The following is a 111,270-nucleotide window of genomic DNA, read 5'->3' on the forward strand; positions in this document are numbered from 1 at the left end:
CTTGACTCAAGCATTAATGCAGTACGATCTTCAAAGTTAAGATGATGGTATGACAATTTTATATACTCCATAAACCCTTTAAATTAATTAGGTGGTTTATGTCGCACTTCAAGTTTTACTCTGCCAACTTTTGAGCTTCTTCAGATTCATGCTGATTATTTTGAATAAACCGTAAATAATCATTAACCCATATCGCTTCTTTAACAATTATTGGAATCGAATAAGTCCCCATAATTTGCTCAAGAATATCCGAACTAGCTACACCTTTTGTTTGCAAGTTTGGTTGTTCAACTAAATTATTTTTAAGAATTCTAATCTCTGTTTTATCGACCGTTGATAAAACATGAGGACTATGCGTTGTCATAATAAATTGAATATTTGGAAATGATTCACGTAAGATAAGAATAATTTTTTGTTGCCAACTTGGATGTAGATGTAATTCTATTTCATCAATAAGAACAATACCTTGACCATTAAATGGTAGATCCAAATTATCATTTAGCAACAATAATCGTCGAGCTATATCACCAACCAATCCAAATAAAACTCTTTGTCCATCAGAAAATTGATGTAAAAAGATAATTTCTCGTTCTAAATTTAAAGCTACTTTATCTTCACCATCATCTGCATTAACAAGTTCAATATGATTTAAATCAGGATATATTTTCCTAAATAATTCTTCCAAGAACTTAATTGCTTTTTTTGATTGATTGTTTGTTCGATCGTTAGGATACAACTTCAGAACTGATACCAAATCTTCATATAGTTCATATAAAGGATGATCTTTATTATTAGCACCTGCTTGCAATAAACTATCAACTTGGTTTCTAATTTTTAAACTATCAACATTATCAACAACAGTATTTGCTGTCTTCAATAACCGAATCAACCATTCACTAAAGACATTAAATGACGCTTTTGAACTTAAAGAACCATCATATCCACTAAGTTTATCAAAATCTGATGCTTTTGCTTTTCTAGCATCTTTTGATAGTCTATCAATTCCGTATAAGGCAAAAAGTGGTAAATCAATACTTTTATAATTATTTAAAAGGCGAAATTTCTTACCAATTTCACGATATGAGACTAGATCACTTTTTAAATCGCTAAGGATGCCTTCGGGTAGGCGTGCTACCCTACCTTTGAATTTATAAGCATTTCCTATTTGAAACTCACAATCTATATATGCCCCTTTATCTTTATTAAGATTATTTACATCATCTACATCAATAGTCCCACCATTGGTATTTTCTTTACGAGCCGTAGCAGCAATCCACATCAAATTTTTACGAATTGACTCTAATAAACTCGTTTTACCAACTCCATTTTCACCTATTAACACTGTTAGATTTTTATGGAGATTTAGTTCTAGTTCTAAAATTTTTCTGAAGTTCGAAATAGTTAGTGTAGATAAAAAAAAGTTCGTATTTAGAATTTTTATTATATTTTCAAAAGCTATCTGTGCCTGCTCTTCATTTTTCTCAAAGCCTAATATACCATCTCTATAATTTATAAATACTTGAACTGCAGCCTCAAAATTTCCATTCTGTGCATTATTTAATAAATGACGTGTACTCATATCAATTCCCTACTCGAATTCTTTGAATTACATTCTGAGTATATTTTTTCTCAAGGTTTATTAAAAAAATTGGTTCAACATATTTTATAAAACCAAGATAACCTCTTAAATAGTTTAAATCTTCAAGAGAAATTTTTTCTTCAATAAACTTGTGAACTAAATGCTTTATATAACGCTTTTTAGCTCTCCCTATTGAAAGCTCATCATCGTTAGTAATAGTAATACCTGTAACATGACGATTATGCTTTTTAGATGAAAAAACTGTTTTCAGATGATTAATTTTTATAGTGTTACCATAAAATTTAATCAATACATTTCTTACTGTGTCAGGCATACAAAATAATGAATTAGGTGTATTTGTTGAGAACGTCATATCGTCTGCATAACGTGTATAAGTAATACCTTGTTCCTCGCAATATTGAGCAATTTCACAATCAAACGAAAACATGATAAAATTAGAAATAAAAGGTGAACTTGGTGCTCCTATACTTAGAATAAGCTTATTTGAATATTTATTAGGTTTCCAAAAAACTGCTTTTTCTATTATCTCTTTTTCTAGCCAATCAAATTCTATTCCTGCTCTATCACAAGCATTCCAAAAAATCTTAGGAGTAATAGAATTAAAAAATTCTGTAAAATCCATTTTTAAAAAATAAATATTTTTAGCATGTATTTCAGCATTTTTTTTTATATCTTTTCCTTTCACATATGCTACACATGAGTTATGTATAGGAAAGTATTGTTGAAAAAGTTTAATTAAGGCTCTTTGATAATCTTTTAATTCACGGATAGGCTGAGCAATAGTACGCGTACCTGACGTTCGTTTAGGAATTTCATATCTTTTATATTTCTTAGGTGCTTCGCCAAAAAACAGGAAAAATTCCTTTTTAGATTCAAAATTATGAATTTTTTTAGATATTAAGTATTCAATAACATCAACTTTTGACATACTTTTTCCTAATTAAAAAGCTCAGGAAGTGTCCTTCACTGAGCTTAACACTCTTTACTTTAGAGCAAAAGTTTCAATTGTTTGCGAACAGAGTGAGCGAACAATTTAAACTTTTGTTCTCCAATGTGATTCATCAATAAGTTAGAGTCTGGCTAAACACCCGACTAGACTGTTAAGTCCTAAAGCTAAAGAGCCCCTCTATATTAATCTAGAGCTTCATTTACTACAATTTTTTATCCATTTTTTTCTAATAATGATCAACTATAGCCAATCCAAATCCAATTCCCTATACTCAACCTAACAACTCGCAACAAGAACGAACCTTATGAAATTAAAAACTGTACTTTTCGCTACTTTTGCTGCCCTTTCTATTACAGCATGTACATCTCAACCAACAATTCCACAGTTGACAGCTGGTGTATTACAAGAAGTCCAAGACATTGAAGTCTATCCAGACACAACCAATAACAAAGCAAAACTGACCAAATTTGAAGACAAATGCGTCATCGAATTTACTGGTAACCTCAAAGCAGGCAAAGTCGTAGAACAGTGGGCGTTCCGTGACTACATCCTCATCACAGGCGGCTCAGCAACCTTTGCACTCGATGGCACAAGCACAGCAACCAAATTTGAATTACACGATGCAGAAGTTCAGAAAAACTTCCTCGCTCTACGTAATCACTTTGCAAAAGAAGCCTTAGCGCAATGTAACTAAGCAAATCGTCATCACTGGTGCAACATCAGTGATGACTTTCTATCAAATGCCTTTCGCTTCATATCTTTTATTTCAACACCAATCTTCATACTCGTTACATTTAAAACAACGACTACGCATAAACTTACATAATTTTAATGAATTAACTGAATGACACAATTTTCAGCCCATTGTTCATGCGCTGTTGCCGCATTGTGCGACTTTCATATCAAACGCTATTTTTGAGCTCATTTCTGTCTATGATGACTGCTGTTCTGAACTCCTCATCGGGTTCTGTCATAAGAGGTAGAAAATCAAAGATGAAAGTTTTAACAAAGACACTCACCGCTTCGGCTTTAACCACTGCACTTTTAGCTTCCACTTCCCTATTCGCAAATACCACAGCCAATACATCGGCCAATGTTCAAGTTCAAACCTCGCAGCCAAGCGTATTGCAAAACTTAAAACATGATGTCAAACATGCCGCGCATGCGACAGGTGAAACGGTTGAGCATGGTGTCGACAAAACCAAAGCATTCAGCAAAGAAAAATGGCAAGACACCAAAGAATTTTCAGCTGAAAAATCTGCTGTCGTAAAAGATAAGGCTGGTGACGTTAAACACTCTGTTGAGCATAACACCAAAAAAAGTGGTCACTATATAGCGGATAAAGCGAAACAAGGCCAACAAGCGACCAAACAAAAATGGCAGGAAACTAAGCAGGCTGTCAGTGGTCAACCTAAACGTGCTGACGTAAATGGGCAAGCCCAAGTGGAACTAGATACACCTGTTGCTAAAGCCAAAGTCGGTTCATCGACCGATGCTGCTGTTGGCGCGAAGTAGAAAGTTAAACTCCTCCAGAGTTGAGAGAGCCCACATGCTGGGCTCTTTTTTTTAGCTATATACGTTTGCAAACTAAGCTTGTTTACAACCAAGCACATGAAATTCACACAAAGAGGCTTTATGCTAAAACGCTGATTTATGCACGATAGCCCAAGAGGTACACTGCTCTATGAACATGATGAAAACAACACTCTTCTGCGCTCTTTTAATGACAACAGCAGGTGTATGGGCACAAACAGAAACCACCACTCAGCAAGCACAAAAGCCAATTACACCTTATGGTAAAAACCCCAATATCTTTCATGTCTGGGCTTATAAAACTCAAGAAGGTGTGATTAACACGGCGGAAAAAGTCGGGACAGCAACAGAAAAAGGCATCCAAAAAATTCGCCCTTCTGCACACCAAGCCTTAGACAGTGCAAAAACCATCACCAACAACACCGCAGAACAAGCCAAAGAAACAGGACAGCAAGTTACCCAAAATGTGAATAAAAAGCTGCATGAAACCAAGCAAGTGATTACTGGTCAAACAGATCAACCCGCCCCCATTTACCAAGGTAGTTTAAGTCAACCGTCATCAGCACCCGTAGATGCTCCTGCGGTTCAAACACCGTCAGCCTCATCTCCACAGCCTGTCACCCCCCAAACAGTGAATGAACCCACGATTACCCAAGCACCATCTTCCTTTACACCAGCCCAAGCAGAAGAAGAAATTAAAGTGACTAAGCTTTAATATCAAAAAAGCCCATCATCTGACGGGCTTTTTCGTTGTCATTATTTGCTTTAATTCACCCGACGGATTGGCTGCCCTGCTTGAAAAGCTTGAGCATTTTCCACTAACTGCTGCACCATGCGTTGACGTGCATCGACACTGCCCCACGCACTGTGTGGTGTAATGATTAAATTCGGCAGACCAACCTCCAATAAAACATTACCCTCTTTGGGTGGTTCAACGGTTAGTACATCAGTTGCTGCGCCTGCAATTTCACCCTGTTTTAATGCGTCTGCCAAGGCAGCTTCATTCACAATTCCACCCCGTGCACAATTAATTAAAAAGGCACTTTTTTTCATTTTTGCGAAAGCTTGAGCATCGATCAGGTCACGTGTGTCATCGGTTAATGGACAATGCAGACTGACAAAATCCGATTGCGCCAGCAAGTCATCAAAGCCCACTCGTGTTGAGTCAGCATGTGGACGGTTTGGCAAATTGCCCACTAAAACCCGCATGCCAAATGCTTCAGCGAGTTTAGCCACCGCCTGCCCTAACTCCCCATAGCCTAAAATGCCCAAGGTCTTACCTGAAAGTTCAATAATTGGGTAGTCCAATAGACAAAACTGCGAAGCTTTATTCCATTCGCCCTGCTGCACCGCGCGGTCGTATTGCAAGCATGAGGTTGCAAGGTTAAGCATCAACATTAAAGTGTGCTGTGCCACCGCTGCCGTGCCATAACCCTGACAATTACACACCACAACACCTTGTACTTTGGCTTGCTGCAAATCGATATTATTGGTGCCTGTGGCAGAGATTAAAATCAACTTTAACTGAGGGCATTGTTTTAGGGTATCGGCATCCAGCATTACTTTGTTGCTAATAATCACATCTGCGTCTTGTACACGAGCGACAAGCGTCTCAGTGTCGGTACTTGGGTAAAGGATCAGCTCATCAAAAACAGCATGCAGTGCTTGAAAGTCCAAATCATTTTGATCTAAGGATGCACAATCTAAAAATACGGCTTTCATTGCTCACGTCCAGTTGTTCTGCATAATGATAGAGCGCTTATTTAAACTAACTCAGCCCCATTTTTCAACGTAAACACTGTCTTGACCACTTAAAAATAGCTGCTACACACAGAAAAAAGCCCGCTATTTAACGGGCTTATTACGATGAATACGAATAGAAATACTGATCTGTTTAATCACATAAAACGTCAGGATCAGTAAGAGAATGAGACCACCACCGAATGTCAGATAGGCTGGGTCTAAACTTTGTGCCTGTACGCTTTGTGATGTTGAAATAAACAGTAATGTTATAAATACAGCCGACCAATGTCTTTGCATTGCTTCCACCCTATTTGATCTTTATCCGTATTGTTTAAAAGATAAACAATACTTTCATATTAAAGCAAATAGGACGGAAAACAAGCGCTTGGCCTTAGACCAAAGCCCTATATGAATAAATCACATGAACACATCTGATTCAGCATCGCTTGACACCAAAAACTGCGCTGTTTCTGGAATATCCTCGACCAAATCAAAGCCACCATATTCATCACAGCTAAAGTTAAACTGCTTATAACTAATCAGATAATAATCACTATATTTTTTCATTAACAATGGATGCATTCCAGCGCTCAACTCGGCTTGTTCATGCACCAACTTCATGATCTGTCTGTCATTCATGACGATGGTATAGCGCATGTCATTATAGTAAATATGTACCAGTCCATTACCCTTGGCAAAGATCGGCAACAGAAACTTATGATTCAGCGCAATGGCATCTGGTGCATAGCTTTCAATCTTTTGACTAATCATATTGAACACCAAACCATGTCCAAAACTATCCATCAACTGACAGCTATTTTCTTGCGGCAAGTTGACCTGAATGCCCAGTTTCAGTAGATCCGTCTGGCTCACTTGTCGATTGCTGAGTAACTCGCGAATAATGCTTTGTTTTAGCTTGGCATCAAAAAATTGACCATCTAACTCAAGCTCATTATTTTTCAGAATTCGTCCCAAAGAAAAGCGATGACGCGGCAACAAGTTTTCGATCACTTTACGGTAGTAAAACTTGCTATTCTTTTTCACTTCACGAATTTTTTTATAAAAATACGGCGCATCAAACTCATGACGTAAAAAATCGTGCAACAAATCTGAACTGGCCAAAACCGCAATCGCATCATGCCCTGTAAAAGGTAAGTTCAGGGTATTCAGATTCGGCACGACCGTTTGTAATTTTTCATAATGCGCACGGTCTTCAGGGCAGTAAGGGTCATAAATAACAATGTATTCACACTCTGCCGAGACATCCTTCGGCTGTACCTGCATGTCATGGTTCAGCTCAGGCTGATAGAACATGTTATAGCGGTTATCCGTCACCTGTTCAGGGTCAATCGAATACTGCGGCACCAAGGCCACTACGCGCTTAAACTGGAGCAGCTTAGAGTATTTAATCGCGGCATAACCACCCATTGACCCTGCATAGGCAATACGGGTTTGAAAGGGGGCAATCCAAGCGCGTATCGCCTCTAACATCGCCAACATTGAAGACTCTGGAAACCATGACTTTTGTTTTGGCATAATGCCAACCACATTGAAGCCAAACTTCGCTAGCGACTTTTCTGCATTGATCGACGTTCCCTTGGCACGGGTAATCAGGTCGCCAAAAGAGAAAATAAGTTCGTCCGATGAACCCTGTAAAAAAATGACACGAATCTGTTCGTCTTCAAAAATAATTTGTTTCGCCATGTCCATGCTGAGAGATTTCATTCCTATAAAGTGAGGTCATGTTCGTTCCATACAGCATAAGCGATTTCATCGAACCAAATGTGTTATTTTATAGATGCAGAGCAGATAAAAAAGCGCAAAATATGACACAATTACTCCATCCTGCAGCACAACACGGGTTTAGCGCAGCTGCTGAACTTTATCAACAAGTGCGTCCAAGTTATCCACAAGAGATCCATGCGTGGCTCACCGAGCAACTGCATTTAAACGCAGATTCACGTGTGATTGATCTTGCCTCGGGTACAGGAAAGTTTCTGCCTTATCTGATTCCACATAGTGGACAGCTCACTGCCATCGAACCTGTTACCGAAATGTTAGCTCAACTCAAACTAGCCTATCCACAGGTCGAAACATTACAAGCCTTTAGTGACCATCTTCCCCTACCATCGCAAAGTATCGATGCAGTTTTATCTGCGCAGGCCTTCCACTGGTTTGCCAATCTGGACAGTTTAAAGGAAATTCACCGTGTCCTAAAACCGCAAGGGCATTTGGGCTTGGTCTGGAACCAACGCGATACTCAAGTCGACTGGGTCAATGCACTCGCAGAACGACTCGCTCCTTTAGAAGGAGGGACTCCACGTTATCATAGTGGATTGTGGCAAAAAGTCTTTGAACATCAACCCTTATTTCAACTCAAAAGCCTGCACCAGTTTGCACAGCAGCAAACCGGTACAGTAGAACAAGTCGTCTCAAACCGTCTCCTTTCGACCAGCTTTATTGCCGCAATGCCACTCGAACAACAGCAGGATTTAAAACATCAGTTTGAAAAAATTGTGAAGCAGTACACGGGTAAACAACCACAAGACGAAATCAGTTTTCCTTACATCACCTATGCCTATCACTTTCAAAAAATAGCAGAATAATAGGACACCGATATGAACCCACATACTCTTTCATTGAAACAGGTTCTACTGCCGCTTCTTTTAGGTGGCAGCTTAATCCTGACAGGCTGTAACAAAGCCAATCAATCTGCTGAGCAAGACACGCTTTCAAGCGATGATAAAATTCTGCAAGAACTCAGCTCCGAACCTGTCAAAAATTTTGCTAAAACAGCCAATGATCCACACGATATTGCGCTCTTGGTCGACTATGACCAGCGCTTTAGTAGCATGAGTGATGAAATGGAAGATGAACTCATGAAAATGCGTGAGGCAGGAACACTGACAGATGAATTTGCAAAAACACGCAAACAAGACAACATTCAGTCTGCACTGAATATGCTGAAAGAGCTGGATTTAAAAACAGAACAAGGGCGCTACATTCAAACTTTGATGTACCAATATTGGGATAACCAAGCCAAAATCATCCAAGATAAAGCCGCAGCACCACATGATAACGTGAAAGGCCTCGGTGAGCTCATTCATGCTCAAGAGCAGCTTGAACACTGGCAGTCGCAGTATCCTAAAGCTCAAGATACGATGTCGACAGGCTACTAACTCAATCGCAGACAAAGAAAAGGGATCCGATGATCCCTTTTACTTATATCTATTCTAATTATGGGCGTTCAGCATATTGTGGTAATGCATCACAAATGTTGTCCCACTCGGCTTGAGATGCCACAAAAATATGCTGCGTCGGCTTTTGCTGTAACGGGGTATCTAAAGTGCCGATCCGCAAACGGTAAAACTCAGGGGTGTCAGCTTTAATACTGACAAGAGGTGAACCACAGTTGCCACAGAAACAACGCTCTGTGCCTGCACTCGATGCATATTTTTTTACAACGTCCTGACCAGAGGTCAGTTTAAAATCCGCCTTAGCAATCGGTGCATTGGTTGCATATGCCGTTCCATTGGCCTTGCGACATTTTTGACAATGGCATTGAATAATATCGCCAATCGGCCCATCAATTTGATAAGTCACTGCACCGCATAGGCAGCTGCCCACATACTGCTGAAGATCCGACATCATGATGCTCCTTGAATTTTTTATTCAAATTAGCACAGCTGATTTTCAGTTGCATCGCTTACGGCGTTTTTTTTGCCACATTCAAATACTGCATCACGCCCTCACCTGCGGCACGTCCGGTTGCAAAACATGCAGTGAGTAAGTAGCCCCCTGTGGGTGCATCCCAGTCCAACATTTCCCCACATAAAAAAACGGCAGGATTGGATTTTAATTGTAGCTGCGAGCTTAGGCCTTCACGGCGCACACCGCCAGCACAACTAATGGCTTCTTCAATCGGACGAAAACCAGTTAAAGGAATCTGTAATTGCTTGATCTGCTGAGCCAGTTGCTCAGGGTGATTCCAGTGTTCTTTTGCAACCAACTCTCGCACTAAACTGGCCTTAGCTGCATCTAAACCCGCTTTACGCCAAACATTACTTAAAGACTGCTTTTTTGTGGGTTTCAGACGCACAGCCAATTCTTGAACCGTGACATCTGGCAGTAAATCAAGCGTTAACACTAAAGGTTGGAGCTGTTTTTGCTGCGCACGCAGCGCTCGACCTTGCTTATAGACCAAACCACTTTCTAGTCCATAATGGGTGATGACGATATCGCCCATACTTTTTTCCGCATCGCCCACCCATGCCGTGATACGTTTCAGTGGCTGCCCAAAAACGGGTTGCATGTAGGTAGACCATTCATGTTCTACTCCAGCATTGCTGGCTTGAAAAGGCTCAATTTCATCGGCCTCCAACCAGTTTTGCCATGCTCCATCACTACCGAGCTGAGACCATGACACTGCTCCGCAAGCCAAAACGATGGCATCATAGCTCTGGTTGTGCACTTGATCACTAAGCAAAGACTTAATTTCAAGTGTATGTTCTTTGAGGCTGAGGCATTGATGACGATAGTAAAACTTGACGCCTGACTCAACCAAGCGTTTCAACCATGCACGTAATAAAGGCGCGGCTTTCATTTCAATCGGGAAAATACGCCCAGACGTTCCGACATAGGACTCAATGCCTAAACCTTTCATCCATGCCTGAATCCAGTTGGCATCCCACTTACGAATCCAAGGTGCTAACCATTCGGCTTGATCATAGCGACCGATAAACTGCTCTACAGGTTCGGCATGAGAGATATTTAGTCCTGTTTTACCCGCCATCAGAAACTTACGTGCAGCAGATGGTTTTTGCTCAAACACATCGACCTGAACATCATATTGGCTCAACACTTCTACCGCCATCAAACCTGCTGGGCCCGCCCCAATAATTGCAATACGCTTTGGCATGATTTATTCAGCTTGATCCAAAGATTGCGCCTGCGGGTTCTGACCTTGCAAGGCCTGAAACGCGTCAAAACGCGTGCGATAACCTTCAGGTTTGGTGATGATCAACTGTTGGCAGAGCTCGCCTCGTTCTAAATATTTAATTTCAAAATGCGTCCTCGCAGAACTATCCGCGATGCGCTCTTTTACAAACGGTAACTTCCACACCTCAATCAACTGTTGCTGTGCTTCTTCGATATATTCAGGAATATTGCTGGCTAAAGTAATTTGTCCGCCCACTTGTAAACGTGAAATCAGAAACTCAAAAAACGGCATATTCAACCAGCGCTGCGCAGGATTATGCGGTTCAGGGTTGGGATAAAGAATAAAGAACTGTTCAACCTGCTGCGGTTGCAAGGCATGTACCACCCACGGTAAAGCATCGGCATGTACCAGCTGTAAATTCTGCTGACCTTCTAAGCTATGTTGTTTCTGCATCGCCACAAACTTTTCACGGGTTCGCTCAACCGCAATCAGCTTTTTCTCAGGATGATTGGCCGTAAACAATAAAGCATGTTTACCCTTGCCCGCCCCAATTTCCACACATAGTGGATCAGGACTGATCATTTGAAAATCACGAGGCGCATGCATACGCGGGGCTTGAAATTGACGAATCGGCATAATCAGATCAAACTAAGAAAAAACCGCATCAGTCTAACAACTGCCAACGTTTTTGCCTATTTCAATCCGAAAATTTTATCTGGAGTCGATCATGCCACACACTTTCCCTTGTCCCCGTTGTGGAGAAATGAGTCAATGGGAAGACAACGCCTTTCGTCCTTTTTGTTCTGAACGCTGCAAACTGATCGACTTAGGTGCATGGGCCAATGATGAATATCGCCTCCCAACGCAAGATGCACCGCAGGCAGAAAATTCAGAAGAATAATATGTTTAATTTCATGATATTTTTCATATTTTAAGAGAAATTGTTCATTATTTAATATCTTAATATTCGCTTAAAAGGATAATTCGTCGACTATACTCCCCCAAAAATTGGTACATGCTCACAGCATGATCAAGTCACAAAAATAACATCCTAAAGGGGGATAAGATGAACATCCTGAGTAAGACTATTGTTTTAATTGGCATTTTACTTGCGATCTGTCTATTCAGTTTTGGCATCTATATGCAAGATCTGTTGATCCTCTCGGTTGGATTATTAGTAGCCTTATTCTCCATCGTGTTGGCTCTAGAAACCCAACACATTTTGCATAATCCATTTCGCAAATAAAAAAGTCAGCAGCTGCTGACTTTTTTATTTTTCAATGAGACCACAAAGCGCTTAGCCTGCTTTCCCTGCCACAAAGGGATTATGTTGTTTTTCAAAACCAATGGTACTGATTGGCCCATGTCCTGAAATGAACTGCGTCTCATCGGGTAAGCTAAAGCATTCACGCTGAATAGAGTCAATCAGCTGCTGATGATTGCCACGCGGAAAGTCAGTACGACCAATTGAGCCTTTAAACAACACGTCGCCAGTCCAAAGCAAACCATAGTTTTTGTTATAAAACATCACATGACCCGGAGTATGTCCAGGGGCAAAACGTACTTCAAACGCTTCATTGCCCAGTTTAAGTACTTCACCACCTTCTAGCCATGTCGTGACATCTACCTTTTCAGGAATGGGAAAACCATAACGCTGCGAGACTTCTTGGATCATATCCAACCAAAAGGCATCTTCTTTATGCGGGCCAATCACAGGGACATCCCACAGTTTTTTTAATGCCCCGACTGCTCCAGCATGATCTAAATGCCCGTGCGTCAACCACAGCGCTTTTACCGTCAAACCCAACGCTTCGATTTCTGCTTTAAGCTTCTCAGGCTCTCCACCTGCATCAATTAAAATTGCTTCTTTACTGTCACTGTCCCAAACAATGGAACAGTTCTGCTGAAATGCCGTTACAGGCACAATTTTAACTTGCAACATAGAGTGTCAACCTCAATTCGTTTTGCTGGCTAATGTCTGTTTTAAGGCATCAAGATTAGCCTGAACCAGCGTATTGAGCAATTGCAAATGATCTCCGCGGCTGTTCAAGGCTGGAATATATTGATACCGCTCTCCACCTTGAGACAAAAACAATTCAGCATTCTGAATCGCCAGTTCCTCTAAAGTTTCTAAGCAATCCGCTGAAAACGCTGGACTCATAATTTGCACCGATTTTACCCCCTGCGCCGCCCATTCGGTCAGTAAGGCATCGGTATAGGGTTTCACCCACTCTTGTTTCCCAAAGCGGGACTGGAAACTGATTGCCCATTCATTCTCCGCTAGGCCTAATTCGGCTGCCACCAACTGTCCTGTGATACGGCAACGGTCTGCGTAGGGATCACCTTTATCGGCATAAGGCTGTGGAATACCATGAAAAGACATTAACAGCTTCTCAGTCACCCCATGTTCAGCACGGAAATCACGCACACTTTGCGCCAAAGCCTGAATGTATAAAGGGTGCTGATAATAATCACGAATAATGCTCAGCCCCGGCAAATTACGCTGCTTTGGAATCCACTTCGCAAAAGCATCATATAAAGGCGCGCTGGATGTTGCCGAGTATTGCGGAAACAAAGGAAAAAGTACAATATGATCTTGCGGGTTTTGACTCAACTCAGCAAGCAAGGGCTGAATGCCTGGATTGCCATAGGTCATCGCAGGGACGATATTCAGCTCAAACTCAGGGTATTGCAAAATCAACTGCTGTTGTAACGCGGCCACTTGAGTCAGCAAAATTTCTCGCATTGGAGAATCGCTGCCCCACACCATCTCATACGCATGGGCAACGCGTTTTGGGCGAAACGGCAAAATAAATAAACGGAGAATAATCTGCCAAAGCGGTTTGGGAATTTCAATCACTCGCTGGTCTGACAAAAACTGATCCAAAAAGCGACGCACTGCTGAAGCTGTCGGTGCATCAGGCGTTCCCAAATTTGCCAAAATAACAGTAACTTTTGCTTTTGTTGCAGTAGACATTCAGCCCTCGTGGCTCGTTTTCGAATGTCTCTACTGTAACAGTTTTCAGTTCATTATCTAAATGGATAACTACGAAGATTGAAATTGAAAAGGCCGATCCTTTTCCAATAAATTACTATCCAAAAGTTTAGTCGCCTTCGGGGTCAACTGCCAAAGCATGCGCTGACGATCATCTCGACCCGACTGAACAATCCAATCATTTTGACGCATTTGCATTTTAATACTGTGCAAAGCACGAATATTAATTTGCGAGCGTGCAACAGCATGGGCACGAGGCATTTCTAGACGCGCATCATTCAAACCAGTTTCGTTTAAATACTCATTTATGCGTTTGGAGAAATACTCTTCAGGAGTGGGGTGAATAAAGGTTGTCCCCAAAACCGACAGTAATTGCGCCCAAGTCATCTGCTTTTGAATTTTTAACTCTTTGAAGTTGCCATCTTGATAGGCATGCATCCGATAATCAAAGGCAAAAAATTCATGCATAGCCACTTTGGGTAAAGACAAAAATGGATCGACTTCACGTTTACCCGCTTCAGTTTCCAGTTGCACCAATTTGGCTTTGAGTTTATCAATTTCGTCATGCAACACTTGGGTATTCTGCGGACGTACCCAACCGGACACAGGATAGCGCTCCAGCATCTGCGTCATATTCAAGCGAACGGCCATTTCCAAGTCACGCATGGTGCGATAAGTGAAAACCTGATCGACTTCGTTTTGGAGTAGTTTTCTAAACTCTTTGAATTTTTCACGCAGCTCAGCTTTGTCGTCATGTAAACATAACTCACGTGCATCAGGATCATCATGCATAAATACAATAATCGGCTTTTGTTTGGTGACCGCATAAATGTATTCAAGGTGCATATATCCCACCCCTGACACGGACTGTTCGCCATATTTGCTGCCCAGCAACAATATGACGTAGTCACAGTCATCAATCTGACGACGTGCAAAAGCCGTTGAAAGTGGTGTCCGTTGTTCTAATCCCCAAGAAAAAAATCCCATGCCCACTAAAGTTTGGGCCAAAATGATCCGCTCTGGTTGCATCTCGCTTCCAGACGTGGTTATAAACACTTGATAACGCTTATCGAGCATCGGTTATCCTCATTATTCTTCGCAGCATCCCATCCCCCAAATTCCATTAGATAGACACTGCGACTAACTCAAGCATATTAGGTTGCAATTTTTGACTATATATCAAAATACTCGATTTATTTGTTTAAAAATTAATCAGATATGTTTGAAATAGTCCAATTTAGTTCTGGTTCAAGCAAAAGTTGTAAGATAGGTCTCAAACTTTCTGCATTATTTCCACTGACATAACATTTAATTCGAACATCACCATCATGATTTTGTTCAAATAATAACTCATTTTTGATTAAAATACGGGCTGTTTGTCGTGCAACTGCCAGTCCAGAGTCAATTAATGTCAGTTTCTGACCAAAAATAGATTGTATCGCTATTTTCAAAAAAGGGTAATGGGTACAGCCTAAAACTAAGTAATCTGCACCCTGATCAACAACGGGTTGTAAAATATCTTTTAACGTGGCTAAACATGCCGCACTCATCTGCGCGCCGCTCTCAACAAAAGGCACTAAATCTAAGCAGGTCACTGGAATCACCGTGACTCCCGAAGGCTGTGCGAATTTATCAACGACGTCTTTAATCAACTGCCCGCGAAAGGTCGCAGGAGTGGCTAGAACAGCCACGGTTTTGGATTTGCTTTGCAATACCGCAGGTTTTAGGGCAGGAACAAGGCCGATAATCGGGAAGTTGTCGCCATAGTGCTCGCGTAAATAATCCAAACTAAAGGCTGAAGCGGTATTACAGGCCACAACTGCAACTTTACAGCCTTTGCGGTAAAGCCACTCAATCGCTTGCGCAGTCAATTCTCGAATATTTTGATCATCGCGCGGCCCATAAGGCACATGTGCGGTATCGGCAAAATAAATGAATCGTTCATGTGGTAAATGCTTGGCAATTTCTTGAGCGATGGATAAACCGCCTATTCCCGAATCAAATATCCCGATTGGCGCATCGGCTGTCGCTTTTGGCATGGGGTTGATCAGAGGAAATAAGGGCTGAATGGCACTCATGAGGACTCGTTGCAGTATAAAGTTAAAAGATCAATCAAGCTTAAACCTCAGGTGCCTAATTGCAATAGCAAATCACCACTTTGTAAGCTCAGTTTGGCTTGACCTTCCGCATCGTCCCTTAGCTCACCCATTTCCACCAAATGAAAAAAAGCAGCACGCTGAATCAGTGCATTGATGCCAAAACGAACATGCACATAAGGACGTAGCTCCCCTTGGAAGGCACGCATAAAAATGGGATGGTCTTCATCAACAATCACCACATCATGCGTGGTCGTGGTCAGTTGTAGGTAGATTTTTCCTGCAATTTCGACTTGATCGACCTGATTGACAAATAAAGGCTCATCTTCAACCTCGATTTCAATCTGCTCGACCGGAGTTTTGAGATAAAACTTATCTTCTTCTTTCCAAAGTACCGTTGCAAACAGCTCAATCATGGCTTGGCGTTTGATCAATTGACCTTCGTGCCACCATTCTCCATTGGCTAAAACCTTCAAATCCATTGTGCCACAATGCTTTGGGTGCCATTGATCTAAAGGGGGGATTGACCTTTTGTGACCGGACTGTCCACCTTTTATGTATTGTGCAATATCCGTTAAGTTTTTATTATCAGCAATAGCTACTTTTTTCGTCGGATTTGCTGAGTTGTGCTGCTTATCCATAAAATTCATGCCTGTCTGACGGAAAAATAATATGATTCAGCCAATTGGCTAGAACTCGGTTTAAACCTATACTAGCTCACAATATAAAAGACACGATGATAAATTTTGTGTCTGGGAACTAAGAACACTCATGGCAGCACCGTTCTTTGAGTCAAAACGGTTGCCACCTTTAACCATATGAGGAGTCCTACATGGAACACATCGAACGTGAATCGATGGAGTTTGACGTAGTCATCGTTGGCGCAGGCCCTGCTGGCCTTTCTGCTGCGATTAAAATTCGTCAACTTGCAATTGAAAACAACCTTAATGATCTGTCCGTTTGTGTCGTAGAAAAAGGCTCTGAAGTTGGTGCGCATATCCTTTCAGGTGCTGTGCTCGAACCGCGTGCGATCAATGAGTTGTTCCCTAACTGGAAAGAAGAAGGCGCGCCTTTAAATGTTCCAGTAACTGAAGATAAAACATATTTCTTAATGTCTGCTGAAAAGTCACAAGAAGCGCCACACTGGATGGTTCCTAAAACCATGCATAATGATGGCAACTATGTGATTTCACTCGGTAACGTGGTGCGTTGGTTAGGCCAAAAAGCTGAAGAATTAGAAGTTTCTATTTTCCCAGGTTTTGCTGCATCTGAAATTCTTTATCATGCCGATGGTACCGTTAAAGGCATCCAAACCGGTGATATGGGGATTGGTAAAGATGGTGAACCAACACATAACTTTACCCCGGGCTATGAACTACATGCCAAATACACGATTTTTGCGGAAGGCTGTCGTGGTCATTTAGGTAAGCGCCTGATTGCCAAGTTTGATCTCGATAAAGATGCAGACCCTCAACACTATGGTATCGGCATCAAAGAACTATGGGAAATTGACCCTGCAAAACACAAACCAGGTTTGGTGATGCACGGTGCAGGTTGGCCTCTAGCTGAAACCGGTTCTTCTGGTGGTTGGTGGTTATATCACGCTGAAAACAACCAAGTTACTTTGGGTATGATCGTAGATTTATCTTACGAAAACCCACACATGTATCCATTTGCAGAAATGCAACGCTGGAAAACGCATCCACTGATTAAGCAATATCTTGAAGGCGGTAAGCGTATTTCTTATGGCGCACGTGCTGTTGTCAAAGGCGGTTTCAACTCTCTGCCGAAGTTCACCTTCCCAGGTGGTTCTTTAATTGGTGATGATGCAGGCTTCCTAAACTTCGCTAAAATTAAAGGCTCTCACACTGCCATGAAATCTGGCATGTTGTGTGGCGAAGCGGTATTCGAAGCGATTCAAGCTGGCGTTGAAAAAGGTGGTGACCTTGCCATTGCACGTGTGCTTGAAGGTGAAGACTTCTTTGCAAAAGAGTTAACCGCTTACACAGACAAGTTCAACAACAGCTGGTTAAAAGAAGAGTTATATCGTTCTCGTAACTTTGGTCCAGCAATGCACAAATTTGGCACGTTCGGTGGTGGTGCATTTAACTTCATCGACCAAAATGTGTTTAAAGTCCCGTTTACACTGCATGACTTAGTGCCTGACTTCAGCACACTGAAAACTGTAGATGCAGCAACAGTGAAACCGAACTATCCAAAACCAGATGGTAAGTTGACCTTTGACCGTTTATCTTCAGTATTTGTATCGAATACCGTGCATGAAGAAAATCAGCCAGCACACTTGAAACTGACTGATGCTTCTATTCCTGTAAATGTAAACTTACCAAAATGGGACGAGCCAGCTCAGCGCTACTGCCCTGCTGGTGTTTATGAAATTATGGAAGAGAATGATGGTTCTAAGCGTTTCCAAATTAACGCGGCTAACTGTGTGCACTGTAAAACGTGTGATATTAAAGATCCATCTCAGAACATTACTTGGGTAACTCCTGAAGGTGGTGGTGGTCCGAATTACCCGAATATGTAATTCCTTACGACACGGCAAAGCGGTTGCTTTGCTAACCGTGTCTCATACCCGAATATGTAATGTTAAAACGGGCTTGCGCTGAGGCGCATTTTCGAGTAAGTGATCTCTTTTAGATTAAAAAAATCCCTTCAGCACTGAAGGGATTTTTTTAATTAATAGGCATCTGACTTTCTGCTAAAAACCATCACCGTTGGCCCTATCGCAGTATGCCCAACCCCATGATCTTGATAAATTTCAATCCGATAATCGTCACACTGATAGACATATTTATTTTCAGCTTGTTTCCAGCCGTTTTGCGCCACCTGAAAGCGTTTTAATACTCGACTTTTAAAAACATCTAAATCCGTTTCATACGTCGCAAGCGGCCCATCTAGAAAACTTAAACTGTATGAAATAATCATTTTAGAATGCGGATCGTAACGAATATGCTGAACCCAGCTCACACCTGCTTTTTTAATTTGTGTATCCACACCTTGTGCAAATTCAAACTGATAATTATCGCCCCCTAAAATAACCGTTTTTGCGGTGGGATGATGCTGTTGAAATTCACGAATATGCTGTCCAATTTTTAAACCTGCAACATTCATCGTGCCTACAGGAACTTCACAAGATTTTGCCCAAGAAATTGAACAAAATAATGCAAAAATATGAGCCCATAAGAACATATTTATTCTTTTCATTCTGATTTCCTTGGATGAACTTGATTTCTTTTTCTTTACTCAAGTACATTTTAAAAGGCTAAGACAAATGTCCTAACCCTTTTTAACTAAATAATGAAATTCTTTATTGCCATTTTCGTCTAAGCGCTCTTCTTGCAGCAAAAGTTCATGCCCAAGATGCATACAAAATTTAGGAATATCCCATGAAGTTGAATTGTCCGTTGCAAACACCTCCACTACATCTCCCGATTTAGACTTGCGAATGGCTTGATGCAACATCATCACAGGCTCTGGACAGCGTAAACCACGGGTGTTTAATTGGATGCTTGGGCTCACTTCCAAATCAGACATATATAAACTCAAAAATTTAAAAACTTGCCAATTTTAACACAACTGCCCATTTCGCATATCTGTTTGCATAGCTTGATGGCAGATGAACCTCGTATTTAAAAGTATTGATCTAATCATTCATGCAATCACTGCTTAATTACAATAGACAACTGTGTTTTCTACGGTATGATAAAATTAAGTTTTTTAGATATTAAGAGTCTTTAGGAAAGATCATGCACGAGGAATCAGGCCCGTCGTGGGGAATGCGTGGCTTACGCAAATGGTTAGGTACCGCGCCAGAAACTCGCGATGAACTGTTAAAGTTAGTTCAAGATTCACGTCGTTTTTTAGAACCCGACACTGTTGCGATGTTAGAAGGCGTATTAGACCTTCCAGCAACCAAAGTCCGCGAGGTCATGACACCGCGTACATCGATGATCAGCCTACAAGAAGATGATGAGTTACTCGACATTTTGCATACCTTGGTTGAGTCGGCACATTCACGTTTCCCTGTCTTTTCATCAGATCAACCAGACAATGTCGTTGGCATTTTATTGGCCAAAGACTTATTGCCTTTCTTGACTGAACCAAACAATAAAGTGGATATACGTGCGCTGATGCGCCAACCTTTATATGTACCTGAAAGCGCACGCTCAGACCAAGTGCTTCGCATGTTGAAAAACACCCAAACGCACATTGCGGTGGTGATTGATGAATATGGCACGACCTCAGGTTTAGTGACGTTAGAAGATATTTTGGAAGAGATCGTCGGTGAAATTGAAGATGAACACGACAAGATCGATGAAGAAGCGGAATATATTATTCCCGACAATGACCCTACGACAGCAAATACGTGGCTGGTTCAAGCACTTACACCAATCGAACACTTTAACAATCTTTTAGATGCAGACTTTTCTGATGATGAGGTTGAAACTGTGGGCGGTTTATTGCTTCAAGAAATTGGTTTAGTGAGTGATTTACAAGGTCAGGTGATTGATCTTGAAAATTGGGAATTTACCATTGTAGAAGCAGATGCACGTTCTATTCATCTGATTCGAGCCGTTCGTAAATGAGAGCTTACTTTGACAAACTGTTAACCCCCAATCCACAACAAAAACAGTTACCTTTAATTTATCCGCTTCTAATTGCCTTATTTTCAGGGGCTGTCTTTAGTTTTGCACTCGCCCCTTATCATTATTGGTGGTTGGCAATCTTATCCCCTGCACTGCTCTATGCGACTTTACGCAGGCGCAGTGCAAAGCAGGCCTTTGGTATTGGTTGGGCCTATGGTTTTGGCCTATGGTTCGTGGGGGCTTTTTGGCTCTACACTTCCATCCATGTCTATGGCGATACCAACAGTGCCTTAAGTGTCGGTATGATCGGCATTATGGCCTTGGTCATGGGCTTATTCACGGCTGTCCAAAGCTTTATTTACCGCCGTTTTTTCCCTGAAACGCCACTAACATTCGCTCCGCTTTGGGTGCTTTTTGAATGGGCAAAAACCTGGGTCTTCACAGGCTTCCCATGGCTGTTTGCAGGCTATGCCTTTACCGAACGTTTACTGGATAGTTATGCACCATTATTTGGTATCTTCGGGGTATCGTTTGTAGTCTTGGTGTTGGCCTGCGCACTGGTCGAAGTTTTAAACCGCCGCGTCTTCTGGATCATCCCCTCTGCTTTATTGGTCCTTGGCGCATGGGGCGCATCAAAAATTGAATTCGTCTCCGCAAAAAATACCCCACCATTATCGGTTTCTTTAATTCAGGGCAATATCCCACAAGACTTAAAATGGCTCACTGAGTATCAACTAAAAACACTTGGAATCTATGCTGATTTAACCAAAACAGAATGGGGACGAGACCTCATTGTTTGGCCTGAATCCTCTATTCCGATGTTCCAGAGTGATATCGAACCCTTTTTAGCTGCAATGACGGCACAAGCCAAGAAAACCAACACAGCATGGGTCACCGGTATTCCATACTGGGATATTTCAGGCTCTGAAGCGGCAGGTCGACCACTGTACTACAACAGTATTATGGCCAATGGTGCTGAATCCGAAGGACTCTATAAAAAGCAACGTTTAGTGCCTTTTGGTGAATATATTCCACTATCCGGTTTACTGAAATGGGTGTTGCCTGCCATGCAGAATGATCCGTCGATGAGTAGTTTTTCACGTGGTGAACAACAGCAACAACCGCTTTCTATTCATCAGCAGCATTTAGGCGCGGCCATTTGCTATGAAGTAGCTTATCCAAACTTAACACGTCGTAATGCCAGCCAAAGTGATTTCTTGGTGACAGTTTCCAACGATGCATGGTTTACGGGAACTGCAGGCCCTTTACAACATTTACAGATGGTTCAAATGCGTGCCAAAGAAAATGGACGCTGGTTTATCCGTGCCACCAATACAGGCGTGACGGCGTTTATTGACCATCAAGGGCATATCGTAAAACGTGCCCCACAAGATGTGGCAACCGTGCTTCGCGGCGAACTGCCTGCTATGCAAGGTCAAACGCTATATACCCGTTTAAGTGACTGGCCAATTTTAGGTTTCTCAGTTTTTTTACTGATCTTGGGCTGGATCTATCGTCCACGTAAAGTCGATGTATCGTTTAAGTCTCGTCGATAGTTGCTATTGTTGGATCAGACTGTTCCAAAGAAAAACCCAAGCTGAGCTTGGGTTTTTCTTTTTCAATTATAGTAGCTTGGTACCTACTGGAACATCTGTATCAGGCACACAAAGTACCACGCCTGCGTCTGAATCATGAAAGCCAGTCACTAAGCACTCAGACTGGATGGGACCAATTTGTTTGTTTGGAAAGTTAACCACTGCCACCACCAATTTACCCAATAACAGTTCAGGTTGATAACGCTCAGTAATCTGCGCACTCGATTTCTTAATGCCAATTTCATGACCAAAGTCGACATGTAAAATATAAGCGGGCTTACGTGCTTGCCCAAACACTTCGGCCTGAATAATACGCCCGACTCGGAGCTCGACTTTTAAAAAATCCGCCCAATCAATCTGTTCCATATTTCACTCTATATTTATATTTTCTACAGTATAGGGAGCGAACACGAGGATCACATACAACGAAACAGACAAGCGATCCTATCTTTCCGCCATTCTTCATGACGCAATAAAAAACCGAGCGTATGTGCTCGGTTTTTTATCACAACAGCTTTGTTGCATAAAGATTTAAAAGTTAAATTTACCCTGTTCTACTCAAATTCAAGTGACAACTTGGGTGAGAGGTCGACCTAACTCCCTAAATTTATTTAATACTGCCACACGTGCATGCATTTCATTGACTTGGCTTTGAAAGTTTCTCGCACTGAGTTTATCCCCCAATAATTTGATGCAATGCATCTTGGTTTCGACCAAACTCCGCCGATGATAGCCTGACCATTTTTTCCATAGTGTCCTGCCGAAACGTTTAACTGTTCGAAGTAATTCATTTCGCTCTCGCGAATGAACTTTGTTATCTTTCCAAGGCTTTGCATTTTTTCTGGGTGGAATCACTGCATACGCTTGCCGATCTGCAATGACCTGACGGCATTGTTTTGTGTCATAAGCCCCGTCTGTATAGACTGAATCAATCTGCTCATCCAATGGGATTTGATCAAGTAAATCTCCAAGGACTTGCGAATCACTGACATTATTTGTTGTCAGCTGTACAGCTCGTATTTGCAAGGTTCTAGCATCTATACCAATATGCAATTTACGCCATTGCCGACGATATTCAGGCTGATGTTTCTTACGTTTCCATTCACCTTCGCCTAAAAACTTAAGGCCAGTTGAGTCTATCAATAGATGTAATCCTTCATGACTTTTTTGATAGCTGATCGCAATATCAATCTGCTTTTGTCGTCTGCAAAGTGTGGAATAATCTGGTGCTGTCCAACTTAACCCACTGAGCTGAATTAGGCTTTGCACAAAGCCTGTGACCATACGCAAAGAAAGTCGAAAGATAGATTTGATCATCAAACAGCACTGAATTGCTATATCAGAATAAGTTTGATTTCTTCCATGCTTAGCCTGTGGCTGAGCATACCATTTAGTCTGAGGATCGAACCAAGTTGAAATATTTCCTCGCTTGATTAGAGCTTGGTTATAAGAGGACCAATTCGTTGTGCGATAAATTTTAGATGCAGGCTTCTTCATTTGGAAATTATATTGCTGAAGAAGCCTTTAAGAATAGCTTTGTGCAACAAAGCCTATCACAACTATAAATGTCAGTATTAAATTTGACCGACCAAATAGGACACCATACCGGCTAAAAAGAGCATCGGGGTATAACGGTAGAACATGACCACTTTTTGTTCTAATGCTGTAATCTGTACTTGATCGAGTGTGAGTACGGTTGCTTTTAACGCAGACCAAAAGCTCAAAACCGCCCATGTGCTGAACAGACTGATTGCAAAGAAACCCACCATAATTTGGCTGCTGCCTTCAGTCGACTGCCACACACTTAAAACACCTTGAGCAACAGGAAGCATACTCAAAATCAAAAGAACAGATTTGAGCATCGACCAATGGAATTGGCTCATTTCATCCAACAAGGTTAATGCTTTCATTCTATTCTCCTCAGGCAAATCAGTTGCCATTGAGAACATTATGCAAGGATTTAAATAAATAAAAAGCCTATTTTTATCCATAATTTACATTATTTGTAATCAACAAATATGGGAATAATTCTTATTATAATCTCAGCTGATACTTATTATATTTAATATTTTAAAATCATAATCTTAGATATTAATTTTAAATTAAGATGTATTATCATTACAGTCCACATTGACATAACCTATGCACTGTAATGATATATTCAATTAAACCCAATATATAATAATTCTCAATTAAGGTTGATACTGAATATCAGCATCGGTTTCTTCACCACCTTGTTGACCATCCGCACCAAAAGAATATAAATCAAATGGTCGTCCATCGCTCCCAGGTGTAACATATTGAATGTCATTGTCCCAACTATCTTTCGGATATCCACCTTTCACATAACCGCCTGGCAACCAATTTTTTGCAGACTCAGGCTTATTCACCAAAGCGTCGAGTCCACCCTCTTGCATCGAAGGATATTTACCATTGTCCAATTTATATTGATCCAATGCCGCAGCAACACCCTTGAGGGTAATGACAGTGGTATCCACTTTAGCTTTTTCACCACGTCCCATCACATTGGGTACAATTAAGGCTGCCAACACACCTAAAATAACAATCACCACCATGACTTCAATTAAGGTAAAGCCTGAAGCTTGGCGTCTATAGATTTTTGATTGCATGTGAATTTTCTCTTCCATCTTATATTTTTAAAATTAAATCATGTTGTTCATGTTGACGATCGGCAGCATCACTGCGATCACAATCACCAAGACAATGCTTGCCATCAGAACCAACATCAGTGGCTCAAGTAAAGCCAGCAAGGTCGATATGAGCGTTGTCACCTCTCGGTCTTGCATGGTCGATGCGCGCTCCAACATCCGATCCAATTCACCCGACGTTTCACCACTTTTAATCATTTGTACCATCATCGGTGGGAAATAACCACTGCGCTCCAGCTGGGTCGCAAGGTTTCCACCTTCAGTCACTTTTTCTGCGGCATGATTGACCGCATCGCGAATCACCCAGTTATTACTCACCGCCGCGCCAATTTTTAACGCATCCACCAAGGGCACACCTGACTGGGTCAAAATCGATAAGGTACTGGCAAAGCGTGCGGCATTTATACCACGTGAAAGTTTACCGAATAATGGCAGTTTGAGCGTTAAACGATCAAAGGCATAATGCCCTGCTGTAGTTCTTAAAAATCGCAGTAATAAGCCGATGCCCAAGACACTGCCCACCAATAAAAATGGCCATGCCACTCGAATAAAACCACTGGCTTTCATCAAGGCAACGGTAATCCATGGCAAGGCATCTTTGCTTTGGTCAAAGGTTTTGACAATGTCAGGCACTACATAAGTCATGAGCCCCATCACGATGGCAAAAGACATCAGCATTAAAATAATCGGGTAAATCATCGCACCTTGAATTTTCTTTTGCATTGCAAAACGATTTTCGGTGTAATCTGCCAGCTGATCTAAAATTAAGTCCAAATGTCCTGAACGCTCACCAGCGGCAATCGTAGCAATGTACAACTCTGGAAAACGTCCAGATTGCTGTAAACCCTGCGCCAATGAATGACCTTCCAGTACTTTAGAACGCACTGACATCAATAGATTTTGTACATGTGCTTTTTCTGACTGCTTTCCAACCGCACGAATGGCTTCTTCCAACGGAATGGCCGCCGCCACAAGTACAGAAAGTTGACGTGTCAATAAAGCCAAATCATAGGCGGTAATTTGTTTTTGAAACCATGTTTTACTGCTGTGCTTATCTTTTTGTTCAACAGGATCAACCGAGACTGGAATCAGCGCTTTATCACGAAGTTGTTGCCGAATTTGACGTGCTGAATCCCCTTCGAGCACGCCTTTTTGCTGCTTTCCTGCGGCATCGAGTGCGGTAAATTGATATGCTGGCATGTTTACGCTTTCTAATTGTCCATTTAGTCATTTGGCGCTGTTGCATGTCGGCACCAAAATCATTCATATTCTAAGTTATAAATTATGTCATCACTCTAACACAACTCATTCATCGCACAACGACAATTTCATCAGGACATTTTGAGCTTTTTATGCCAGAAAATACACTTTCCACAACACCAAGCTACCGTATTCGTGTGGCTGTTCCCGTTTACCTATATGACTGTTTTGACTATAGTTTAACGGCTGAACAATACCACCAAGCTGAAGTGGGTGCACGTGTGGCTGTCTCATTTGGTCGCCAAAATGTGGTCGGTGTCATTGTTGAGAAGCTCACTGATGAGAAACCACTCGATTTAGGCTTTAAACTTAAAGCCATAACTGAGTTGCTCGATGACAGCGCTATTCTAGATGCTAAAGTTTTAAGTTTATTGACATGGTCAGCGCAATATTACCAATTTCCCATTGGTGAAGTGATGCATGCTGCTTTGCCCAGCTTTTTACGCCAAGGTAAACCCTATAATTTACTGGCGCGGATGTGGAAGCTGATTGATGATCATGCCGAAGACAAATTAAAGCGTTCTGAAAAACAACAAGATGCCTATAAAATTTTAAAGCTGCATCCCACAGGAACGTCTGAAAACATTTTAAATTTGGCTGGCATTGAAACTGCGACCTTAAAAGCCTTAGAAAAAAAGCAAATCACCCAGTGCATACTTGAAGCCCAAGACTTTAAACCGCAAACCATGACACTGGCGCAAATGCCTCTCACGCCCAATGATGAACAAAAGCGAGCCATTCAAAACATTCTCAAAGCTCGTCATAGCTATCACGCTTTCTTACTGGATGGTTTAACCGGTAGTGGCAAAACTGAAGTCTATTTGCAAGTCATGCAAGAGGTTTTAAAACAAGGCAAACAAGTCTTGGTATTAGTGCCTGAAATTGGTCTCACCCCACAAACAGTGAGCCGTTTTCAGTCACGTTTTCACTGTCATATTGCGCTACTACATTCAGGTTTAAATGATTCTAAGCGCCTGCAAGCCTGGCAAAGTGCACAAGCGGGAAAAGCTTCGATTGTGATTGGTACACGTTCTGCCATCTATACGCCCCTTCCGCATTTGGGTTTGATTGTCTTAGATGAAGAACATGACTTATCTTTCAAGCAACAAGAAGGCTTCCGCTACCACGCTCGTGATGTGGCTTTATACCGTGCGCACTTAGAAAACTGTCCGATTATCCTCGGTTCTGCAACGCCAAGTATCGACAGTTATGCATTGGTCGAACAAGGTAAAATGACTCGTTTGGAGTTGGACCAACGTGCAGGTGTGGCCGTGATGCCGAAAATGCATGTGATCGATCTGAAAGTAGCACAAAAACAAAATGGCATTAGCCAACAGCTGATTCATGAAGTACAAAAGCGCTTAGACAAAAAAGAACAAGTGCTGATTTTCTTAAACCGTCGCGGCTATGCGCCTGTGTTGATTTGTGAAAGTTGTGGATGGCAGGCCAAGTGCCCCCACTGCGATGCCAATTTTACCGTACATCGACAGCCCTATCAGCATTTGCACTGTCACCACTGCGGCACCATCCATCGCATGCCTGAACACTGCCCACAATGTCAGCATAGCGAACTAAAACCAATTGGTTTAGGCACCGCAAAAGTTGAAGAAAACCTACAAGAACTGTTCCCCAACTTTGACGTAATTCGGGTTGATCGTGACTCGACCAGTCGGGTCGGCAGCTGGCAAAAAATCTATAACAAGATTCAGAAAAGTGAACCCATCATTTTGCTCGGCACCCAAATGCTGGCCAAAGGACATCACTTTCCTTATGTGACTTTGGTGGCGATTTTAGACATTGACTCAGGCTTACTCAGTGTTGACTTTCGTGCCACAGAACGTACTGCACAGCTCATCATCCAAGTCGCTGGACGTGCTGGGCGTGGCGAGAAAAAAGGCGAAGTCTATTTACAAACTCTACGTCCAGATCATCCTTTGCTGAATACCCTGCTGGAATCGGGCTATCGCAGCTTTGCCAAGCAAACGTTGAAAGAGCGTAAAGCTGCATGGATGCCACCTTATCGCTATGCGGCTTTATTGCGCTGTGAATCCAAAGACCAAGAACTGAACCAAAGCTTTTTACAAGAGCATGCACAAGCACTGCGCCAAGCCTCAGAAAACAGTATTGATATTTGGGGGCCCATTCCTGCGCCGATGGAACGTAAAGCAGGACGCTATCAAGCACATATGGTGCTACTGTCCAAAGACCGTGCGCGTATGCATTTTTATATTCATCAGTGGTGGCAAAATGTCTGGCATAACAAACCACATGGTATGAAATTGAGCCTTGATATTGATCCACAAGAGTTAAGTTAAGACTTGACGTGAATAAGGTTTAGACCTGAGTCGCGTTCTCCCTTAAACTTCCAACATAAAGAAAAAAATTTAGGACAGGGCAATGTCTCTACTGCTTCAAATCACCCTCTTTTTGGCTGCGGCACTGATGATCGTTCCATTGGCCAAACGGCTGGGGATTGCCACGGTACTCGGCTATTTATTTACAGGCATCTTACTCGGCCCCAGTGTATTCAATGTCGTCCATGACCCTGAAGACATTCATAAACTCGCTGAATACGGCGTGATTTTCTTGATGTTCATTATTGGACTCGAACTTCGCCCACAACGCTTATGGGAAATGCGTAAATCCATTTTTGTGATGGGCAGTTTACAAGTGATGCTCTGCGGTGTGCTACTGGCGTGCATTGTCTTTTTTGCCCTGCAACAACAGATTGCAGCCAGTGTCGTGATTGGTTTTGCCCTTGCCCTTTCTTCTACCGCTTTTGTGCTACAGCTTTTAAGCGAAAAACAGCAGCTCAATACCACTTTTGGTCAGCAGTCCTTTTCCATTTTACTCTTTCAAGATATTGCCGCGATTCCGCTGATTGCGATCATTCCCCTTCTTGCAGGGACAAGCTCAACCCATCATGGCGTTGCCTACTTTGCAGCGATTGTTGCCACCTTTACAGGCTTGTTTTTATTTAGCCGCTATCTCATGCGCCCTTTTTTCCGCTTTGTGGCCAAAAGTGGCGCACATGAACTGATTACCGCAGTCGGTTTGTTTATTGTCTTAGGCGTGGTCGCTCTGATGGATGTCTTAGGCATCAGCACCACCTTGGGCGCATTTTTAACTGGGGTACTTCTAGCTGACTCTGAATTCCGTCATGAACTGGAAGCCAGTATTGCCCCATTTAAAGGTCTACTTCTCGGTCTATTTTTCATGACCGTCGGGATGAGTACGCAATTTTCGCTCCTGTGGGAAAGCCCAAGTCTGATTATTGGCGGTGCATTATTGCTGATGTTGGTCAAACTGCTGGCCTTAACGGCCATCGCTCGCTACTTCGAGTTTTCATGGCGCAATAGTTTGATGCTGGCCACCTGTTTGGCACAAGGCGGTGAGTTTGCTTTTGTGGTGCTCAATGTTGCCATGAGTGAACACGTGATTACGCAGGCCATTTTAGAGCCGATCAATTTAATCGTGACGTTGTCGATGATTCTGACGCCTATTCTATACTGGCTGATGAGTTCGTGGGTGGTACCACTATTCGAAAAAGAAACTACACCTGTCTATGATGAGATTCCTGAACAGCATAACCCGATGATCATTGCTGGCTTTGGCCGTGTCGGACAAATTGTGGCACGACTGGTTCACTTACAGCACCAAACCTTCACGGCGATTGACAGCAATATCGACAAGGTCGATTTCGTTCGCAACTATGGCGGCAAACTCTACTATGGTGATGCCACTCAACCCGATATCCTGCGTGCAGCCGGTATCGAACATGCCAAAGTGTTTGTACTAGCCATCGATGATATTGAAGACTCCATGAATGTGGCACGCCATATTCGACTCAATTATCCAGACTTAAACTTGCTGGTCCGTGCCCGTGATCGACATCATGTGCATTTGTTACGTGACTTGGGGGTGGAACATATTTGGCGTGAAACCTATTTATCGTCTTTAGGGATGGCCTATTTTGCCCTACGTAATTTAGGCATTGCAGAACAAGATGCTTATAAGAGCATTGAGTTATTTCGCGATTATGATGAAAAACTGCTCGCGCAGCAGCAAAGTATTTATAACGATGAACAGAAAGTGTATGAAACACATCGTAATGCTCTGGCCGAATTAGAGCACTTATTTGAAAGTGATACGCAGCTCCGTCAAAGTCCTGTCGGCGTTGACCTACAACGTGAGTTACAACATGACCGAATAGATGTCACACGGGATGAAGTAAAATGACTTGTGTTTTACAATATCGTCACCATTAAGACAGGATATTGGAGAAATTTATGTCTGATTTGCGTCAACGCTTTTATATTGAAGATAGTCCTGTTCGTGGTGAAGTGGTTCATCTAGAAGAAACCCTACAAACCATCTTGGCGCAGCGTGATTATGCACCTGCAGTCCAAGTGCTGTTAGGTGAAATGCTTAGTGCCACGGCATTACTTGCCAGTACTTTAAAAATTAAAGGCCGTATTAGTTTACAAATTCAGGCTTCAGGTAGTTTCAAATGGGCTATGGCTGAATGTAATCACCTTGGTGAAGTACGTGCCTTGGCGGATTATGAAGCAGATCCACGCTTTAATGCTGCCGACAGCAGCAGTACGGTATTGAGCACCCTCATTAGCCCTGTACTCTTTATTAATATTGAGCCCGAATTTGGTGAGCGTTATCAAGGGATTGTGGCTTTAGACAAGCCAAATCTTGCGGGTTGTTTAATGCAGTACTATGACCTGTCTGCCCAAATTCCAACGCGTATTGTTTTGGCCAGTTCATCCCAGCGTGCTGGCGGTTTACTCATTCAGCTGTTACCACGTAACAGTGAAGAAGAACAAGAACGTGTCGACCAAGACTTATGGCCACGTCTGACCATGTTGACTGAAACGCTCAAAATCGAAGAGTTAACCGATTTAGAGTCCAGTGAAATTCTTTACCGTTTGTACAACGAAGAAGAAGTACGCTTACCTGAAGTTGAAATGCTAAAATTTGGCTGTACCTGTTCGAAAGAACGTTGTGCTCAAGCACTTGAACAAATTGGCGCAGAAGCCGTTCGTGAAACGCTAGAACATCAAAACCCGATTACCATGGACTGCCAGTTCTGTAACACGCAATACAGCTTTAGTGCAGAAGAAGCCTTGGGTTTATTTGGTGAACACTTAAGCTAAGCGCATCATGTGCAATAAAAAAAGAGCAACTGAATTGCTCTTTTTTTATGCCTTTGTTCTCAAAAAAACAAGATAATTCAAATGATTCATCACTTTTATTCATAGATATTTCACTGGTCACACCGCTTAAATTTCGTTATAAATAAACCCATAATTTTTATATGTCTTTATTTTTCTCTTCCATTGGGGTTTTGCCATCATGAAATTTTCTTGCAGTCTTTTCGTACTCAGCAGTTTATGCGCCTTCTCCTGTTTTGCAGCTACCGATCCTTTGGTCGGAAAATGGAAAACTATCGATGATAAAACAGGATACTCTCTCAGTGACGTCTTGATTGAAAAAGACAAAAACAATAGCTATAAAGCAGTCATCGTAAGTACGCGCGAAATTCCAGGTGCGGTAAAAATAGAAAACTGTAGCAAGTGTGATGGTGTCAATAAAAATCAACCCATTGTCGGCATGACAACGCTCAGCCATTTGCAGTTAGACAATGCCAAAGATTCGACCTATAGCCATGGACAGCTCCTCGACCCTTTCACAGGGCTACGTTATGACGCACATGCACGACTCAGCAACAATGGTAAGCACTTACGAATTCGAGGAACTTCGACTGAAAATGGCGGTGGGCGCAACATCACATGGGTCAAATATTAAGTATCCCTCATCCATCAAAGCTCCTTTCATCGGGGGCTTTTTTCTTGTCATGTTTTGAAACAATAAGGAACATATCTTTACTGTTGAAATCTGCTGAAAGACTGAATAATGATTAAAACTTAATCATTTTATTTAATCTTATTTATGCCGAAGAACCATTATGAAATACTCGGTTTAACGCGAGATGCGACCGCCGAACAAATTAAAAAAGCCTATCGAAAATTGGCACGTAAGTATCATCCCGATGTCAGTAAGGAGCCTGATGCTGAAACGCGGATGCAAGAATTGAATGTCGCCTATGACACCTTAAGTGATGAAACAAAAAAAGCTGAATATGACTTTGAACTCGATCATCCACAAGGCTCACAGCAATTCAACCCCAATACAGGCTTTGGCGGTTTTGAAGAGGCATTTCGGAATGCCCAAGGCGGACAACAGGCACATGATTTTTCAGGGTTTGAAGACTTATTTGGGCGTTTTGGTTCAGGTTTTGGAGGATCAAACTATCAATATCAACGCCAAAATAGTACTCGCCATAAAGGCGAAGACCAACATGCGCGTTTAGAGGTCGATCTTGAGGTTGGATTCCACGGTACCACCCAAACCATTACCTTACAGATTCCCACTTTAAATGCCTATGGTGAAGCGGAAATTCAGCGCAAAACGCTGGAAGTTAAAATTCCCAAAGGCATGAAAGAAGGGCAACAAATTCGCTTAAGTGGTCAAGGACAGTCAGGTATTCAGGGCGGTGAAAATGGCGACCTGTATATCGAAATTTATTACAAAGATACGGAGACCACACGCGTTGAAGGAGTTGATGTCTATCACCAACTCAACATTAGTCCCTGGGAAGCCGCTTTGGGGCAAAGCATTACCGCCGCGCTACCCAATGGTCGGACATTACAAATTCAAATTCCGAAAAATGCCAAAACGGGACAGCAACTCCGTTTAAAAGATCAGGGGATTCCAGCCAAAACGGCAGGACATTTATATTTAATTTTAAACATTGTTCAACCTCCTGCGCAGAGTGAGCAAGAACAGCAAGCCTACCAAGCCTTTGCTGAAGCCTTCCCTCACTTTAAGCCGCGTCAGTCTTAAGGAGAAAATTATGACGACTATTCAATATCGTGAAATTATTTTAGACGGATGTCGACACGCTGAAATTGTTGATGAACAACATAGCTTTGATTTAAAGCATTTTGCTGAAGCCTGCGGACAAAGTCCTGAATGGATTTTACAGCTGTTGGAATATGACATTCTGCCTAACCGACCCGATAACCGCATTCACCAATTTTTTGGTGATGATGTCTCACGTGCACGGCGAGCCTATCGCTTACAACGTGACTTTGATGCCAGCTTTACTGCAGTCGCAATGATGCTGGATCTGATTGAGGAAGTTCAAAAACTTCGTCGTGAAGTAAAACATTTACATCTCACTGACCCAGTTCATACGACTCAACACTAGTTCTATAAAGAAAGATTGGCGCATGCCTTTCTTTCTTTTTTTATTTTTGAATAAGAGGATTAGACGGCAACCATGAAACTCAAAGTTTGTAATAAAAAGACTAAGCTCATGTTTCCTGAATACCGAGACATGATTCAACAGCTTAGAGAAGACAATCCGCATTTTTCTAAAATGTTTGACGACCATGAAGCTCTCGATCAGGAAATTTGTTTACTCGAACAAGACCCTGTCAGGATTCATCGTGGAGAGATTGAGCCCCTCAAACGCAAAAAGTTGTTCATTAAAGATCAGCTTTACCGGATTTTAAAAGGAGCCCAGTTAAAAACCTCTTAAATTAAATCTCCCTGCGACGCCCACATATCCGAATAATAAATTGAACAAGGATAGCGTCAGCATGTAAAGAAACACCTTAAAGCCCATTTGCTTTAATGGTCTATGTGGAAAATCACCGAATTATTTTAATTTGGTGATTTTCTCTAAATCTTTGATGGTGCCCTTCACAGTTTGCTTGATCGGCTCATAATCGATGAACCAAAATAAATTCATATGTTGATCCGCATGCTGCTGTGCCAACATATCAATGACACTTTTTTCGCCACGCCCGACCAAATGACGTCGATAAAAATAATACAGTAAGATCAATGTCGTCATTAACATGATGCCCAACATGATCCAAAACCCTGTTGGAGACTTCAGCCCCGGAATAAACTCGAAGTTCATACCATACACCCCTGTCAACAAGGTTAGCGGCGCAAAAATCGCGGTAATAATGGCTAAAATCCGCATGTTTTCATTAGTTTGATTGGCAATGGCTGAAAAATGTAGATCAATAGCTGCTTGCACTGCATTTCTCAAGCGAATGGTATGCTTTTGAATACGTTCAATATGACTGGTTAAATCATCGACACGTACCAGCATGATATCTTGTTTTTCGCTACGCTTTTTCCCTTTCAAGTGCGAATAATTATCGACAATTTCATCACGCAATTCCTGCAAAGTTTCGATTTGTTCTTCGCACAAATTTTCCACTTGTTGGAAAGCCATATTCTCTTGCAAAAGTTGATGCCACTTGGTAAAACGACGATGGCCTTGTAAAAGCTCTTGCTGCCAAAACTCCACTCGACGCGTAAGAGGAACACGTAAATCAAGATAACCATCCACCATGTTATTGAGCAGTCTCAAGGTCAAATCTAAAGGCGTTGCGGGTAGTTTTCGGGGTTTATTATGCTCTTCAATCGGACGGCTCAACACCGTTTCCATACGCTGAATATAGCTTTCAACTTCTTTATTGCCCTGCTCTCTAACCGTAATCAAGACTTGCGGCGTGAGCATAAAACTAATCGGAGTCGTCGCCAGACCAAAAACCCGTTCATGTTTTTCAGCCGCTTGAGTATCAAGCTTGATTTGATCATCAGGTGTGATCAGCTTACGAAAGATCAGCAAGTCGTAATCTTCCAAAGTGTCAAAGGCACAAGGATGTTCTAAATTTAGAATGTCACGCAGATGATATTCATTCATCCACAGTCCCGTTGCCGCATAAATGTCCTGCTGCCAATGTTCTGCCCGATTGACCACATCGTCACGGCTACACTCCACCCAAATAAACTCAGCTTCCTGCTCTGCAATTGGCTGTTTCCGCACATAAGTATGCTGCGCGGTGGGATGTTGATAGAAATAATAGCTTTGCATATCTCATTTATTATTGTCTGTCTTAGCCAGCATGATGCCATAAAAAAAGCCCTGAGCAAGCCAAAGTTTAAATTGGCCAAGCTCAAGGCTTTTCTAAGACAACTCAATTCACATGGCAAACACCATGTGAATTGACAAGAGATTAAACTTGTTCGATGTCTTTCATCGTCAATTTGATACGACCACGGTTGTCTACATCCGCAACTTGTACCTTAATTTCTTGACCTTCTTTCAACACGTCTGCCACGTTTGCAATACGCTCGTTCGAGATTTGTGAAATGTGAAGTAAGCCATCAGTACCTGGAAGGATGTTTACAAACGCACCGAATTCAACGATACGAATGACTTTACCGACGTAAATTGTACCCGGCTCAATTTCAGCAGTAAGTGCTTGGATTTTTGCAACCGCAGCAGCAGCAGCAGCTTTGGTTTCACCAAATACACGAACAGTACCGTTGTCTTCAATATCAATTGCAGCTTTGGTTTCTTCAGTGATTGCACGAATCGTCGCACCACCTTTACCGATTACATCACGGATCTTGTCTGGGTTGATGTTGATCACTTGGAATGTCGGTGCATGCATTGAAATTTCAGGGCGAGCACGTGAAATCACTTGGTTCATTTCGTTCAAGATATGCATACGACCCGCATACGCTTGGTTCAATGCCGCTTCCATGATTTCTTCAGTGATACCTTCAATCTTGATATCCATTTGAAGTGCAGTAATACCGTTCGCAGAACCGGCTACTTTAAAGTCCATGTCACCTAAGTGATCTTCGTCACCCAAGATGTCAGAAAGAACTGCGAAACGCTCGCCTTCTTTCACTAGACCCATTGCAATACCTGCAACTGGCGCTTTCAATGGAACACCTGCATCCATAAGTGATAATGAAGCACCACATACAGAAGCCATTGAAGATGAACCGTTTGATTCAGTAATATCCGATACGATACGAATCACGTACGGGAAGCGGTCAGCTGCAGGAAGAACCGCTTGAACACCACGACGCGCCAAACGACCGTGACCGATTTCACGACGCTTAGGACCAGATTCACGACCTGTTTCACCGACAGAGTATGCAGGGAAGTTGTAGTGCAACATGAAGTTGTCAGTTTTAGTACCAGCTAGGGTATCAACCATCAACGCATCACGGGTATTACCTAAAGTGGTAGTTACCAATGCTTGAGTTTCACCACGTGTGAATAATGCAGAACCGTGTGCACGGCCTAATACGCCCACTTGAACATCAATGGCACGAACAGTTTTCGTGTCACGACCATCAATACGTGGTTTACCAGACAAGATGTTGTCACGTACCGTACGGTATTTCAAATCTTCGAATAATTCGTCAACTTCAGCAGCAATGCCAGTTTCATCATTTTCAGGAACGAACTGAGCAACAGCTTCTACGTGAAGTGCATCTAATGCTGCGTAACGGTCTTGCTTAACAGCAATGGTATACGCTTCAGAGATTTTCGCTTCAAATGCATCTTTCAATTTGCCAAGAAGCTCTTCATTTTTAACTGGCGCAACCCAAGTTGATTCAACCGCACCCGCAGCAGCAGCAAATTCTTTAATCGCTTGAATTGCGATTTGCATTTCGTCATGACCGAAAAGTACAGCGCCTAACATTTGGTCTTCAGAAAGTTCTTTCGCTTCAGATTCAACCATCAATACAGCAGCTTCAGTACCTGCAACCACAAGGTCAAGATCAGATTCTTTAAGCTGTTCTAAAGTTGGGTTAAGGATGTATTCACCGTTGATTAAACCAACACGTGCGCCTGCGATTGGGCCTGCAAATGGAACACCAGCAATAGACATCGCAGCTGAAGCACCCAACATTGCAGCGATATCACCTTCCATGGTTTTGTCAGAAGAAATAACAGTCGCTGTTACTTGGATTTCGTTGTAGAAACCTTCTGGGAACAATGGACGGATTGGACGGTCAATAAGACGTGAAATTAAAGTTTCAGCTTCAGACTGACGACCTTCACGCTTACCGTAACCACCTGGGATACGACCTGCAGCATATTGTTTTTCTTGGTAGTTAACAGTCAACGGGAAGAAGTCTTGGCCTGCTTTTGCTTTTGGTTGAGCAACGATTGCAACAAGAACCTGTACACCACCCATGGTGATCACAACAGTGTTTGCTTGACGAGCAACACGACCAGTTTCTAAAACAACCGTGTGTTGACCATATTGGAATTCTTTACGAATAATATTAAACATAGACATGTATTTTTCTTTCCTGATTTTTATTCTAGTGGAGACCCCTAAGGTTTGGCATTCACATCGCCATTTCAGGCAACTGTATAAATGACAAAGCTTAGAAGCCGACCTCACCAGAGACTAAAAACATGATTTTAAGACACAAAGAAGGAGCGAAACATTCGCCCCTTCCCCATTACCTCACAGAAGCAAGGTAGACTTTCTTTTCCAGTAATAAAGCATTCAAAATGCGATAGTCCGAAAATAAAAGTTTAATCGAATTAACGACGTAAACCTAAAGCAGCAATCAAGTCGCTGTAACGAGTAGCGTCTTTACCTTTAAGGTAATCAAGAAGCTTACGACGTTGGTTAACCATACGGATAAGACCGCGACGGCTATGGTGGTCGTGTTTGTGCTCTTTGAAGTGACCTTGTAAATCATTGATTTGAGCAGTTAAAAGAGCTACTTGAACTTCTGGTGAACCAGTGTCGTTTTCAGCGCGAGCAAATTTAGCAATGATCTCTGCGCGATCTGCGTTTGTTAAAGCCATTCGATTTCTCCGAGATGCTTATAAGTTACATTTGATACAAATCAAATTGATTCTTCAAAACCAAGTTGACTGCCGTGCATCACTACAGCAAGGCATTATTTTAAGGGATCTAGCGCTATATTGCAAAAATGTTTTATGTTCGCAGTCAATTCGGCAACTGACGGCTTTGCACAAATCATGCACAATCATGACAATTCTGATTTTCAGTATCAGACTCAAATCCAATAAAAACGAAAAATAGAGAGAAATTTGTGAAAATTTTATCTGCCAATACCTGTTATGTCCCCCATGACCTCAACCACGTGATTCGTTCTAAGGATGAGGTCTCCGCTACCTTGGGTGGTATGAAGGACGCGCAAATTCAAAGCATTTGGGCCAGTGTAGAGTCCCTATATAAAACAGGAAACTACCCGTTCATCAGCCTCTGCTTACGTCGTCAGGGACAAATATTGTTAAACCGCAGCATTGGTTATGCGCAAGGTAACTCGCCCGATGGTTTAGCGGCAGATGCGAAAATTGGCACACCCGATACCCCAGTTTGTTTATTTTCCGCCTCTAAAATCGTTACAGCCATGCTGATTCATATGTTGGATGAACGCGGTGATCTGAATTTACTCGATCCGATTAGCCACTATATTCCCGAATATGGCGTAAACGGTAAACGTCGTGCCACCATTTTTCATTTACTCGCTCATCGTGGTGGCATTCCTCGCATTGACAGCAAAGTCACGCCTGAACTGTTGTTTAATCAAGATCAAATTTTAGAACATCTTTATGCGGCACAACCCGTTTCAGCTTCGGGCACGCATCTGGCGTATCATGCCGTGACGTCAGGTTATATTTTAGGGGAAATTATCAAACGGGTAACAGGTCAAACAGCCCGTGAATTTCTTGCCGAAAATATCGAAAAACCCATGGGCTTAGATTACTTTAACTATGGCCTAAAACCTGAGTATCGAGCGGATGTCGCTTTAAACTATGCCACAGGTCTACATCCACGTTTAGGCACAGACCATTATCTCAATCGGGTACTGGGTGGTGGTTTACAGTTGGCGGTCGATGTGACCAATGATGCGCGCTTTATGGACACGATTTGCCCAGCGGGCAACATTTATACCAGCGCCGAACAAGCTGGACGTTTCTTTGAAATGCTCTTGAGTGGTGGCGAATACCAAGGCAAACAAATCATGAGTGCCCAAACGGTATTTCGCTCGACATTGGCCACGTCAGGAGTCAGTTTAGATCGGACATTATTAGTCCCGATGCGTTATGCCTTAGGCCCAATGTTAGGGAGTAATCCTATTGGGTTATTTGGACCCATGACTGGGCAAGCCTTTGGACATCTCGGGTTTTCCAATATTCTCTGCTGGGCCGATCCAGAACGTGATATTAGCGTATCGCTATTAACCACAGGAAAATCTGTCGTCGGGACCCACTTACCTGCTTTAGCGAAAACGCTTTATCAAATCTCAAAGCATTGTCCCAAAATCTTAAAGCACCAACGTCGCTCATTATTTGCAACCGATCGAAGCGAAACAGACTTAGTCTGAGCATAAAAAAAAAGCCCAAGTAAACTTGGGCTTTTTTGCGCTGTAGTGTTCTTTTATTTTTGTTCTTGTTGTTTTGGTTATCATTATAATAATGCGCTTTTCCGCGTCTTGTATTAAACATTCCATGTTTAATCATTTACATCCTTATGTGACATATTTTGCCACATCACACAGAAGAAAAAAGTCGCATTTCACTCATCTTCATGTAAGCGATTGCTTACATAAACTCCTCATTTTCTCCATTATTCAACTTAAATTTCTCTAAAAAATGCAATAGTAAAAATTTAATTTATTAAAAACAAATACTTAAATACATAAGAGCTAAATTTAAAAAAGCATAAGCAGTGCAATACTGAGACAGTATCTCTTCAATATTTAATCTATAACTGTATTTATGCTTCGAGGAATGAATGGCTATTTTTTGTCACATTTTGCCAATTTATCAGATATAAAAAAGCCTTGTAGTCTCTCCCAAAACTACAAGGCTTAGCGGCTGTAAGTTTCCTCTTTCACCTACTTCACTGTAAGTTCGCTGTCTACTGACGTTATTATTATCTTTTTGCGATTATACTCAACATTCCGTGTTGAGCTCTTTATGTGAAGCCATCTTCTCAAAATCCTCAGCAAAGCTCTATGCGCAAATCTCCTGAATCCATGTAAGCCATTTCGTACAAAACTCCTATTTGTTTATTAAATCTTCACAATTGAATTTGTTGATTAATTTTTCTTGATAGACCACTTTCTCGGGTGGTTCGAGTCACCATAGCATGTACGAATGCATCAGCATCGACCAGTAAACTGACCACTTTTTTCGCCCGCGTAATTGCGGTATAAATCAACTCTTTACTGAGTAATTTTTCAGCCTGCCGATCTAAAACCACCGCGGTATGGGTGAACTCAGAGCCTTGAGATTTGTGAATGGTCAGTGCAAAAGCCGTTTCAATATTTTTGGGTAACCGTGTCGCGGCCACCCATTTATCCAAACTAGGGAAATACACCTCAAACTGCAACTTACCTTGTTGTATACGCTGTAAACACAGGCCAATATCGCCATTCGACACCCCCAACTGATAGTCGTTATAGGTCATCATCACAGGGCGTCCTAAATACCACTCACCCTGCTTGATTTGTTTTGATTGCTCTAATAGACGTTGCTCGATTTGCAGATTGAGCTGTTTTAAGCCGAAATGGCCGTGACGTATGGCGGCTAAAATACGGTAATCATCAAAATATTGAATCACTTTGGGTACGAGAGACTCATTAGGATTTTGCTGATATTGCTTTAAAGCCTCAACATAGCCCTGAAAGCCAAGCATCAGCAGATCATAATAATGCTGTAACTGCTCTACAGATAAAGCCTGCTCGGGCAACAATTCGAGCTGTAAATAATCGACCTTGACCTGATCCAACTCAACCGCCTTCAACGTCGTAGCATTTACCACTTGTTGTTGAAAAGTGTTCAATACGCTCTGTTTTTCGGCAGGATGCGTCATTGAGTCAAAACAAGTTTGCTGTTGAATAAATTGTGCCAACTTTCCAATCCGTGCATCTGAGTTGAAACGACGGCTATTGACCAAATTGACTCTATTTTCAGCCAAAGCTGGAACCTGTTGTAAATCGGCGAGCACAGAGCCAACATCGACAGAAGCCAACTGATCGGCATCTCCCAATAAAATCAAACGGGCTTGATTCGGCATGGCAGCAAAGAGCATCTGCGCCAAATTTAAATCCAGCATTGACGCTTCATCAACAACAATCACATCATAAGGTAAAGGTTGTCTGCTATGAAAACGCGGTTGCTGCGTATTCCCAAGACCCAAAAGTCGATGTAACGTCACAGGGTTTAAGTTTTTCAAATCTGGGGTAATGAAGTCTTGTAACTTTTCATCTTGAAAAGAGTTTTGCAGGGCTTCTTTCATGCGCTGCGCCGCCTTACCTGTCGGTGCAGCCATCGCAATACGAATATCAGGCAGACTTTGCTTGAGAACCGCAATAATACGCGCCAAGGTATAGGTTTTCCCTGTGCCCGGACCACCTGTAATGATCGAGAGCGCCTGCTCAGCCACCATAGCCAAAGCCTGTTTTTGGTGTGGATCTTCAAGTAAATGGGCATAAGCTGAAATATCAACTTGCGTTAAGTTTTGTAGTTTTAACCGCGCCACTTGCTGGGCCAAGGACTGCTCTAAAGCCCAATAACGATACAGATATAATTGCTGCTGATCGTAAACAAACGGCGCTTTTTGTTGCTGTGCCTGCTGTTCATCCATCACCAAATCATCTAAGACTGTGACGGCTTCAGCTGCAACCGAGATACAACTCTCACCGCGTAGCATTGCTTCAAGGACCTGTTGAATCATTTCACTTCGGGTTTCGGTGAACCCTGTTTTACTTAGCGGTGACTGTTGAATAAACTGACTCCAACGTGTTAACCATGTGTCTACCACGGTAGCCTGATCAATACTGGCTTGATGAACATTTTCCACACGGTTATCCTCAAAGTTATCCACAGCTTAATTGTTTGTTTATGAGTGACTAATTTCACTTAATTCAGAAGTTTTGCCTACATGATTTTCACTATAAGTATCCTCAGCAAAATAACCCAAAATCGCATCTAATCTTAAAATAAACTCTGGGCTAGCACGCCAACTTAAAACCCCTTGATCAGGCTGCCCATTCATCCCTCTCAAATAGAGATAACTCGCCTGTCCCAGATGTTTTTCAATGTCATAGTCCAGCAAATTCACTTTTAAATAGCGATGCAAAGCCACCAAATACAAACCCGCCTGCAACCAATAACTGGCATGTGACATATTCAATTGGATTGCGTCATAATTGTAGCTCTGCTGATCCGCCCCTAAGAAGTTACTTTTATAATCGGCAATGTGATAACGCTGACCATCAAAATAAACCAAGTCTATCGAACCTGTCAGATAACGAGCAGAATTGGCTTCATTTAAGTCGAGTAGATCAATGCCGTATTCTTGAAACAATGTCTGTATGCGTTTAATCGCCAGTACATGATCGGACAATGACAAATAAAAAGGAAATTCGGCCAAGTGTTCATCGGCTTTCAGTTGCTTCAACTGAAAACCTGCATGCAAAGGCGTTTCTAGTACATCTGCTAACCACGCTTGCATCCACAGCACCAATTGAGTTTCATCATCCTGTCCAAACTCATTTTGATATTTGCCCAATAACTCTTGCCACAGTAAGGGACTATCATTTTTAAAACGACGATGAATTTCCAGTCCCCAGTCACCCGAGTCCTGAAAGTCAATATGCTCGAAAATTTCGTGCAGGAAGGTTCCCGCAGTCGTCCCCATTGGAAACTGCCGTTTAATCCACGCCAAAGGCTGACTCAGCTCCACATCAAGCACAGGATGATTAATCTCGTCATCCGCACTACCCACTTTCTCGCTCAAAACCGCTAAGGCATCCATTGCCTCTTTGCGACTCAAATGCTGTGCCAACGCACTAAAACTGGTTTTGGAACGTGGATAAAAACGCTGTTCAGGAAAAGCCAAAGCTTGCAGTTGAATGATCTCTTGCTGCTTGGCTGGTTGTAAACGGATCGGCTTTTCAGTCAGCAGCTCCTCATTACCACTGGCAGGATGTTCAAACAGATTACCTGCTTGGCCACGCCAAAATGCCAATGCCGTATTTGATTTATATTCCTGATCTTGCAGTAAGGCATACACGCGGTGGCTGGCGCGGGTCAGTGCGACGTACCATAAGCGATGCTGTTCTGCTTCGGCTCGCTCATTGTGTTGATCAATCGCGGCTGGGTCTAACAGGTTGGCATCATTTACCGCTACGATGCGCTGTAACTCGCTCTGCCCTGTCGTCGGATTGATCTGTTCCAGCGTTGAAAAGTTTAAGGTTTTATTCATTTCCTTAAAGTCTTTGTCGGCACCCAGCAAGAACACAATTTTAAACTCTAAACCCTTGGATTGATGAATAGTCATCAGTTGTACACCTGTGGCGCTGGAAAGTTTACGCTCTAACTCCCATTCACGTTCTGCAGGCAAATGTAACTGTTTGAGATACCAATGATACAGTTTCTGCGCGCCTTGAAACTGTTCACTATGTTGGCTCAATAACTCAGTCAAATGCCGTAGATTGACCACAGTCCGTTCGTTGTCTCGGCTTTGGTAAGCCACCAAGTTTTTCCACACTTTAAACAGGTTTAAAGCGTATTGCCATGCACTTAAAAAGCCTTTATTGATCCACATGTCGCGGATGTCATCAAAATCCGCCATAAACTGGCTCAGACCGTTGGCTTGCTTTTCCAGTTCCAGTAATTGTTTTAAATCAATCGCCAACAGCCGGCTCAAAAGCGCGCGGCGAACTTTGGCTTCATCAAAAGGATGCATCATTGCAGTCAATAGCGCACCAACATCTTTCGCGACCTGACTTTCAAACACACTACGTTTAGACGGACGGTTGACCAAAATTCCCAAATGCTCTAGTTCAAACTGAACTTTGTCCAAGCCATCATGGTTTTTCGACAACACCGCGATATCATTTGCCCCCATAAACTGTGGCGGATCATCTGCCACATACAGCTGCTGTTGAATGCCTTGGTTGATTAAATCACGAATTTTCCATGCCACTTGTTGAGCTTCATTTTTCTTGTCTTCAAGTAACAGCCAACGCAGCGATACATGGTTTTCACCCTGTGCATCGACCAAAGCGGGATGTGGTCGAGTCCCTGCTTCTACAGGCTGGTAATAGACCTGCTCACCAAAGTCCTGTTGGCGTTGAAATAAAGCATCCACCACCTGTACCAGTTTTTGTACAGAACGATGATTATATTTCAAACTATACTGCCGACCTTGCTTTGCCAAAACATCTAAACGTGCCTTGTTATAGGTCAGCATGTCACCACCACGAAAGCCATAAATAGCTTGTTTTGGGTCACCGACCATAATCATACAGCCTTGGTGATAACGTTGTGCATCACGCCAAATTCGCGCCAACATATCATCTTGGTCTTGGTTGGTGTCTTGAAACTCATCCACTAAAATGAGTGGATAGCGTGCCTGCACAAACTGGGCAAAGCGCCGGCCTTGTTCGCCCTGTAAGGCTTCTGACAAGGTACGGATTTGCTGGGCAAAAGTCGTTTCACTCTTTTGCTGCAAGACTTGTGGTAATCGCTTTTTCACCTCAGAACTTAAGTGATATTTTAAATACGCATCCAGCACATCCAAATTGAGCTCTAGCTCTGCCAATGCGTCTAAGAAAATGCGGACCTGTCGCCACACAGGATGCTGCTCAAACTGTTCCAACACATCTACAGCACATTTGTTTAAGACTTTTTTCGTTGCAAGGTCAGTCAGGTGCTTTAAGGTTTTTTCAAAATGTGGCGCAAATAAGGCATAAGCCCGCTGCTCTTTCAGTGCAGTCAAAAAAGCAGGTAAGTCCTGACATAGAATGCGTTGCATCAAAGCATCGGTACGCCATTTTTTCCCCAGCACTGCATGGTATTGCCCTTCAGGGGCATAATAGTCTTTCAAGCGTTCAATCTGCGCCACATCCAGCGCGGTAAATTGATCAATGGCCTGCTCAAATTGCGTCAAATCAAGTGCAGGTTTTTCCACCTGTTGAAACTGTGCCGATGCAAAGTTCAAACTATTTTCAACAATCGGCACATAAGCCTGTTCAGTTTTTAATTTTTGTTTTAATAGTAAATAATTCACTACAGGCTGCGGCTGTGCCTGAATCCACTCGCGTAATACGTCATGAATAAGCTGTTGAGTATAACTCTGCGCATCATCGGTGATATCTGCACGCTCAATCTTGCCACTTTCAAAAGAAAACTCACGCAATAACTTTTGACTAAAACTGTCCAATGTCCCGACGAACAGCTCATCTAACTGATCAATCACCAACTTCAAACGCTCTTGGGCAAAACCGACCCGCTGTGCATAGTCTATGAGTACCTTGGTAAACAGCGGATCTTGTTCAACAGCTATTTTGGCCTGTATTTCTCGCTCGGTCAGACTCTGACAACCTTCAAAATAACGTAAAGTTTCAATCAAACGTGCCCGAACGCGACTTTTCAGCTCCGCAGCGGCAGCACGGGTGAAGGTGGTTGCAATGACCTGATTCGGCAAATAGGCCCCGAGAAAAATGCGTACCATCAAACTGGATAAAGTAAAAGTCTTGCCTGTGCCTGCTGAAGCTTCAATCCAATGTAAGCCCTGAAAACTCATATCGGCAATGGGTTGATAAGACATGTTCGATGTAGTGACCTGAGACTGTGCTTTCATGACTTAGTCCTCAAGGCTTTGCTGATGCAAAAATATCGGATGATATAGTTCATAAGAAAACTGCTCGCAGGCATGGGCAAGTAATGCTTTGGCATCCTGCTCTTGTAGAATAAACTGCCAGTCGCGGTGTGCTTTATTGGCTTCATTTTCAGTCATTGAAAAACCACTAAAGCGACCATCTTCTTCCCACACTTTATAAATGGCGTCCATGTCCGCAATCACCATCTGTTCCTGATCATTCAGTTGCCATTCATGCGTTTTATCTTTCTCTGCAATTTTCAGTAACAAGGCCGCAGGTAAAACCAAAGGCTGAGTTTGTGCATACTCCCATGCTTTCAACCAAGGTTTAAGCCATTCACGCGCCTGATTTGAACTCACACCAGTGCATAAAATGGTTCGGTCACTAAACACCACGATGCGTTGATACTGCTGTCCGCCCTCACCCAAATTGACATAAGCCAGCCACAGTAAATACTCTAACCAAACTTTGGCACGGCGCTTTGCTCTGGCACTGGATGCTTCTACACTGACCCATTTTTCAGCACTGTATTTAGCTAGGGTGATATTGATCTGTAAATGTTCATTCACTTTCCAGACTTGTTGGGTCGTGGCTGTAGCCTCGGGTGCATAGCGTTGTAAACGTGCCAGCAAGCGCTGCTGCTCAAGCACGCTCATTTGCCAGACCCCATCTTGCACTTTACCAATCGGCAGTTGATCCATCAGAAGATTGGCATCTGCCGCTGCCTCATGTTGTTGTAAAAAATGACGAATGGCATAACGTCCTAAACCATCGAGCAGTAACGGTTCTTGCGTTGCAGGAACCTCTTCTGGTTTTAAGTTTTCCACGCCTAAAGTCTTGAGATACAGCCTTGCAGGGAAAGTGATGTCCTGAATCCACTGCTGACTATCAAGAACTTGAATATCTTGCTCTAATTTTGGATAAGGCGTATTGACCCAACTGCTCCGTTGTCCCGATGCATGTTGCAATTGTTTCGCGACTTGAAACCATTGGTCTTGAAAACGAATACTGTGCTCAGACTCAAAACCACGCGGATCAAAAGGCAATAAAGGATGGACATGATACAGCGATGCCAACTGTGCAGGGACAGTCACACCATGCTGATCAACCGTTGCATTGGCACTCTTGGTCTGTGTGTCAGGCTGCACAATAAAGGCCATATGCTGAATCAGTTCTTGCAATACCGTAGACGGATCACGGACTTCACCATCGTTGATATCAAAGCCATTATAAAATAACCATAAGTTCTCTTGTGCCAACAACAACGCATCTAGAAAAGCCCCTTGATCATCTTCCAAACGGGAACGATCCCCCAGTTGTGGTTTCAGTAAATCCATTAGGTCAAAAGGCAAATGCGCACTACGGTTGGGAAACTTGCCACTGTCCAAGCCCAACATCACGATCAACTTATACGGCACAGGTCGAATCTGACCAATTTGACTAAACGTGATCTGCCCCGTGGGTTCTGCATAGTCCAGTTGCGCTTCTAAGGTCTTTTGGATTTCTTCTAATACATAAGGCAAAGGTAAACTTAAACTGCGCAGTGCATGATGGTCGTGTTCGTCATAGAAACTCGCCAAGGTCAGCATACGTTCTTGTTTTTTGACCATCTTATACACTGCGGCCAAAGACTCGACACCCGCAGCTTCAAACTCGCGAATATCTTCCATCAAACGATTCAGCCAAGTTTCCGCAGTTGTCCGTTGTCCAGTTTCATGCGCGATCATCCACTCGGAACGGTGTTTGAAATCCTGATAAATTTTAATTAAAACACCAATCAGCTCAAAATCACTCGACTGTACTTGGGCATAGCTCAAGGTCTCATGAAACAGCACATGCTCTGGTACAGCGACGCCTAAAGCCAAACGATCTAAGGCAAACTTCAGACTATAACGATAGTCTTCATCCCCTTCGGCCAAACTGCGTTTTAAATGTTCAGCATCCAATCCACGCTTAAAGCCCGCGTTGATCAACAGCTCCGTCATCCGCTCAATCATATTCATGTCTAAGCTGTAACGTTGCTGCGTTGCATTTAAACTGAGCCAATCGGCAAAGTCCTCAATACTGAAACGCCCCCGTACCAAGACCATCCGTCCCAGCACAGCACGCCATGCATTTAAGGCATCGAGCTGAGTCACGCCAGCTAGCTTAATCGGCAAATAAATACTGTCTTTACTCAGTTGATGGCCCTTTTGCAAAGCCTCACGCTCATGGGGAGGAGGTGCAAAAACACTGCGAATAAAAGGCTCTAACTCAGTCAAACTAGGTGTCAACACTAAAATATCACTTGGACGTCGCGGTGCATCAGCCGTGCCCTGAGCCAACCAATGCGTCAGTTGATCTTTGAGGACTTCAAGCTGTCTGAGGCTGGAGTGACAGACATGAATCTGTATCGAATCATCTTGTTCAGCCAAGGCATAATGATGCTGTTCAGGTTCTACCAAATAAAGGACATCAGACTGAATTTTACCAAGTAAAGTTTCTGGATATTCATCGACAAAGATATCGGCCCACACCCCATCCTCACCTGAAGAAAGACTGGAAAGTAAAGAGAAATGATCCCGTGCCTGTTTACCAAATCGGGTCAGTAAAGGATGGCGAGACTCTCGGGTTTCTGCATTAAAATTGAGGGTAAACTCATCAAAAAACTGCTGAATCTCTGCATCATTGGCATTTGGATTTTTTTCAATAAAACGCTGCTTTACCCGTGCGTCATAACGCGCTTTCCAATTGGGATCGACACTGTCCGCCCAATATTCTTGCGATGGGTTATAGTGAAAAATAAAGATCTCGAGGTATTGCCCCAATCGATGTAAAAACTCCAATTGCTTTGGCGGTAAATCTAAGACAGTAAACACCACCAACTGTGCAGGCAATTTTTTCAGTGCAGCATCTCGGGTCTCTGCTTGATCGAGTAAGTCCCAAAATGCAGTATCAATACGCTGAATTTGTTCAAAGTCAGCATGGAACACCACTTGCCAGAGCCAACGCTGCCACGCTTCCAGCTCATGCGCTTGATTGAGCTGAAAAGCACTGAGTTCTTGCTGAGTTTTAAAAAACATCTGCTCCAAATCGAGCGGCTGGTTTTTACCCCACGCTTGTAACCAATTGGTCTGGCAACGACAATTTTGCGGTGGACAACCTTTGGTGCAATGTCCACGATAATCCATATAAAAACTAAATAACCGTGAAACCTGCTCCGCGACCCAATACAACATGCTTTGCTTTTTCAGCTGTTTATCGATGCCTTGTTGCAAACGGTCAGCGCTGGCATAGATCCGCTGAATAATCGGATACAACGGATGGGCAACCTCTAAAGGATTCAGCTCGGCTTGTATAAATTCTTTTAAGGCTTGGAAGACGCGCCATTTAATAATCAATCGCGGAATATTCGCTTTACGGACTTCATCTTTTTGGTCGACCAAAACCCACTGATAAGCCGACCATTGAAAACCACGAATACGATGATGAAACTGCGTGTTAGCACTGATGCCCTGCTGCTCAGCCAACTTTTGCGTTAGCCACGCCTCAACCGCAGGTGAAGGTACAATAAAGTGCTGTGCTTGCAGCACTTGAAAGGGATTTTTGGCCGGTTTAAAGACGGTTTTTTGCATGGCTTGCAACAGAACATCAATACGCTGACTTTGTATTACGTGTATCGCCATGTTTCCCCTCAAATGACCGTCTTATGAAAAATCTACAAAAGCACACAGATTATTGACTATACTTCTGGTTCTGTCTATGTCACTTTGATGACATATTTCTATTTAAAATTTGCTTTAAAATACGCACTTTAAGCAAAACTAGAATCAATGTGAATCAGGATATTTTAGGGTTTAGAAGATGAAATTAGAGCATATTCCAGAAAAAATTGATCCCTCTTTAAATTTAGAACAAATCCGCGAAGAGTGTTTGGATTTAGTCAAAAAGCGCGCCTATTTTTCCGCAGGTGCTGCGGTTATTCCAGTCCCCTTCCTCGATGTGGTGATTGATGTGGGCATATTGTCGCAGTTGATTCCCGAAATTAACGCCCGCTTTGGCCTAACCCCTGAGCAAGTCAGTGTCTACGACCCAGAAACCAAGCAAATACATTGGTCAGAACTGCGTAAACGTGGCGTGGAGTTCTCTGGACTGGTGGTGGCACGTACAGCCGTGAAGAAATCCCTCAATAACATGGCAGCCAAATACATCACCAAACAAGTCACTAAATTCATTCCTCTTGGTGGGCAGATGATTGCGGCTAGCTTGGGTTATGTCGTGATGAAAAAAATTGCGGAAACTCATGTGGAAGAATCGTATAAGCTCGCCAAAGGCATTCAACTGAAACAAGCCGCTGAACAAGGTGTTCCTGTTGCAGCGCCAGTGACCCAAATTCCCTTAAGTTAAAGAACTAAATCCGCCTCTATAAAAAACGGTCAAATGACCGTTTTTTATGCTTTTTAATCTGTATCGCGATCCGCTTTGAGCTGTTTTAAAATTGCCCTTAAGACTTCAATTCTGGCCTGTTGTTTATCATTGGTAGAAATAATATACCAAGGCGCATAACCCGTATCGGTATGTGCAAACATATCCGCGGCTGCCTTTAAATAGTCATCCCATTTGTCGCGATTGCGCCAATCTTCTTCGGTAATTTTAAAGCGTTTATGCGGAGTACTTTCGCGGGCTTTAAAACGCGCTGCTTGTTCATCTTTATCAATCGCCAGCCAAAACTTAATCAGCACGGTTTGGCTGTTACTGAGGTTTTTTTCAAAACGATTGATTTCCGCATAAGCGCGTTGCCACTCCACCTCGGTTGCGAAGCCTTCTATCCTCTCTACCAAAACGCGTCCATACCATGTCCGATCAAAAATAGTGATGTCATCCGACTGCAATTTGCTCCAAAAACGCCACAGATAAGGACGGCGTAACTCATATTTTTCAGGTGCGGCAATGGTATGAATTTCATATTCTCGTGGGTCAAGCTTTTTCACAATACGCTTAATCGCCCCCCCTTTACCCGCAGCATCCATACCTTCAAAAGCGATCACCACTTTACGGTCATCACAGCGGATGGCATCGGCCACTTGTTTGGTGAGTTTTTTTAACTCTGCTTTATAGTTTGCATCCTCAGCTTGAGGGGCTTCAAACTGAGTCAGAATATCCGGTATCGGTGCTTGCTGCCATTTTAATGCGGCCTTTTTTTCATGCTCTGGACAGTGACGCAGCGCTGTTAAAATCGCTTGTGCAAAATTGTGATTACGCAAATCTTCATCTTCACCATCAATGATTTGCCAGTCGTCAGTGAAACGCGTACGCAGCTTTTGCAAGGTGTCATATTGTTTTTTATTGCGCCAGTCTAGCCCATGCAACTTATGCCAATGTACTTCGCTCGGGTCCATGTCATCCAAACGCTTTTGCAAAGACTTCCACGACAAATCGAACCAAACTTTTAAGACATCTACGTTGTTGTTTTTTAAGTCCTGTTCAAAAGCCCGCATATTGCTGACGTATTCATCAAACAAAGTGTCGTCCAAAGGCTTTGAAGCATGCATGGCCGTAGCCAACAAGTCCCCATACCAGTTACCAAACCACACCATAATTTGCCCTTCGGCAGGTACAAATCGAGTATAGGGCTGCCAAAAAGGCTGTTTTAGATTAAACAGGTGCGGTGGATCGGCTTTGACATATAAAAAACGTGGATCGACCCATTCGCGCAGCTGTTTCACCGCTTCACCTTTACCCGCAAGTTCAATTCCACTGACCAAAATCACTAAACTTTTTGCATTGCTCTGATCACGGGTATTCATCAATGCATATTGCGCTTCAATTAAGTCCAGTGAAAGCTGTTCTTCGTTCAGCACTGCACTGGCGATCGTTTCTGTATCCATTGCCCCTCCTTTTTTCTATTTAATCAAATCACTAGATCCTAAAAAATGATGATCTAGATGATTTTCACACGCGTCTTTTGACTACTTCTACATCAAACTGACCACAAATAAATAGTTTTTTTGTCACTTTGTCATAGCGAGTTCCGTCATCACGCACTAAGATTTAGCTATCTTTAAATAGAACTGAGACAGCAAATGTCCAAACTCGCCGCCCTCGATGAGCTTTTAGAACAGTATTACCAATTGCATTATCATCAAGATTCGGTGCTCTTCCAACGTTTACAAGATGTGCAATTCTGGCAAAAGCAACGGATGCAACGCACGCATAACCGTGCTTTCTCAGAAAAACAGAACCTCTTGATGGCCGAGTATTTTATCAACCGTTTATATGGTGGCCCAGATTTTGACGCTTTGGCAGGACAAATTGCACGCTTGAGCAAATATGCGCACAAAGCGGAGAAATTAATTCCTGAAAATGCCATTAAAACAGGTACCTCTGGGGTTGAGTTGGCGATTTTGGCGGTGCGACTTGATGAACAAGTGGCGATGCAATTACTGAAAGATCACCATCCCTCCGAAGCCTTAAGCGATGATTTGATGCGCCAAGCCTACTTAAAACTAGAACAAGGCGAAGAACGCTTGAAACAGTTGTATTTACTCGATCAATTGGGTAAGAATCTCGATAAATACATGCGCTCTTTTATGGTCTATACCGCTTTTAAGATGTGTAAAGGGACTGCCAACAAATATAACTTCAATGTCATGTATGAATTTATGCAGGATGGCTTTTTAGCCATGAAACCGCTAAAGTCGGCAGAGAAATTTGTGAAAGACTTTACTGCGGTGGAACGTCAAATTATTGATAAAGTCCATGCAGGGCATTTGTATCCTTTTCAGTAAATTTCAACGAATGACTTGATAAAAATAAGCCAGCAGCAGCTTTGCTCTGCTGTTTTTCTGTATATTATTCAGCACAATTGCATGATGGTTACTGTACAACGTCCTAGAATCTGTCATCATGCATGCACTGCAACATTTACCCTATTGCTATGTTAGGAGTGACTCCCATGTCGAATGAAAATCAAACGCCTACCGCTACTCAAGAGTCGGCACAAAACACAGACAAAGTGAGTCCATTTTTAACTGAACCATTACCCCAAGGCACAGCGCAAGGTCAGCAAAAATCATTACAACAACAGTTGACTGATAGCCCTATAACGGGTTCTGTACCCAAATACAATCTTCCTCGCGGTGCCAACACAGGTAACGTCGGCAGTACCACACACTTTGGTTACCAGACGGTAAGCAGTGATGACAAAGCCCAAAAAGTGGCGGAAGTTTTCCACTCGGTTGCCAGCAAATACGACATTATGAATGACTTGATGTCTTTTGGTATTCACCGTCTATGGAAACGTTTTGCGATCAACATGTCAGGGGTTCGTCGTGGTCAACGCGTATTAGATATTGCTGGTGGGACAGGCGACTTGGCTAAAGTGTTTAGCCGCGAAGTTGGCCCTACAGGTCATGTGGTACTTTCAGACATTAATGAATCGATGTTGAATGTGGGTCGAGATCGTTTAATTGATGCAGGCTGTACCAATGTTGACTTCGTATTAGCTAATGCTGAAACCCTCGAGCCATTTGAAGACAACAGCTTTGACCTACTTACGATCTCGTTTGGTCTACGTAATGTGACCGATAAAGATGCAGCACTTGCAGCGATGTACCGCGTGCTTAAGCCAGGTGGTCGCCTACTGGTATTAGAGTTTTCTAAACCTGTGTTTGAGCCTTTTTCAAAACTGTACGATCTATATTCGTTCACCGCACTGCCGATCATGGGCAAAATTATTGCCAATGACTCAGAAAGCTATAAATATTTAGCCGAGTCCATTCGTATGCACCCAGACCAACGCACGCTAAAAGGCATGATGGAAAATGCAGGCTTCCAAAACTGTGACTATCACAACCTGACAGGCGGTATCGTTGCTGTACACCGTGGTTTTAAACTTTAAAATTAAACGTTTAAGGGCAAATTATGTGGTCGATTCTGGCACTCGGTGCAATTGAACGATTAATTCATCATGTGATTAATTTGGATGCGATCACTCGCATCCAGCTCAATGAACTACAAGGCAAGATGTTACGTGTGGTGATCGCATCCCCGCAACTGTCTGTAGATGTGTTCTTTGACCAAGCCAAAGTGCGCTTAGAACCTACCGTTACAGGGCATAGTGAAACAGCGTCCATTTTCGAACAACGCCCTTTTGACCAAGCTCAATCTCACACCCCAGCAACCGCAACTTTAACGGTGGCCAATGTGGTTGAGCTGCTCAAGCTATTACTGGCGGATGATGTCGGCAATATCCCGCTCCAAGGTGATTATCACCTTCTACAGGATATTCAACGGATTATGCAACACGCTGAGCCTGACTTGGCTGCGCATTTAAGCCCATGGATTGGCCCAAGTTTGGCGCATGAATTGGCTAAAATTCAGCTGGCACCAAAACACATCAAACAGGCCTTACAAAGTCATTTGTTTTTTGCTGAAGATACCTTAAAAGAAGACAGTGGTCTATTTGCCCCACGTTGGCAAATGGATGATCTGCATCAAGACACCCGCATTTTTAATCAAAACTTAGATCGTGCCGAAGCCAAAATTCAACAGCTTCAAGCACAGATTGACACTCAAGACTCAACTCAAAACTAGGTATTTACATATATGATTCCGCACGTTTCACGTTTACTCGAACTTTGGCGCATTGCCGCGCACTATAGACTCGACACGTTGTTTCCTGCGGAAGAATTGCCTGAAAAAGCGCGCCATGCGTTGGGTGTAATTCGTATGCACCCTGCGGCATGGTCCAGTCGTGAACGTAAAAACCCACTGAAGCTCAAACAAGCTTTAGAGGAAATGGGACCACTGGCGATTAAAATGGGACAGTTGCTGTCTACTCGTCGTGACCTAATTCCACCTGAAGTACTACAACAACTGGTTCTACTCCAAGACCGTGTCAAACCCTTTGGTTCTGATGTCGCGAAAATGCGTATTCAAGACTCATTGAAAGCCGATGTAAATACGCTGTTTGCACGCTTCGACGAACAACCCTTGGCAGCAGCCTCAATTGCTCAAGTACATACAGCCGCTTTACATGATGGTCGCGAAGTGGTGGTGAAAGTCACCCGTCCCGCTATTCGTAGTCAAATTTTACAAGACTTTGAAATTTTAGAATGGTTGGGCAATTTTCTTGAAAAACGCCTAGAAGCCGCGCGTGCACTACACTTATCTGAAATTATTCAGGACTATCGTCAGGTCATCTTAAATGAACTGGATTTGACCTTAGAAGCCGACAATACCCGTCGTATGCGCCATTACTTTACAGGCTCAAGCATGATGTATGTGCCTGAAGTCTATATGGATAGCAAAGACGTGATGGTGGCTGAACGCATTACGGGCGTTCCCATTTCAGACATTGAAACCTTTGAAAAGCTGGGGATGGATCGTAAAGATCTGGCGGAAAAAGGCTTAACCATTTTCTTTACCCAAGTCTTCCGTGACAACTTTTTCCATGCCGACATGCATCCGGGCAATGTCTTCGTTGAAACCCTAAACCCAAGCCAACCCCGCTATATTGCACTAGACTGTGCCATTATGGGTGAGTTGTCGAAGCACGACCAAATGACCGTGGCACGTATGCTGCTTGCGGTCATGAACAGCGACTTTATGCAACTGATTCAAATCGTGCATCAAGCTGGTTGGATTCCACCGGGCACAGACCAAGATGCACTAGCACGTGAAATGCGTCGCACGGTCGGGCCAATGGTGTCCAAACCCATGCATGAATTGGACTTCGCGGGCATTTTGATTCAGGTAATGGATATTGCACGACGCTTCCATTTGGAAATTCCACCACAGCTGATGCTGCTGCTTAAAACCCTCGTGCATGTTGAGGGTTTAGGTACAGACCTTTACCCAGAGCTGGACATTTGGAGTTTGGCAAAGCCAATCCTGACCGATTGGATCAAAGCGCAAATGAATCCACAGAAGAACCTAAAAGAGCTGGGACAAAAAATTCCTGACTTACTTTTAGGGGCACAAGACTTCCCGACGCTGTTGGTCGATAGCTTAAATGGTCTCAAAAACCAATCAGCTTGGCATGCTAAACAGCTCAATGAACTACAAAGCATGCGCCTGCAAATGGAACATCAGCAAAAGCGCAGTTGGATTTTTGGCAGTCTCATGGCCATTTTGCTGTCGATTGCGATTATCTCGCCTTGGTTTATTTCAGTGATTTTAATTGTACTCACCAGCTTACTGGCGGTGTGGCGCGTGTTTAAATAGACGCTTTCTGCTGTATTAAAAGCCTGAGTCTCTCAGGCTTTTTTATGTTTAACGTCTATGTAGGAAGTGACTCCTAAGTCATTCTTGGATCACTTTTGCCAATGCACTCATTCACTCGCCAGTTAAAATGACAATACATATTGTCTTTTTGAATGATCACGATGACTCAAATCCTGCAGAAACACCCTCCCGCTTTAAGCATTCGTGCAGGTAAATTAGCACGTCAACTGATTCAAAGCGAAGGCTTACAAGCGGAACAGGTCGATATTGTACCCGGTGCCGCAGGTGGGCCCAAAGGCATCGGGATTCAAGGTTTAGACCAAGCCATTTTTGGTGAATTCTTTGCTCGTGCACCGCAAAGACGGACTTTGATTGGTTCGTCCATTGGCAGCTGGCGCTTTGCCAGCATCTTAGCGCACGGTGCAAAAGCAGGTACCGAACGTTTAGGTGAACTCTATACCAACCTCTATTTTGATAAAAAAATGCAACGCCAAGAAGTCAGTGATATTTGCAGGGGCATGCTGCTCGACTTGGTGCAAGGTAAGGAAGAGGAACTAGTAGATCATCCCGATTACCACCTCACGGTACTTTCGATTAAGGCTCAACACATCTTCCAAAGTGACCAAGTTCTGCCGCTCTTGGCCTCTGTGGCAGGTATCATCGGTACAACCGCTGTTTCGCGAAAGCATAGTCGCCACTTTATGCAACGGGTGATTAGTCAGCCCAGCAATGGTAAACAATTTAAAGTAGAAGATGATTTTCTCACTCATTATCACAGTCTCACCGCTGCAAACGTTCTGCCTTGGTTGATTGCCTCAGCCTCTATTCCAGGCGTGATGGCCGCAATTCGCGATATTCCAGATGCACCACAAGGCAGTTATCGCGATGGGGGTCTGATTGACTATCACATCGATCTGCCTTTTGAGAGTCAAGGCATTGTGCTTTATCCGCACTTTACGGACAGCATTACGCCGGGGTGGTTTGATAAACTGTTTAAACGTCGCGCCAATCCTGAAAATCAAGCCCGTACGCTGCTCCTGTCTCCATCCCAAGACTATTTACGGAGCTTACCTTTAGGACGCCTGCCCGATCGTAAAGATTTCACCCTCAAAGGGCTCGACCAAAAACAGCGCATTCAAATGTGGAACCAATGTATTTCTGAAAGTCAGCGCTTAGGTGATGAATTCTTGGAAATGTTGGAAAAACAGCATTTTGCACAGGCGATACAAGATTTATAAACAAAATTTGCGCATGAATGTAATCTTGTTTAATCTGACCAAATTAAGAAAAATCGAGATTACATTTTTTCTATGCTAACAATAATTTTAAGTGAACAAGAAATGTATGGTCAAATCATTGAATTACAAAATGAATCTTGCGAAAGAAATGTGATTGCAAGCTCGTTAGAGGATTTCATTCAAATCAACATCGACCAATTAAAAAACCTGACGATATTCGTTACGCATTCATTTAAACAATGGTTAAATCATTCGGTCTATGATTTCTAATCACTCCCCCCACTTCGCCATCATCGGTGCAGGAACCGCAGGATTAGCCACTGCGATTTTACTGGCTCGCCAAAATATGCAAGTCAGTATTTTAGAGAAAGCCACAGAACTTGAACCTGTCGGAGCAGGACTGTTACTACAGCCCTCTGGTTTAGCTGTTTTTGAGCATTTAGGCCTTTTAGATGAAGTTTTAAGACTGGGTGCAAAAGTCACTGGGCTCAAAGGTCAGTTACCGAGTGGAAATTTACTGGTCAATAGTCATTATCAACAAGCGCATCCTGATTTTTATGGTGTAGGTATCCATCGAGCAACGTTATGTCATGTTTTAGAAAATAAATGCCGTGAATATCCTGAACTCATTACGTGGTATATGAATACCGACATTCAAAAATTAGAAGAAACATCCAATCAAGTTCGGGTTTTGGGTAGTAAAGATGGTGAATCATTTGATCAAGCATTTGATGCTGTGATCATTGCCAATGGCGCACGCAGCCTTTTAAGACCGAAAGAATGGGTGAAGGTTGATCAAGCTTATCCTTGGGGAGCGAAATGGACAATTGTTCCCGAATGTCTTGAATTAGATACAGAAATTTTACATCAGTTCCATGATCGCTCTAAAATCATGATGGGAATCTTACCGACCGGTACAGTACCACATGAACCCAAGCAAAGGCTATCGAGTGTGTTTTGGAGTCTTCCCAGCCATCAGCTGAATAACTTTCTACACAATTCACAAGCTCACTCAGACTGGTTAAACCAAGTGTCTAAGCGTTGGAAACCTGCTGCGGATTGGTTAGAACAAGTCATTGCCCAGCCTGAACAAAAATCACAATGGTTGACTGCAAATTATCGTGATGTGGTACTGTCTAAGTTTGGTGAGGGTCGTATCGGTGTCATGGGTGATGCAGCACATGCGATGAGTCCACAACTTGGGCAAGGTGCAAATATGGCCCTTTTAGATGCATGGGCTTTGGGGCAAGCGGTTCAAAGTGCAAGAAAAAATGAAGCCATTGATTATGTTCAACTCTGGCAAACTTACCATCAACACCGTCAAAGTTCGACGGCGTTCTATCAATTTTTAAGTCGTTTACTCACACCACTTTACCAATCTGACCTATGGTGGGCAGGTGGTTTACGTGATTTAAGCTTTGCTTGGATGTATCGAATCCCCTATTTCCGTAAAGAAATGGCGGTGACGATTTCAGGTTTAAAATTAGGCATGTTCAGTCAAATGAACTATCGGGATGTTGCAAAACAGAACAATCATTCTGTGTAGAATACGAAGACAATCACCATCATCCGCTTTGGATGGGTGACTGATGGTTGAATTTCTAAAATATATCAATTAAGCCACTGTGAGATAACTGTAGAAAGTTTCTCCTCTATTCTGTTTAAATCACGTAGACTATAGCGCGCTACGTTGACATCGTAACACTCTCAATATTTATTCGCTTGGTGAAATCTTATGAACAATTTGCAATGGCTCGATGAAGTAAAATTTAACGAACAAGGTTTAGTCCCTGCCATTGCACAGCATCATCAAACGGGACGTGTCTTGATGGTTGCATGGATGAACCGTGAAGCTTTGGCTTTGACGGCTGAGAAAAACCAAGCCGTGTATTTCTCTCGTTCACGCAACAAGTTATGGCACAAAGGCGAAGAATCTGGGCATTTCCAAACCGTGCACGAAATTCGTCTCGACTGCGATGCCGATGTAATTGTGCTGCAAATTGAACAACACGGCGGGATTGCTTGTCACACAGGTCGCGAATCATGCTTCTACCGCAAACTCACGCCAAATGGCTGGGAAATTGTGGATGCACAGCTCAAAGACCCGAACGCGATTTATGGTGAAAAATCAACTAATCCACATACATTGGCGATGAATGCCTCAACGGCGCAGTCTGAGCAAGTTGAAGTTTTGTCCTACCTCGGTCAAATGATGGCTGAGCGTAAAGCAGCGGATCCAGACTCGTCTTATGTCGCGAAGCTGTATCACAAAGGTCTCAACAAAATTTTAGAAAAAGTCGGTGAAGAAGCGGTTGAAACCATTATCGCAGCTAAAGATTTTAAATCTGAAGCCAATGAAGACCATAAAAATGATTTGATCTATGAAGTGGCAGATCTTTGGTTCCATACGATTGTGGTTTTAGGTTATTTCGACTTAGACCCTCAAGTGGTTCTTAATGAATTGGCACGTCGTCAAGGGCTTTCTGGTTTGCTTGAAAAAGCCAACCGCAGCCACTAAGTTTATTGCCTGTGTCGAATATCATCAAACCGAGCGCGACTTATGAGCAAGCCATTGCCATTGATAACGCGCGTCTGGGCAAATCGTTTAAAGTAATTGCTTATGCAGGCACAGGTAAAACCACCACACTGCAAATGATTAGCGACGCCATGCCACAAAGACGTGGCATGTATTTAGCGTTCAACAAAGCCATTGCCAGCGAAGCGCAAACGAAGTTTCATGGCAATGTCGACTGCCGAACCTTCCACTCGCTTGCTTTTCGCAGTGTTCCACGTGGAGTGACGGACAAACTTCGTCTGCCTCGTTTAAGCCCGAGTTTTATTGCCAAAGAATACCGTCTTGAACCGATTACCTTAAGACGGATGATGGGCGGACGTTATGAAAAATATGTATTGATGCCATCACGCTTGGCCAGCCTTGTGGCGAATGCCGTGAGTCACTTCTGTTCAACCAGTTCTCAGTACCCAGCACCACGACATTTACAAGCACCGAGTTGGTTACACCCCGATGATATCGATTCACTACAAAAGCATCTTTATCCTGCCATTGAACGTCGTTGGTTAGAGTCCATCGATCCCAACCATCAGGCTGGGATTGGTCACGATATTTATTTAAAACTGTGGGCGCTGTCTGAACCGAATATCCCAAGTGACTATGTGTTGTTTGATGAGGCACAAGATGCTGACCCACTGATGTTGGGCATCTTACTGAAACAGCGTAATACACAAGTGATCTATGTCGGAGATGCACACCAACAAATTTATGCATGGCGCGGCGCAGTCAATGCCATGCAACAACTGCCTTTGCCTGAGTCCCGTCTCACCACCTCGTTTCGTTTTGGTGAAGAGATTGCATTGCATGCCAATGCTATTTTAGGCGCCTTGAATGAAACCGTGCCGCTCATGGGTAACCCTCTGCTCAACTCCAAAGTAGTCAACAAACCCCATACCAAAATGCGCGATGCGATTTTATGTCGCACCAATGCCCGCGCCATGGAATTGCTGCTTTCAGGATTAGTTCATGGCGACAAAGTCAGCCTACAAGCCGACCATGTCAAACTGAACCGCTTTGTCGATGCCGCAGCGATGCTTAAACAAGGTAAGCGCGTCACCGATGTGCCTGAACTGGCCTGGTTTAATTCTTGGCATGATGTACATGAATATTGCGAAACCAATGACGGCAGTGACATCAAGCCTTTAGTAAAATTGGTAGATGATCATGGCACCGATCCACTCAAAAAAGCCCTCGCGAAGATTACGCCGATTGAACAAGCGGATTATATTATTTCCACCGCACACAAAGCCAAAGGCTTAGAGTGGAACCGCGTTCACATCGAAGATGATTATCAGTTTAAGGTCAACGACAAAGACCATAAAATTAGTGATGAAGAGTTAAGACTGCTTTACGTGGCCTGTACACGTGCTAAAGTAAGTTTAAATATCCATCACATTTACGATCTGATGCAGCAGCTTAAAAAACAAATGCCAAGCTCATTACGTAAAGTTGCTGGATAGTCGAATGTAAAAATAGTCACAACCGCTGCGGGTGTTCTATGAAAATTCAATCGATTCACCTGAAACACATCCTGCATTTTGCTGACCTTAAAGTCGATTTTTCTTATCACGATAAACCCGTCACTTTAATTTTAGGCGATCAAGCCTCAGGCAAGACCTCAATCTTACGTTTTAGCTATCAGGCTCTGACTTGGTTTGCGGCCCGTTATAAAGATTTACGCTCTGCAGGTGTGGTGATGTTAGATCACGACATTATGCTGAACCGCCTTCAGTCCAAAATTGATATTCAAGTTGCTGTGCCCGCTGAGCTGTATGCTCTCAAACCTACGGCAACCGATACTGCGACCGAACCCTATGCATGGCAACTCTACAAAACCTTAAACCAACAAGGGATTGGCATCAGTCGAGTTGAAACATTAGAACTAGAACAACTGGTGAATTTATATCAGCAGGCAACGTTACAAGATCCGCTGCAAGGTTTACCGTTGATTGCGTATTATCCTGCGGAACGTTTTGTCAATGAGATGAATATTCTCAGCAAGAATAATCCCCTGATTTTCCAACATGCACATGCCTATGAAATTTCAGCTATTCCCTATACCACCTTTGCGCGCTTCTTTGAGTGGTTTCGTGAAATCAGCGATATTGAAAATGCGCAAACTGCGCAGTTTTTACAAACGATATTACATCAGCCTAAAAGCATGCCACCCGATATCCCCTTAAGCTATAAACTGGCTCAGGCTCAAGCACACATCCAGTCACCCAGCCTACAAGCACTCAAACAAGCGTTAGCAACCGTTCTGCCCGAAATAGAAGATATTTATCTGCAATATCATCCCAAGTTACAACTGATGGTGCGCTACCATGGCAACAGCATGCTCTATCAACAGCTTTCCAATAGTATTCGCAACTGGGTGGCGCTCGTTGGCGATATTGTACGGCGTTTATGCCTACTCAACCCTGAAAGCCTGTTCCCTTGTTTAGAAGGTGACGGCGTACTGTTGATTGATGCGATTGATCATCAATTGGATCAAAATATGGCGCAAGTCATTTTAAAACGTTTAAATCAGGCTTTTCCTCGACTACAAATTATCACCTCAGGCAACCGAAGTGAGTTGCTGGAACAAGCCAGCGAGTTTCAATGCCTCAAACTGGAAAATAAGCAATTAAGTCCGATCCAACTCGAACCACTGCAACATCAGTTCGATGTAATTTACCAAAACCTTGCCAATCATGAAGCGACGAGTGGAAGCACCGAACCGATTGCGGCTGACCCCCAAGATTTAAGTGTGGCTGAATTATTCACACAAATACAGCAGCAACTCTCTTCCGAACAGCAACAGCATTTGATTACTTTACTCAGTGCTGAAAATGATGCTTCATCGGCAAATCCATTAACTTAGCCTGCTTCATAAGCATATCTATTTTAACCCTCAAAAACAGGCGACCAATGGTCGCTTTTTTACATTTCTTGCACTGAGAAAGTACCTGTCATCCACCAAGAAACAACCATCACGCGTATAATGTTTTGCGTCAGCGCAAAAAAGATTGATGTTGTTTTAGTCATGTTATATGATCGGTTTTACTTGCAAATTTCTAACTGAAATCGGATTTTGCTATAACGCTTCATGAGTTGCGCAACACAACTTCATTATTTTTAAATTTCACATTGGCTTTCAAGATTGAGACTCTTGGGCTGCTCTTTGCAGTCCTGTAATCCTTGAAAGATGAGATTCACCAATAGGTTTTGACCTATTCACGACAATGGAAACGAGTGTGCTACCGATTATTATATTGTTACCGTTAATACTTGGCACAACCCTTGTCTCATTACTGAAGCAGAGCTCACGCAGGCTAACAGCCTTCGCAGCTGTTGGGGTCAGTATGACAAGTTTAGGCTTATTACTGACCCAAGCACGAGAGGTGTTTAATGGCGCTGTCATTACGCAATCGTGGTCATGGTTGCCGCAGCTTGGAATTGACTTCAGCTTCCGTCTAGACGCATTAGGCCTCCTCTTTGCCTTACTGATTAGTGGCATCGGGACGCTCATTTATATTTATGCCTATTTTTATTTAGGCCCAAAAAATTCTCTCAACAAACTCTATCTACTGCTCATGTTGTTCATGGCAGCCATGCTCGGAATTTCACTCTCCAATAATTTAATATTACTCCTCGTTTTTTGGGAGTTGACCAGTATCTCCTCATTTCTGTTGGTCGGTTATTGGAGCAATTACGACGCGGCGCAACGTGGCTCACGCATGGCATTGACCATTACGGGTATGGGCGGATTAGCCATGCTAGGTGGTTTCATCTTGCTCGGCCAAATCACAGGCACCTACGAGATTGATCAAATCTTGACGATGACAGCGCAGATTCAAAGCCATGCTTTATTTGTTCCTACGCTGCTGCTGATTTTACTCGGTGCTTTTACCAAAAGTGCGCAATTTCCATTCCATTTTTGGCTACCCAACGCGATGGCAGCTCCGACCCCCGTGTCTGCTTATTTGCACTCAGCAACCATGGTAAAAGCGGGCATTTTCTTGGTGGCACGACTGTTACCCATTTTTGCAGGTGCGGCACTGTTCCATAATTTGGTCACCTTTATTGGCCTATTTACCCTGTGTATGGCTGCATTTTTTGCCATCTTTAAAGAAGACCTGAAAGGTTTATTGGCCTATTCAACCATCAGCCATCTCGGCTTGATCATGTGTCTCTTGGGGATCGGATCACCATTAGCTGTGGCTGCGGCTATTTTCCATATTATTAACCATGCCACCTTTAAAGCAGCGCTGTTCATGATCGCAGGTATTATCGATCATGAGTCAGGCACACGTGATTTACGCAAGCTTAGTGGGTTATGGCAACTGTTACCTTATACGGCCACTTTGACGATGGTCACTGCAGCATCAATGGCTGGCGTGCCCTTGACCAACGGTTTCTTATCTAAAGAAATGTTCTTTACTGAACTGCTTAGCAATCTGTCTGGTCCTGTGCTCATCTGCTCGGCGATTGTCGCGACACTGGCGGGGATTTTTGCAGTCGCTTACTCTGTGCGTTTGGTACATGGGGTTTTCTTCGATGGCCCAGTAGGCAAACAAGTTCCGAACAAAGATGCGCATGAGCCGCCGTTTGGCATGCGTGCACCGGCCACTTTACTGGCGATTTTGTGTATTTTAGTCGGCTTATTCCCTGCCCTATTGGTTGAAAACATCGTCAACAGTACAGCACGCGCCAGCACCCAAGTGATGGACTTTGAAGGCGCACATCTTGCCCTATGGCATGGTTTTAACATGCCATTATTAATGAGCGTGATTGCGTCGATTGGCGGTCTGATTTTCTATTTCTGTCTCGCGAAGGGTGGCAAAATTCGAGAAATTGATCTCGATCCATACCTAGGTCGTCTACAAGGTCGAGTTGCCTTTGACTTATTCCTTAAGTCACTCCTGCTCAACTCGCGCAAATTTAAACGATTGACTGAAAACGGTAAATTACAAAGCTATATTCTTTGGATTGTGATCTTCAGTATTGCCATAGTCTCACTTCCATTTTTAGGACAAGGGCTGACCACAGGTACCCGTGAACTCACCCATGCCCCTGCTTTAGCAGTCGTACTATGGCTACTGTTATTCTCTTCGTGCTGGATGATGTTGTGGTTCCATCACGAACGAATTAAAGCGGTATTGATCAGTGGCGCGATTGGTTTAGTCGTGACTATGGTTTTTATCTGCTTCTCTGCACCTGATTTGGCTTTGACACAAATCACCGTCGATGTAGTCACCACCGTACTGTTATTAATGAGTTTATCACTTTTACCACAACTCACCCCCTATGAGTCCAGTGTCTCACGTCGTTGGCGAGATGCCCTCATTGCGATTGGCGGCGGACTCGGCATTGCATGGATCACATGGCTCATCTTGACCCGTGATCACAACTCCATTTCATGGTTCTTCATGCAGCAGTCGATTCCATTAGGTGGCGGAACCAACGTGGTCAACGTGATTTTGGTCGACTTCCGTGGCTTCGATACCTTCGGTGAAATTACCGTCCTCGGCATCGCAGGCATTGGTGCACTGTGTTTAATGGATGGTATGCGTACCCACGGCACCACCATGACTCAAGGTCTCAGTTACCGTTTTAATCCCTCTCCGTTGATGCTTCGTATTAGCGCATCTTGGATTTTACCCATTGCCTTGGTGGTCAGTCTGTATATCTTCCTGCGTGGACACAATCTTCCTGGAGGCGGGTTTATCGCGGGTTTGATTACCGCTTTATCCTTGATTATTCAATACATGGCACTCGGTCAAGATCATGCGGAACAGCTGCTCAAAGCCAAGTCAGGTCGTTTGTATGAAATCTGGATTGGAACTGGTCTGGTCATTGCAGGATTAACAGGCTTAGGTGCATGGTTCTGGGGACGTCCATTCCTCACTAGTGCACACTTTTATGTGTCGCCACCGATCTTAGGCGAAATGCACCTAGCGACAGCTGCACTGTTCGATGTCGGGGTCTATATCACGGTTGTGGGTGCGACCATGTTGCTTATTTCCGTACTCGGGGACTCGCGTCACTCTAGTATGTCTGGTCCAGTACCAAAGGGGGATTAATATGATTAGTTTAGAACTGTTACTTGCCTCCGCTATTGGTCTGTTGACTGCCACAGGCATCTATCTGATTTTACGTGCCCGTACCTTCCCTGTAGTACTTGGGTTGGCCATGATTGGTTATGCCGTCAATTTATTTTTATTTGCCATGGGGCGACTTCAACTTAATGCACCAGCGGTACTCACTGAAGCCAGCAAAGCCACTGACCCTTTGCCACAAGCTTTGGTATTAACCGCAATTGTGATTGGCTTTGCTACCACGGCGTTTATTGTACAACTGGCTTTACGCAGTCGTTATGAAACAGGAACCGACCACGTTGACTCTAAAGAAGAAATACCTCAAATTGACCCACGTGAGGATGAGCCATAATGAATGACCTCATCCAATTTTGGACCGAACACACTCCAATTTTTAGTATTTTAATTCCTGCCATTACCGCCTTTATTTTGGTGTTATTGGGCAATCCTGGATCAGGTTCTTTAGCACAAGACTGGCGACAACCTTGGCGTAGAGGCATCAGTTATACCTCTGGCCTGTTGGGCTTATTTACAGCGGTCAACTATCTGATCTTTGCCAGTTCAGGGCAAATCAGTGTTTATAACCTGAGTGAATGGGCAGCGCCATTTGGCATTGTTTTGGTCCTCGATCAACTGTCTGCGCTGATGCTGGTTTTAACCTACGGCTTAGCTGTTCCAGTAATGTGGTTTGCCAGCAAGGAATGGGATGAACGTGGCCGTTATTTCCATGCCATGTGCCATTTCCTACTGATGGGTTTAACCGGTGCCTTCCTAACAGGCGACTTATTTAACTTGTTTGTATTCTTTGAAATTTTGTTGATGGCCTCCTATGTCCTGTTACTGCATGGTCAAGGCAAAGCGCGTTTTCAACTCGGCATTCACTATGTCACCATTAACTTGTTGGCATCAGCCCTGTTTCTGATTGGCCTTGGCATGATTTATGGTAGCGTCGGTAGCCTCAATATGGCGGATGTTGCACGTCTGATGCCTCTATTAGAAGGCGATCAACATCGTATCGCGGTTGCTGGTGGGCTGTTGTTGTTTACAGTCTTTGGCATTAAAGCAGCCATGCTACCTGTCGGTTTTTGGCTACCAAAAACCTATGCGGTCGCAACCACTCCTGTAGCGGCTCTGTTCACCATCATGACCAAAGTCGGTATTTATGCCATTTTACGTGTTAATGGCACCGTATTTGACGATGCAATTAGCCGTGAAATCCTGCAATACATTCTATTGCCGATTGGCTTAATTACCTCAGTCTATGGTGTGATTGGTGCAATGGGTGCTGAACGCTTACGTCGTTTCATTGGCTTTATGATTTTGTCTTCTGTCGGCACGATTTTAATCGCCATTTCCCTGTTCAATACCTTGGCATGGGCAGCGGCACTGTATTATTTGGTGCACAGTACAATTATTGCGGCAGCTTTCTATATTTTAAGTGGTTGGATTACCTCTCAACGTGGTGAGTTTAAAGACCACTTTAAAATTGCACCGCAAATGAAACAGCATAAGGTGGTGGCGTTAACCTATTTCACCATTGCCTTGATGATGGCAGGTTTACCACCCTTTAGTGGTTTCTTGGGCAAAGTGTTTATTCTTCAAGCCACCGCACACTCACCATATCAATTGCTGATTATTGTGACCGTTTTAGTGGTGAGCTTATTGAGTATTATTGCGTTTACACGTGTGGGTTTCGTGATTTTTTGGCGTGCAACCAAACCAGAAGACAACCCTGATGAAGCTGCTTATGCCGCGTACCAAGCTTTGCCTGAACAAGCACCGAAGCGCAATGACAAAACCATCTATCTATTGTTGGTAGGTTTAATGGCTTATATGGTGTTTGCAGGTCCAATTCAAAATTACACTTACCAAACGGCTGAGCAAATCCAAAATAATGTGCTCTATGAACAGACTTTGCTCAAAACTGATGAGCATGGGCAAACCATTAGCGTACAACCTTTCGACAGTGAAAATTTACCCGAGACCAAGTATGGTGGCGAACGGGTGGATCCGAATGCACATTTGATTCCATATTTAATTTCAGAGGAAACACTGGAAGGCGAACATATTTCCGAATACAAAAAACGCCAAATGCAACAGCAACAACAGGCTGAAGTGAATCCCGATGCTGAAAGCCTACAACCCATGGTGGAGCCTTAAACATGAAAAAAACGTCGTTTTTGGAGCGTTGGTTACCCCACCCTTTTGTCTCGGTGATTGTTGCGCTGAGCTGGGTGATGTTGGCACATAGTGTCGATGCAGCCAGCTTAGTGATGGCATTTTTACTGGCCATTTTTATTCCGCGTCTGATCAGACCATTCATTACTTACACTCCAAATATTGAATGGAAAGCGGCGCTGAAACTATTTTTTGTGGTGTTATACGACATTGTGGTGTCGAATATTCAAGTGGCTAAATTGGTCCTCGGCCCAATTGATCGCCTACAACCCAAGTGGTTTCGTGTTCCGCTGGAAACACAACATGAGGAAGTAAACACCTTACTGGCGATGATTATTACCACCACACCAGGCACAGTTTCAGCAGGGATTGATCAAGATCGCGGGGACATTTTAGTTCATGCTCTCAGCACCGATGATGAAAATGCCGAGATTGAAAATATTAAAGCGCGTTATGAAAAACCGTTGATGCAAATTTTTGGTGTCGAAGCAGGAGACAAAGCATGACCATTTTGCCTTATGCCCTCGGGATTTGTTTAATCGCCGTCACCATTTCAATGTTGCTGTGCTTAATTCGCTTAATCATCGGCCCATCGATTGTAGACCGACTCTTAGCACTCGATACACTCTTTTTAAATGCAATCTGCCTCATTATTATTTTAGGCATTTACTGGGCCAGCACTTCATTATTTGAAGGTGCTCTTTTGGTTGCGATGCTCGGCTTTGTCTCTACAGCCGCTTTAGCACGCTACTTCACCTCAGGTCATGTGATTGACTAGGAGCGAGATCGATGCAACTTACGATGGAAATTTTAGTCTCCATTTTTCTCATGATCGGCACTTTCTTCATGCTGGTTGGAGGGATTGGAATGGTGCGCCTGCCCGATTTATTCATGCGCCTGCATGCCCCAACCAAGTCCAGCACCTTAGGCTTAGGGAGCTTCTTGATCGCGGCAATGATCTATTCTGCATTCCAAGGACGCTTTGGTTTTGCTGAGCTGTTATTAACGCTGTTTGCCTTTTTAACCGCACCCGTATCGGCGAATTTAATGGCACAAGCGGCGCTACATTTGCGCTTACGCTCGCTGAGTGGTGACGTTCCAGAAGCACTCAACCGTCCACTGCCTTGGCAACGTACCCGCCGCAGAGCTTTTAGCAATAAGCATGAAGACACTGAACATCGTCTTTAAATGCTTGTGGTGTTAAGGAAATAAAATAAATACATTCTAGCGCTTCTGCATTGACATGGTGCTGTTGCGCTAATTTGAACATTGTACTGATGATAATATTCGAACGTATTATAGATGGTGTCACATCCAGTACATTGACCAACACAGATGAACTACTCAATCTACTCAAAAATTAAAATGATCAAAGTGTCCCCGTGGTAAATCATTGCCCATATTAATCCAGTCCACAGCAACTTGATGGTCAAAATAATCCCTAAAAGCTCAACCCTCTATTCACCTATCATAATCCTGTGTAACGCATTTCAAATCTTGCTCTAGCTTCAGCCATTACTCCGCATAAAAAAAAGCCACCCGAAGGTGGCTTTTTGATTCAGTTAGACTGAATTATTCATCATCTTTGTTTGCTTCGTCAGCAGGTAAATCCTTTACTGCTTCAGCAATCAGGCCAAACATATAGTTACCATATGCATTGGTTTTATCGTAATGGAAACGCAAACGGGGTGTAATACGTGTCTTAATACGACGGCCGAGTTCGTGACGCAAGAAACCAGATGCTTTGTTCAGCACATCTAGCGTTTCTTTATTGGCTACTTCACTTTGCTCATCGCCAAGCTCACGGCCCATCACAGTCACATATACTTCAGCATAACCTAAGTCTGGACTAACCTTCACCGCAGAGATGGTCACGAGACCACCTAAGCGTGGATCTTTCAACTCTTGGCGAATTAGTTCAGACAACTCACGTTGCACTGTATCCGCCATGCGCTTAAGACGTTGACTACCCGCCATTAAAGACTCCGTTTGATCAATTGAACATCATAGACTTCGATCTTGTCTTTTTCTTTGATGTCTTTATAACCTTTAACCGCAAGACCACATTCCATACCTGCGCGAACTTCCTCAACCACTTCTTTATAACGACGAAGTGACTCAAGCTCACCTTGGAACACAACCACGTCATCACGAAGGACACGAATTGGTTTATTACGGTGTAACATACCTTCAAGTACCATACAGCCTGCTGCTGCACCAAACTTACTTGAGTGGAACACTTCACGTACTTCAGCCACACCCAGAATAGTTTCACGGTGTTCTGGCGCAAGCTTACCGCTCATCGCTGCTTTCACATCATCAATCAATTGATAGATGATTGAGTAGTAACGAATGTCGATGCCATCAGCATCCGCTTTTTGACGCGCTGCGTTATCAGCACGTACGTTAAAGCCAAGAAGAACAGCTTCAGAAGATTCAGCCAGTGTCACGTCAGATTCAGTGATCGCACCAACACCTGAGCCAATAACACGAACTTTAACTTCGTCTGTTGCAAGGTCAGCAAGAGCAACGTGTAATGCTTCCAATGTACCACGTACATCAGTTTTCAATACCACATTGACGATAGGCACATCTTTCTTGCCCATAGACGCCATGATATTTTCAAGACGCATTGCGCTTTGACGCTCAAGACGTTTTTGACGCTCACGATCCATACGCGCATCGGCAACTTCACGTGCTTTTTTCTCGTCATTCACAACCAGAACTTCATCACCCGCCATTGGCGCTTCAGGTAGACCTAAAATTTCAACTGGAATTGAAGGACCTGCTGATTGAATACGTTTACCGTTTTCATCTGTCATCGCACGTACGCGACCATAAGATGCACCCGCAAGAACAAGGTCACCTACTTTCAATGTACCGTTTTGAACAAGGATAGACGTTACCGCACCACGGCTGTTGTCTACACGTGCTTCAATCACGACACCTTGAGCAGCACCTTCTTCAGATGCTTTCAACTCCAGTAATTCAGCTTGAATTGAAATAATATCTAGAAGCTCATCAATACCTTGACCTGTATGTGCTGAAACCATTGCAACTGGAACATCACCGCCCCACTGTTCAGGAACGATTTCTTTCACAGTCAATTCATTCAATACGCGATCTGGATCAGCAGATTCTTTATCCATCTTGTTGATTGCAACAATAATTGGCGTACCAGCAGCACGTGCGTGATCAATCGCTTCAGCTGTTTGTGGCATTACACCATCATCCGCTGCAACAACCAATACCACGATGTCTGTCGATTTCGCACCACGCGAACGCATTGCAGTAAATGCTGCGTGTCCTGGAGTATCTAAGAATGTGATAATGCCTTTATCCGTTGTTACATGGTACGCACCGATGTGCTGAGTGATACCACCCGCTTCACCAGCTGCCACTTTTGAACGACGAATGCGGTCAAGTAACGATGTCTTACCATGGTCTACGTGACCCATGATGGTCACAACAGGAGGACGAGTCGTTTGAGCGCCACGTGCTTCTTCTGCTGCTTCAAGTAAGTTATCTTCAGCTTGCGTATCTGATACAAGAACTGGGTTATGACCCATTTCTTCTACGATTAATGCTGCAATTTCTTGGTCAATCGCTTGGTTCTGAGTAACAAGCTCACCCATTTTCATGAGTGACTTAATTACTTCACGTACCTTAACTGCCATTTTTGCAGCCAAGTCAGCAACCACAATGGTTGAACCAATTTCAACATCATAAACTTGCTTTTTAACCGGTTTTTCAAAGCCATGCTTGTTTGCAGAGCTTGTTTTCAAACCACGTTTATGCGAGTTATCACGGAAAGATTGCTCTTCACCACGACGACCACCTTTCTTCGGTGCGCGTGTAGCTGGCGTATTGGTACCACGTTTGATATCGCGGTCTTCTTTCGCAAATGAGTCTTCATATGCTTGACCAACCAGACCCGCAGCAAGTGGAGAATCATCCACTACACGAATGGTCGCAGTTGCATCTTCGTTTGAATACTTAGATGCCATTTGACGCATTTGTTCAAGTGTACGTTGCTGCGCTTCTTCAGCTGCCTTACGACGTGCTGCTTCTTCAGTCGCTTTTAATTGAGCGGCTTGAGCTTCACGTGCTTTTTTCTGTTCAGGTGTTTCAACAACTTTAACTTGTGCTTTAACCACAGGCTTATTGTTTGATTTACGCTTCACAACTACCGCAGCTTTTGCTACTTCTTGCTTCGTCGTTTCTTGCTTTGCAGCAGCACGCATCGCTTCAAAGTTTGCAGCCGCTTTATTTACTACTGGAGTTTCAGCTTTAGGTTCAACCATAGCTTGAACGTTCGCACGAGCTTGTTGCTCCGCTTGCGCCTTTGCCAAAGCTTCCGCTTTAATTTGTTCTGGATCTGGCTTGGTAAATGTATGTTTCTTGCGAACTTCTACATTAATCGTTTTTGCCTTACCTGATGTACTCGCTACTTTAGCGGTACTGGTCGTTTTACGTTTCAACGTGATTTTTCCTGCCTGACCATCGTCTTGACCATGAATTTTCTTCAAATGGTGCACGAGGGCATCTTGTTGTTCAGTAGAGATTATATCGTCCGATTTACGCTGTGGTAAACCAGCATCACGAACCTGCTCTAGGAGCTTCTCAACAGGGCGGTTCACACTGAGAGCTAACTCTTGTATCGTCTTATCCGTCATGTAGATCTCCTAGTTAAACCATGATTCGCGCGCTTTCATAATAAGTTGACCCGCTTTCTCTGTACCCAGACCTTCAATATCAGCAATATCGTCAGTCGCTTGGTCAGCCAAGTCATCAATTGTGATGACACCACGTGCTGCAAGTGCATAAGCAATCTCTTGCGTCATCCCTTCCATTGCAACGAGTTCCGCGCTTGGATCTTGGATGTTTTCTTGCTGCTGTAATGCATCAGCCAATGCAACTTCTTTGGCACGACTTTGAAGTAATTCAACAACTTCAGCATCTAGCTCGATTTCGTCAAATGTTTCAGCTGGAACATAAGCAATCTCTTCTAAAGAAGTAAAGCCCATTTCAACCAATGCCATTGCCAAATCTTCTTCAATATCTAGACGCGATACAAATAGGTCTAAGTATTGTTGTGCTTCATTTTGCTGACGAGCATGATACTCATCTTCAAGCATCATGTTGAGTTTGTAGCCTGTAAGTTCAGAGGCTAAACGTACGTTTTGACCTTGTGAACCAATCGCACGCGCTAATTGATCGCTAGTTGCGAAAATAATGTCCGCTGTACGTTCTTCTTCATCAATCACAATACCCGATACATCTGCTGGCTCTAAAGCACTCGCAATGTACTGCGCAGGATCATCAGACCATACAACAACATCAATACGCTCACCGTTCAATTCTTGCTGAACTGCTTGGATACGTGTACCACGCATACCAATACATGCACCCACTGGATCAATACGATGATCATTGGTTTTCACAGCAATTTTAGCACGAACACCAGGTTGACGCGCTGCCGCTTTAATCTCAATGATTTCTTCAGAAATTTCAGGAATTTCTTTCTTCATCAAAGCGATGAGCATTTCAGGCTTGGCACGTGACAATTGTAGTTGTGCACCACGACCTTCACGGTTCACATTAAACAAAATCGCATTTACACGTTGCTTCGGACGCAAAATTTCTTTTGCAATCATTTCTTCACGTGCAAGATACGCTTCAGCATTGTCACCTAAGTCAATGATAAAGCCATCTTTGGTTTGCTTTTTCACTTCACCGTAGATCAACTCACCCACTTTAGACTCGTAGGCATCTGCAATCAGCGCACGTTCAGCTTCGCGAATCTTTTGAACAATGACTTGTTTTGCAATTTGCGCCGCAATACGACCGAAGTCAATTGAAGGCACTTCAAGCTCACGAATATCACCAATCGACCATTGTGCAGGATCAACATCAGAAATCGCATCTTGACATGCTGGCATTTCATGATCTTCATCCGCAACCACTTCCCATTGGCGGAAAGTGCTGTATTCGCCCGTTTTACGATCAATCTCTACACGAAGCTGAGCTTCTTCAGAGTTTGTTCCTTCGTAAAATTTCTTTTTAGTCGCAGCAACAAGCGCTTGTTCTAAGGCTTCGAAAATCGCTTCACGAGGTACACCTTTTTCATTACTAACCGTTTCAACTACGGTAAGAATTTCACGTGCCATAAGCCACCTATTCGTTCAGATTCTTATTTATTAAATGAATTAATCTTGATAGACCAAATTGGCTTTATCAATATTATTACTATCGATTTCAAGCACCTGTTGCTTTTCCACTTCGACTTGAATCATTTCAGCTTCAAGATCTACAGCAACCAATTTAGCTTGGAATTTACGACGGTTATCGACCGCACTGATCAAACGGAAAGCGATCTGTTGACCAATATATGCAGGTAATTGTTCAAGTTGGAAAAATGGACGATCCCAACCCGGAGATGACACTTCAAGTGCATATTCACCTGAAATTGGATCATGGACATCCATCATTGCGCCGACTTGCTGGGTCACGCGTACACAATCTTGTACGCCGATGCCACGGCCCTGCTCTTCTTCACCATCTTCATTGATGATGGGTTCTGCATTTTCGTCGACAGCTTTGTCGATATAAATGCGCAATAAAGAACGTTTTCCTTGAGGAAGGAATTCAATCCCCCAAAGATCAACACCACAGGCTTGCACTGCAGGAGCAATTAAGTCTTGGAGTGCTTGAGTTTTATTTGATAGCTTCATTTACTCTCGTCATTTTTGTGCGATTCAATGGCCGAAACAGACCACTACAAGCCAATACAAACTATAGTAGTAGTGGAACATGACACTTTGACTTTCACCGTATCCGGCTCACATCGACACTACACGATAGCCAATAAAAAAGGGCGTAATCGCCCCAATTATTGCACAGAAAATTAATATCCACTGTGCAAAAAGGCCCACCTTGTTGTGAGCCTCTTTTTAGAAACTTGGTAGCGGGAGCTGGATTTGAACCAACGACCTTCGGGTTATGAGCCCGACGAGCTACCAGACTGCTCCATCCCGCATCAACGTGCAAAAATTATATACAAATATGAACTATTTTTCAATCTAAATACTTCGTACTTGCTCTGATTTAGTTGCACCTAAATCAAATTGGTAGCGGGAGCTGGATTTGAACCAACGACCTTCGGGTTATGAGCCCGACGAGCTACCAGACTGCTCCATCCCGCAACAAAACGCAAAAATTATTCAATTTAATCACTTAAACTGCTTATTTTAGTTTGCATCTAAAATAAGATTGGTAGCGGGAGCTGGATTTGAACCAACGACCTTCGGGTTATGAGCCCGACGAGCTACCAGACTGCTCCATCCCGCAACAAAACGCAAAAATATTCTTAACTTAATCACTTAAGTTACTCACTTTAGTTTGCATCTAAAATAAGATTGGTAGCGGGAGCTGGATTTGAACCAACGACCTTCGGGTTATGAGCCCGACGAGCTACCAGACTGCTCCATCCCGCATCAATAGAATTCGCTGCATACACCAACTTAATCTTCTGGATTCATAAGTTGGTGCGGAAGGGGGGACTTGAACCCCCACGCCCGAAAGCACTACCACCTCAAGGTAGCGTGTCTACCAATTCCACCACCACCGCAGCTGTGACGCATTCTAGTAGCATCGCCACAAAAAAGAAAGGACTAATTCCAATTATTCGCTTGTTTTAGGTGCAGCTGGTGAAGTTTCAGTCGATTGTGCAGGTACAGAACTTGTCGTTTGCACTGACTTTAAGCTATAGGCATCTGTGGTTTGCTTTTTGGCAAACACAGCCAACGACAAACTGGTGATAAAAAACAAGGCCGTCAAGACCGCAGTCAATCGGGTCAAGAAATTACCTGAACCTGATGCACCAAATACAGTTGCAGCACCGCCACCACCAAACGAAGCACCAGCATCTGCACCTTTACCATGCTGGACCAAAATCAGCACGATCATCAACACAGCTAAGATAATATGTACTACCAGCACAAAAGTTTGCATGCTGAACTCCTAATTATTTTGTATTTGCAAATGCTTCGACAATTTTATAAAACGACGTTGCATTTAAAGATGCCCCACCGACGAGTGCACCATTGATATCTGGACAGGCCGCTAACTCTACTGCATTTTCAGCTTTTACACTACCACCATATAAAATGGCCATGTTCGCGCCATGGCTGGTAATTTGGGTGAGACCTTCACGGATTTTAGCATGCATGGTTTGCGCGTCTTCTGGTGAAGCGGTTTTTCCTGTACCAATGGCCCAAATCGGCTCGTAGGCAATCACAATATGAGGCCACTGCTCTGCCGTTACCACACTGGCTAAATCGCAAATTTGTTGTAAAACCACTACTTCTGCCTGACCAGACTCACGCTGCTCTAAACTTTCACCTACACAGTAAATGACGTTTAAACCCGCATTTAAGGAATTTTGAGCTTTCGCATTTAAAATTGCTGCACTTTCAGCAAAATATTCACGACGTTCTGAATGACCAATTAAAACATATTCAATTTGACTATCTTTGAGCAGCTCTGCGCTCACCTCACCCGTATATGCACCCATGTTGCCAAAACGCGAAACATCTTGCGCCACAGTAAAAACTGAACGTGCAGCATTCGCCAATTCAGCCTGCATTGAAGTCAAAGCCAGCGTCACAGGCGCAAGCCCAATATTACATTTTTCTTCTGCTATTTCATTCTCTTGCAAGAGCTGTTTAAATTCTTGAAGCAATTGCTTGGCATCTGCCTGCATTGGGTTCATCTTCCAATTGCCGACAACCCATGGCTTAATCGTCGAACCCGACATACAGCACCCTATTCAAAACAGTTCATTAAAACGGCCTCATTCTACACGGTATTTATTTTTCAAAGATAGTTTTCTTCTAGAATTTCTTCGGCAATCAAAATAATACGAGTGAAAATAAAGACATCTTTTTGTAAAAAAAACGTCTGCTATCACGACCAGTTCATGCTTTTAAGCGATATTAAGGTGGTGACAACACTTTCAGATATGGTATTTTTGTGCAACAAAAGTATAATTTTACGATACCAATTATAAACAATTGAGAAGTTAAGGATCTGGGGAATGTCAGTATCAAATGGTTTGCCTAAGTTCACAGGCTTCATTCGACGCTTAGTCGAAGACGGACGCATGACTGCTGAAAATATGCAGCAGGCAATGCTCTCTGCAAAAAAAGCTCAGCAAGACATCGTTCCTTATCTAATTGAAAATCATAAACTCTCCCCACAAATGATCGCTGAAACGATTTCTTTAGAGTTTGGAGAGCCTGTTTTTGACTTAAGTGTCTATGATTCTGTACAAATTCTACGGGATCTGGTCGAAGATAAACTCATCACCAAGCATCGTGTGTTGCCGATTTACTGTCGTGGCAATATCCTCTATATCGCCACCAGCAATCCAACCAACATGGATGCAATGGACGCGATTCGCTTCAATTCCAAAATGAACATTGAAGCGATTATTGTTGAACATCCTCAGCTTGAAAAACTGATCGAACAAAATTTTGCGCAAGCCGATAGCTTTGAATTTTCTGATGAAGATATTGATTTAGACTTAGAGCAAGACCCTCAGAACTCCAATGACGAACAAGATGACTCACCTCAAGGCGATGAAGCACCGATTGTCAAATACATCAATAAATTACTGATCGATGCGATTCGTATGGGCGCATCAGACTTACACTTTGAACCGTATGAGAAATCTTACCGTGTTCGTTACCGTGTAGATGGGGTTCTGCGTCATATTGCCAGTCCGCCACTACAACTGGCGACTCGTCTTGCTTCACGTTTAAAAGTTATGTCACAAATGGACATTTCTGAAAAACGGGTTCCACAAGATGGCAGGATTAAATTAAAGCTGTCAAAAAGTAAAGCCATCGACTTTCGTGTCAACTCACTTCCAACCTTGTTTGGCGAAAAACTGGTTCTGCGTATTCTCGATCCATCTAGTGCTATGCTGGGGATTGATGCTTTAGGTTATGAACCAGATCAAAAAGACCTATTTATGCAGGCTTTAGACAAACCTCAAGGCATGTTGCTAATTACTGGCCCGACAGGTTCAGGTAAAACGGTATCTCTATATACAGGTCTGAATATTCTAAATAAAGAAGACACCAATATCTCAACTGCGGAAGATCCTGTTGAGATTAACTTAGAAGGCATTAATCAGGTCAATGTGAACAATAAAGTCGGCCTCACCTTCTCTGCTGCGCTGAAGTCCTTCTTACGTCAGGATCCTGATATTGTAATGGTGGGTGAGATTCGTGACCTTGAAACGGCTGAAATCGCGATTAAAGCCGCGCAAACAGGTCACATGGTCATGTCGACACTCCACACCAATAGTGCACCTGAAACCCTGACCCGCTTACGCAATATGGGGGTTCCATCTTTTAACATTGCGACATCGGTCAATTTGGTAATTGCACAACGCTTAGCGCGCCGTTTATGTAGTCAATGCAAAGCCGCTGTCTATATTCCTGAACAGAGCTTGCTCGAAATGGGCTTTACTTCCACAGATATCAAAGATCCAGACTTCAAAGTTTATCAACCGGTGGGGTGTGCTGAGTGCCGTGAAGGCTATAAAGGACGTGTTGGTATTTATGAAGTTATGAAAGTCACGCCAGAAATTTCAAAAATTATTATGGAAGATGGCAATGCCTTACAGATTGCTGAAGCATCTGCAAAATTAGGATTTAACAATTTACGTCGTTCAGGTTTACTCAAGGTTATGCAGGGGGTCACTTCCTTACAAGAAGTGAATCGTGTAACCAGCGAATAGTTGAAATATTGAAAGAATAAGGATAAATGCATGGCTGTCAAAAAAGCACAGATGATGCCAACCTTCAATTATGAAGGGATTGATCGTAAAGGGGCAAAAATTAAAGGGGAATTGCCTGCACGTAATCTTGCCCTCGCCAAAGTTACTTTGCGCAAACAAGGGATTACCATCAAGAGTATTCGAGAAAAGAAAAAGAATATTCTTGAAGGCATAATGAAGAAAAAAGTGACGACACTCGACATCACGATTTTCACCCGACAGCTCGCAACCATGATGAAAGCGGGTGTGCCGCTGGTACAAGGTTTTGAAATTGTGGCTGAAGGCCTAGAAAACCCATCTATGCGTGAAGTCGTACTTGGCATTAAAGGTGAGGTTGAGGGTGGTAATACCTTTGCTGGAGCACTCAAAAAATATCCGCAATATTTCGACAACTTATTCTGTTCATTAGTTGAATCAGGCGAACAATCGGGTGCACTTGAGACCATGCTGGACCGCGTAGCGGTCTATAAAGAAAAAAGTGAATTGTTAAAGCAAAAAATTAAAAAAGCCATGAAATACCCAGCAACAGTGGTTGTGGTTGCTGTAATCGTGACTATTATTTTGATGGTCAAAGTTGTCCCTGTTTTCCAAGATCTATTCAGCTCCTTTGGTGCGGATTTACCTGCATTCACTAAAATGGTGGTAAATATGTCTGAATGGATGCAGAAATACTGGTTCATTTTGATTATTGTCGTTGGTGTTGTGATTACCGCTTTACTCGAAACCAAAAAGCGTAGTAAAAAGTTTCGTGACATGCTGGATAAAGCTGCGCTGAAAGCCCCGATTTTTGGTGATTTAGTCTATAAAGCGATTATCGCGCGCTATAGCCGCACCCTCTCTACAACTTTTGCGGCAGGTGTACCCTTAATTGATGCTCTCGAATCTACCGCGGGTGCAACCAACAATGTGGTCTATGAAGAAGCTGTGATGAAGATCCGTGAAGATGTCGCAACAGGGCAACAACTTCAATTCGCGATGCGTGCCACCAATAAATTCCCATCGATGGCAGTACAAATGGTAGCCATAGGTGAGGAATCTGGTGCGCTCGATGCCATGTTGGATAAAGTTGCCACTCACTATGAAAACGAAGTCGATAATGCGGTGGATGGCTTAACGGCAATGATGGAGCCTCTCATCATGGCAGTCTTGGGTGTACTTGTGGGTGGCCTAGTAATTGCCATGTATTTACCAATCTTCCAAATGGGTTCTGTGGTTTAATGCAAGAAATAATTTCCTATCTTATCAATACTCCAATGGCGCTTTATTTCGCCGTTGGAGTTTTTAGTTTGTGCATTGGTAGTTTCCTGAATGTAGTGATCTATCGCACGCCAAAAATAATGGAACAAGAATGGCGCACCGACTGCCAACTTCTGCTTCATCCTGAACAGCCTATTATTGATGAAACGAAACTCTCGTTGAGCAAGCCTGCCTCGACCTGCCCCAAATGCAAAAGTGCCATACGCTGGTATCAAAATGTCCCTGTAATTAGCTGGTTACTGCTACGAGGAAAGTGTGGCACTTGCCATAATCCGATCAGCATTCGCTACCCTGCGATTGAACTCCTGACCGCCATTTGTGCTTTGGCCGTGGTTGCTGTCTTTGGCCCAACAATCCAAATGTTGTTTGGTCTCGTACTCACTTATATTTTAATCGCCTTAACCTTTATTGATTTTGACACTCAACTTTTACCTGATCGCTATACCCTCACCCTTGCAGGTCTAGGTTTAGGAGTCAATAGTTATGCGATTTACACCACGCCAACAGCGGCCATTTGGGGCTATATCATTGGCTTTTTATGCTTATGGATCGTGTACTATCTGTTTAAGCTCATCACAGGTAAGGAAGGTATGGGTTATGGCGACTTTAAGTTACTTGCTGCTTTAGGCGCATGGATGGGCCCTTTGCTGCTGCCGCTGATTGTGCTACTTTCCTCTTTCGTAGGTGCCATTATCGGCATCATTCTGCTCAAAGTGCGCAAAGAAAATCAGCCTTTTGCTTTTGGCCCGTATATTGCCATCGCAGGATGGATTGCCTTTTTGTGGGGTGAGCAAATTATGAAAATATATTTAGGCAATTAAAATAATATGTCATTTATTTTAGGTCTGACAGGCGGGATTGGCAGTGGAAAATCTGCCGCAAGCCACTGGTTTGAACAACAAGGCATTCAAGTGGTCGATGCCGATGTCGTTGCTCGAGAGATTGTTGCAGTGGGGCAGCCTGCACTTCAGCAAATTCGAAGCAGCTTCGGTGAGTGGGCCTTACTGGATAATGGCGAACTGAATCGACGCGCTTTACGTGAACACATTTTTCAAGACCCGTCTGCCCGTAAGCAATTGGAAAAGATCACCCACCCTGCAATTCGTCAGTCCATCATGCAACAATTACAAGCTGCGACCAGCCCTTATGCAATTTTGGTTTCACCGCTACTTTTTGAAACTAATCAGCATGAACTGACGCAACATACGCTTTTGATCGATGCTTCAACTGATATCCAAATTCTCCGCGCTTCACAGCGCGACCATCAAACCATTGAGCAAATTCAAACCATCATTAAAACGCAAATGTCCCGTGAACAAAAACAAGCGTTAGCCGATGATATTGTGGTAAATGATGGGCACTTGGAACACTTATACGCACAACTCAGGCCTTTGCATTTAAAGTATTTAGCCCATTCAGAAGTCTAAAAAAAGCAGTCGATTATGACTGCTTTTTTTGTTGTACGAGTTGGGCTTTCAAACTGTCCTGCCGTATCCAACGCCATGGCTGCAAGGCCCCGATCCCCATTCCCAGAAGACCACATAAAATCGCAACACTCAAAGGCTCATTGAGCAAAGGAACCGCAATAATCGCAGCAATAAAAGGCGCCAACGTCACAATACTGCCTGTTTTAAATGCCCCCAAACGCTTAATGGCTTCCACATAAGTGAGTGTCGCCACGATGACTACGAACACACCATGAAATACCACCTGAGCAATCAATTGCACAGGTTGCACATGCGCTATGGTTTTGGGGAGGAATAAAACATAAATCGGCACAAAAACAATCGCAGCCCAAATCGCAACACCTGCCATGGAGTGCCATGCCGATAGTTTCCATTGTCTCAATAAAACGGTAAATGTTCCCCACAGCACGGCACTGAGGAAAAACAAGCCATCACCTAAACTAAAGGCGATACCTGTTTCTTGATACATCAGCCCACTCATGGCCGCCATTGCCAGCAACATAATACTGAGGCTGAGCCAAGTATGCCGATCAAATGGTTGTCGAAATAAAAGATAAGCTGCGACAGCCGTGCAAAGCGGAATACAGCCATTCAGAAAGATTGCAGCATGTGCCGCAGGCACATAATGAAAAGCGCTATAAGCGGTGATGCAGTAGCACACCCCTCCAATCATCGCCAAAATAAAAGGCTCTTTCTTCCACAAAAAGGCGGTATCTTTTTTATAGATCAAGATTGGCATTAAGATGCAAAACGCCAACAGAAAACGTAAGGCGGTAATATCCCACGCACCAATACCCCAATTGGCACTGAGCCGCGCCGTTAAGGTAAATCCCCCCCAAATACACATGGTGATGGCAATAAAGATATAGCCTTGTTTTTGAGGGGTCATCATTGGGCTTACATTGAATCAGGAATTAAAAAATCTTAGACATTACGTTGACGGCATGCTTCATACAAAGCCATACCCGTTGCTACACTGACATTCAAACTTTGTAGATTTCCTGCCATCGGAATATAAACCGTTTGATCGCATTGAGACTGGGTAATGGGACGCAGACCAGTATCTTCAGCACCCATCACCACACATACAGCCGTTCCAGTAAAATCGAACTGTTGTAGCGGCAAGGCTTTTTCATCCAACATGGTACCGACCACACGCACATTAAACTCATCTTTAATTTGCGCTAAAGTCCGAGCCAAATTGGTCACTTGGATAAATTTAACTTTTTCAGCACCACCTGCCGCGACTTTGCGCGCGGTCGGGGTCAAACTTGCAGAACGATCACGAGGCACAATCACGGCCTCAACGCCCATTGCAGCCGCGGTACGGATACATGCGCCGAGGTTATGCGGATCGGTGACTTGGTCTAAACCCAGCAATAAACAATTTGGCGATTGCTTCAGTAAGGCTTCTAAATCTTTTTCATTAAAAACTGGATTAGGACGGACCGCAGCCACAACCCCTTGGTGAAATGGCAAGCCCGCCATTTTTTCTAATCGATCACGACCGGTTTGTTGTACGCTAATACCAAACGGTTCAGCCAACTCAAGTACACGCTTTAAACGCTGGTCATCACGCCCTTTTAAGGTAAAAAGTGTCAGTACACGTTCAGGTTCAAGTTCCAACAATGACTCCACCGAATGAACGCCATAGAAATATTCAGGTTTAGCCATGTAGGACCTCTAAAAGATAAATGACCATCGACACGATGTGCCAAAAATAAAAATCCTGTAAAGCTGACTTTACAGGATTGCTGTGCAACGGATAGTTTAACCGATTTCGCTCGAAATTACTTGGCGAGTATCGGTTGAAAGCTTAGCCTTCTAAATGGCACACGTAGTCCAATACGTCGTCGGTTTCAATTTTAAAACGACTATTGCCAGGCACATAAAAAGACTGACCTGCGCGGAACAATTCGCTCTCTTCGCTGTCAGCAATTTGTACACGGCATTCGCCTGAAATAATTTCCATACGCTCTGCTACATGTGTTTCAAACGTCAAAGCTTGCTCTGTCGGAAGAATAACCCCTAACGTTTTTTTGGTGCCATCTTCAAATTGCACAGTATGACTGATGCATAAACCGCCAAAATAAACATTGGATTTTTTAATGACAGAGACATGGTCGAACTGAGTTGACATGCGTACACTCCAGATAATGCGCATTTATATTCGTATTGATTCGCTAGTTTAAAGATGTGCGATTAACTAATCAATCGATGTTTTATTCCCCTCAATCAATATTTTGTTAAAGTCCGACCATCGTACAATTGCCTCAATTTCCAGCCCATTTTGGCGTGTTTTTTGCCGATGCGATCCGTTCGCTGAGTCGTTCTCTTTCTGTATACATCGCATACCCACTTGTTGTGCTGTGTTTGCTATAACAGTCGGATTTAAAAAAATCTGCTAGGTCGACTTTCAGATTCACGCTAAAATAAGCCGACTTTGCACAAAACGAATAGCGTTGCCGTCTTGTCGGCTGAATAAAACTTCACTATCTTAAACTAAAACTTTTCGCAGCTCGGATGCGTTTATGCTGACACATTTAACTTTAATTAATTTTGCTTTAGCCGATCACTTAGCACTTGATATCGATCAAGGTTTTAATGTCCTGACTGGGGAAACAGGTGCAGGCAAATCATTATTGCTAGATGCACTGTCCGCCTGTCTGGGAGAACGTACCGACACCAACTATGTCCGTTTCGGTTCAGATAAAGCCGATGTCACGGCTATTTTCAGCTATCAAGAGCACAGCCCTGAAGCCACTTGGTTAAAGGCACATGAGTTAGATGATGAGTCAGGAGAAATTCATCTAAGACGTGTGATCTTTGCCACTGGCCGTAGCAAAGCATGGATTAATGGTCGTCCAAGCAGCTTAGCTGAATTGAAAGAAATCGGGCGCTTGCTGGTACAGCTGTATAGTCAACACAGTCAGCAACAGCTATTAGAACCGCCTTATCCAAGACGCTGGTTAGACCTCTATCATAACTTCTACCCAGAAGCGCAAGCTGTGCGTGAAGCCTATAATACATGGCAAAAAGACATTCGTCAGCACCAAGCCGCATTGGATGCTCAAGCCACGCGTAAGCAACGTATGGATACTTTGAGTTTACAATTAGAAGAACTCGAAGATGTGGTGCAAATCGACTATAAAGAGATTGAACAAGAGTTCGACCGCCTGTCTCATCATGAAAACATTATGCAGGACTGTAGTTATGCCGTTACGGCCTTAGATGATGCTGAACAAAATATTAATCAAGAAATTTCCAGTATTATTCGCCGCTTAGAGTCACATGCAGGACGCAGTGAACAATTGGCCGAGATTCATACGTCTTTGCTGAATGCACAAAGTGAGCTTGACGATGCCACAGCCAATCTCCGTCAGTTTATTGACCGTCAAAGTTATGACCCAGAACGTATGGAAGAGTTGAACACCCAGCTTGAGATGTTCCACCGTTTTGCCCGTAAGTACCGCACGCAGCCAGAACACTTAAAACAAGAACATGAACAATGGCAATCTGAACTGGCACAGCTCCATTTATTAGAAGATCCAGAAACACTTGCCGAGCAAGTTGAAGTCTCGCATCAGGACCTGTTAAATAAAGCCCAGCACCTCGACCAAATTCGTCGCGATGCAGCCGCACCATTGGCAAAACATTTAACCGAACAGGTCAAACAATTGGCCCTACCTGAAGCACACTTTGAGTTCAAATTTGAGCCGATGGAGCAGGTCTCTAGTGAAGGCCTAAGTTTTATCCAATTACTGTTCACCGCCAACAAAGGTATCCCACCGCAACCTTTGGCCAAAGTTGCCTCAGGGGGTGAGTTGTCACGTATCGCGTTGGTAATGCAAGTGATGAATGCTGAAAAAACCGAAGCTGAAGTTTTAGTCTTCGATGAAATTGACGTCGGTATTAGTGGAGGCACAGCCGAAATTGTCGGTCGTCTCTTGGCCGACTTGGGTTCGCATGTGCAAATTCTGTGTATTACCCACCAAGCTCAAGTTGCAGCACAGTCTGACCAGCACTTGTTGGTGAAAAAACGTCAGACCGACCCTGCCAGCAGTACCATTCTAGACTTAGAAGAAAATGAGCGTATCGATGAGCTCGCACGCATGACAGGTGGCGTTGAAATCAATGACACCACGCTGCAACATGCCAAGCAATTACGTCAGTTGAAGTTTCAATCTGCCTAATTTATGTAGACTGGATCACAAAAAAAGATTTGGAGAAAGTGCATTAGTCTAGTAACGTGGTAGATAACAACATTTGACTAGAAGCATTTTAATTTCAAGGAGAAGCCTTTAGGTGAGCAAACAATATCTGACGCATCGATGTCTCATTGCCCCACCCGATATGGCAGATGAAGTCTTTGCCCATACCGTGATTTATTTGGCCCGACACGATGAGGAAGGTGCTCAAGGCATCATCATCAACCGCCCTTCAGGACTTTCAGTCAAAGAACTGCTCAATGATCTTGAAATTGAAGCCGATCACGTACGACCACACGATGTTCTCCAAGGCGGGCCTTTGCGTCCAGAAGCTGGCTTTGTCTTACATACGGGCCAGCCGACATGGCACTCTTCCATTGCGGTGGGCGAAAATATCTGTATCACCACATCTAAAGATATTTTAGATGCGATTGCACATAATGAAGGTGTAGGTCGCTATCAAATTGCTTTGGGCTATACCAGTTGGACCAAAAACCAATTGGAAGATGAGCTATCTCGTGGTGATTGGTTAGTCTGCGATGCTGATATGGATTTGATTTTTAATATTCCTTATGACGACCGTTGGGACGCAGCCTATAAAAAGCTCGGGCTGGACCGAACCTGGTTGTCTTCTGAGATTGGACATGCCTGATTTAAACACGCCCCAAATGATTATGGCATTTGACTTCGGTACACAAAAAATGGGCATGGCAGTCGGTCAAGCATTGATTGAAAGTGCAACACCTTTGGCTTTATTTCCAATGAAAGATGGCATCCCCAACTGGGATGAACTGCATAAAATTATTAACCAATATCAGCCCAATGTATTTTTAGTCGGTTTACCGCTGAATATGGATGATAGTGAGTCAGAATTATCTGCTCGAGCACGTAAGTTCGCACGTCGTTTACGTCATCAAACCAATATTGAAACATGGATGGTAGATGAACGCTTAAGTACTCGTGCAGCCCGTGATGAGCTGAGCCATTACCATGCGCAAGGCCGAGGTAAAAAACTTTCTGCTGATAGCCTTGCCGCAACATTGTTTATTGAAAGCTGGTATCGCGATCCTGAAGGTCTTACGCCTTAAGTAAGACTTTCTTAAAATAGATGACATGGGTTTTATGACTGGAGTCGTATCTCAACATTAAATAGCGTTCAAAAAAAAGCATCCTCATTGGATGCTTTTTTTTGAAATGAACAGAGGTCAATTTAGTGCTGTGACTCGGTAATATGTACTGTCACGGTTCGCCCCGCGACAAATGCCAATTCATTTTTCGGAATATCATCCAGTGCAATTTTCACAGGAACGCGCTGCGCTAAACGCACCCAACTAAAGGTTGGGTTTACATTGGCCAACAAACCTGTACTTGTAGTTCGTTCACGATCTTCAATGCCTGAAGCAATCCCCTGCACATGTCCTTTCAATATGTTTGAGTCCCCCATCAACTGTACAGTAGCGGGCGCACCCAAATATATTTTATTTAACTTGGTTTCTTCAAAATAACCGACCACATAAAGCTGTGAGCGATCTAATAATGCCGCTACCGCCTGCCCCACTTTGACATAATTTCCTGCTTTCATCTCAAAATTAGACAGTGTGCCATCGGCTGGTGCCACCACTTCGGAACGGTTCAAGTTTAATTCAGCCAAATGTAAATTACTGGTAGCTACATCGATTAACGCCTGTTGCTGCGCAATATTGGCTTTGGCCTGCTGAATCGCCGCTTGCATTTGTTCATGTTCGGCATGCGATTGATCTCGTACGGCAAACATCTGATCTTGTTCTTGCTTTGAAATAGCACCATCCATCAAATTTGCATAGCGTTCTGCATTTTTATCGGCCAAGTGACTATTGGCTTGTGATTTGGTCAAATTGGCTTTGCTTTGAAACAGCTCAGCTTCGGCAGCAGCCAAACTGGCTTTAGCTTTAGCCAAGTCTGATTTGGCTTGTTCCACATCAAGTGCCTGACGCGCCACATCAATTTTAAACAGCACCTGACCTTGTTTAACACTTTGATTATCATGCACTAAAACTTCTGTGACTAAGCCCGATACATCGGAAGACACTTGAATCACATCGCCACGAACCCGCCCATCACGTGTCCACGGTTCAGCATTATAATAATGCCAAAGATGCACGAGCACCGCGATCGCAATACCCGCAATCAGTACTAAAGTGATGGGACGGCTCAGTTTACGCCAATCAAAGGATGCCATTTCTTTTACCTCATTCATTTCAATCAGATGTGCGCTTAGGCAAAGCTCACGATAAAACCCCAATGGACCATGCCAAGCACTGTAATGTAGAGGCATAAATAAAAAATACTGGGTAAAAAAATCCAGCCTTTGTCGACCCAAGGATCGGTCACCCGCATGAGTAACTTTAATACGATGTAGGCCAATACCGCCTGAATGGCCAAAACTGGCACATACACACCATAGATATTAAGTTCACCCATCGTTATGCTCCCATCAAACTGACTTGAGACATTTCGTCCCATGTCGCATGACAGAGACTGCTTTGAATATTATTCAGTGAAACTTGTAAACGCCGAGCAATGCTTAGGTCTTGCAGCTGTATAAGCTCGGCCTGAATGATCTGAATTTTGTCCAAAATATGTTTTCTGACCTGTAGGTCGCTATGGTCTAATTCTTTCGCGTGAAAATAAGCATCCATTTGGCTTTGTAGTTCTTGTAGATGTAGCGTGATCAAGGCCTGCACAGGCATTTTTTCAATCAGTTCTTGCACCCGAGTTAAATCAATCACCGCACTGGATTCAATCAGGGCCAAATTAATTTTTTGCTTCAAACGATCGGACTGTACCAACTTGGTATTCAGTACGCCTATCCGATCCAACATACTGCGCAAATGCACTCTAAATTCCACCCCATAAGGTAGATAAAGCGCTTGTCGTATCGCTTTATAATGTAAAGACAGGATTCGCTTGGCTGTAATGTCCGGCGACATCGCACGCACCAAGTGAATCACATAGACAGAAATGATGGGGCCAAGCACCGTCCCAATCGATGCATCAAAAAACATCACTTGGTCAAGGTGATAACGGTTTTGCAGATTTAAGCCCATGACCACACCCATTATCAAAGGTAGCGCCAAACCTGTGAGCGGCGGATGTAAAAACAGCATCAGACAGTACATACAAAAAGGGGCCAACACCACAGCCAACATCCAAAAAGCGCTGATGTGTGGGAAGATGCCATAAGCATAAATAAAGACAATAATCGCCGCATACAGACTGGCACGGATAAAGATTTTTAAGGCAGGAACAGGATTGTCCATACTGGTCAGAATACAGGCACAAATAGCGGCCATCTCTGCCATCATAAAACCGGCTTTCCAACCACTGATAATCCAAAAACCAGTCGCCACAAGCACCACAATAAAAGCTGAAATGCCGCCACGCACGGCTACGCCATGATCTCGATGTAAGTTGGGATAGTTTGTACTAATTGGGGTCACTATTGCGGGTAAGCTGTCATCCCCCTGTTGGATACGCTGCCAAATCAACCTAATGGCGCGTATATTTTGGGTGAAATGACGCACATCCATTTTTAAACTGACCAACATGACTTGCTGCTGTGGCAAGGCACTGTCAAACACGGCTTGAAAACTCGACTCAAACTGCTCAGGTAGCTGGTTTAAGTCCTGCTCTAAAATGACCTGATCACTTTGTAAAAATTTTACAATCTGTACATGCGCCTTTTCTAAAGCTGGTCGGTAGCGTGAGTCAATGTGATCTAACTGCTGAATTCGCTCGGCCATGGCCACCAAGTTTGTCACCAACATACTGAGTTGATGCAGCATTTCTTGGAGCGGTTTGGTCATGCCCTGCAAGGTTGATTTTTCATAGCTCAAGTGCACGGCCATCACATGAATATCGGCAATATCCCGCGTGATATGACTAAGCGTAGTGCTGTAATTAATGGCCTTAACATCATCTGTCAGGATCTGATCAAAAACCGCTCGAGTGTCTTGAAAAGTCTGTGAAACACGGGTTTTGACTACGGGACCAATATGCATGGGAAACAGTACCGCATTCACCACTGCACTACACAGCACTCCCACCGTGATTTCAATGCAGCGACCAATCGCCATATCAAACATGGAAGTGGTTTCAATGTTATAGACAATGTTGTAGCAAATAATGACCGTGGTATAGCCCGCCAACATAAAAATATAGCTACGCGGCGTCCGATCCAACAATGAAAAATAGAGACAAAACCCGACCCATGTGGCTAAAAATAATGTGAACAATTCAGGCGTGTTGATAAGGTTTGGCGTGACTGCAATCGAAACAATCGCTCCCAGCAACGTTCCCAACACTCGATAAAGACTTTTTGAGGAAGTCATTCCTGCATATGGGTTTGCGATAACGAAGACCGTTCCAATCGCCCAAATGGGATAAGCCAAATCTAATGAAAATGCGACATAAAGTGAAAGCATGCCTGCCAAAAAGGTTTTCGTCGCAAAAATCCAGTCCAATTTATTTGGGCGGAATGCGAGTAACTGTTTGGTGAGGAACATAAATTCATCTCTAAATGCGCTGAATGACAACATTTAAACAACTCTTCAACACAGCATTGCTCAGACAAACAGCATCACTTCGTCCTCACCTCATGCGAAGACGGATGAAAAAATAATTCAATAAATGAAGTCTTTTACAGACATGGTCAAAGACAGCGCCATGTTGAAAGGAAAGAAAATAGCTCAATAAATAACAAAATCATTATTCATTAAAAGACATTTATAATGATAATTTTTCCAAAAATATGGATTTTTGTCAATTAAAATATCTTAATATGATAATTTACATGTTTTTAAGATCATATTTCACCCCTTTTATTGCGTTACAAATGCTGATAAAAGTCCACGAAAGCCATGCGCTCAGAACGAAAGCCATGTCGAGTCTAGGGTTTTTGTTATATAGTAACTGTCGTTCAAATGGCTTTTATTTTGACTAAGTAGGTTCTTATGGCACTTTCAAGTTTCGGTAAAATTCTCACTGTCTTAGACCTCTTTTCTGTGTCACGCCCGATTATCAATGTCGATATCATCAGTGCCGAACTGGGGCTATCACAGCCCACCAGTTATCGTTATTTAAAGGAATTGGTATCCGCAGGACTTTTACAGCGCTTAAGTGGAACCAGTGGTGACTATACTTTAGGCTCTCAAATTGCTGTTTTGGACTATATCTCTCGAACGACAGACCCACTCTTACAAATCAGCATTCCTTTTATGCAAGACATCGTTGAGCGAACGGAGTTTTGCTGTATCCTCACCCAGCTCAACGCAGAGCACTGTATTGACCTATATGGTGAAGTCTTTAAAGACCTTGAGTTATTTTCTTATGGGCGTGGTTGCCCACGTCCCGTATATTTAGGTTCATCGCCTAAAGTGGTGATTTCACAGCTCAGCAAAGCTAAAATTATTGAATATTATCAAAAATTTTCGGCTCAGCTGGCCGAAGTCAATTTTGCTGCGAGCCAAGATGAATTTTTACAGAAAATGAAAGCCATTAAGAAACAGGGCTATTATTTTTCCAATGGCGAGTTTGACCCCAACCTAGCCAGTCTGTCTGTACCAGTCAAATTTTCACCCAAAGATACACCGTTGGCACTGACCTTATTGGCTTCGAAAAACCGGTTTGAATTTGTGGATCTGAAAAAAATGGTTGAAATATTAAGACATAGCGCCTTACAGATCGAACAGAAATGCCATCTATTGCATAATATTGAAGCTTAATTTTACTTAGCGTTGAAGCATTGGATAGAAATAGCGAAAGGTTAAATTCAGACGCGGCTCAGTGATTTTGCTGGATTTCATCAAAGCATGTTTCCAGTAGCGCTGGGTCTGTCCACGCATCACGATCAATTGCCCGCTGTGCAACATCAGCCCGACTTTTTCCTGTTTAAACTTGTGCTTAAAGCAAAACTTACGGGTTGCGCCAAAACTGAGTGAGGCAATCACCACATTTTCTTGCTGCGGTGAACGTAGTGAAGGCTCATCATCACTATGCCAGCCGACGGCTTGGCTGCCATTTTCATATAAATTAGCTAGGCATGAGTTAAATGGATGTCCCACCAATTGCTCAATATGTTGTTTTAAACGAAACAAAGCTGGATTCCATAACCGTGCTTGCTTGGCACTGCCCGAATAGTGATATTCATACTCGGCATCGCCATACCACACCACTTTTCGCTCCGTGACATAACGTTTGCCATACAGTACGACCTCGTCAGGTTGCCATGCCAAATGTGCTAAAAAATAATCCAAATATTTCGCACTTTGCTCTGCCGTTAAAATCAAGCCCAAGTCCTGCACCTGCCCATCGAATGGGAGCAAGTTTGCTTGCGGTTCAGGACTAAACAGATCTAAGGTCATGACTTTTCCTCCTCTGCAAACAGTTTAACTGAATTTAGAACGACACAAATCAAAACAAAGTCACAGCTTGTCGCCTAGCTTCCTTATGCATACACTCATGTGAACTTTCACAATAAAAAGAAGCATGTATGAACCTTTGGCAGTTGTTTCAAAAGCTTCGCCCCTTTGTCCGCCCCTATCGGATATTGGTAGTTGCGACCTTGATCCTGACGCTGATAGGTTCCTTCACTGCTCAGGTCAATGCTCTGACTTTGCAATATGCCGTCGACAGTATCAACCGTCTGGTCGAACAAGGCCAAGGACTGACCGAAGGCCTACACATTTTGATCACCATTTCTGTGATTTTACTCAGTAAAGAAATCATCAGTGCCTTGGTGCAGTTTGGTCAAAAGTTTTATGGGGAAAAGCTCCGCATTCTAGTATCACAAGACTTGGCGCAAAGTATTATCGAAAAATTCCTCAACTACCGTTTGGCTTTTTTTAATGCCGATCAAAACCAAGCGGGTAAGCTACAAACGCGAATTGACCGTGGCATTGGTTCACTGACCCGTCTGGTACAAATCTTTTTTATCGATATTTTGCCACTTTTTAGCAGTGCCATTGTGGCACTGGGGCTGATGTACTATGCCAACTTCTACGTCGGTTTGGTGGCGACCAGTATTATCCCAATTTACTTTTGGCTGACATTCCAACAAGCTAAGAAACTCGGCGGATGGCGGCGCAACCTGCGTGATGGCCGTGAAAAAAAGAGCCAAGGCATTCTCAGTATTATCCAGTCGATTAGCGTGATTAAGTCCTTTAACCGAGAGTCTATTGAGTCGACCAAACAACTGAAACTGCAAAAAGCACTGACCGATAATCAGATGCAAACGCGCCAACTCAGCTTTTTATTTGATGGCTTAAAGACCTTTATTGAACAAATCGGGATTGTGCTGATTATCATCCTCACAGCGTACTTTGTACTCGATGGAGAAATGAGCATTGGCATGATCATGTTTCATATTTTGCTGTTCAATAATGTCTCCGCACCCATTCGTTCATTGCACCGTATTTATGATGAAGTGAATGATGCGATGATTTACGCGGAAAGTTTTTTTAAAATTTTAGAAGCAGATGATGAAATCGAGCAAAGTGGTGCACTCAAACCCCAAATTCAGGGAAAATTCAGCCTAAAGAGTGTCGATTTTTTATACCCCAATGGTCATCATGCGCTTAAGCAAGTCAACATGGAAATTCGACCCAACAAAATCACGGCCTTGGTCGGTTTATCCGGTGCAGGAAAATCCACTTTAATTAGCCTATTAGATAAATTTTATCAGCCAGATACAGGAAAAATTGAGCTTGATGGAATTGATTTACAAGACATCGACACCGCCTATTTACGCGAGCACATTGGCCTCGTCTTACAGAAAAATCACATTTTCCAAGGCAGTATTTTAGACAATATTCGCTATGGAAAAATCAATGCCACAGATGATGAAGTCTATGCTGCCGCAGAAAAAGCCTCTATTCATGAACAAATTTTGCAGCTCCCCGCAGCTTACCAATCCGATGCACTGATGCTCTCAGGCGGGCAACAACAGCGTATTGCACTGGCACGCATGTTCCTCAAAAATCCACCAATTATTTTTCTCGATGAACCAACCGCCAGCCTCGATGCCATTGCTAGCGAGCAAATTAAACAGAGCCTCGATGAGATCAAACAAGGGCGAACGGTGATTATTATTTCACATAGTTTGTCACAAATTATCGATGCCGATTATACCTATGTCATGAAGGAAGGCTGTATTGCTGAACATGGAGAACATGAAGCGCTGTACCGTCAGGATGGGGTCTATAAGGAAATTTTCGATGCCATGGCCAAGAGTCTAAATATTGAAAAAATTGCCAAGACTTTTGAAGATGATACTGAGGAAGAAACGCATAGCTAATGAATCTCAGGTACAAAAAAAGCTCCCGCAGGAGCTTCTTAAAAATCTAACAATCAAGGCTGTTTTAAGTATGGCCAAGCCGCTTTGAGGTAAATAAACATCGACCATAAAGTCAAAATTACTGCGGTATACAACAATGCATAAGCCAACATTTCAAGCGGCTGCCAATTCAGTAAGAACACGGTAATTGCAATCATTTGAAAAGCAGTTTTATATTTCCCGACCGTAGACACGGCTACATTAGTACGTGCACCCAATTCTGCCATCCATTCACGCAGTGCTGACACCGTAATTTCACGGGAAATAATCACAATCGCCGCAAATGCCATCGAAATTTCTGGTTTCCACTGCACCAACACGATCAGTGCTGCTGCCACCATCAATTTATCCGCAACAGGGTCTAAGAAACGCCCAAATGCAGAGGTCTGATTTAAAGTCCGCGCCAAATAACCATCGAACCAATCTGTCACCGCTGCAACGACAAAAATAGACGTCAACAAAATATGACGAGACATACTTACCGCTTGTTCAGCGATACCCATTACAGGGGGCCAATAGGCCACCAACAAAAAGACCGGAATTAAGGCAATACGCGCCAAGGTCAAGATATTAGGAATATTCAGGATGCGACCTGTAGTCATAAACACCGCCCGTTGTTTCCCTCATGTACGATGAAAATGCACACTTTTTTGAGGTTTAATCCATCGTTAATAGCGCCCACTTTATACGAATTGACCTAAGGTGTCACTAGGCAAACACGGTAACTGTTTGACGCGAAATTGCAATTAAACGATTCTGATCATCCCACAAATAGGCGGCTTCGGTGGAATATCCATCCGCAGCATATTGCGTTTCAACGTGGTATTTCATCCAATCGTGTAACTGATTTTTCAGCGGATGCACATAGGTCAAATGCCATGTTAGCGAACTGGCAGGTGCCATACTTTTAAACATCGGTAGCACCCCTGGTGGCCAAATGTCCATCGACACCATGAGGTCGGCTACGGTCATGTCTCGATTTTCATGTAAGTCTGGATTAAAGCGATACCAGCCAGAAAAGTCAGGCTTTGGGCTGGCTGTACATGGATACTGCCCTGTCACCCAAACCATATCCAGCTGCTTAAAACACTCAGGTGCAAGCGGGTGATGCGGCGCTGTTGTAAGACCATCAACCGATGGAAACGCGGGTGCTACAGGTTCTTGATGCACATGGATACTCGATTCACGCTGTGTCCCGAAGCTTGCCACCAAAATACTTTGAACTGCATCATCCTGCCATAAACGTACTTCCAAGGTGGTAACCGATTTGCCTTGACGGAGAATCTCGCTGGTTAAACGAACTTTGGCTTGTTGTACTGGGCCAACAAAAGTCACGCTACAACTGAGTAAATGCTTCGTGTCATCGGCAAGAGTCAACAATGCTTTTTGCATCATTAAACCTGCGACCAGTCCCCCATAAATCGTGCGTCCTTGTAACCAACCTGTAGGAATATCAATCCATTCTTGTTCTGATAAAGCCTGATAACTGTGTTGAAGTGACATGTGGCATCCTTGTTTTAAATTCCGTCCATATCTTTACAACACAATTCAACCAATGTGAATGATCAATGACCCATGCGTCAATGAGCACTTTTGCAATCGCAGTAGATGCGGTTCTACTCATGCAAAACTTTATAAATGGTGCGGGCCATCACTTCACCCAAACCGGGGACTAGGGTTAAGTCTTTTTCGGAGGCTTTCAACACCCCTTGAATCCCGCCAAAGTGCGTCAACAAATCGCGGCGGCGTTTCGGACCCAAACCTGGAATCACTTCCAAAATCGATGAACCACGTTTTTTATCACGTTTAGCTCGGTGTTTAGTAATCGCAAACCGGTGTGCCTCATCACGCACCTGTTGTATCAAATGCAACGCTTTATGATCTTCAGGCAACTGAATTTTAGTTCCATCGGTAAAGTGTAGGGTTTCAAGACCCGGTTTACGCCCCTCGCCTTTTGACACCCCAACCATAAAGGCCTCTAAACCCAGCTCTTGCATGACGTCCATCGCCATATGCAACTGCCCTTTGCCACCATCAATCAAGAGTAAATCAGGCAACATGGCTTTTTTATAACGACGAGTCAGGGCTTGGCGTATTGCGGCATAGTCATCACCCGCGGTAATGTCTTGAATTGAAAACTGACGATAATCGCGCTTACGAATGCCGCCACTGTCGAATACCACACACGAAGCCACGGTTTCTTCACCCATGGTATGTGAGATGTCAAAACATTCGATCCGATCAATCGGACGTCCCACCACTTGTTCAAGTTGATGGAAACGCTCATTCAGCTCAAAGTGATTAGCCAATTGCCCTTTGATCGCATGCTGCACATTCATCTGTGCCAGCTCTAACCATTCTGCACGTGTCTCACGCACGCTATGTTTAATCTGTACTTTCTTATCAAACTGTTGCTGTAGTGCTTGTTCCAGTTCTTTTTGATCGGGCAATTCGACATTTACAATCACCTCACTGGGTACTTCATCCGCCACTTGGAAATAAAAGTTCGCTATGAAGTCGGCCAGCATTTGCCCCAAACCCTCTCCGAGCATATCTGGAAAATAACTTTTTCCTCCGAGCATTTTCCCGTTACGCACATGCATAATCTGCACACAGGTCACCCCTGCCTGATAGGCAATCGCTAAAATATCGGCCTCACCTTTGAGCTTATAAATAGCTTGTTGAGACTGGACATCCCGTAACAGTGCCATACGGTCACGGTAAAACACCGCTTTTTCAAATTCTAGGGCTTCGGCCGCTTGCTCCATTTTCGCAATCAGTTCTTGATTCAGCTCTTTGGTGTCCCCTTGTAAAAAACGAATCGAGTTATCGACATCATTTTTATACTCTTCAGGGCTAATGAGTCCTACACACGGCGCTGAACAACGTTTGATTTGATACTGCAAACAAGGACGCTTACGCTGTGAAAAATAGCTATTTTCACACTGGCGAACATTAAACAGCTTTTGCAAAACCAACAAAGTATCCCGTGCATTATAAGCACTCGGATACGGTCCAAAAAACTTCCCAACTTGGTGTTTGCCTTTGCCCCGACCCGATGCAATCCGTGGATAAGGTTTGTCGGCAGAGACAAAGATATACACATAGGACTTATCGTCCCTGAGCATGATGTTATAGGGTGGACGGTGCAGCTTAATCAGGTTTTGTTCAAGCAGCAGCGCTTCAGTTTCGGAACGAACGACTAAGGTTTCGATGTCATAAATACGCGCCACCAAAGCCTGCGTCTTCGGGTGCTCAATAGTTTTGACAAAATAACTGGAAACACGATTTTTTAAATTTTTCGCTTTGCCCACATACAGCAGTTCACCGTCTTTGCCGAGCATGCGATAAACGCCCGGCAGTGTGGTCATATTGGCTAAAATTTTTTCGATATGTTCTCGTGCGTTTTCGTTCACAGGGTTCCCTAATTTTCTCGGCTCGCCGTCAACTGTTCTGCTTAGGCTTAGCCTTGGATCTGTCTTTTAGATTGGGCAGGTCTGACGCATTTCAAGCACATGAAAGTTCATTTCAAAACCAGTCTGGCTGGCAAAAGACATTGATACTGAGATTGAAGGCTTATTCCAGATCCATCGCTTCAAAATCGATCCGTTCAAACACACCTTGCTCATTGCGGGCAAAGTGACTTCCCGCAGGCGCATTTAAGTGAGCAATGATGTCCCTATCATAGTTGGCAATCACATTGACCTCATAAAGACCCAAGTTTTCAGGGTCTTCAATATAGTCATCTCCTTCTTCACCCGATAAAAAAACCCAGCCACTTTCATCGCTAGATTGTGCTTCTTCACGGTACATGTAGGCCACTTTTAGGCCATGCACCGTAATCATATCTGATGCGATACAACTTCCCATATGAGGCACTAAAGTTTGAATTTGTGTCGGACTCAATTGATACGACTTCATAAGCATATCCTTCAACGGCAAGTAGACGTTTTGCAAGTGGAGGTTTGTGAGAGTGAATAGGACTCAAGTTTATTTTACTTTAGTCCTCACGGCATATTTGAGCAAGGCTTTCACTCGCTTAGGCCCTTAAAGCATAGAACCTGCCTAAGACTATATTTATGACAATTTTAACGCAGCTTTAAACGCGACTTTGTCTTTCGGTGACACCAAAATGGTTTTGGTTTGGCCCTCTTTTAAGTATTCAATCTTTAGACGGTCTAGAGACAAAGCAGGTGAACTGATTGAATTATCTGTTTCAGAAACCGACTGTATCGCAGTCAAGGGAATGATCCATTTAAAACAGAGACTGCGAACTGTCAGTTGCCCCTGATCGACCACATAGCGAGTACTCCACAGCGGCCACCACAGCAAAACAATAGTCAAAGCATAGACCACAACGAACAAAAAATTTTGCATCAAAATGCCTTTGCCATAGGTGGTCAAAATCAATTGGGCTAACAGGCCTGACATCGCAATAATAAACCCCAAAAACCACCAGTCCATCTTAGAACGAAACTTTTGCACCTTGAAACCTCATGCTTTATCTAAGTTATAAGTTGCGATCTTAAAAATGACACAGATACGCGCTCATGTTGTTTTTAGTTTTAACTGGATAAAGCATAAAGCCATGCGTGGTTCAAATCCACTGTAAGCTTTGAAATAAATAGAAAAATCAAAAGGGCAGATAGGCTTCCCCTTTTCTGCCCAAATAAAAAAACGCCCCTCAGGGCGTTTAATGTACTTTAAAACACATAAGGTCGAACAAAGATCAGGAAGAAAATTCCGAGCATTAAGAACCACTTTAAGAAGTAGTACAGTTGACGGTTGGTTTTCTTCAAGGCTTTAGCTTTGATCCGCACTTGATAGACATAACCAAAGACTTTATTCAGTCCACCCGTTTGATCCCCTGCTTCATTTGGAGAGCTGGCAGCGGTCATCACTTTTTTACCAAACCAGTGATTGAAACGTTCCATAAAGCGTGTCTTTAATGGACGCTCGACATCGGCAAAGAAAATAATGCGGTTTTGATCAGTGGTGTTTTCGGCATAATGAATATAAGTTTCATCAAAGACCACGCTTTCACCATCGCGCCATGAATAGCGCTCACCATCCACATCAATAAAGCAGCGATCATCATTCGGTGTGATCAACCCCAAGTGATAACGCAATGAACCCGCATAAGGGTCACGGTGACGAACCAAACGGCTGTCTGGTGCCAGTTCGGTAAACATCGCGGCTTTAATGGTCGGCAAGGTTTTCAGCAACGCAGTCGTTTTTGGACAAAGTTCAGCGGCTGATGGATGTGCAGAGTCATACCATTTCAGATAAAAACGCTTCCAGCCTGTTTTGAAAAAGGAGTTAAACCCCAAGTCATCATAACTGCTCGATGCTTTAATTCCGCCTTTTTCATATAAAGCTTTTGCTTCATCACGAATCATTTCCCAGTTTTCATCCAACACTTTTAAGTCTTGAAAATGCTGTGTATCGATATATGGCTGATTCGGTACCTTTGAAAACATGTACATGAGGTAGTTAATCGGTGCAAGAATCGTTGAATGATCGAAAAATTGACGATAAAACGAGTGACGAACCTTCCCACGTTGCTGAATATAAAGTGCAGAAAGAATAAAAATCGCCAGAATGATCCACTTAATCATATGAAAACCTGGAAACCAAAGAAAACGAAATAACAGAAAAAGACCGGTATTCGGTCTAGACTGCGAATTGTAACATAGGCTGCAAAGTACGTCCTATTTCCAGCTTTTCATCACAAGTTTTCATTCTGTTTGGGTTTACCTGCAAGTGCAGCATTGACTAAATTGCCAAAATCGGCGCAAAGATTGACTTGAAATATAAGGACGCCGCCTAATCGTTTTTTGATCACTCATCCATAAAAAATCTTAAATGAAACAAAAACTTCACTCTATTTAGACCACATCACTCAAAAATTCATCACGCAAGCACACGAAATAATTGAATAAAAATAGATGACCCTTGCGTCACGGCTTGATACAACTTGTTATGTTCTTTTTCGATATAGTTATCGTAAGATTGGCGGAGCATAGATGTACGTAGGAATGACGTACTCGCTTCACAACATCAACTTAGAAGTCCTCCAAAATAAGGAGATCAGGCATGATCCACGCTGGCAATGCCATTACCGTCCAAATGCTTTCGGACGGAATTGCAGAATTCCGCTTTGACTTACAAGGTGAGTCGGTCAACAAATTTAACCGTGCAACGATTGAAGATTTTAAAGCTGCAATTGACGCTGTTAAAGCAAACGGTGACATCAAAGGCTTAATCGTTACTTCGGCTAAATCTACATTTATCGTTGGCGCAGATATTACTGAATTTGGTGCAAACTTCGCTCAAGGCGAACAAGCGATTGTGGATTGGGCATTGCCTGTTCACGACATCTTCAACGCGTTTGAAGATTTAGAGATTCCTAAAGTTGCAGCGATCAATGGTATGGCATTGGGCGGTGGCTTTGAAATGTGTCTCGTGTGTGACTATCGTGTGATGTCAGACGCGGCTCAAGTCGGTCTTCCTGAAATCAAACTGGGCATCTTCCCTGGTTTCGGTGGTACGGTTCGTTTAAGCCGTGTGATCGGTATCGACAATGCAGTTGAATGGATGGCCATGGCTAATCCTAAAAAACCAGCTGCTGCACTGAAAGACGGTGCGGTTGATGCAGTTGTTGCTGCAGACAAACTACAAGACGCTGCGATTGACTTGGTTAAACAAGCACTTGCTGGCCGTGTAGACTGGAAAGCAAAACGTCAGGAAAAACTTGACCCAGTTAAATTGAACCCAATCGAACAAATGATGGCGTTCAACTCGGCGAAAGGTGCAGTTCTTGCAAAAGCAAATCCTGCTCAATACCCTGCGCCTAAACTTCTTCTTGACTCATTACAAGCAGGTGCAAGCCTTCCACGTAATGAAGCACTTCAAGCTGAAGCGGCTGGTTTTGCAAAAGCAGCCATTACACCACAAGCAAATGCATTAATTGGTCTATTCATCAATGACCAAGTGGTGAAGAAAACTTCGAAGAAATATGAAAAAGGTGCACACCCTGTCAACCAAGCGGCTGTATTAGGCGCGGGTATCATGGGTGGCGGTATTGCTTACCAAGCGGCAAGCAAAGGCACACCAATCATCATGAAAGACATTGGTAACCCTCAACTTGCTTTGGGTATGAAAGAAGCCAATGGCTTACTGACCAAACAAGTTGAACGTAAGAAGATGAAACCTGCTCAAATGGGTGAAACTCTTGCGCGCATTCGTCCAACTTTAAGCTATGACGAGTTTAAAGAAGTGGACATCGTGATTGAAGCAGTAACTGAAAATCCAAAAGTAAAAGGCATTGTACTTGCTGAAACTGAGAAGAACGTTCGTGACAACACGATCATTGCATCGAACACATCGACAATTTCAATCACACGTTTGGCTGAAAACCTACAACGTCCTGAAAACTTTGTCGGTATGCACTTCTTTAACCCAGTACACATGATGCCATTGGTAGAAGTGATTCGTGGTGAGAAGACTTCGGCTGAAGCGATTGCGACCACTGTAGTTCTTGCTCAGAAAATGGGTAAAACACCAATCGTTGTGAACGACTGCCCAGGTTTCCTTGTCAACCGCGTATTGTTCCCTTACTTTGGTGCGTTTGACCTTCTATTGAAAGACGGTGCTGACTTCCAACAAGTCGACAAAGTCATGGAAAAATTCGGCTGGCCTATGGGTCCTGCTTATCTAATCGACGTTGTTGGTATCGACACGGGCGTTCATGGTGCAGAAGTCATGGCGGAAGGTTTCCCTGACCGTATGAAGCCAGACTTCAAAGGTTCAATCGAAATCATGTACGAAAACAAACGTTTGGGTCAAAAGAACGACGTTGGTTTCTACAAATACGAACTTGACCGTAAAGGCAAAAAAGCCAAAGTGGTTGATCCAACTGCGTATGAGCTTGTTGCTACTGTGGCAACTGCAGAAAAACGCGAGTTTGATGCTCAAGAAATCATTGACCGTATGATGCTTGCTTTCTGTAACGAAACTGTTCGTTGCTTAGAAGACAACATCGTAGCGACTGCTTCTGAAGCAGACATGGCGATGATTATGGGTGTAGGTTTCCCTCCATTCCGTGGTGGTCCATGCCGTTACATCGACCAAACAGGTGTTGCTGAATACGTTGCACTTTGCGACAAATACGCACACTTAGGTAAGGCTTATGAAGCGCCACAAATGTTGCGTGACATGGCTGCTAACAACAAAAAATTCTACGGTTAAGGAGCAACGTGAATGGCTACTTTAAATCCACGTGACGTTGTCATCGTTGATGGCGTACGTTCAGCAATGGGTAAAACCAAAAACGGTATGTTCCGCAATGTACGTGCTGACAGCTTATCGGCTGAATTGGTTCGTGCTTTAGTTGCTCGTAACCAGTTTGACACCAATGAAGTTGAAGACCTGATCTGGGGCTGTGTAAACCAGACTCTAGAACAAGGGATGAACATTGGCCGTAACATTGGTTTATTGGCTGACCTTCCAAAAACTGTTGCAGGTCAAACGGTTAACCGTCTTTGTGGTTCATCTATGCAAGCGCTTCACACCGCTGCTGCACAGATTGCAACCAACCAAGGTGATATCTTCATCATCGGTGGTGTAGAGCACATGGGTCACGTAGGGATGATGCACGGCATCGACCTGAACCCAGAAGCGTCTAAGCACTATGCAAAAGCGTCTAACATGATGGGCTTAACGGCTGAAATGTTAGGTCGTATGAATGGTATTTCACGTGAAGAACAAGATGCGTTCGGTGTTGAATCTCACCGCCGCGCTTGGGCTGCAACGCAAGAAGGTCGTTTCAAAAATGAAATCGTGGGTGTTGAAGGTCATGATGCCAATGGCTTCAAAATCCTTTGCGACATCGACGAAGTAATTCGCCCAGATGCAAACCTTGAAGCATTCAAAGGTTTACGTCCTGTATTTGACCCGAAAGGCGGTACAGTAACAGCTGCGACTTCTTCAGCTTTGTCTGATGGTGCTTCTGCAATGCTACTGATGTCTGCTGAACGTGCTCAAGCTTTAGGTCTTAAGCCACGTGCTGTAATTCGCTCTATGGCGGTTGCAGGCTGTGATGCTGCGATCATGGGTTATGGTCCTGTACCTGCAACTCAAAAAGCACTTAAACGTGCTGGCTTAAGCATGGCAGATATCCAAACCATCGAGTTAAATGAAGCATTTGCTGCTCAAGGCTTATCAGTAATGAAAGGCTTAGGCGTATATGACAAGCAAGACATCATTAACTTAAATGGTGGTGCGATTGCATTGGGTCACCCATTGGGTTGTTCTGGTGCACGTATCACAACCACATTATTGAATGTGATGGAACAACAAGATACGCAAATTGGTCTTGCGACGATGTGTATCGGTTTGGGCCAAGGTATCGCGACAATTATCGAACGTGTTTAATATTTAGTTAAATACTGAGATAAAAGAAACCCCGCTTATTGCGGGGTTTCTTTATTAAGCAAAGCGTAAATACTATTTACTTAAACTTAAAGCGGTTAACTAAAATAAACTAACAGATAGAAAGTTCAAGTTTCAAAACTGAATCATAAGTTGAATAAACATCTTATTTACTATTTTACAAAGCCAAAACATTCATTAAACCTCTTACTCCTATTCGACCTTTTCTCATAAAATTTGATCTTTATACAGTCTTAGGACCATTCCTAACGAAGCGTATCAATTCAATAATGGGGACTAAAACCCTAGAGTTTCAGAAGTTTTTGCTTTATGGTATGACCTAAAATATAACAGTCTTTTACATAACAATGAAAATTAAACCATTTTATTCCCTTTTGACGATCGGCTACCTATGTACATCACTTTTCCTCACAGGTTGCATTGCTAATAAAGAAATTGGGCATCATTCCCGTAGCTTATTTCAAAAATACGAGGCTAAATACGGATGGGTAACCTTACTTGAAGACGATGTGATTGCATTTGGAAAATTGTCTAAAGCACTTCCGAACGAGCCAACTGATAGCATTGTAGTTGCAGGAAATAAATACAGTTACCTCATCAATAAAGGCGGTGCTGATTTTATTCAACTCATTAGCCAACTCAATCCGCAATATATCCGTATCAATCGTGAACTTGATTTCTATTCTTCTGGGCTCAACAGCAATAAATTTAGCGGTACTTTTAAATTTTCTTATGTACCACCCAATGGAACATTAAGTCCAGAAGAACGTTCATTATTCAAAAAATATGGTGTTGCGCCATGTGATTGCTCTAAGGCAGAGCAGCAAGATCATCTATTTAGTTTAGAAATTTCAGGTACGGTTTACCCCAAAATTGAGAATGCCACGGATCTAAAGCCATTAAGTCATCCTTATAAAGTACGTATCATGTATTACGACAATCAAAGTGGCTATATTAAAATGTCTCGTCGTGAAAAACTATCTGCAATACCGCTATTGCCTTTAACAATCGCCATCGACATTATTCAATTGCCTCTGAAAGCTTTAGACATTACTTATCAACCTTAATTACTCACATCATCACATTAAATAGACTGTCTTTTTCTGAATATAAGAACAGTCCATCTAACTTAAGGAAGTGACCGAAGACTTTCGAGTATTTAATTAATGAGTTGAATACAAAACCTATTCAACTCAAACCATTAAAAAGCTCATACTTCAATTTTCTGCGCTAACAACGTCGCAAAATGCTGTTTAATCCGTTTTCCCTCTGCATCCACCCGATGTAACTCACCGACATTTTCATTGTATTTCACAATGTTCCAGCCATCGTATAGCGCACTTAGCTCTCCTGCTTTAAAGGCAAAAGGAAAGTCAGGCTGTGCAGGAATATCATCGGTATCCATCGCACAGACAATCAAATTCAATCCATTTACATTTGTAGCTTGCTGCATCTGCGCAATCAATGGTTTCACCGTTGGCGCTTGCAAGAACATCATCACCACCGTACAGCAAATAAAGTCGTATGTACCTGTAATGCTTGGGTCAGCATTTAAATCACGCTGTTGCAGATGAATCTTTTGAATACCTTCGGCATCTATTATTTGCTGTAATTTTTGCAAACTTTGCGGATTCACATCCCAAGCATCCACCTCAAAGCCCTGCCGATTTAAATACAGACTGTTACGCCCTTGTCCACAGCCGACATCCAAAGCCTGACCACCGTGTAAATACGGCGTAGCCGCCAAAATTTCTGAGTGGGTAGGTGAAAGCTGATATTTCTTATAAAAATAATCTTGCGGAGTGCAGTAAAACTGTAGTTGACACTCTATGTCATCACTCGCCGAAACAATCTTGTGCCATGCTTGAGGCTGAATAAATGGTGGCTGTTGCTCAGCTGTAAACAGATGTTCAGATTGCACTTGACCTGCCTCATCTAGAAAAGCAAAACTCAGCTCTCCTTGATAAATCCTTAGCTTTGCCCACGTACCCGCTTTGGTATTGTGTTGATTTTTAAACCCTTGCGGAATGGACTGCGCAGTCCACACAGGAAGTTTTTTATAACAAATCAAGTCTTGCATCAGCCTAGTCTCCACCTTGTTATGACGTATTCGCCAGTCCATCGTTTTTATCAAGCGCCTGCATGATCATAGCCAGTTCAGGCCCAAATTAACATTCATTCAGTATCTAAAACCAGTAGATGGATAAGAAATAAAATCTGTTGCCACGGCATTGAGCAACTCATCGAACTTTCATGACTTTAAACTTTTGAGCTTTGACGACTTTTTGAACCTTTTAATGATAGGCTTAAAGACAATAAAAATTCAGCTTAACTATATTTCAAATGAGTCGGAGTCTATCGATGTTTGCATCACCTTTAAAAACCATCATTTGCTTAGGCGTCATGGCAACATTATTCACAGGCTGTGCCACCAAAACCCTGATGACCAAAGACAATAAAACCTATACCCGTACCAACAAAGTGACCTTGATTGAAGACCAAGTGGTGGCTTTTGGCAAACCCGCTCAGCCTCTGCCAAATGTACCTGCGCATAGTTTAGTGATTGCAGGCCAACAAAAAAGTTATGTATTGACCCAAGGTGGGCCTCAATTTGTCAGCTTGATTGGGAAACTGGACCCGAAAAATATTCAAGTGACCCGAGAACTAAGTTTCTATTCAGAAGAGAATGATGGTCATTTCACAGGGACACTACCACTGTCTTATGTGAAACTCAAAGAAGACATCAGTAAGAAAGATCTGGAGTTTTTTATTGAAAATGGCGCGAAGGAATGTTCAAGTTCCAGTGATGAACGCATGTTTGCACAACGTTTCTGTTTCGAGATCAAACTGGCAGGTGTGGTTTACCCTGCGGCGAACAATTTAGCGTCCTTAAAAGCCTTGAGTAAACCTTATCAGGTGAGCATTTATACCCATCAAGAGGAAAGTTATAAATCGAAGTCGGGCATGAATCCTTTTGAAAAATTAGTGTTACTGCCTTTTGCCGTCGCAATTGATGTGGTCAGTCTACCCTTCCAAGCGGCCGATAAAATTTTTGATTAATTCAATACAAGCACAGCGCCTAGAACGAATCAGGCGCTGTGCTGTTTTGTAAAGGATTTAAATTAAGAGCTCGCCCATCAACCAAGCCATATACTTTTCTTTGTCCATAAAGTCAGGCGCACTGCCCGTATCTAGACTGAAGTACTGTTGGTTAAACTGAATCACGATTTGTTCGGTGTGGTGCCAGTCTTCGATCATTTTGAAATATTGGTTGAAGAAAAATCGATTCTTCCCCCAGTTGCTTAAACGTTCTAATTTTGGATAGTTTTTATTTTCTACAAACTCACTATACACATGCTGAATATCATCAAAAACGTGTATGGTTCTCATGACTCACCTGCCTGCACTGAAAAGTCGTCATCGTTGTGATGCTTTTACTCTAGCAGCCAATTTTGAACAACAGATGACAGTCCGCTTACACAACTGTCATCTTTGCACGGTGTTATAACTTCTGTTCCACCTCTTTTTGGGTCTGTTTTTCGACCTGCTGCATTTGGCTATTCAATGCCAAAATCTCTTTATACAGCGCATTAAACTGCTGTAGTGGGGCATCTTCATAAAACATAAAGGTGTTATTTTTCTTTTCCCATTGGTTATTTTTCAGCACCAAGAAAATTTGATCCGCTTTGGCTAAATTCTGCTGTTCAAGACTAAACAGGCGGGTAGCTTCATGGCTTTTTTCACTGGCTTTCATACTGTCGGTCAGTTGATGGCGGAACCGCGAAGATATTGCTAAATCTTTGGCCTGAGCGATGGCCTCTTTTTGACGTTGTTCAACCTGCTGTGCATAGCTCTCGACAACAGTATGTACGTCTTTCAGCATTTGCTCCGTTTCAGCATAATTGTTCTTTTTGTCTTTGCTTAATCGGTCAATATTTAAAAATTGATCCCAATTTAAGGCTTTTAAATCTCGCAGATATTGATTACGCGCTTCGGCATTTTGCAGCATATGACTAAGCACAAACTCCGCCATAATTTGATAGTCACCTGTCAGACGTGGGTCTTTTACATCGACTTGAATCGGTGTAGTCCAATCTTGAGCTTGTTTGTAAATTTGTTCAGTCTTTTCATACAGCACCGTTTCATAGCTTTGTAGCTGCTGCTGCTCTTTTTGTTGTTGAGAATACTGATAAAACATCCAACCAAAAACGGCACTGGTCGCAAGAACTAAAATCAACACGATACGTCGCATGTTCAGCTTCCTCTTCATTTCTTTTCATCATAGCAAATAAAGGCACATGATCAATATTTCAACATGTTATCGATCTTTGAGGATGCTAAGCCCATACCTTCCCCAAGTGGATGAGGAAGTACTGGCGATAAACGAATAAGGGCGTGTTACTTCGCTGGAGCTATTCTCGGCTGCTGACTATTCTGTTGAATCCCTTGCATAAAATTCCGATCAATCTGCCCAATCGAAATTTGTTCACGGGCAATTTGTACATTGGTCGCATTACGGTCAATGCCAAACGGCTGCAACATGATATACAAACCTTCAGTTGGATTAGACGACTGTAAACCAGCTGCGATGTTCAAGACATGCTCGCGTAACAAAGGCGGCACAGAATTTAGATCTGCGGTGACCGCAGGGGGCAAAATATCGATATTTTGAGTGATAGTCGGATCGACCACAAAAGACTGTGCATCATCCTGCAACTGAACGATACGGTGCTGCAAAGCTTTACGAATATTTTCATCCTGTTGATAAGGAATCACACCCGTTTCAGCACGTAGCTCTGATTCCGCCATGGTTTTAAAAGTCGGTAGACTCACGATCTCACCATTGGCTTGCAGCAAAGTCGGCATAAAAAGAAAAGCGCAACAAAAAACCGGAAGAGAATTTAAAAATTTCATAAAACAATCCCAAACGATAAGAGATATAAAAAGGCATGCTCAAACTGAGCGCCTTAACCCTATTGTATATTTTTCGATCTTTGTGTTGCGTAGTTGTCAGATAAGCGGTAAAGCCCAGAAGATTCAACTGATTGAATACATAGCGAAACCGCTTTTTTTAATGGACCTGCTTTAAATTTTATAACTCATCCCCATCATTTCCTTAATTGCTCTTTTTACTATTTTTGAGAAATCGCATGCGTGTAGATATTTGGTCAGATGTTGTTTGTCCTTTTTGTTATATTGGCAAAAAACGTTTAGAAGCGGCGGCTGAACAAGCTGGTGTGGAATTGGAAGTGCATTGGCACAGTTTTGAACTGGATCCAGATGCACCAGTACGCCAAGAAATTTCGAACTCAGAACGTCTCGCACTAAAATATGGTCGCACAGTGGCTGAAGTTGAAGAGATGCAACGTAATATTGCCAAAATGGCTGCGGAAGAAGGCATTGAATTTAACTGGGAAAATGCCAACTCAGGCAACAGTTTCAATGCACACCGTATTATTCACCTTGCTCAAAGCCATGGTTTAGGCAATGAAGCTAAAGAAGCCTTTTTCTTTAGCTATATGACGCAAGGCTTACCGATTGGTGAACGTGAAACCATTGAAGATGTGGCCTCTCGTATTGGCTTAAACCCAGTTGAAGTAGATGATGTGCTGGATTCTGACGAATATGCAGATTTCGTGAAGTTTGACCAAGAAGTAGCGCGTGAACAACTGAAAGTAACAGGTGTGCCGTTCTTTGTTTTCGATCAACGTGTGGCTTTAGCGGGTGCGCAGCCGCGTGAAGTCTTTTTACAAGTCATTGAAAAAGCACAAATGCCAGCAGAAGAAAATAATGCGGCACAGTGTTCAGATGAGTCTTGTGAAACACCAAAACAATCATAAGGATACTGGATTCAGAGCTTAACTGAGCCCTATCCATAGATAAGAAAATCCCCGATCTGCGGGGATTTTTTATAGGTTATAAAAAAATGGACTTGTGTTTAATCGACCAAGAAACTAATTTTAAGATTGACCCGATATTCTACAATTTGGTTGTCCTTAATCACCACTTTTTGTTCATTGATCCAAGCACCTTGAACATTCTTCACCGTCTCGGTGACTTTTGCGATCCCTGTCTGAATCGCATCTTCAAAACTTTTCGCACTGCTTGAATTGACTTCTACCACTTTTGCAATGGCCATCTGTTTGTCCTCAGCTATTGTTGTTTTTGCCTGTTCATCTTAGGTGAATTTTTAATCAAAAATAGATAACTTAAACATTCCACAGCAAAAACTTACACAGTGTGCACAATCAAAAGACTTCAAAATGGTGAATATTTAAACAACTAATCATTTAACTCTACGTCCTTTTTCAGGTCTCATTTCAGACAAAAAGTCCTACTTTCAAGCTTCATTTCAAACTTGAAAAATCTAAATTTTCACTTTAAATTCAAATAGCTTAGCACTGGAGTAAAAACTCTATACCAAACTAGAGTATTTATTCTAATCTATTGTTTTTTAACAATAAATGAACTCATCATTCATCTTTTAATGGCCTAAACCAGCGCTTAAATCGATCATTTTTTGATATTATTCATGCGAAATTTATCTTTTTAAAACTCCCAGTCTCCTAAGTGAGACCTCTTTTTTAGAGGAAAAATCATGAACGCTGTTAAATATGCTTTGGCTGTCGCTGTAATGGCTCTTTCTGCAACTGTTTCTGCACAAGTTGTTTTTGTTCCAGATTTTCCTGTAAAAAAACCAGCAGACACTCAAACGGCAACGGCTGATGCTCCTGCGGCTGCACCACATCAAGAAGCGTAATTTGCGCTGACTTGGTCAAAAATAGGCAATGTTGATTGCCTATTTTTTTGCCCAAAATTGCAAAGAACTGACAAAAAATTTCAGCTATGAACCCTCTAGGGCAAAAATATTTAATTCAATCTGTGCTGAAATCGAAATTATCTACATTTTTCACTACCCTTTTCTCGTATCACGTGCAGAATAATTTTTGCCTATTTATTCTTTTCTAATTATGATCAAACAAGAAGACTGAACTCCAAAACCAATAAATTAAATGCACTCAATAGCACATGCCTATGCAAAATTTACAAGCCCTTATCCAAGGCCGTATTACGCCCCAAGCCATTGACCTTGATCAATTGATTGCTTTCGCACAGCAGTATACGCAGCCGACTTCAGCCGAATATAAATTACTTGAACTGGCCATCAATATGGTTTTGGCAAGCTACTTGGAACAAGCACAAAAACAACTTTAGAGTTCAGCGCATGAAAGCAATCGAAAAAGCACTGCTGATCAAAGAACTGCATCAATTGATTGATGGTTTGGAACATCAACCTCTGTCTTTTTTTGAAATTGCGCGCTCGAAAAAACGTATTCGCGAAATTTTTGCACTCTGTGATGAGCCCATTTTTCAAAAACAACTCGAAGCCTATAAGGCACTGACTCAGCCTCAAGCTGCGGCTGAACGCTGGATACAGCAAAGCCCCTACCAGCATACCTACATTGGACTGTTTCAATATGAGTCTGCTTTAACCGATGCCTTAAAACAGCAGGCGGCGTTCGCCTGGGGTGTTTTATATAAATCAGGTTTGGGTTGGCAAATTGTTTTTCAAAGCACTCCGGCTACATTGTCTAGCAGCCCATGGCACATAAAGTTTGAACACGCTTACCAATGGCTTTTGAGCCACGCACAAAGCGCTCAACATCCCGAGAACTTCCCTTTTCTCACGACATCTGAAACATCCGAAGAAGTTGCAGAAGTTGCAGAAGTTGCAGAAGTTGCAGAAGTTGCAGAAGTTGCAGAAGTTGCAGAAGTTGCAGAAGTTGCAGAAGTTGCAGAAGTTGCAGAAGTTGCAGAAGTTGCAGAAGTTGCA

At 43.0% G+C, this 111,270-nt stretch carries 100 protein-coding genes, 5 tRNA genes and 1 pseudogene; 50 read left to right on the forward strand and 56 right to left on the reverse strand.

The annotated features are described in order from the left end of the window. Window positions 1-115 precede the first annotated feature (115 nt). Window positions 116-1,579, reverse strand: coding sequence for an AAA family ATPase (locus HYI04_RS04580; RefSeq protein ID WP_178895915.1), 1,464 nt, complete (start codon window positions 1,577-1,579; stop codon window positions 116-118). A gap of 1 nt (window position 1,580) precedes the next feature. Continuing rightward, window positions 1,581-2,528, reverse strand: coding sequence for a retron St85 family RNA-directed DNA polymerase (locus HYI04_RS04585; RefSeq protein ID WP_159152985.1), 948 nt, complete (start codon window positions 2,526-2,528; stop codon window positions 1,581-1,583). A gap of 325 nt (window positions 2,529-2,853) precedes the next feature. Here HYI04_RS04585 and HYI04_RS04590 point away from each other — a divergent pair, with 325 nt between their 5' ends. From HYI04_RS04590 to HYI04_RS04600, 3 genes are all read left to right on the forward strand, one after another. Further along, window positions 2,854-3,243 carry a hypothetical protein gene (locus tag HYI04_RS04590; protein ID WP_178895916.1) on the forward strand — a complete coding sequence of 130 codons (390 nt, stop codon included), beginning with the start codon at window positions 2,854-2,856 and terminating at the stop codon, window positions 3,241-3,243. Between the two features lie 299 nt (window positions 3,244-3,542). Next, on the forward strand, window positions 3,543-4,064 hold the full coding sequence (locus HYI04_RS04595) for a hypothetical protein (protein ID WP_159152984.1): 522 nt from the start codon (window positions 3,543-3,545) through the stop codon (window positions 4,062-4,064). A 169-nt stretch (window positions 4,065-4,233) separates the two neighbouring features. After that, window positions 4,234-4,797: a hypothetical protein gene (locus HYI04_RS04600; RefSeq protein WP_159152983.1), complete on the forward strand. Its 564-nt coding sequence runs from the start codon at window positions 4,234-4,236 to the stop codon at window positions 4,795-4,797. Window positions 4,798-4,847: 50 nt separating this feature from the next. Here HYI04_RS04600 and HYI04_RS04605 read toward each other — a convergent pair whose 3' ends face one another. From HYI04_RS04605 to HYI04_RS04615, 3 genes are all read right to left on the reverse strand, one after another. Next, entirely contained in the window at window positions 4,848-5,804 is a 957-nt protein-coding gene (locus tag HYI04_RS04605) for a 2-hydroxyacid dehydrogenase (RefSeq protein WP_159152982.1), read from the reverse strand. 123 nt (window positions 5,805-5,927) lie between these two features. Then, window positions 5,928-6,122, reverse strand: a complete 195-nt coding sequence (locus tag HYI04_RS04610) for a hypothetical protein (protein WP_159152981.1) — start codon at window positions 6,120-6,122, stop codon at window positions 5,928-5,930. 120 nt (window positions 6,123-6,242) lie between these two features. Beyond that, window positions 6,243-7,529, reverse strand: coding sequence for a hypothetical protein (locus HYI04_RS04615; protein WP_171519353.1), 1,287 nt, complete (start codon window positions 7,527-7,529; stop codon window positions 6,243-6,245). Window positions 7,530-7,651: 122 nt separating this feature from the next. Between HYI04_RS04615 and HYI04_RS04620 the strand changes: the two genes are divergently transcribed. Together HYI04_RS04620 and HYI04_RS04625 are read left to right on the forward strand one after the other, a co-directional pair. Then, a complete protein-coding gene (locus HYI04_RS04620) occupies window positions 7,652-8,431 on the forward strand; it encodes a class I SAM-dependent methyltransferase (RefSeq protein ID WP_159152979.1) in 780 nt (259 codons plus the stop codon). A 12-nt stretch (window positions 8,432-8,443) separates the two neighbouring features. Continuing rightward, a complete protein-coding gene (locus tag HYI04_RS04625; protein ID WP_159152978.1) occupies window positions 8,444-9,004 on the forward strand; it encodes a hypothetical protein in 561 nt (186 codons plus the stop codon). A gap of 58 nt (window positions 9,005-9,062) precedes the next feature. Here HYI04_RS04625 and HYI04_RS04630 read toward each other — a convergent pair whose 3' ends face one another. The 3 genes from HYI04_RS04630 to HYI04_RS04640 are packed head-to-tail and all read right to left on the reverse strand — an operon-like array spanning window position 9,063 to window position 11,406. Then, entirely contained in the window at window positions 9,063-9,473 is a 411-nt protein-coding gene (locus tag HYI04_RS04630; protein WP_159152998.1) for a GFA family protein, read from the reverse strand. A gap of 58 nt (window positions 9,474-9,531) precedes the next feature. Next, window positions 9,532-10,743 (reverse strand): TIGR03862 family flavoprotein, encoded by a 1,212-nt coding sequence (locus HYI04_RS04635; RefSeq protein ID WP_159152977.1) that lies wholly within the window; start codon window positions 10,741-10,743, stop codon window positions 9,532-9,534. 3 nt (window positions 10,744-10,746) lie between these two features. Beyond that, complete coding sequence (locus tag HYI04_RS04640) at window positions 10,747-11,406, reverse strand: SAM-dependent methyltransferase (protein WP_171519354.1); 660 nt, start codon at window positions 11,404-11,406, stop codon at window positions 10,747-10,749. Window positions 11,407-11,491: 85 nt separating this feature from the next. Between HYI04_RS04640 and HYI04_RS04645 the strand changes: the two genes are divergently transcribed. Next, window positions 11,492-11,665 carry a DNA gyrase inhibitor YacG gene (locus HYI04_RS04645; RefSeq protein ID WP_004692619.1) on the forward strand — a complete coding sequence of 58 codons (174 nt, stop codon included), beginning with the start codon at window positions 11,492-11,494 and terminating at the stop codon, window positions 11,663-11,665. Window positions 11,666-12,061: 396 nt separating this feature from the next. Here HYI04_RS04645 and HYI04_RS04650 read toward each other — a convergent pair whose 3' ends face one another. From HYI04_RS04650 to HYI04_RS04670, 5 genes are all read right to left on the reverse strand, one after another. Then, window positions 12,062-12,706, reverse strand: coding sequence for an MBL fold metallo-hydrolase (locus HYI04_RS04650; protein WP_004978841.1), 645 nt, complete (start codon window positions 12,704-12,706; stop codon window positions 12,062-12,064). A 12-nt stretch (window positions 12,707-12,718) separates the two neighbouring features. Then, window positions 12,719-13,741: a ferrochelatase gene (gene hemH / locus HYI04_RS04655; RefSeq protein WP_159152973.1), complete on the reverse strand. Its 1,023-nt coding sequence runs from the start codon at window positions 13,739-13,741 to the stop codon at window positions 12,719-12,721. Window positions 13,742-13,810: 69 nt separating this feature from the next. Continuing rightward, window positions 13,811-14,836, reverse strand: a complete 1,026-nt coding sequence (locus HYI04_RS04660) for a DUF4062 domain-containing protein (protein ID WP_005400906.1) — start codon at window positions 14,834-14,836, stop codon at window positions 13,811-13,813. Between the two features lie 131 nt (window positions 14,837-14,967). After that, window positions 14,968-15,837 (reverse strand): glutamate racemase, encoded by an 870-nt coding sequence (gene murI / locus HYI04_RS04665; protein WP_178895917.1) that lies wholly within the window; start codon window positions 15,835-15,837, stop codon window positions 14,968-14,970. A 47-nt stretch (window positions 15,838-15,884) separates the two neighbouring features. Continuing rightward, window positions 15,885-16,496, reverse strand: coding sequence for a DUF1285 domain-containing protein (locus HYI04_RS04670; RefSeq protein WP_178895918.1), 612 nt, complete (start codon window positions 16,494-16,496; stop codon window positions 15,885-15,887). A gap of 191 nt (window positions 16,497-16,687) precedes the next feature. On the opposite strand from HYI04_RS04670, the gene HYI04_RS04675 reads away from it, so the two are divergent. Next, window positions 16,688-18,400: an electron transfer flavoprotein-ubiquinone oxidoreductase gene (locus HYI04_RS04675; RefSeq protein WP_004692627.1), complete on the forward strand. Its 1,713-nt coding sequence runs from the start codon at window positions 16,688-16,690 to the stop codon at window positions 18,398-18,400. A 152-nt stretch (window positions 18,401-18,552) separates the two neighbouring features. Here the strand turns inward: HYI04_RS04675 and HYI04_RS04680 are convergent, their stop codons facing one another. Together HYI04_RS04680 and tusA are read right to left on the reverse strand one after the other, a co-directional pair. Beyond that, window positions 18,553-19,080, reverse strand: a complete 528-nt coding sequence (locus HYI04_RS04680) for a hypothetical protein (protein WP_159152970.1) — start codon at window positions 19,078-19,080, stop codon at window positions 18,553-18,555. A gap of 72 nt (window positions 19,081-19,152) precedes the next feature. After that, window positions 19,153-19,410: a sulfurtransferase TusA gene (gene tusA / locus HYI04_RS04685; protein ID WP_004692640.1), complete on the reverse strand. Its 258-nt coding sequence runs from the start codon at window positions 19,408-19,410 to the stop codon at window positions 19,153-19,155. Window positions 19,411-19,622: 212 nt separating this feature from the next. Here tusA and HYI04_RS04690 point away from each other — a divergent pair, with 212 nt between their 5' ends. Together HYI04_RS04690 and lnt are read left to right on the forward strand one after the other, a co-directional pair. Continuing rightward, a complete protein-coding gene (locus tag HYI04_RS04690; RefSeq protein WP_004978829.1) occupies window positions 19,623-20,462 on the forward strand; it encodes an HlyC/CorC family transporter in 840 nt (279 codons plus the stop codon). After that, window positions 20,459-22,018, forward strand: coding sequence for an apolipoprotein N-acyltransferase (lnt, locus tag HYI04_RS04695; protein WP_178895919.1), 1,560 nt, complete (start codon window positions 20,459-20,461; stop codon window positions 22,016-22,018). The genes HYI04_RS04690 and lnt overlap by 4 nt, the downstream gene beginning before the upstream one ends. A gap of 66 nt (window positions 22,019-22,084) precedes the next feature. Here the strand turns inward: lnt and HYI04_RS04700 are convergent, their stop codons facing one another. The 5 genes from HYI04_RS04700 to gspF all read right to left on the reverse strand — a co-directional run bounded on the left by HYI04_RS04700 (window position 22,085) and on the right by gspF (window position 25,926). After that, a complete protein-coding gene (locus tag HYI04_RS04700; RefSeq protein ID WP_062035119.1) occupies window positions 22,085-22,423 on the reverse strand; it encodes a tRNA-binding protein in 339 nt (112 codons plus the stop codon). Window positions 22,424-22,621: 198 nt separating this feature from the next. After that, window positions 22,622-23,554 (reverse strand): IS5-like element ISAjo1 family transposase, encoded by a 933-nt coding sequence (locus HYI04_RS04705; RefSeq protein ID WP_125274168.1) that lies wholly within the window; start codon window positions 23,552-23,554, stop codon window positions 22,622-22,624. A 77-nt stretch (window positions 23,555-23,631) separates the two neighbouring features. Next, window positions 23,632-23,967 carry a hypothetical protein gene (locus HYI04_RS04710; protein WP_125274169.1) on the reverse strand — a complete coding sequence of 112 codons (336 nt, stop codon included), beginning with the start codon at window positions 23,965-23,967 and terminating at the stop codon, window positions 23,632-23,634. Between the two features lie 282 nt (window positions 23,968-24,249). Continuing rightward, window positions 24,250-24,687 (reverse strand): type II secretion system major pseudopilin GspG, encoded by a 438-nt coding sequence (gene gspG / locus HYI04_RS04715; protein WP_004692650.1) that lies wholly within the window; start codon window positions 24,685-24,687, stop codon window positions 24,250-24,252. 33 nt (window positions 24,688-24,720) lie between these two features. After that, entirely contained in the window at window positions 24,721-25,926 is a 1,206-nt protein-coding gene (gene gspF / locus HYI04_RS04720) for a type II secretion system inner membrane protein GspF (RefSeq protein ID WP_178895920.1), read from the reverse strand. A 152-nt stretch (window positions 25,927-26,078) separates the two neighbouring features. Here gspF and HYI04_RS04725 point away from each other — a divergent pair, with 152 nt between their 5' ends. The 7 genes from HYI04_RS04725 (at window position 26,079) to HYI04_RS04755 (ending at window position 33,601) form a co-directional block, all read left to right on the forward strand. Next, window positions 26,079-28,301: a primosomal protein N' gene (locus tag HYI04_RS04725; protein ID WP_159152969.1), complete on the forward strand. Its 2,223-nt coding sequence runs from the start codon at window positions 26,079-26,081 to the stop codon at window positions 28,299-28,301. 82 nt (window positions 28,302-28,383) lie between these two features. Next, complete coding sequence (locus tag HYI04_RS04730) at window positions 28,384-30,225, forward strand: monovalent cation:proton antiporter-2 (CPA2) family protein (protein WP_159152968.1); 1,842 nt, start codon at window positions 28,384-28,386, stop codon at window positions 30,223-30,225. A gap of 50 nt (window positions 30,226-30,275) precedes the next feature. Beyond that, complete coding sequence (locus HYI04_RS04735) at window positions 30,276-31,151, forward strand: Hsp33 family molecular chaperone HslO (protein ID WP_159152967.1); 876 nt, start codon at window positions 30,276-30,278, stop codon at window positions 31,149-31,151. A 199-nt stretch (window positions 31,152-31,350) separates the two neighbouring features. Then, the gene (locus HYI04_RS04740; protein ID WP_159152966.1) at window positions 31,351-31,803 is read left to right on the forward strand and encodes a DUF2147 domain-containing protein; all 453 of its coding nucleotides are present in this window, start codon (window positions 31,351-31,353) and stop codon (window positions 31,801-31,803) included. Window positions 31,804-31,947: 144 nt separating this feature from the next. Next, entirely contained in the window at window positions 31,948-32,901 is a 954-nt protein-coding gene (locus tag HYI04_RS04745; protein ID WP_159152965.1) for a DnaJ C-terminal domain-containing protein, read from the forward strand. A 10-nt stretch (window positions 32,902-32,911) separates the two neighbouring features. Continuing rightward, window positions 32,912-33,268: a chaperone modulator CbpM gene (locus HYI04_RS04750; protein WP_159152964.1), complete on the forward strand. Its 357-nt coding sequence runs from the start codon at window positions 32,912-32,914 to the stop codon at window positions 33,266-33,268. Window positions 33,269-33,340: 72 nt separating this feature from the next. Further along, complete coding sequence (locus HYI04_RS04755) at window positions 33,341-33,601, forward strand: YdcH family protein (RefSeq protein WP_004692664.1); 261 nt, start codon at window positions 33,341-33,343, stop codon at window positions 33,599-33,601. 120 nt (window positions 33,602-33,721) lie between these two features. On the opposite strand, the gene HYI04_RS04760 is transcribed toward HYI04_RS04755, so the two are convergent. The 3 genes from HYI04_RS04760 to rpsO all read right to left on the reverse strand — a co-directional run bounded on the left by HYI04_RS04760 (window position 33,722) and on the right by rpsO (window position 37,717). Continuing rightward, window positions 33,722-34,957, reverse strand: a complete 1,236-nt coding sequence (locus HYI04_RS04760) for a magnesium transporter CorA family protein (protein ID WP_159152963.1) — start codon at window positions 34,955-34,957, stop codon at window positions 33,722-33,724. Window positions 34,958-35,099: 142 nt separating this feature from the next. Continuing rightward, a complete protein-coding gene (gene pnp / locus HYI04_RS04765; protein WP_171054252.1) occupies window positions 35,100-37,187 on the reverse strand; it encodes a polyribonucleotide nucleotidyltransferase in 2,088 nt (695 codons plus the stop codon). 260 nt (window positions 37,188-37,447) lie between these two features. Beyond that, complete coding sequence (rpsO, locus tag HYI04_RS04770) at window positions 37,448-37,717, reverse strand: 30S ribosomal protein S15 (RefSeq protein ID WP_004692669.1); 270 nt, start codon at window positions 37,715-37,717, stop codon at window positions 37,448-37,450. A gap of 251 nt (window positions 37,718-37,968) precedes the next feature. Here rpsO and HYI04_RS04775 point away from each other — a divergent pair, with 251 nt between their 5' ends. After that, entirely contained in the window at window positions 37,969-39,267 is a 1,299-nt protein-coding gene (locus HYI04_RS04775) for a serine hydrolase (RefSeq protein WP_159152962.1), read from the forward strand. Between the two features lie 698 nt (window positions 39,268-39,965). On the opposite strand, the gene recD is transcribed toward HYI04_RS04775, so the two are convergent. Genes recD through HYI04_RS04790 form a run of 3 tightly spaced genes read right to left on the reverse strand, consistent with a single transcriptional unit; the run spans window position 39,966 to window position 49,223 of the window. Beyond that, window positions 39,966-41,750 carry an exodeoxyribonuclease V subunit alpha gene (gene recD / locus HYI04_RS04780; protein WP_178895921.1) on the reverse strand — a complete coding sequence of 595 codons (1,785 nt, stop codon included), beginning with the start codon at window positions 41,748-41,750 and terminating at the stop codon, window positions 39,966-39,968. 39 nt (window positions 41,751-41,789) lie between these two features. Continuing rightward, window positions 41,790-45,539 (reverse strand): UvrD-helicase domain-containing protein, encoded by a 3,750-nt coding sequence (locus HYI04_RS04785; protein ID WP_178895922.1) that lies wholly within the window; start codon window positions 45,537-45,539, stop codon window positions 41,790-41,792. A 3-nt stretch (window positions 45,540-45,542) separates the two neighbouring features. Further along, window positions 45,543-49,223 carry an exodeoxyribonuclease V subunit gamma gene (locus HYI04_RS04790; RefSeq protein ID WP_159152959.1) on the reverse strand — a complete coding sequence of 1,227 codons (3,681 nt, stop codon included), beginning with the start codon at window positions 49,221-49,223 and terminating at the stop codon, window positions 45,543-45,545. Window positions 49,224-49,401: 178 nt separating this feature from the next. Here HYI04_RS04790 and HYI04_RS04795 point away from each other — a divergent pair, with 178 nt between their 5' ends. Further along, window positions 49,402-49,944, forward strand: a complete 543-nt coding sequence (locus tag HYI04_RS04795) for a hypothetical protein (protein ID WP_004692676.1) — start codon at window positions 49,402-49,404, stop codon at window positions 49,942-49,944. A gap of 53 nt (window positions 49,945-49,997) precedes the next feature. Here HYI04_RS04795 and HYI04_RS04800 read toward each other — a convergent pair whose 3' ends face one another. Then, a complete protein-coding gene (locus HYI04_RS04800; protein ID WP_078425732.1) occupies window positions 49,998-51,425 on the reverse strand; it encodes a phosphate--AMP phosphotransferase in 1,428 nt (475 codons plus the stop codon). Between the two features lie 195 nt (window positions 51,426-51,620). Between HYI04_RS04800 and HYI04_RS04805 the strand changes: the two genes are divergently transcribed. The 15 genes from HYI04_RS04805 to HYI04_RS04875 all read left to right on the forward strand — a co-directional run bounded on the left by HYI04_RS04805 (window position 51,621) and on the right by HYI04_RS04875 (window position 69,020). After that, window positions 51,621-52,325: a hypothetical protein gene (locus HYI04_RS04805; protein ID WP_159152958.1), complete on the forward strand. Its 705-nt coding sequence runs from the start codon at window positions 51,621-51,623 to the stop codon at window positions 52,323-52,325. Between the two features lie 167 nt (window positions 52,326-52,492). Continuing rightward, window positions 52,493-53,437, forward strand: a complete 945-nt coding sequence (gene ubiE / locus HYI04_RS04810) for a bifunctional demethylmenaquinone methyltransferase/2-methoxy-6-polyprenyl-1,4-benzoquinol methylase UbiE (protein WP_159152957.1) — start codon at window positions 52,493-52,495, stop codon at window positions 53,435-53,437. A gap of 23 nt (window positions 53,438-53,460) precedes the next feature. Then, on the forward strand, window positions 53,461-54,132 hold the full coding sequence (locus tag HYI04_RS04815; RefSeq protein WP_159152956.1) for an SCP2 domain-containing protein: 672 nt from the start codon (window positions 53,461-53,463) through the stop codon (window positions 54,130-54,132). A 12-nt stretch (window positions 54,133-54,144) separates the two neighbouring features. Beyond that, entirely contained in the window at window positions 54,145-55,764 is a 1,620-nt protein-coding gene (locus HYI04_RS04820; RefSeq protein ID WP_178895923.1) for an AarF/ABC1/UbiB kinase family protein, read from the forward strand. Window positions 55,765-55,925: 161 nt separating this feature from the next. Further along, window positions 55,926-57,002: a patatin-like phospholipase family protein gene (locus HYI04_RS04825; protein WP_178895924.1), complete on the forward strand. Its 1,077-nt coding sequence runs from the start codon at window positions 55,926-55,928 to the stop codon at window positions 57,000-57,002. A 259-nt stretch (window positions 57,003-57,261) separates the two neighbouring features. Continuing rightward, on the forward strand, window positions 57,262-58,548 hold the full coding sequence (locus HYI04_RS04830) for an NAD(P)/FAD-dependent oxidoreductase (protein WP_159152954.1): 1,287 nt from the start codon (window positions 57,262-57,264) through the stop codon (window positions 58,546-58,548). Window positions 58,549-58,737: 189 nt separating this feature from the next. After that, window positions 58,738-59,520, forward strand: a complete 783-nt coding sequence (gene hisIE / locus HYI04_RS04835) for a bifunctional phosphoribosyl-AMP cyclohydrolase/phosphoribosyl-ATP diphosphatase HisIE (RefSeq protein ID WP_087011214.1) — start codon at window positions 58,738-58,740, stop codon at window positions 59,518-59,520. Between the two features lie 11 nt (window positions 59,521-59,531). After that, the gene (locus HYI04_RS04840; RefSeq protein ID WP_078388536.1) at window positions 59,532-61,034 is read left to right on the forward strand and encodes an AAA family ATPase; all 1,503 of its coding nucleotides are present in this window, start codon (window positions 59,532-59,534) and stop codon (window positions 61,032-61,034) included. Between the two features lie 38 nt (window positions 61,035-61,072). Further along, on the forward strand, window positions 61,073-62,437 hold the full coding sequence (locus tag HYI04_RS04845; RefSeq protein WP_178895925.1) for an AAA family ATPase: 1,365 nt from the start codon (window positions 61,073-61,075) through the stop codon (window positions 62,435-62,437). A gap of 361 nt (window positions 62,438-62,798) precedes the next feature. After that, window positions 62,799-65,639 (forward strand): monovalent cation/H+ antiporter subunit A, encoded by a 2,841-nt coding sequence (locus HYI04_RS04850; RefSeq protein ID WP_178895926.1) that lies wholly within the window; start codon window positions 62,799-62,801, stop codon window positions 65,637-65,639. Between the two features lies 1 nt (window position 65,640). Further along, window positions 65,641-66,006, forward strand: a complete 366-nt coding sequence (locus HYI04_RS04855; protein ID WP_004692695.1) for a Na+/H+ antiporter subunit C — start codon at window positions 65,641-65,643, stop codon at window positions 66,004-66,006. Next, window positions 66,006-67,814, forward strand: coding sequence for a monovalent cation/H+ antiporter subunit D (locus HYI04_RS04860; RefSeq protein ID WP_178895927.1), 1,809 nt, complete (start codon window positions 66,006-66,008; stop codon window positions 67,812-67,814). Before HYI04_RS04855 ends, HYI04_RS04860 begins: the two co-directional genes overlap by 1 nt. A gap of 2 nt (window positions 67,815-67,816) precedes the next feature. Then, on the forward strand, window positions 67,817-68,338 hold the full coding sequence (locus HYI04_RS04865) for a Na+/H+ antiporter subunit E (RefSeq protein ID WP_004978767.1): 522 nt from the start codon (window positions 67,817-67,819) through the stop codon (window positions 68,336-68,338). Then, the gene (locus HYI04_RS04870) at window positions 68,335-68,610 is read left to right on the forward strand and encodes a monovalent cation/H+ antiporter subunit F (RefSeq protein ID WP_004692700.1); all 276 of its coding nucleotides are present in this window, start codon (window positions 68,335-68,337) and stop codon (window positions 68,608-68,610) included. The genes HYI04_RS04865 and HYI04_RS04870 overlap by 4 nt, the downstream gene beginning before the upstream one ends. Before the next feature lie 11 nt (window positions 68,611-68,621). Then, the gene (locus HYI04_RS04875) at window positions 68,622-69,020 is read left to right on the forward strand and encodes a Na+/H+ antiporter subunit G (protein ID WP_004692702.1); all 399 of its coding nucleotides are present in this window, start codon (window positions 68,622-68,624) and stop codon (window positions 69,018-69,020) included. A 384-nt stretch (window positions 69,021-69,404) separates the two neighbouring features. Here HYI04_RS04875 and HYI04_RS04880 read toward each other — a convergent pair whose 3' ends face one another. From HYI04_RS04880 to tpiA, 11 genes are all read right to left on the reverse strand, one after another. After that, window positions 69,405-69,809 (reverse strand): ribosome-binding factor A, encoded by a 405-nt coding sequence (locus HYI04_RS04880; protein ID WP_004692703.1) that lies wholly within the window; start codon window positions 69,807-69,809, stop codon window positions 69,405-69,407. After that, the gene (gene infB, locus HYI04_RS04885; protein WP_159127069.1) at window positions 69,809-72,508 is read right to left on the reverse strand and encodes a translation initiation factor IF-2; all 2,700 of its coding nucleotides are present in this window, start codon (window positions 72,506-72,508) and stop codon (window positions 69,809-69,811) included. The genes HYI04_RS04880 and infB overlap by 1 nt, the downstream gene beginning before the upstream one ends. A 9-nt stretch (window positions 72,509-72,517) precedes the next feature. After that, window positions 72,518-74,002 carry a transcription termination factor NusA gene (gene nusA / locus HYI04_RS04890; protein ID WP_004692706.1) on the reverse strand — a complete coding sequence of 495 codons (1,485 nt, stop codon included), beginning with the start codon at window positions 74,000-74,002 and terminating at the stop codon, window positions 72,518-72,520. Between the two features lie 39 nt (window positions 74,003-74,041). Continuing rightward, on the reverse strand, window positions 74,042-74,566 hold the full coding sequence (rimP, locus tag HYI04_RS04895; RefSeq protein WP_004692708.1) for a ribosome maturation factor RimP: 525 nt from the start codon (window positions 74,564-74,566) through the stop codon (window positions 74,042-74,044). Between the two features lie 228 nt (window positions 74,567-74,794). Continuing rightward, window positions 74,795-74,871 (reverse strand) — tRNA-Met (locus HYI04_RS04900). A gap of 89 nt (window positions 74,872-74,960) precedes the next feature. Continuing rightward, window positions 74,961-75,037, reverse strand: a tRNA-Met gene (locus HYI04_RS04905). A 68-nt stretch (window positions 75,038-75,105) separates the two neighbouring features. Then, window positions 75,106-75,182 (reverse strand) — tRNA-Met (locus tag HYI04_RS04910). 69 nt (window positions 75,183-75,251) lie between these two features. After that, window positions 75,252-75,328: transfer RNA gene (locus HYI04_RS04915), tRNA-Met, on the reverse strand. Between the two features lie 49 nt (window positions 75,329-75,377). Next, window positions 75,378-75,462, reverse strand: a tRNA-Leu gene (locus HYI04_RS04920). Between the two features lie 53 nt (window positions 75,463-75,515). Next, window positions 75,516-75,845, reverse strand: coding sequence for a preprotein translocase subunit SecG (gene secG / locus HYI04_RS04925; protein ID WP_168159357.1), 330 nt, complete (start codon window positions 75,843-75,845; stop codon window positions 75,516-75,518). Window positions 75,846-75,858: 13 nt separating this feature from the next. Beyond that, complete coding sequence (gene tpiA, locus HYI04_RS04930; RefSeq protein WP_178895928.1) at window positions 75,859-76,650, reverse strand: triose-phosphate isomerase; 792 nt, start codon at window positions 76,648-76,650, stop codon at window positions 75,859-75,861. A 279-nt stretch (window positions 76,651-76,929) separates the two neighbouring features. On the opposite strand from tpiA, the gene pilB reads away from it, so the two are divergent. The 4 genes from pilB to coaE are packed head-to-tail and all read left to right on the forward strand — an operon-like array spanning window position 76,930 to window position 81,365. After that, window positions 76,930-78,642 carry a type IV-A pilus assembly ATPase PilB gene (gene pilB / locus HYI04_RS04935; protein WP_178895929.1) on the forward strand — a complete coding sequence of 571 codons (1,713 nt, stop codon included), beginning with the start codon at window positions 76,930-76,932 and terminating at the stop codon, window positions 78,640-78,642. A gap of 30 nt (window positions 78,643-78,672) precedes the next feature. Next, on the forward strand, window positions 78,673-79,899 hold the full coding sequence (locus HYI04_RS04940) for a type II secretion system F family protein (protein ID WP_004692713.1): 1,227 nt from the start codon (window positions 78,673-78,675) through the stop codon (window positions 79,897-79,899). Further along, window positions 79,899-80,759 (forward strand): A24 family peptidase, encoded by an 861-nt coding sequence (locus HYI04_RS04945; RefSeq protein ID WP_178895930.1) that lies wholly within the window; start codon window positions 79,899-79,901, stop codon window positions 80,757-80,759. Before HYI04_RS04940 ends, HYI04_RS04945 begins: the two co-directional genes overlap by 1 nt. 6 nt (window positions 80,760-80,765) lie before the next feature. Beyond that, window positions 80,766-81,365: a dephospho-CoA kinase gene (coaE, locus tag HYI04_RS04950; RefSeq protein ID WP_178895931.1), complete on the forward strand. Its 600-nt coding sequence runs from the start codon at window positions 80,766-80,768 to the stop codon at window positions 81,363-81,365. Window positions 81,366-81,378: 13 nt separating this feature from the next. On the opposite strand, the gene HYI04_RS04955 is transcribed toward coaE, so the two are convergent. From HYI04_RS04955 to HYI04_RS04965, 3 genes are all read right to left on the reverse strand, one after another. After that, complete coding sequence (locus HYI04_RS04955; protein WP_178895932.1) at window positions 81,379-82,296, reverse strand: DMT family transporter; 918 nt, start codon at window positions 82,294-82,296, stop codon at window positions 81,379-81,381. A 32-nt stretch (window positions 82,297-82,328) separates the two neighbouring features. Then, window positions 82,329-83,078: a 23S rRNA (guanosine(2251)-2'-O)-methyltransferase RlmB gene (gene rlmB, locus HYI04_RS04960; protein ID WP_004692717.1), complete on the reverse strand. Its 750-nt coding sequence runs from the start codon at window positions 83,076-83,078 to the stop codon at window positions 82,329-82,331. 142 nt (window positions 83,079-83,220) lie between these two features. Next, window positions 83,221-83,544, reverse strand: a complete 324-nt coding sequence (locus HYI04_RS04965; protein WP_125280995.1) for a pyrimidine/purine nucleoside phosphorylase — start codon at window positions 83,542-83,544, stop codon at window positions 83,221-83,223. A 391-nt stretch (window positions 83,545-83,935) separates the two neighbouring features. On the opposite strand from HYI04_RS04965, the gene recN reads away from it, so the two are divergent. From recN to ruvX, 3 genes are all read left to right on the forward strand, one after another. Continuing rightward, window positions 83,936-85,597: a DNA repair protein RecN gene (recN, locus tag HYI04_RS04970; RefSeq protein WP_178895933.1), complete on the forward strand. Its 1,662-nt coding sequence runs from the start codon at window positions 83,936-83,938 to the stop codon at window positions 85,595-85,597. Between the two features lie 112 nt (window positions 85,598-85,709). After that, complete coding sequence (locus HYI04_RS04975) at window positions 85,710-86,264, forward strand: YqgE/AlgH family protein (RefSeq protein ID WP_004692720.1); 555 nt, start codon at window positions 85,710-85,712, stop codon at window positions 86,262-86,264. Next, window positions 86,257-86,700, forward strand: coding sequence for a Holliday junction resolvase RuvX (gene ruvX, locus HYI04_RS04980; RefSeq protein ID WP_159152941.1), 444 nt, complete (start codon window positions 86,257-86,259; stop codon window positions 86,698-86,700). The genes HYI04_RS04975 and ruvX overlap by 8 nt, the downstream gene beginning before the upstream one ends. Window positions 86,701-86,822: 122 nt before the next feature. On the opposite strand, the gene HYI04_RS04985 is transcribed toward ruvX, so the two are convergent. From HYI04_RS04985 to HYI04_RS04995, 3 genes are read right to left on the reverse strand one after another with little or no spacing between them, the layout of a single operon-like run. Continuing rightward, on the reverse strand, window positions 86,823-87,830 hold the full coding sequence (locus HYI04_RS04985; RefSeq protein WP_004692722.1) for an HlyD family secretion protein: 1,008 nt from the start codon (window positions 87,828-87,830) through the stop codon (window positions 86,823-86,825). A gap of 35 nt (window positions 87,831-87,865) precedes the next feature. Further along, window positions 87,866-88,072, reverse strand: a complete 207-nt coding sequence (locus tag HYI04_RS04990; RefSeq protein ID WP_159152940.1) for a DUF1656 domain-containing protein — start codon at window positions 88,070-88,072, stop codon at window positions 87,866-87,868. A 2-nt stretch (window positions 88,073-88,074) separates the two neighbouring features. Continuing rightward, a complete protein-coding gene (locus tag HYI04_RS04995) occupies window positions 88,075-90,156 on the reverse strand; it encodes an FUSC family protein (RefSeq protein WP_178895942.1) in 2,082 nt (693 codons plus the stop codon). Between the two features lie 447 nt (window positions 90,157-90,603). On the opposite strand from HYI04_RS04995, the gene HYI04_RS05000 reads away from it, so the two are divergent. Beyond that, window positions 90,604-91,374 (forward strand): IclR family transcriptional regulator, encoded by a 771-nt coding sequence (locus tag HYI04_RS05000; RefSeq protein ID WP_004692725.1) that lies wholly within the window; start codon window positions 90,604-90,606, stop codon window positions 91,372-91,374. Window positions 91,375-91,380: 6 nt separating this feature from the next. Here HYI04_RS05000 and HYI04_RS05005 read toward each other — a convergent pair whose 3' ends face one another. Then, window positions 91,381-92,013 carry an alpha-ketoglutarate-dependent dioxygenase AlkB gene (locus HYI04_RS05005; RefSeq protein ID WP_159152939.1) on the reverse strand — a complete coding sequence of 211 codons (633 nt, stop codon included), beginning with the start codon at window positions 92,011-92,013 and terminating at the stop codon, window positions 91,381-91,383. A gap of 128 nt (window positions 92,014-92,141) precedes the next feature. On the opposite strand from HYI04_RS05005, the gene HYI04_RS05010 reads away from it, so the two are divergent. Beyond that, a complete protein-coding gene (locus HYI04_RS05010; protein ID WP_159152938.1) occupies window positions 92,142-93,944 on the forward strand; it encodes an ABC transporter ATP-binding protein in 1,803 nt (600 codons plus the stop codon). 53 nt (window positions 93,945-93,997) lie between these two features. Here HYI04_RS05010 and pgsA read toward each other — a convergent pair whose 3' ends face one another. The 6 genes from pgsA to lpxO all read right to left on the reverse strand — a co-directional run bounded on the left by pgsA (window position 93,998) and on the right by lpxO (window position 99,601). Next, complete coding sequence (gene pgsA, locus HYI04_RS05015) at window positions 93,998-94,585, reverse strand: CDP-diacylglycerol--glycerol-3-phosphate 3-phosphatidyltransferase (protein WP_004692729.1); 588 nt, start codon at window positions 94,583-94,585, stop codon at window positions 93,998-94,000. Window positions 94,586-94,691: 106 nt separating this feature from the next. Continuing rightward, a complete protein-coding gene (locus HYI04_RS05020) occupies window positions 94,692-95,486 on the reverse strand; it encodes a thioesterase family protein (RefSeq protein ID WP_159152937.1) in 795 nt (264 codons plus the stop codon). A gap of 113 nt (window positions 95,487-95,599) precedes the next feature. Next, window positions 95,600-97,399, reverse strand: coding sequence for an excinuclease ABC subunit UvrC (gene uvrC, locus HYI04_RS05025; protein WP_178895934.1), 1,800 nt, complete (start codon window positions 97,397-97,399; stop codon window positions 95,600-95,602). Between the two features lie 160 nt (window positions 97,400-97,559). Further along, the gene (locus HYI04_RS05030; RefSeq protein ID WP_159152935.1) at window positions 97,560-97,904 is read right to left on the reverse strand and encodes a DUF2185 domain-containing protein; all 345 of its coding nucleotides are present in this window, start codon (window positions 97,902-97,904) and stop codon (window positions 97,560-97,562) included. Between the two features lie 156 nt (window positions 97,905-98,060). After that, on the reverse strand, window positions 98,061-98,468 hold the full coding sequence (locus HYI04_RS05035; RefSeq protein ID WP_159152934.1) for a PH domain-containing protein: 408 nt from the start codon (window positions 98,466-98,468) through the stop codon (window positions 98,061-98,063). A 218-nt stretch (window positions 98,469-98,686) separates the two neighbouring features. Then, a complete protein-coding gene (gene lpxO, locus HYI04_RS05040) occupies window positions 98,687-99,601 on the reverse strand; it encodes a lipid A hydroxylase LpxO (RefSeq protein ID WP_125273387.1) in 915 nt (304 codons plus the stop codon). A gap of 478 nt (window positions 99,602-100,079) precedes the next feature. Here lpxO and fadB point away from each other — a divergent pair, with 478 nt between their 5' ends. The 3 genes from fadB (at window position 100,080) to HYI04_RS05055 (ending at window position 104,503) form a co-directional block, all read left to right on the forward strand. Next, the gene (fadB, locus tag HYI04_RS05045; protein ID WP_178895935.1) at window positions 100,080-102,233 is read left to right on the forward strand and encodes a fatty acid oxidation complex subunit alpha FadB; all 2,154 of its coding nucleotides are present in this window, start codon (window positions 100,080-100,082) and stop codon (window positions 102,231-102,233) included. 12 nt (window positions 102,234-102,245) lie between these two features. After that, window positions 102,246-103,418, forward strand: coding sequence for an acetyl-CoA C-acyltransferase FadA (gene fadA / locus HYI04_RS05050; RefSeq protein WP_178895936.1), 1,173 nt, complete (start codon window positions 102,246-102,248; stop codon window positions 103,416-103,418). 365 nt (window positions 103,419-103,783) lie between these two features. Then, the gene (locus HYI04_RS05055; RefSeq protein ID WP_178895937.1) at window positions 103,784-104,503 is read left to right on the forward strand and encodes a hypothetical protein; all 720 of its coding nucleotides are present in this window, start codon (window positions 103,784-103,786) and stop codon (window positions 104,501-104,503) included. A 143-nt stretch (window positions 104,504-104,646) separates the two neighbouring features. On the opposite strand, the gene tehB is transcribed toward HYI04_RS05055, so the two are convergent. Next, window positions 104,647-105,516, reverse strand: a complete 870-nt coding sequence (gene tehB, locus HYI04_RS05060) for an SAM-dependent methyltransferase TehB (RefSeq protein WP_178895938.1) — start codon at window positions 105,514-105,516, stop codon at window positions 104,647-104,649. Window positions 105,517-105,797: 281 nt separating this feature from the next. Between tehB and HYI04_RS05065 the strand changes: the two genes are divergently transcribed. After that, window positions 105,798-106,496, forward strand: coding sequence for a hypothetical protein (locus tag HYI04_RS05065; RefSeq protein ID WP_159152929.1), 699 nt, complete (start codon window positions 105,798-105,800; stop codon window positions 106,494-106,496). Window positions 106,497-106,553: 57 nt separating this feature from the next. On the opposite strand, the gene HYI04_RS05070 is transcribed toward HYI04_RS05065, so the two are convergent. The 3 genes from HYI04_RS05070 to HYI04_RS05080 form a co-directional block, all read right to left on the reverse strand. Beyond that, a complete protein-coding gene (locus tag HYI04_RS05070; protein ID WP_005400961.1) occupies window positions 106,554-106,826 on the reverse strand; it encodes a hypothetical protein in 273 nt (90 codons plus the stop codon). A 112-nt stretch (window positions 106,827-106,938) separates the two neighbouring features. Further along, window positions 106,939-107,688: a hypothetical protein gene (locus HYI04_RS05075; protein ID WP_178895939.1), complete on the reverse strand. Its 750-nt coding sequence runs from the start codon at window positions 107,686-107,688 to the stop codon at window positions 106,939-106,941. A gap of 146 nt (window positions 107,689-107,834) precedes the next feature. Then, window positions 107,835-108,350: a hypothetical protein gene (locus tag HYI04_RS05080; RefSeq protein ID WP_178895940.1), complete on the reverse strand. Its 516-nt coding sequence runs from the start codon at window positions 108,348-108,350 to the stop codon at window positions 107,835-107,837. A 236-nt stretch (window positions 108,351-108,586) separates the two neighbouring features. Between HYI04_RS05080 and HYI04_RS05085 the strand changes: the two genes are divergently transcribed. Beyond that, window positions 108,587-109,276 (forward strand): DsbA family protein, encoded by a 690-nt coding sequence (locus tag HYI04_RS05085; protein WP_178895941.1) that lies wholly within the window; start codon window positions 108,587-108,589, stop codon window positions 109,274-109,276. 98 nt (window positions 109,277-109,374) lie between these two features. Here HYI04_RS05085 and HYI04_RS05090 read toward each other — a convergent pair whose 3' ends face one another. Further along, on the reverse strand, window positions 109,375-109,575 hold the full coding sequence (locus tag HYI04_RS05090; protein ID WP_004978694.1) for a dodecin family protein: 201 nt from the start codon (window positions 109,573-109,575) through the stop codon (window positions 109,375-109,377). A 459-nt stretch (window positions 109,576-110,034) separates the two neighbouring features. Here HYI04_RS05090 and HYI04_RS05095 point away from each other — a divergent pair, with 459 nt between their 5' ends. From HYI04_RS05095 to HYI04_RS05105, 3 genes and pseudogenes are all read left to right on the forward strand, one after another. Next, window positions 110,035-110,196, forward strand: coding sequence for a hypothetical protein (locus tag HYI04_RS05095; protein WP_004692748.1), 162 nt, complete (start codon window positions 110,035-110,037; stop codon window positions 110,194-110,196). Window positions 110,197-110,471: 275 nt separating this feature from the next. Further along, entirely contained in the window at window positions 110,472-110,651 is a 180-nt protein-coding gene (locus HYI04_RS05100) for a hypothetical protein (RefSeq protein ID WP_017397192.1), read from the forward strand. 10 nt (window positions 110,652-110,661) lie between these two features. Continuing rightward, window positions 110,662-111,270, forward strand: a pseudogene (locus tag HYI04_RS05105) (hypothetical protein); the annotation flags it as partial.

It is taken from the genome of Acinetobacter sp. SwsAc2 (genome assembly GCF_013391465.1).
Classification (GTDB): domain Bacteria; phylum Pseudomonadota; class Gammaproteobacteria; order Pseudomonadales; family Moraxellaceae; genus Acinetobacter; species Acinetobacter johnsonii.

Coding starts and splice junctions, on each gene's coding strand:
- HYI04_RS04660 (WP_005400906.1), bottom strand. CDS start 14,836: ATGCTCGATAAGCGTTATCAAGTGTTTATAACCACGTCTGGAAGCGAG.
- HYI04_RS04635 (WP_159152977.1), bottom strand. CDS start 10,743: ATGCCAAAGCGTATTGCAATTATTGGGGCGGGCCCAGCAGGTTTGATG.
- HYI04_RS04830 (WP_159152954.1), top strand. CDS start 57,262: ATGATTTCTAATCACTCCCCCCACTTCGCCATCATCGGTGCAGGAACC.
- HYI04_RS04795 (WP_004692676.1), top strand. CDS start 49,402: ATGAAATTAGAGCATATTCCAGAAAAAATTGATCCCTCTTTAAATTTA.
- recN (WP_178895933.1), top strand. CDS start 83,936: ATGCTGACACATTTAACTTTAATTAATTTTGCTTTAGCCGATCACTTA.
- HYI04_RS04690 (WP_004978829.1), top strand. CDS start 19,623: ATGCACGAGGAATCAGGCCCGTCGTGGGGAATGCGTGGCTTACGCAAA.
- HYI04_RS04745 (WP_159152965.1), top strand. CDS start 31,948: ATGCCGAAGAACCATTATGAAATACTCGGTTTAACGCGAGATGCGACC.
- HYI04_RS04630 (WP_159152998.1), bottom strand. CDS start 9,473: ATGTCGGATCTTCAGCAGTATGTGGGCAGCTGCCTATGCGGTGCAGTG.
- HYI04_RS04940 (WP_004692713.1), top strand. CDS start 78,673: ATGGCTGTCAAAAAAGCACAGATGATGCCAACCTTCAATTATGAAGGG.
- HYI04_RS04785 (WP_178895922.1), bottom strand. CDS start 45,539: ATGAAAGCACAGTCTCAGGTCACTACATCGAACATGTCTTATCAACCC.
- HYI04_RS04760 (WP_159152963.1), bottom strand. CDS start 34,957: ATGCAAAGCTATTATTTCTATCAACATCCCACCGCGCAGCATACTTAT.
- HYI04_RS04645 (WP_004692619.1), top strand. CDS start 11,492: ATGCCACACACTTTCCCTTGTCCCCGTTGTGGAGAAATGAGTCAATGG.
- HYI04_RS04620 (WP_159152979.1), top strand. CDS start 7,652: ATGACACAATTACTCCATCCTGCAGCACAACACGGGTTTAGCGCAGCT.
- HYI04_RS04730 (WP_159152968.1), top strand. CDS start 28,384: ATGTCTCTACTGCTTCAAATCACCCTCTTTTTGGCTGCGGCACTGATG.
- HYI04_RS04815 (WP_159152956.1), top strand. CDS start 53,461: ATGTGGTCGATTCTGGCACTCGGTGCAATTGAACGATTAATTCATCAT.
- HYI04_RS04605 (WP_159152982.1), bottom strand. CDS start 5,804: ATGAAAGCCGTATTTTTAGATTGTGCATCCTTAGATCAAAATGATTTG.
- ruvX (WP_159152941.1), top strand. CDS start 86,257: ATGCCTGATTTAAACACGCCCCAAATGATTATGGCATTTGACTTCGGT.
- HYI04_RS04600 (WP_159152983.1), top strand. CDS start 4,234: ATGAACATGATGAAAACAACACTCTTCTGCGCTCTTTTAATGACAACA.
- HYI04_RS04985 (WP_004692722.1), bottom strand. CDS start 87,830: ATGGCATCCTTTGATTGGCGTAAACTGAGCCGTCCCATCACTTTAGTA.
- HYI04_RS04870 (WP_004692700.1), top strand. CDS start 68,335: ATGACCATTTTGCCTTATGCCCTCGGGATTTGTTTAATCGCCGTCACC.
- rlmB (WP_004692717.1), bottom strand. CDS start 83,078: ATGGCTAAACCTGAATATTTCTATGGCGTTCATTCGGTGGAGTCATTG.
- HYI04_RS05100 (WP_017397192.1), top strand. CDS start 110,472: ATGCAAAATTTACAAGCCCTTATCCAAGGCCGTATTACGCCCCAAGCC.
- HYI04_RS04735 (WP_159152967.1), top strand. CDS start 30,276: ATGTCTGATTTGCGTCAACGCTTTTATATTGAAGATAGTCCTGTTCGT.
- HYI04_RS04670 (WP_178895918.1), bottom strand. CDS start 16,496: ATGGATAAGCAGCACAACTCAGCAAATCCGACGAAAAAAGTAGCTATT.
- pilB (WP_178895929.1), top strand. CDS start 76,930: ATGTCAGTATCAAATGGTTTGCCTAAGTTCACAGGCTTCATTCGACGC.
- gspF (WP_178895920.1), bottom strand. CDS start 25,926: ATGCCAGCATATCAATTTACCGCACTCGATGCCGCAGGAAAGCAGCAA.
- HYI04_RS04790 (WP_159152959.1), bottom strand. CDS start 49,223: ATGGCGATACACGTAATACAAAGTCAGCGTATTGATGTTCTGTTGCAA.
- HYI04_RS04800 (WP_078425732.1), bottom strand. CDS start 51,425: ATGGATACAGAAACGATCGCCAGTGCAGTGCTGAACGAAGAACAGCTT.
- HYI04_RS04710 (WP_125274169.1), bottom strand. CDS start 23,967: ATGAAAGCATTAACCTTGTTGGATGAAATGAGCCAATTCCATTGGTCG.
- HYI04_RS04625 (WP_159152978.1), top strand. CDS start 8,444: ATGAACCCACATACTCTTTCATTGAAACAGGTTCTACTGCCGCTTCTT.
- HYI04_RS04580 (WP_178895915.1), bottom strand. CDS start 1,579: ATGAGTACACGTCATTTATTAAATAATGCACAGAATGGAAATTTTGAG.
- HYI04_RS04750 (WP_159152964.1), top strand. CDS start 32,912: ATGACGACTATTCAATATCGTGAAATTATTTTAGACGGATGTCGACAC.
- HYI04_RS04855 (WP_004692695.1), top strand. CDS start 65,641: ATGATTAGTTTAGAACTGTTACTTGCCTCCGCTATTGGTCTGTTGACT.
- HYI04_RS04875 (WP_004692702.1), top strand. CDS start 68,622: ATGCAACTTACGATGGAAATTTTAGTCTCCATTTTTCTCATGATCGGC.
- HYI04_RS04590 (WP_178895916.1), top strand. CDS start 2,854: ATGAAATTAAAAACTGTACTTTTCGCTACTTTTGCTGCCCTTTCTATT.
- HYI04_RS04805 (WP_159152958.1), top strand. CDS start 51,621: ATGTCCAAACTCGCCGCCCTCGATGAGCTTTTAGAACAGTATTACCAA.
- gspG (WP_004692650.1), bottom strand. CDS start 24,687: ATGCAATCAAAAATCTATAGACGCCAAGCTTCAGGCTTTACCTTAATT.
- HYI04_RS04945 (WP_178895930.1), top strand. CDS start 79,899: ATGCAAGAAATAATTTCCTATCTTATCAATACTCCAATGGCGCTTTAT.
- HYI04_RS05090 (WP_004978694.1), bottom strand. CDS start 109,575: ATGGCCATTGCAAAAGTGGTAGAAGTCAATTCAAGCAGTGCGAAAAGT.
- ubiE (WP_159152957.1), top strand. CDS start 52,493: ATGTCGAATGAAAATCAAACGCCTACCGCTACTCAAGAGTCGGCACAA.
- HYI04_RS04755 (WP_004692664.1), top strand. CDS start 33,341: ATGAAACTCAAAGTTTGTAATAAAAAGACTAAGCTCATGTTTCCTGAA.
- HYI04_RS04965 (WP_125280995.1), bottom strand. CDS start 83,544: ATGTCAACTCAGTTCGACCATGTCTCTGTCATTAAAAAATCCAATGTT.
- rimP (WP_004692708.1), bottom strand. CDS start 74,566: ATGAAGCTATCAAATAAAACTCAAGCACTCCAAGACTTAATTGCTCCT.
- HYI04_RS05030 (WP_159152935.1), bottom strand. CDS start 97,904: ATGAAGTCGTATCAATTGAGTCCGACACAAATTCAAACTTTAGTGCCT.
- HYI04_RS05095 (WP_004692748.1), top strand. CDS start 110,035: ATGAACGCTGTTAAATATGCTTTGGCTGTCGCTGTAATGGCTCTTTCT.
- HYI04_RS04825 (WP_178895924.1), top strand. CDS start 55,926: ATGACTCAAATCCTGCAGAAACACCCTCCCGCTTTAAGCATTCGTGCA.
- HYI04_RS05065 (WP_159152929.1), top strand. CDS start 105,798: ATGTTTGCATCACCTTTAAAAACCATCATTTGCTTAGGCGTCATGGCA.
- fadB (WP_178895935.1), top strand. CDS start 100,080: ATGATCCACGCTGGCAATGCCATTACCGTCCAAATGCTTTCGGACGGA.
- lpxO (WP_125273387.1), bottom strand. CDS start 99,601: ATGATTAAGTGGATCATTCTGGCGATTTTTATTCTTTCTGCACTTTAT.
- HYI04_RS05085 (WP_178895941.1), top strand. CDS start 108,587: ATGCGTGTAGATATTTGGTCAGATGTTGTTTGTCCTTTTTGTTATATT.
- HYI04_RS05055 (WP_178895937.1), top strand. CDS start 103,784: ATGAAAATTAAACCATTTTATTCCCTTTTGACGATCGGCTACCTATGT.
- HYI04_RS04725 (WP_159152969.1), top strand. CDS start 26,079: ATGCCAGAAAATACACTTTCCACAACACCAAGCTACCGTATTCGTGTG.
- murI (WP_178895917.1), bottom strand. CDS start 15,837: ATGAGTGCCATTCAGCCCTTATTTCCTCTGATCAACCCCATGCCAAAA.
- tpiA (WP_178895928.1), bottom strand. CDS start 76,650: ATGTCGGGTTCGACGATTAAGCCATGGGTTGTCGGCAATTGGAAGATG.
- HYI04_RS04880 (WP_004692703.1), bottom strand. CDS start 69,809: ATGGCGGGTAGTCAACGTCTTAAGCGCATGGCGGATACAGTGCAACGT.
- HYI04_RS04820 (WP_178895923.1), top strand. CDS start 54,145: ATGATTCCGCACGTTTCACGTTTACTCGAACTTTGGCGCATTGCCGCG.
- HYI04_RS04865 (WP_004978767.1), top strand. CDS start 67,817: ATGAAAAAAACGTCGTTTTTGGAGCGTTGGTTACCCCACCCTTTTGTC.
- HYI04_RS04595 (WP_159152984.1), top strand. CDS start 3,543: ATGAAAGTTTTAACAAAGACACTCACCGCTTCGGCTTTAACCACTGCA.
- HYI04_RS04955 (WP_178895932.1), bottom strand. CDS start 82,296: ATGATGACCCCTCAAAAACAAGGCTATATCTTTATTGCCATCACCATG.
- pgsA (WP_004692729.1), bottom strand. CDS start 94,585: ATGACTACAGGTCGCATCCTGAATATTCCTAATATCTTGACCTTGGCG.
- HYI04_RS04990 (WP_159152940.1), bottom strand. CDS start 88,072: ATGGGTGAACTTAATATCTATGGTGTGTATGTGCCAGTTTTGGCCATT.
- tusA (WP_004692640.1), bottom strand. CDS start 19,410: ATGTCTGATTTGGAAGTGAGCCCAAGCATCCAATTAAACACCCGTGGT.
- HYI04_RS04615 (WP_171519353.1), bottom strand. CDS start 7,529: ATGGCGAAACAAATTATTTTTGAAGACGAACAGATTCGTGTCATTTTT.
- HYI04_RS04675 (WP_004692627.1), top strand. CDS start 16,688: ATGGAACACATCGAACGTGAATCGATGGAGTTTGACGTAGTCATCGTT.
- HYI04_RS04610 (WP_159152981.1), bottom strand. CDS start 6,122: ATGCAAAGACATTGGTCGGCTGTATTTATAACATTACTGTTTATTTCA.
- secG (WP_168159357.1), bottom strand. CDS start 75,845: ATGCAAACTTTTGTGCTGGTAGTACATATTATCTTAGCTGTGTTGATG.
- HYI04_RS04740 (WP_159152966.1), top strand. CDS start 31,351: ATGAAATTTTCTTGCAGTCTTTTCGTACTCAGCAGTTTATGCGCCTTC.
- HYI04_RS05010 (WP_159152938.1), top strand. CDS start 92,142: ATGAACCTTTGGCAGTTGTTTCAAAAGCTTCGCCCCTTTGTCCGCCCC.
- HYI04_RS05080 (WP_178895940.1), bottom strand. CDS start 108,350: ATGAAATTTTTAAATTCTCTTCCGGTTTTTTGTTGCGCTTTTCTTTTT.
- HYI04_RS04850 (WP_178895926.1), top strand. CDS start 62,799: ATGGAAACGAGTGTGCTACCGATTATTATATTGTTACCGTTAATACTT.
- HYI04_RS05005 (WP_159152939.1), bottom strand. CDS start 92,013: ATGACCTTAGATCTGTTTAGTCCTGAACCGCAAGCAAACTTGCTCCCA.
- HYI04_RS04705 (WP_125274168.1), bottom strand. CDS start 23,554: ATGAAGAAGCCTGCATCTAAAATTTATCGCACAACGAATTGGTCCTCT.
- lnt (WP_178895919.1), top strand. CDS start 20,459: ATGAGAGCTTACTTTGACAAACTGTTAACCCCCAATCCACAACAAAAA.
- infB (WP_159127069.1), bottom strand. CDS start 72,508: ATGACGGATAAGACGATACAAGAGTTAGCTCTCAGTGTGAACCGCCCT.
- HYI04_RS05000 (WP_004692725.1), top strand. CDS start 90,604: ATGGCACTTTCAAGTTTCGGTAAAATTCTCACTGTCTTAGACCTCTTT.
- pnp (WP_171054252.1), bottom strand. CDS start 37,187: ATGTTTAATATTATTCGTAAAGAATTCCAATATGGTCAACACACGGTT.
- HYI04_RS04700 (WP_062035119.1), bottom strand. CDS start 22,423: ATGGAACAGATTGATTGGGCGGATTTTTTAAAAGTCGAGCTCCGAGTC.
- HYI04_RS05020 (WP_159152937.1), bottom strand. CDS start 95,486: ATGTCACTTCAACACAGTTATCAGGCTTTATCAGAACAAGAATGGATT.
- nusA (WP_004692706.1), bottom strand. CDS start 74,002: ATGGCACGTGAAATTCTTACCGTAGTTGAAACGGTTAGTAATGAAAAA.
- hisIE (WP_087011214.1), top strand. CDS start 58,738: ATGAACAATTTGCAATGGCTCGATGAAGTAAAATTTAACGAACAAGGT.
- rpsO (WP_004692669.1), bottom strand. CDS start 37,717: ATGGCTTTAACAAACGCAGATCGCGCAGAGATCATTGCTAAATTTGCT.
- coaE (WP_178895931.1), top strand. CDS start 80,766: ATGTCATTTATTTTAGGTCTGACAGGCGGGATTGGCAGTGGAAAATCT.
- tehB (WP_178895938.1), bottom strand. CDS start 105,516: ATGCAAGACTTGATTTGTTATAAAAAACTTCCTGTGTGGACTGCGCAG.
- HYI04_RS05070 (WP_005400961.1), bottom strand. CDS start 106,826: ATGAGAACCATACACGTTTTTGATGATATTCAGCATGTGTATAGTGAG.
- HYI04_RS04860 (WP_178895927.1), top strand. CDS start 66,006: ATGAATGACCTCATCCAATTTTGGACCGAACACACTCCAATTTTTAGT.
- HYI04_RS04650 (WP_004978841.1), bottom strand. CDS start 12,706: ATGTTGCAAGTTAAAATTGTGCCTGTAACGGCATTTCAGCAGAACTGT.
- HYI04_RS04680 (WP_159152970.1), bottom strand. CDS start 19,080: ATGAAAAGAATAAATATGTTCTTATGGGCTCATATTTTTGCATTATTT.
- hemH (WP_159152973.1), bottom strand. CDS start 13,741: ATGTCTACTGCAACAAAAGCAAAAGTTACTGTTATTTTGGCAAATTTG.
- HYI04_RS05075 (WP_178895939.1), bottom strand. CDS start 107,688: ATGCGACGTATCGTGTTGATTTTAGTTCTTGCGACCAGTGCCGTTTTT.
- HYI04_RS04995 (WP_178895942.1), bottom strand. CDS start 90,156: ATGTTCCTCACCAAACAGTTACTCGCATTCCGCCCAAATAAATTGGAC.
- HYI04_RS04845 (WP_178895925.1), top strand. CDS start 61,073: ATGAAAATTCAATCGATTCACCTGAAACACATCCTGCATTTTGCTGAC.
- fadA (WP_178895936.1), top strand. CDS start 102,246: ATGGCTACTTTAAATCCACGTGACGTTGTCATCGTTGATGGCGTACGT.
- HYI04_RS04585 (WP_159152985.1), bottom strand. CDS start 2,528: ATGTCAAAAGTTGATGTTATTGAATACTTAATATCTAAAAAAATTCAT.